Source organism: Chryseobacterium limigenitum, assembly GCF_900114875.1.
Classification (GTDB): Bacteria; Bacteroidota; Bacteroidia; order Flavobacteriales; family Weeksellaceae; genus Chryseobacterium; species Chryseobacterium limigenitum.
The window spans coordinates 1-115,343 of record NZ_FPKW01000001.1 but is presented as its reverse complement, the minus strand read 5'-3'; the positions used below and the strand labels follow the sequence as shown (position 1 = coordinate 115,343).

The 115,343-nt window shown below is 34.0% G+C and carries 108 protein-coding genes, 1 pseudogene and 1 riboswitch (1 of these 110 running past the window's edge); of the genes and pseudogenes, 49 read left to right on the top strand and 60 right to left on the bottom strand.

Going from position 1 to position 115,343, the window contains the following annotated elements:
* The 15 genes from BT156_RS00535 to BT156_RS00465 form a co-directional block, all read right to left on the bottom strand.
* A protein-coding gene (locus tag BT156_RS00535) for a class I SAM-dependent methyltransferase (RefSeq protein WP_072406170.1) crosses the window boundary here: on the bottom strand, window positions 1-627 show its 5' portion. The gene continues 525 nt to the left of window position 1, outside the view; the window shows 627 of its 1,152 coding nt (coding positions 1-627); it begins with the start codon at window positions 625-627; its stop codon lies beyond the left edge, outside the window.
* 118 nt (window positions 628-745) lie between these two features.
* Complete coding sequence (locus BT156_RS00530) at window positions 746-1,186, bottom strand: DinB family protein (RefSeq protein WP_072406168.1); 441 nt, start codon at window positions 1,184-1,186, stop codon at window positions 746-748.
* Window positions 1,186-2,349: a methylmalonyl-CoA mutase family protein gene (locus BT156_RS00525; RefSeq protein ID WP_072406166.1), complete on the bottom strand. Its 1,164-nt coding sequence runs from the start codon at window positions 2,347-2,349 to the stop codon at window positions 1,186-1,188. Before BT156_RS00525 ends, BT156_RS00530 begins: the two co-directional genes overlap by 1 nt.
* A gap of 104 nt (window positions 2,350-2,453) precedes the next feature.
* Window positions 2,454-2,810, bottom strand: coding sequence for an FtsB family cell division protein (locus tag BT156_RS00520; RefSeq protein ID WP_072406164.1), 357 nt, complete (start codon window positions 2,808-2,810; stop codon window positions 2,454-2,456).
* 1 nt (window position 2,811) lies between these two features.
* Window positions 2,812-3,426: a uridine kinase gene (udk, locus tag BT156_RS00515; RefSeq protein WP_072406162.1), complete on the bottom strand. Its 615-nt coding sequence runs from the start codon at window positions 3,424-3,426 to the stop codon at window positions 2,812-2,814.
* Between the two features lie 131 nt (window positions 3,427-3,557).
* Window positions 3,558-5,402 carry a T9SS type A sorting domain-containing protein gene (locus BT156_RS00510; RefSeq protein WP_072406160.1) on the bottom strand — a complete coding sequence of 615 codons (1,845 nt, stop codon included), beginning with the start codon at window positions 5,400-5,402 and terminating at the stop codon, window positions 3,558-3,560.
* Window positions 5,403-5,549: 147 nt separating this feature from the next.
* Window positions 5,550-5,855 carry an ATP-dependent Clp protease adaptor ClpS gene (locus tag BT156_RS00505; RefSeq protein WP_072406158.1) on the bottom strand — a complete coding sequence of 102 codons (306 nt, stop codon included), beginning with the start codon at window positions 5,853-5,855 and terminating at the stop codon, window positions 5,550-5,552.
* Window positions 5,856-5,867: 12 nt separating this feature from the next.
* Window positions 5,868-7,226 carry a hemolysin family protein gene (locus tag BT156_RS00500; protein WP_072406156.1) on the bottom strand — a complete coding sequence of 453 codons (1,359 nt, stop codon included), beginning with the start codon at window positions 7,224-7,226 and terminating at the stop codon, window positions 5,868-5,870.
* Between the two features lie 105 nt (window positions 7,227-7,331).
* A complete protein-coding gene (atpG, locus tag BT156_RS00495; RefSeq protein WP_072406154.1) occupies window positions 7,332-8,201 on the bottom strand; it encodes an ATP synthase F1 subunit gamma in 870 nt (289 codons plus the stop codon).
* Between the two features lie 85 nt (window positions 8,202-8,286).
* Window positions 8,287-9,864 (bottom strand): F0F1 ATP synthase subunit alpha, encoded by a 1,578-nt coding sequence (gene atpA / locus BT156_RS00490; protein WP_072406152.1) that lies wholly within the window; start codon window positions 9,862-9,864, stop codon window positions 8,287-8,289.
* 19 nt (window positions 9,865-9,883) lie between these two features.
* Window positions 9,884-10,423: an ATP synthase F1 subunit delta gene (gene atpH, locus BT156_RS00485; protein ID WP_072406150.1), complete on the bottom strand. Its 540-nt coding sequence runs from the start codon at window positions 10,421-10,423 to the stop codon at window positions 9,884-9,886.
* Between the two features lie 2 nt (window positions 10,424-10,425).
* Window positions 10,426-10,923, bottom strand: coding sequence for a F0F1 ATP synthase subunit B (locus tag BT156_RS00480; RefSeq protein WP_072406148.1), 498 nt, complete (start codon window positions 10,921-10,923; stop codon window positions 10,426-10,428).
* Between the two features lie 85 nt (window positions 10,924-11,008).
* Window positions 11,009-11,203, bottom strand: coding sequence for an ATP synthase F0 subunit C (gene atpE / locus BT156_RS00475; protein WP_002979108.1), 195 nt, complete (start codon window positions 11,201-11,203; stop codon window positions 11,009-11,011).
* Window positions 11,204-11,249: 46 nt separating this feature from the next.
* Window positions 11,250-12,356, bottom strand: coding sequence for a F0F1 ATP synthase subunit A (gene atpB, locus BT156_RS00470; RefSeq protein ID WP_072406146.1), 1,107 nt, complete (start codon window positions 12,354-12,356; stop codon window positions 11,250-11,252).
* 59 nt (window positions 12,357-12,415) lie between these two features.
* Window positions 12,416-12,787, bottom strand: coding sequence for a hypothetical protein (locus tag BT156_RS00465; RefSeq protein ID WP_072406145.1), 372 nt, complete (start codon window positions 12,785-12,787; stop codon window positions 12,416-12,418).
* A gap of 194 nt (window positions 12,788-12,981) precedes the next feature.
* Here BT156_RS00465 and ffh point away from each other — a divergent pair, with 194 nt between their 5' ends.
* On the top strand, window positions 12,982-14,340 hold the full coding sequence (gene ffh / locus BT156_RS00460) for a signal recognition particle protein (RefSeq protein ID WP_072406143.1): 1,359 nt from the start codon (window positions 12,982-12,984) through the stop codon (window positions 14,338-14,340).
* An 82-nt stretch (window positions 14,341-14,422) separates the two neighbouring features.
* Here the strand turns inward: ffh and BT156_RS00455 are convergent, their stop codons facing one another.
* The 5 genes from BT156_RS00455 to BT156_RS00435 all read right to left on the bottom strand — a co-directional run bounded on the left by BT156_RS00455 (window position 14,423) and on the right by BT156_RS00435 (window position 18,511).
* Window positions 14,423-15,082, bottom strand: coding sequence for an OmpW family outer membrane protein (locus BT156_RS00455; RefSeq protein ID WP_072406141.1), 660 nt, complete (start codon window positions 15,080-15,082; stop codon window positions 14,423-14,425).
* A gap of 97 nt (window positions 15,083-15,179) precedes the next feature.
* The gene (locus BT156_RS00450) at window positions 15,180-15,830 is read right to left on the bottom strand and encodes an outer membrane beta-barrel protein (protein ID WP_072406139.1); all 651 of its coding nucleotides are present in this window, start codon (window positions 15,828-15,830) and stop codon (window positions 15,180-15,182) included.
* A gap of 209 nt (window positions 15,831-16,039) precedes the next feature.
* Window positions 16,040-16,549, bottom strand: coding sequence for a hypothetical protein (locus BT156_RS00445; protein WP_072406138.1), 510 nt, complete (start codon window positions 16,547-16,549; stop codon window positions 16,040-16,042).
* Between the two features lie 145 nt (window positions 16,550-16,694).
* Entirely contained in the window at window positions 16,695-17,363 is a 669-nt protein-coding gene (locus tag BT156_RS00440) for a porin family protein (RefSeq protein ID WP_072406136.1), read from the bottom strand.
* Between the two features lie 191 nt (window positions 17,364-17,554).
* The gene (locus tag BT156_RS00435; protein ID WP_072406134.1) at window positions 17,555-18,511 is read right to left on the bottom strand and encodes a PhoH family protein; all 957 of its coding nucleotides are present in this window, start codon (window positions 18,509-18,511) and stop codon (window positions 17,555-17,557) included.
* A gap of 419 nt (window positions 18,512-18,930) precedes the next feature.
* Between BT156_RS00435 and BT156_RS00430 the strand changes: the two genes are divergently transcribed.
* The 6 genes from BT156_RS00430 to rplI all read left to right on the top strand — a co-directional run bounded on the left by BT156_RS00430 (window position 18,931) and on the right by rplI (window position 24,317).
* Window positions 18,931-19,758 carry an SAM hydrolase/SAM-dependent halogenase family protein gene (locus tag BT156_RS00430; protein WP_072406132.1) on the top strand — a complete coding sequence of 276 codons (828 nt, stop codon included), beginning with the start codon at window positions 18,931-18,933 and terminating at the stop codon, window positions 19,756-19,758.
* A 63-nt stretch (window positions 19,759-19,821) separates the two neighbouring features.
* On the top strand, window positions 19,822-21,141 hold the full coding sequence (locus BT156_RS00425; RefSeq protein ID WP_072406130.1) for a dihydrolipoamide acetyltransferase family protein: 1,320 nt from the start codon (window positions 19,822-19,824) through the stop codon (window positions 21,139-21,141).
* Window positions 21,142-21,371: 230 nt separating this feature from the next.
* Window positions 21,372-22,724, top strand: a complete 1,353-nt coding sequence (locus BT156_RS00420) for a chloride channel protein (protein WP_072406129.1) — start codon at window positions 21,372-21,374, stop codon at window positions 22,722-22,724.
* Between the two features lie 225 nt (window positions 22,725-22,949).
* Window positions 22,950-23,291 (top strand): 30S ribosomal protein S6, encoded by a 342-nt coding sequence (rpsF, locus tag BT156_RS00415; protein ID WP_066758064.1) that lies wholly within the window; start codon window positions 22,950-22,952, stop codon window positions 23,289-23,291.
* Between the two features lie 29 nt (window positions 23,292-23,320).
* On the top strand, window positions 23,321-23,623 hold the full coding sequence (gene rpsR / locus BT156_RS00410) for a 30S ribosomal protein S18 (protein WP_027382072.1): 303 nt from the start codon (window positions 23,321-23,323) through the stop codon (window positions 23,621-23,623).
* A gap of 175 nt (window positions 23,624-23,798) precedes the next feature.
* Entirely contained in the window at window positions 23,799-24,317 is a 519-nt protein-coding gene (rplI, locus tag BT156_RS00405; protein ID WP_072406128.1) for a 50S ribosomal protein L9, read from the top strand.
* A gap of 322 nt (window positions 24,318-24,639) precedes the next feature.
* Here the strand turns inward: rplI and BT156_RS00400 are convergent, their stop codons facing one another.
* The gene (locus BT156_RS00400; protein WP_228429905.1) at window positions 24,640-25,542 is read right to left on the bottom strand and encodes a helix-turn-helix domain-containing protein; all 903 of its coding nucleotides are present in this window, start codon (window positions 25,540-25,542) and stop codon (window positions 24,640-24,642) included.
* 44 nt (window positions 25,543-25,586) lie between these two features.
* Between BT156_RS00400 and BT156_RS00395 the strand changes: the two genes are divergently transcribed.
* The 4 genes from BT156_RS00395 (at window position 25,587) to BT156_RS00380 (ending at window position 31,165) form a co-directional block, all read left to right on the top strand.
* Window positions 25,587-26,918, top strand: coding sequence for a TolC family protein (locus BT156_RS00395; protein WP_228429902.1), 1,332 nt, complete (start codon window positions 25,587-25,589; stop codon window positions 26,916-26,918).
* A 5-nt stretch (window positions 26,919-26,923) separates the two neighbouring features.
* Window positions 26,924-27,970 carry an HlyD family secretion protein gene (locus BT156_RS00390; RefSeq protein WP_072406123.1) on the top strand — a complete coding sequence of 349 codons (1,047 nt, stop codon included), beginning with the start codon at window positions 26,924-26,926 and terminating at the stop codon, window positions 27,968-27,970.
* A gap of 228 nt (window positions 27,971-28,198) precedes the next feature.
* Window positions 28,199-29,761 carry an MFS transporter gene (locus tag BT156_RS00385; protein WP_072406121.1) on the top strand — a complete coding sequence of 521 codons (1,563 nt, stop codon included), beginning with the start codon at window positions 28,199-28,201 and terminating at the stop codon, window positions 29,759-29,761.
* Between the two features lie 42 nt (window positions 29,762-29,803).
* Entirely contained in the window at window positions 29,804-31,165 is a 1,362-nt protein-coding gene (locus BT156_RS00380; RefSeq protein ID WP_072406119.1) for an aldehyde dehydrogenase, read from the top strand.
* A gap of 40 nt (window positions 31,166-31,205) precedes the next feature.
* Here BT156_RS00380 and BT156_RS00375 read toward each other — a convergent pair whose 3' ends face one another.
* Window positions 31,206-31,748, bottom strand: a complete 543-nt coding sequence (locus BT156_RS00375) for a thioredoxin family protein (protein ID WP_072406117.1) — start codon at window positions 31,746-31,748, stop codon at window positions 31,206-31,208.
* Window positions 31,749-31,827: 79 nt separating this feature from the next.
* Here BT156_RS00375 and BT156_RS00370 point away from each other — a divergent pair, with 79 nt between their 5' ends.
* From BT156_RS00370 to BT156_RS00360, 3 genes are all read left to right on the top strand, one after another.
* Window positions 31,828-32,712, top strand: coding sequence for a lysophospholipid acyltransferase family protein (locus BT156_RS00370; protein ID WP_072406115.1), 885 nt, complete (start codon window positions 31,828-31,830; stop codon window positions 32,710-32,712).
* 6 nt (window positions 32,713-32,718) lie between these two features.
* Window positions 32,719-33,687 (top strand): glycosyltransferase family 2 protein, encoded by a 969-nt coding sequence (locus BT156_RS00365; protein ID WP_072406946.1) that lies wholly within the window; start codon window positions 32,719-32,721, stop codon window positions 33,685-33,687.
* An 86-nt stretch (window positions 33,688-33,773) separates the two neighbouring features.
* On the top strand, window positions 33,774-34,328 hold the full coding sequence (locus BT156_RS00360) for a 3'-5' exonuclease (RefSeq protein ID WP_072406113.1): 555 nt from the start codon (window positions 33,774-33,776) through the stop codon (window positions 34,326-34,328).
* 181 nt (window positions 34,329-34,509) lie between these two features.
* Here the strand turns inward: BT156_RS00360 and apaG are convergent, their stop codons facing one another.
* From apaG to glgB, 8 genes are all read right to left on the bottom strand, one after another.
* Complete coding sequence (gene apaG, locus BT156_RS00355) at window positions 34,510-34,884, bottom strand: Co2+/Mg2+ efflux protein ApaG (RefSeq protein WP_228429899.1); 375 nt, start codon at window positions 34,882-34,884, stop codon at window positions 34,510-34,512.
* Between the two features lie 94 nt (window positions 34,885-34,978).
* Window positions 34,979-36,226 (bottom strand): 2-oxoglutarate dehydrogenase complex dihydrolipoyllysine-residue succinyltransferase, encoded by a 1,248-nt coding sequence (gene odhB / locus BT156_RS00350; protein ID WP_072406109.1) that lies wholly within the window; start codon window positions 36,224-36,226, stop codon window positions 34,979-34,981.
* A 40-nt stretch (window positions 36,227-36,266) separates the two neighbouring features.
* A complete protein-coding gene (locus BT156_RS00345) occupies window positions 36,267-39,083 on the bottom strand; it encodes a 2-oxoglutarate dehydrogenase E1 component (protein ID WP_072406107.1) in 2,817 nt (938 codons plus the stop codon).
* A gap of 123 nt (window positions 39,084-39,206) precedes the next feature.
* Window positions 39,207-40,247, bottom strand: coding sequence for an SRPBCC domain-containing protein (locus tag BT156_RS00340; protein WP_072406105.1), 1,041 nt, complete (start codon window positions 40,245-40,247; stop codon window positions 39,207-39,209).
* 177 nt (window positions 40,248-40,424) lie between these two features.
* On the bottom strand, window positions 40,425-41,693 hold the full coding sequence (locus tag BT156_RS00335) for a glucose-1-phosphate adenylyltransferase (protein WP_072406103.1): 1,269 nt from the start codon (window positions 41,691-41,693) through the stop codon (window positions 40,425-40,427).
* Window positions 41,694-41,729: 36 nt separating this feature from the next.
* Window positions 41,730-42,191 (bottom strand): hypothetical protein, encoded by a 462-nt coding sequence (locus BT156_RS00330; RefSeq protein WP_072406101.1) that lies wholly within the window; start codon window positions 42,189-42,191, stop codon window positions 41,730-41,732.
* Window positions 42,192-42,208: 17 nt separating this feature from the next.
* The gene (locus BT156_RS00325) at window positions 42,209-43,615 is read right to left on the bottom strand and encodes a glycogen synthase (RefSeq protein ID WP_072406098.1); all 1,407 of its coding nucleotides are present in this window, start codon (window positions 43,613-43,615) and stop codon (window positions 42,209-42,211) included.
* Between the two features lie 4 nt (window positions 43,616-43,619).
* Window positions 43,620-45,569, bottom strand: coding sequence for a 1,4-alpha-glucan branching protein GlgB (glgB, locus tag BT156_RS00320; RefSeq protein ID WP_072406096.1), 1,950 nt, complete (start codon window positions 45,567-45,569; stop codon window positions 43,620-43,622).
* Between the two features lie 212 nt (window positions 45,570-45,781).
* On the opposite strand from glgB, the gene BT156_RS00315 reads away from it, so the two are divergent.
* The 9 genes from BT156_RS00315 to BT156_RS00275 all read left to right on the top strand — a co-directional run bounded on the left by BT156_RS00315 (window position 45,782) and on the right by BT156_RS00275 (window position 55,488).
* Complete coding sequence (locus BT156_RS00315) at window positions 45,782-46,903, top strand: alpha/beta hydrolase-fold protein (RefSeq protein WP_072406944.1); 1,122 nt, start codon at window positions 45,782-45,784, stop codon at window positions 46,901-46,903.
* Between the two features lie 5 nt (window positions 46,904-46,908).
* A complete protein-coding gene (locus tag BT156_RS00310; RefSeq protein ID WP_072406094.1) occupies window positions 46,909-48,324 on the top strand; it encodes a leucyl aminopeptidase family protein in 1,416 nt (471 codons plus the stop codon).
* Window positions 48,325-48,465: 141 nt separating this feature from the next.
* Window positions 48,466-49,677: an ATP-grasp domain-containing protein gene (locus tag BT156_RS00305; protein ID WP_072406092.1), complete on the top strand. Its 1,212-nt coding sequence runs from the start codon at window positions 48,466-48,468 to the stop codon at window positions 49,675-49,677.
* Between the two features lie 232 nt (window positions 49,678-49,909).
* Entirely contained in the window at window positions 49,910-50,623 is a 714-nt protein-coding gene (locus tag BT156_RS00300; RefSeq protein WP_072406090.1) for an alpha/beta hydrolase-fold protein, read from the top strand.
* Between the two features lie 52 nt (window positions 50,624-50,675).
* A complete protein-coding gene (locus tag BT156_RS00295) occupies window positions 50,676-51,629 on the top strand; it encodes an ATP-grasp domain-containing protein (RefSeq protein ID WP_072406088.1) in 954 nt (317 codons plus the stop codon).
* Window positions 51,630-51,658: 29 nt separating this feature from the next.
* Window positions 51,659-52,777 carry a carboxylate-amine ligase gene (locus BT156_RS00290; RefSeq protein WP_072406086.1) on the top strand — a complete coding sequence of 373 codons (1,119 nt, stop codon included), beginning with the start codon at window positions 51,659-51,661 and terminating at the stop codon, window positions 52,775-52,777.
* Window positions 52,778-52,812: 35 nt separating this feature from the next.
* Window positions 52,813-53,646, top strand: coding sequence for a type 1 glutamine amidotransferase (locus BT156_RS00285; RefSeq protein WP_072406084.1), 834 nt, complete (start codon window positions 52,813-52,815; stop codon window positions 53,644-53,646).
* A 176-nt stretch (window positions 53,647-53,822) separates the two neighbouring features.
* Window positions 53,823-55,007 (top strand): hypothetical protein, encoded by a 1,185-nt coding sequence (locus tag BT156_RS00280; RefSeq protein ID WP_072406081.1) that lies wholly within the window; start codon window positions 53,823-53,825, stop codon window positions 55,005-55,007.
* A 22-nt stretch (window positions 55,008-55,029) separates the two neighbouring features.
* Entirely contained in the window at window positions 55,030-55,488 is a 459-nt protein-coding gene (locus tag BT156_RS00275; RefSeq protein WP_072406079.1) for a hypothetical protein, read from the top strand.
* Between the two features lie 93 nt (window positions 55,489-55,581).
* Here BT156_RS00275 and cphA read toward each other — a convergent pair whose 3' ends face one another.
* The gene (gene cphA / locus BT156_RS00270; protein ID WP_072406942.1) at window positions 55,582-58,209 is read right to left on the bottom strand and encodes a cyanophycin synthetase; all 2,628 of its coding nucleotides are present in this window, start codon (window positions 58,207-58,209) and stop codon (window positions 55,582-55,584) included.
* A 201-nt stretch (window positions 58,210-58,410) separates the two neighbouring features.
* On the opposite strand from cphA, the gene BT156_RS00265 reads away from it, so the two are divergent.
* The 3 genes from BT156_RS00265 to BT156_RS00255 all read left to right on the top strand — a co-directional run bounded on the left by BT156_RS00265 (window position 58,411) and on the right by BT156_RS00255 (window position 60,585).
* Window positions 58,411-59,298, top strand: a complete 888-nt coding sequence (locus BT156_RS00265) for a cyanophycinase (RefSeq protein ID WP_066759822.1) — start codon at window positions 58,411-58,413, stop codon at window positions 59,296-59,298.
* A 103-nt stretch (window positions 59,299-59,401) separates the two neighbouring features.
* Window positions 59,402-60,244, top strand: a complete 843-nt coding sequence (locus tag BT156_RS00260) for an isoaspartyl peptidase/L-asparaginase (protein WP_072406077.1) — start codon at window positions 59,402-59,404, stop codon at window positions 60,242-60,244.
* A gap of 104 nt (window positions 60,245-60,348) precedes the next feature.
* Window positions 60,349-60,585, top strand: coding sequence for a YtxH domain-containing protein (locus BT156_RS00255; RefSeq protein ID WP_072406075.1), 237 nt, complete (start codon window positions 60,349-60,351; stop codon window positions 60,583-60,585).
* Window positions 60,586-60,635: 50 nt separating this feature from the next.
* On the opposite strand, the gene BT156_RS00250 is transcribed toward BT156_RS00255, so the two are convergent.
* From BT156_RS00250 to BT156_RS00235, 4 genes are all read right to left on the bottom strand, one after another.
* Window positions 60,636-61,433 (bottom strand): class I SAM-dependent methyltransferase, encoded by a 798-nt coding sequence (locus BT156_RS00250; protein WP_170857254.1) that lies wholly within the window; start codon window positions 61,431-61,433, stop codon window positions 60,636-60,638.
* Between the two features lie 94 nt (window positions 61,434-61,527).
* Window positions 61,528-62,067 (bottom strand): hypothetical protein, encoded by a 540-nt coding sequence (locus BT156_RS00245; protein WP_139255384.1) that lies wholly within the window; start codon window positions 62,065-62,067, stop codon window positions 61,528-61,530.
* A 191-nt stretch (window positions 62,068-62,258) separates the two neighbouring features.
* Complete coding sequence (locus BT156_RS00240; RefSeq protein WP_072406069.1) at window positions 62,259-63,233, bottom strand: PH domain-containing protein; 975 nt, start codon at window positions 63,231-63,233, stop codon at window positions 62,259-62,261.
* Between the two features lie 107 nt (window positions 63,234-63,340).
* A complete protein-coding gene (locus tag BT156_RS00235; RefSeq protein ID WP_072406067.1) occupies window positions 63,341-63,880 on the bottom strand; it encodes a PH domain-containing protein in 540 nt (179 codons plus the stop codon).
* A 111-nt stretch (window positions 63,881-63,991) separates the two neighbouring features.
* On the opposite strand from BT156_RS00235, the gene BT156_RS00230 reads away from it, so the two are divergent.
* A complete protein-coding gene (locus BT156_RS00230) occupies window positions 63,992-64,282 on the top strand; it encodes a hypothetical protein (RefSeq protein WP_072406065.1) in 291 nt (96 codons plus the stop codon).
* Window positions 64,283-64,343: 61 nt separating this feature from the next.
* Here the strand turns inward: BT156_RS00230 and hisS are convergent, their stop codons facing one another.
* The 3 genes from hisS to BT156_RS00215 form a co-directional block, all read right to left on the bottom strand.
* Window positions 64,344-65,693, bottom strand: coding sequence for a histidine--tRNA ligase (hisS, locus tag BT156_RS00225; protein WP_072406063.1), 1,350 nt, complete (start codon window positions 65,691-65,693; stop codon window positions 64,344-64,346).
* A gap of 154 nt (window positions 65,694-65,847) precedes the next feature.
* Window positions 65,848-66,306 (bottom strand): HRDC domain-containing protein, encoded by a 459-nt coding sequence (locus BT156_RS00220; protein ID WP_072406061.1) that lies wholly within the window; start codon window positions 66,304-66,306, stop codon window positions 65,848-65,850.
* A gap of 17 nt (window positions 66,307-66,323) precedes the next feature.
* Window positions 66,324-66,656 carry a single-stranded DNA-binding protein gene (locus BT156_RS00215; protein ID WP_072406059.1) on the bottom strand — a complete coding sequence of 111 codons (333 nt, stop codon included), beginning with the start codon at window positions 66,654-66,656 and terminating at the stop codon, window positions 66,324-66,326.
* Between the two features lie 477 nt (window positions 66,657-67,133).
* Here BT156_RS00215 and BT156_RS00210 point away from each other — a divergent pair, with 477 nt between their 5' ends.
* Genes BT156_RS00210 through BT156_RS22550 form a run of 7 tightly spaced genes read left to right on the top strand, consistent with a single transcriptional unit; the run spans window position 67,134 to window position 71,691 of the window.
* Window positions 67,134-67,730: an HPP family protein gene (locus tag BT156_RS00210; protein WP_072406057.1), complete on the top strand. Its 597-nt coding sequence runs from the start codon at window positions 67,134-67,136 to the stop codon at window positions 67,728-67,730.
* 6 nt (window positions 67,731-67,736) lie between these two features.
* Window positions 67,737-68,081 (top strand): hypothetical protein, encoded by a 345-nt coding sequence (locus BT156_RS00205; RefSeq protein ID WP_072406055.1) that lies wholly within the window; start codon window positions 67,737-67,739, stop codon window positions 68,079-68,081.
* Window positions 68,082-68,108: 27 nt separating this feature from the next.
* A complete protein-coding gene (locus BT156_RS00200) occupies window positions 68,109-69,017 on the top strand; it encodes a TIGR01777 family oxidoreductase (RefSeq protein WP_072406053.1) in 909 nt (302 codons plus the stop codon).
* 18 nt (window positions 69,018-69,035) lie between these two features.
* On the top strand, window positions 69,036-69,608 hold the full coding sequence (locus BT156_RS00195) for a hypothetical protein (protein ID WP_139255383.1): 573 nt from the start codon (window positions 69,036-69,038) through the stop codon (window positions 69,606-69,608).
* A 54-nt stretch (window positions 69,609-69,662) separates the two neighbouring features.
* Window positions 69,663-70,244 carry a GDP-mannose pyrophosphatase NudK gene (nudK, locus tag BT156_RS00190; RefSeq protein WP_072406050.1) on the top strand — a complete coding sequence of 194 codons (582 nt, stop codon included), beginning with the start codon at window positions 69,663-69,665 and terminating at the stop codon, window positions 70,242-70,244.
* Between the two features lie 12 nt (window positions 70,245-70,256).
* Window positions 70,257-71,021, top strand: a complete 765-nt coding sequence (locus BT156_RS00185) for a hypothetical protein (protein ID WP_072406048.1) — start codon at window positions 70,257-70,259, stop codon at window positions 71,019-71,021.
* Between the two features lie 40 nt (window positions 71,022-71,061).
* A complete protein-coding gene (locus tag BT156_RS22550) occupies window positions 71,062-71,691 on the top strand; it encodes a DUF2306 domain-containing protein (RefSeq protein WP_072406046.1) in 630 nt (209 codons plus the stop codon).
* On the opposite strand, the gene BT156_RS22000 is transcribed toward BT156_RS22550, so the two are convergent.
* Window positions 71,626-71,823 (bottom strand): hypothetical protein, encoded by a 198-nt coding sequence (locus BT156_RS22000; RefSeq protein ID WP_170857251.1) that lies wholly within the window; start codon window positions 71,821-71,823, stop codon window positions 71,626-71,628. The genes BT156_RS22550 and BT156_RS22000 overlap by 66 nt on opposite strands.
* Window positions 71,824-71,879: 56 nt before the next feature.
* On the opposite strand from BT156_RS22000, the gene BT156_RS00175 reads away from it, so the two are divergent.
* Together BT156_RS00175 and BT156_RS00170 are read left to right on the top strand one after the other, a co-directional pair.
* The gene (locus tag BT156_RS00175) at window positions 71,880-72,263 is read left to right on the top strand and encodes a VOC family protein (protein WP_072406044.1); all 384 of its coding nucleotides are present in this window, start codon (window positions 71,880-71,882) and stop codon (window positions 72,261-72,263) included.
* An 81-nt stretch (window positions 72,264-72,344) separates the two neighbouring features.
* Window positions 72,345-72,875 (top strand): Crp/Fnr family transcriptional regulator, encoded by a 531-nt coding sequence (locus BT156_RS00170; RefSeq protein WP_072406043.1) that lies wholly within the window; start codon window positions 72,345-72,347, stop codon window positions 72,873-72,875.
* Window positions 72,876-72,884: 9 nt separating this feature from the next.
* Here the strand turns inward: BT156_RS00170 and BT156_RS00165 are convergent, their stop codons facing one another.
* The gene (locus tag BT156_RS00165; protein ID WP_072406041.1) at window positions 72,885-73,346 is read right to left on the bottom strand and encodes an Lrp/AsnC family transcriptional regulator; all 462 of its coding nucleotides are present in this window, start codon (window positions 73,344-73,346) and stop codon (window positions 72,885-72,887) included.
* A gap of 154 nt (window positions 73,347-73,500) precedes the next feature.
* Window positions 73,501-73,684: riboswitch (cobalamin riboswitch) on the top strand.
* Window positions 73,685-74,100: 416 nt separating this feature from the next.
* Between BT156_RS00165 and metE the strand changes: the two genes are divergently transcribed.
* The 3 genes from metE (at window position 74,101) to BT156_RS00150 (ending at window position 80,218) form a co-directional block, all read left to right on the top strand.
* Window positions 74,101-76,416, top strand: coding sequence for a 5-methyltetrahydropteroyltriglutamate--homocysteine S-methyltransferase (gene metE / locus BT156_RS00160; protein WP_072406039.1), 2,316 nt, complete (start codon window positions 74,101-74,103; stop codon window positions 76,414-76,416).
* 103 nt (window positions 76,417-76,519) lie between these two features.
* Complete coding sequence (locus BT156_RS00155; RefSeq protein WP_072406037.1) at window positions 76,520-79,687, top strand: P-loop NTPase fold protein; 3,168 nt, start codon at window positions 76,520-76,522, stop codon at window positions 79,685-79,687.
* A gap of 84 nt (window positions 79,688-79,771) precedes the next feature.
* Window positions 79,772-80,218, top strand: coding sequence for a KTSC domain-containing protein (locus BT156_RS00150; RefSeq protein WP_066757909.1), 447 nt, complete (start codon window positions 79,772-79,774; stop codon window positions 80,216-80,218).
* A gap of 379 nt (window positions 80,219-80,597) precedes the next feature.
* Here BT156_RS00150 and BT156_RS00145 read toward each other — a convergent pair whose 3' ends face one another.
* The 4 genes from BT156_RS00145 to BT156_RS00130 form a co-directional block, all read right to left on the bottom strand.
* Window positions 80,598-83,816 (bottom strand): efflux RND transporter permease subunit, encoded by a 3,219-nt coding sequence (locus tag BT156_RS00145; protein WP_072406035.1) that lies wholly within the window; start codon window positions 83,814-83,816, stop codon window positions 80,598-80,600.
* A gap of 6 nt (window positions 83,817-83,822) precedes the next feature.
* Window positions 83,823-84,884, bottom strand: coding sequence for an efflux RND transporter periplasmic adaptor subunit (locus BT156_RS00140; RefSeq protein ID WP_072406033.1), 1,062 nt, complete (start codon window positions 84,882-84,884; stop codon window positions 83,823-83,825).
* Between the two features lie 9 nt (window positions 84,885-84,893).
* On the bottom strand, window positions 84,894-86,246 hold the full coding sequence (locus BT156_RS00135) for a TolC family protein (protein ID WP_072406031.1): 1,353 nt from the start codon (window positions 86,244-86,246) through the stop codon (window positions 84,894-84,896).
* A gap of 86 nt (window positions 86,247-86,332) precedes the next feature.
* Window positions 86,333-86,926: a TetR/AcrR family transcriptional regulator gene (locus tag BT156_RS00130; protein ID WP_072406029.1), complete on the bottom strand. Its 594-nt coding sequence runs from the start codon at window positions 86,924-86,926 to the stop codon at window positions 86,333-86,335.
* Between the two features lie 182 nt (window positions 86,927-87,108).
* On the opposite strand from BT156_RS00130, the gene BT156_RS00125 reads away from it, so the two are divergent.
* Window positions 87,109-90,435: a T9SS type B sorting domain-containing protein gene (locus BT156_RS00125; protein WP_072406027.1), complete on the top strand. Its 3,327-nt coding sequence runs from the start codon at window positions 87,109-87,111 to the stop codon at window positions 90,433-90,435.
* 39 nt (window positions 90,436-90,474) lie between these two features.
* Here BT156_RS00125 and BT156_RS00120 read toward each other — a convergent pair whose 3' ends face one another.
* From BT156_RS00120 to recQ, 7 genes and pseudogenes are all read right to left on the bottom strand, one after another.
* Window positions 90,475-91,299, bottom strand: coding sequence for a CvfB family protein (locus BT156_RS00120; protein ID WP_072406025.1), 825 nt, complete (start codon window positions 91,297-91,299; stop codon window positions 90,475-90,477).
* A gap of 131 nt (window positions 91,300-91,430) precedes the next feature.
* A pseudogene (locus BT156_RS22545) lies at window positions 91,431-92,021 on the bottom strand (DUF4476 domain-containing protein).
* Window positions 92,022-92,390: 369 nt separating this feature from the next.
* A complete protein-coding gene (lpdA, locus tag BT156_RS00110) occupies window positions 92,391-93,794 on the bottom strand; it encodes a dihydrolipoyl dehydrogenase (protein WP_072406023.1) in 1,404 nt (467 codons plus the stop codon).
* A 134-nt stretch (window positions 93,795-93,928) separates the two neighbouring features.
* A complete protein-coding gene (locus BT156_RS00105) occupies window positions 93,929-94,255 on the bottom strand; it encodes a hypothetical protein (protein ID WP_072406021.1) in 327 nt (108 codons plus the stop codon).
* A 64-nt stretch (window positions 94,256-94,319) separates the two neighbouring features.
* Window positions 94,320-94,670 carry a hypothetical protein gene (locus BT156_RS00100; protein ID WP_072406019.1) on the bottom strand — a complete coding sequence of 117 codons (351 nt, stop codon included), beginning with the start codon at window positions 94,668-94,670 and terminating at the stop codon, window positions 94,320-94,322.
* Window positions 94,671-94,752: 82 nt separating this feature from the next.
* Window positions 94,753-95,817: a glycosyltransferase gene (locus BT156_RS00095; protein ID WP_228429896.1), complete on the bottom strand. Its 1,065-nt coding sequence runs from the start codon at window positions 95,815-95,817 to the stop codon at window positions 94,753-94,755.
* 59 nt (window positions 95,818-95,876) lie between these two features.
* The gene (recQ, locus tag BT156_RS00090) at window positions 95,877-98,081 is read right to left on the bottom strand and encodes a DNA helicase RecQ (RefSeq protein WP_072406015.1); all 2,205 of its coding nucleotides are present in this window, start codon (window positions 98,079-98,081) and stop codon (window positions 95,877-95,879) included.
* A 161-nt stretch (window positions 98,082-98,242) separates the two neighbouring features.
* Here recQ and BT156_RS00085 point away from each other — a divergent pair, with 161 nt between their 5' ends.
* The 5 genes from BT156_RS00085 (at window position 98,243) to BT156_RS00065 (ending at window position 104,514) form a co-directional block, all read left to right on the top strand.
* Window positions 98,243-99,202 (top strand): KpsF/GutQ family sugar-phosphate isomerase, encoded by a 960-nt coding sequence (locus tag BT156_RS00085; protein ID WP_072406013.1) that lies wholly within the window; start codon window positions 98,243-98,245, stop codon window positions 99,200-99,202.
* A gap of 97 nt (window positions 99,203-99,299) precedes the next feature.
* The gene (gene tatC / locus BT156_RS00080) at window positions 99,300-100,127 is read left to right on the top strand and encodes a twin-arginine translocase subunit TatC (RefSeq protein ID WP_170857252.1); all 828 of its coding nucleotides are present in this window, start codon (window positions 99,300-99,302) and stop codon (window positions 100,125-100,127) included.
* A 25-nt stretch (window positions 100,128-100,152) separates the two neighbouring features.
* The gene (locus tag BT156_RS00075) at window positions 100,153-100,656 is read left to right on the top strand and encodes a MepB family protein (protein WP_072406011.1); all 504 of its coding nucleotides are present in this window, start codon (window positions 100,153-100,155) and stop codon (window positions 100,654-100,656) included.
* A gap of 217 nt (window positions 100,657-100,873) precedes the next feature.
* A complete protein-coding gene (locus tag BT156_RS00070) occupies window positions 100,874-102,505 on the top strand; it encodes a M1 family metallopeptidase (RefSeq protein ID WP_072406009.1) in 1,632 nt (543 codons plus the stop codon).
* Window positions 102,506-102,657: 152 nt separating this feature from the next.
* Window positions 102,658-104,514 carry a M61 family metallopeptidase gene (locus tag BT156_RS00065; RefSeq protein ID WP_072406007.1) on the top strand — a complete coding sequence of 619 codons (1,857 nt, stop codon included), beginning with the start codon at window positions 102,658-102,660 and terminating at the stop codon, window positions 104,512-104,514.
* 241 nt (window positions 104,515-104,755) lie between these two features.
* On the opposite strand, the gene BT156_RS00060 is transcribed toward BT156_RS00065, so the two are convergent.
* From BT156_RS00060 to pepE, 4 genes are read right to left on the bottom strand one after another with little or no spacing between them, the layout of a single operon-like run.
* Entirely contained in the window at window positions 104,756-105,913 is a 1,158-nt protein-coding gene (locus BT156_RS00060) for a sensor histidine kinase (protein ID WP_228429941.1), read from the bottom strand.
* A 3-nt stretch (window positions 105,914-105,916) separates the two neighbouring features.
* On the bottom strand, window positions 105,917-107,290 hold the full coding sequence (gene dacB / locus BT156_RS00055) for a D-alanyl-D-alanine carboxypeptidase/D-alanyl-D-alanine endopeptidase (RefSeq protein ID WP_072406938.1): 1,374 nt from the start codon (window positions 107,288-107,290) through the stop codon (window positions 105,917-105,919).
* A gap of 54 nt (window positions 107,291-107,344) precedes the next feature.
* Entirely contained in the window at window positions 107,345-107,899 is a 555-nt protein-coding gene (locus BT156_RS00050; RefSeq protein ID WP_072406003.1) for a hypothetical protein, read from the bottom strand.
* 9 nt (window positions 107,900-107,908) lie between these two features.
* Complete coding sequence (gene pepE / locus BT156_RS00045; RefSeq protein ID WP_072406001.1) at window positions 107,909-108,604, bottom strand: dipeptidase PepE; 696 nt, start codon at window positions 108,602-108,604, stop codon at window positions 107,909-107,911.
* Between the two features lie 197 nt (window positions 108,605-108,801).
* Between pepE and BT156_RS00040 the strand changes: the two genes are divergently transcribed.
* Complete coding sequence (locus tag BT156_RS00040) at window positions 108,802-109,362, top strand: tetratricopeptide repeat protein (protein ID WP_072405999.1); 561 nt, start codon at window positions 108,802-108,804, stop codon at window positions 109,360-109,362.
* A 40-nt stretch (window positions 109,363-109,402) separates the two neighbouring features.
* Here BT156_RS00040 and BT156_RS22310 read toward each other — a convergent pair whose 3' ends face one another.
* Window positions 109,403-109,684, bottom strand: coding sequence for a YdeI/OmpD-associated family protein (locus BT156_RS22310; RefSeq protein WP_228429894.1), 282 nt, complete (start codon window positions 109,682-109,684; stop codon window positions 109,403-109,405).
* 12 nt (window positions 109,685-109,696) lie between these two features.
* Window positions 109,697-109,888: a DUF1905 domain-containing protein gene (locus BT156_RS22305; protein ID WP_228429892.1), complete on the bottom strand. Its 192-nt coding sequence runs from the start codon at window positions 109,886-109,888 to the stop codon at window positions 109,697-109,699.
* Window positions 109,889-110,115: 227 nt separating this feature from the next.
* On the opposite strand from BT156_RS22305, the gene fsa reads away from it, so the two are divergent.
* Entirely contained in the window at window positions 110,116-110,769 is a 654-nt protein-coding gene (gene fsa / locus BT156_RS00030) for a fructose-6-phosphate aldolase (protein ID WP_072405998.1), read from the top strand.
* A 78-nt stretch (window positions 110,770-110,847) separates the two neighbouring features.
* Here the strand turns inward: fsa and BT156_RS00025 are convergent, their stop codons facing one another.
* Genes BT156_RS00025 through BT156_RS00015 form a run of 3 tightly spaced genes read right to left on the bottom strand, consistent with a single transcriptional unit; the run spans window position 110,848 to window position 114,019 of the window.
* Window positions 110,848-111,735: a GLPGLI family protein gene (locus BT156_RS00025; RefSeq protein WP_072405996.1), complete on the bottom strand. Its 888-nt coding sequence runs from the start codon at window positions 111,733-111,735 to the stop codon at window positions 110,848-110,850.
* 56 nt (window positions 111,736-111,791) lie between these two features.
* Window positions 111,792-113,651 carry a M56 family metallopeptidase gene (locus tag BT156_RS00020; protein WP_072405994.1) on the bottom strand — a complete coding sequence of 620 codons (1,860 nt, stop codon included), beginning with the start codon at window positions 113,649-113,651 and terminating at the stop codon, window positions 111,792-111,794.
* A gap of 2 nt (window positions 113,652-113,653) precedes the next feature.
* Window positions 113,654-114,019 carry a BlaI/MecI/CopY family transcriptional regulator gene (locus BT156_RS00015; RefSeq protein ID WP_072406936.1) on the bottom strand — a complete coding sequence of 122 codons (366 nt, stop codon included), beginning with the start codon at window positions 114,017-114,019 and terminating at the stop codon, window positions 113,654-113,656.
* Between the two features lie 338 nt (window positions 114,020-114,357).
* On the opposite strand from BT156_RS00015, the gene BT156_RS00010 reads away from it, so the two are divergent.
* Complete coding sequence (locus BT156_RS00010; protein ID WP_072405992.1) at window positions 114,358-114,939, top strand: hypothetical protein; 582 nt, start codon at window positions 114,358-114,360, stop codon at window positions 114,937-114,939.
* Between the two features lie 127 nt (window positions 114,940-115,066).
* A partial coding sequence (locus BT156_RS00005; RefSeq protein ID WP_072405990.1) for an ISAon1 family transposase N-terminal region protein occupies window positions 115,067-115,343 on the top strand: 277 nt, incomplete at its 3' end.

Here is a 115,343-nt window from a genome sequence, read left to right as displayed (position 1 = left end):
TAAATATTTCAAATCGATCAATGGAGATAATTTTATGACCACTTCATTTGAAATTGACAGCAATTTTTTCTGGATTTCTAAGATATTTGGTGAAAGATCTTCCAATAAGAAGACTTTGTTTTTATTATTATCTCTTCTAGCAGGATCTAAATAAATAACATCAAAATTTTCTTTATTTTCAATAATAAAATCTTCTAATTTTTGGTTGATGAATTTCGCTTTCTTTTCTAAAACGTTCCAATTGTGTTCTACAATCTCCAAAAGATCAGGATTTTGTTCAACAAGCGTGACATCATCAAAGTTTTGAGATAGATAATAAGCATCGATGCCGAAACCACTTGTTAGATCAATGAATTTCTTACCTTTTAAAATTTCAGATTTATATAAAGCTGTTTTTTCTGAGGATGACTGCTCCAAATTAAGCTGTGGTGGGAAAATAATTCCTTCTTTTAATAAAAACGGGAATTTTCTCTGTGCGACTTGTTTTCCTTTGATTTGTTGAACAATTTCCTGTATGGAAACTTCAGGAAATGGAGATTTTTTTAATAGTAATGAATGCAAATCTGTGGTTAGATTTGCATTGATGTAGTTTTGGACTTCTTTGTTTAATATCTTTTTATTCCCCACAGATTCGTAAGATTCTTTGATGGAGATGCTTCGACTTCGCTCAGCATGACATCTCTAATACTAAACGTCATTTTTTAGCGTTGTCATGCTGAGCGAAGTCGAAGTATCTATTTAAAATTTATCTTTTATAAAAAATATAATCCGTCAATAAAGGCTCAATTCCGGTTTGTTTTAATAAAGAATTGATTTGTCCCCGGTGATATGTTGAATGATTGATCACCTGAAAAAGCATTTCAAAAATACTGTTTTCAAACTTTGTCCCTTTTGAATTTTGGTATTCAATTTTTTGGTCAAAATCTGAATTTTCAACAATTTGGATACTGTTTTGAAAGTTTTGATGATTAATCTCCTGCAAATTTTCAAAAGGATTAATCTGCCAAACCTCAAAAGCTTTTTCACCTGAAATTCTTGAATTCCAGACTTGTTGAGCGTTTAAAGTATGATTGATCAAACTGATTGTCTTATCATCAATCTTCGAGATATTTTCTGAAATAATTTTAATCATTTCGCAGTTGAAATGATAAGTATATTCAAATAAATCGATCAGTTTTTCTTTCATTATTCAAACATTTCAGCCCAACGAACGGCTTTTATTTCTTTTTCGTTATATAATTCAGCAACAGACTTTTTAACGTCTAATTTTGGATATAAATTAACTCCAATTATTTTTATTTTACCTTCTTCAACCCATTTTTGCTCTTCAACAGCCTGATCGTAGATCTTTTTCTGAATAGTTCCCTGTTTTAAAAGCTCTAAATAGCCACCGGCTTCTTCAATCTCAACAAAAAATGCCCAAGATTTTTCTGCAATTTGCTGGGTAATATCTTCAACATAATAACTTCCGTTAGATGCATCTTCAAAAACATTAATGATACTTTCGTAAGCTAAAACAATTTGTTGTTTGAAAGATATTTCTTCAGAATTTTCCGTGCTTTTTTCAACAGCATAATTCGTGCTATAGACTGCATCTGCTCCACCGATCATTGCAGAAGCAAGCTCCAATGTAGAACGGATAAGGTTGTTTTCGCTGTCTACAATTGCTTTATTTCTCAATGAAGTTTCTACAAAAATGTAAGGAATTTCATCTAATCCGTATTCTTTGGAAAATTGATTAAAGATCAATTTAAAAGCTCTTAACTTTGCTGTTTCGAAGAAATAATTTCCTCCCACAGCTATTTTGAAGATTAATTTATTTAAGATTTCCTGTCCGTAAACTTCTACAAGCTCTTTTGCTTTTGCCAAAGCAATACCTAACTGCTGGTAGATGGCGGCTCCGGCATTTTGATGAAGAGAAATATCAACACAAATATTTCTTTTGAAATCTTTGGCCAATAATTCTTTAGCCAGCTGATCATCAATAACTCCATTTTTTTCATCAAAAATATCAATCAACGAAAAATACTGATCGTTATCTGCGGGACTGATATGTTCCGCTAAATCTTTATTATTAATGAAAATTGTTTTCTCCTCAAGATTTTCAACATTATGATCTAATATAAACGCGAAAACATCATCTTCTAAGCTTTCATGATACTTTGCCACCAAATGAGTGCTTTCCTCAACTTTTGGAAGGTTTACTAAAGGTTTATGAACCGAATTATAGAAAGGCTTCACATCAATTCCTTCTAAATTTTCTTTTTTAAGGATGGTGTAAATATCTTCTGTTTTAAGCTGCTTCTTTACTAAATTTTCCCAGTTTGGAAAAGTCTCTGTATTTGACATTGATTATGGATTATTTGTGAAATGTTAATGGTGAATTTTGCTTTGCAAGTGAATTTTTTAATTGACAAGCCAAGCGAATTGACTGTTCACCATTCACTTTTAAATTATTTTTTAGCAACATTTGTGCTGTCGACAACCAGAATAAAAATCTCTTCATTCGGTTTTTTCATAAAATAATTTTCTCTTGCGTATTTTTCTTTTTCCGATTTATTGTTCATTAGTTTCTTATAAAACGTATCATTTTTTTCATATTCCGTTTTATAATATTCTAATTGTTCTTCATATTTATTGATCTCGCCATTGAGTTCATTAATAACAAGAAATGAAGTTTTATCAAAGAAAACCATCCAAACCAAGAACAGGCAGATCGTAAGTACATATTTATTTAAAACATAATTTTTAATAAATATGAATGTCTCCGACTTTGGTTTAATTTCTTTAATAAGTTTATTTTCTTCCATTTTAGTGTTTTCTTAACGAGTTTTTGATGACGGTAGTCAGAAAATCAATCGCTACGGAATTTTGCTTCATGTTCGGGATAATAAGATCTGCTTCATTTTTTGAAGGCTCAATAAATTCCTGATGCATCGGCTTTAAAGTAGTCTGGTAACGGTGTAAAACCTCGCTCAGATCTCTTCCCCTCTCCTGTGTATCTCTCCTGATCCTCCTGATCAGCCTTTCATCAGAATCTGCATGAACAAATACCTTCAGATCAAACTCCTTCAATAATTCTTTATTCGTAAGTACCAGAATTCCTTCTACGACCAATACATTTTTAGGTTCTACAGTTACGTGATCTCCGGTTCTGGAATGCGTCACAAAGCTGTAAATAGGCTGTTCTATTGGCTCATTATTCTTTAAAGCTTTTACGTGTTTCAGCATCAATTCAAAATCTATCGACTTTGGATGATCATAATTTAAGGCTTCTCTTTCTGTAAGCGTTAAATTATGGTTATCATGATAATAATTATCCTGAGAAAGGATGTTCATTCCTTCGATATCAAGCTGTTGAAGTATCTTATCTACAACTGTAGTTTTGCCGGATCCTGTACCTCCCGCAATTCCTATTACAAGCATTCTTTTAGTTTCTATATAGTTTTTACAAATATACTATTTTAGTTGAATGCAAATAAAATAATGGGTATGGAATTTATCCAATAAAAAAATCCGATGCGTAAACACCGGATTTTAAGTCAACTTTTTATGTCTTATTTTTTGATAAATTTAGTAGATAATTCTATTCCTTTTATATTTAAAATATAGTCTCCTGTCTGAAGATGAGAAACATTGATTGTATTTTTACCATTATTAATGGTAGTTTCCAACACTTTTCTTCCTTCCATATTGTAAATTTCCACTTTTTCCTCTTTGTTTACTTTCAATGAAATATTCAATATATCAGTAACAGGGTTTGGATAAACAGCAATTATTTCCTTTTTAGAAACATCATCAACACTTAACTGGCAATTGTAAGCCGGCAAAACATATCCAGCAGCAGTAAATTCTTGCGTCATTATAGTAATATCTCCACAAGTATATCCGAAAGTTCCCAACATATCAATAGCAGCCTGTCTTACAGCGATAGCCGCATTTTGCTGATTTGTACTTGAATCTGTCATGGATAATCCTTCTAAAAAGGCTCTGTCGGTTTTTGCTTTCCCGATTTTATCATATATTCTCATCAATGCAGAAGCCCAGATTTGACCTCTTGTATGAATCGCTCCTGATCCCGGATACAAAACAGTGTAATTTGTGATTCTTCCTGACCAATATTCATTGTGACCATCCCAGCTGAACATCCAGTTATAGGCTGGTGCTGATGAAGGCCACTGATTTAAACTTCTGCTGTACGACTGCGCCCAGTAATCTCCGCAACCTTCGCTTAATCCCTGAACCTGAGATAAACTTCCGTTGGTTAGCCAATCGTGGATTCCGTGTCCTAATTCATGCAAAACAACATCTGCATCTTCAGCATCATCCACACCTCCTTCTCCGAAAACCAACATTCCATTACTGTAATAAGAATTATCATCTCCGTCCAATCCATGCGGATCGTACCATAATATTCCAGCATTAGTTAATGGTATACAGGCAATATTTAATGTTTGATTGATGTAACGCAAGCTGTTATCAACATGCCAATATGCATTTACTGCTTCAAATGCCTGATCATTTCTATTAAATAAGAATTGATTGGTTGCCTGGGTAAAAAGTCCTGTAGAAGGTGTTTCCAGGTCTTTGATCTCTGCATATGACCCTTTTAATTTATAAACGCCACCTGTGAAATCCAATTCTGGGATTGTAACTAAAGTTCTTGCTGCATCTAAACTCGCATTGGTAGCATCATTGTTATCAACATACTGACCTGCATAGGCAACCTGCATTTTAGAAAGCGGATCTGGATTGAAAATATATCCTGAACCAGATACTAAAACTTTTTTAGTGTTTATTTCTTTTTTTTGATTTTTTTTTGCTGGTTTTGGCGCTTCATTTTTATCGTGATGATAATTTGCAATATCTTTTACGCTCAGTACGTTTCCGTTTTGTGCGTCTATGATTGTTTCCCAGCTTCCAGGATTATCGTGAGAGTTGGTAAGAACTCTGTAAACCAGTTTAGTTTCCCCGCTTTCTGTAAGATAGACTAATAATTTATTTTCTTCAAAGGTAATTTCTCCTTTAGTTTTTGATGCTGTATGAGCCTTCTGAAGAGCTTCCGACGCAGCCAAAGAAGGATTTGTACTGATATCTTTAATATCTTTTTTAAAGCTGTCTGTAGAAGTATACGTTATTTTTCCGTCTTTGTTAAAATGTAATACGATTTCTGATTGGAAAACCGGTACATCTTTAATCATCTGCTGAAAACGCAATGTTTCCCCTGCACTTCCTTTCTTAACGAAATTTAATTTAAGCTGACTAAAATTTTGGATCCCCAAACTTCTGGAATTTTCACTAAGCCACCTTTTAGCCGGAGCTTCCAAAGACGATTCCTGCGCCGCTAATGCTGAGCAGGAAAGTACACAGCCCAGAATTAAAGAGTTAATTTTCAATTTCATGTGATTTTTTTAATGTTATTTAGCTAAAATAAAAAATATTATCGAAATATTAATAATTCTTGACAATAATTATTAAAAAATCATTAAAAAATCACAAAAATGCAAATGTGCAATAAAAAAAGCTCTAACAACTGTCAGAGCTTTTATTTATACGATTTCGCTAGTTAATTCCCTTGAAATAAGTTTTTCATGCATGGGCTTTACAATATCCATAGATCCTGTTTTTACCGTGCATTTGCCTTTATAATGTACCAACATTGTACATTGCTCTGCCTGTTCTAACGTATGTTTACAAATTTCTATAAGAGAATCAATTACATAATCAAAGGTATGAATATCATCGTTATGTAAAATTAATTTATAAACATCATCCGTTTCTTCCAATACCAGAACTTCTTCTTCATATTGACGTTTCGGATCTTCGTAATCTTTTATACTGTTATAAAAAATCATTTTTAATTATTTTTAAACTTCCCCTAATTTATCAGCCAGATCGCTCAGACTATTTGGTTCATCATAAACCAATTCTACAAGCTCAACGCTCTTGTTATTCATTTTCAAAATTTTGAAATGATAATTTGCGAGATCAAACTCTTGATTTTCTTCCGGAATATCTTCCAATTCATGAAGGATAAAACCGGCTAAAGAATTGTATTCACTTTCTTCAGAAAGAGGTAATTTCTTCGGTAAATGTTCATTGATCTCGTCCAAAGGCTGTGTAGCCTGTACCCAATAGGTATTATCTCCTATTTTATCGACCAATTTTTCTTCATCATCCTCTTCATCCTGAATTTCACCTACCAATTCTTCCAAAATATCTTCTAACGTGATGATACCTTCAGTACCTCCAAATTCGTCAATTACAATAGCTAAATGCTGTTTCTTTTGTTGGAAAATCTTTAAAAGATCTGAAATTTTCTTACTTCCAACCACAAAGAATGCATCACGCATTAATTCTTTAAGATCATCATGACTCAGTTCGCCTTTTCTCTTAACAAACTCTCTGATGATTTCTTTTGTGTATAAAATACCAATCACATTATCGATAGAATCAACATATACCGGAATTCTGGAATATCCGCTATCCATAATTTTATTGATAATTTCGTTAATATCTTCTTCAAAATCAATTGAAGTAATATTCTGACGGGTAACCATGATCTGTTTTGCGGAATGATCTGTAAAATCAAACGCATTTTTGATGATCTCATAGTTCTCTTCTTCAATTTCACCGCTGTCAGCACTTTGTTTTACCAAAAGCTGAAGTTCTTCCGTTGAGTGGATTTCCTGTTCAGATGCCGGATGAATTTTTACTAATCTTAAGAAAGTATTAGACATTAAATTCATCAACCAAATAAATGGTTTGAAGACCGTATAAAAAACTCTCAACGGAACTGCTGTTGCCATTGTAGTTGCTTCCGATTTTCTGATCGCAATTGATTTAGGAATTAATTCTCCAAATACAATATGCATTACCGTAATTAAAACAAAACTGGTAACCACTGAAATTGTGGTAATTGTTGTCTGCGCCATTTCCACATTCAGAGAATGAAAAATATTGTCAACAACATGATGGAGAGCACTTTCTCCAACCCAACCCAAAGCCAATGATGCCAACGTAATACCAAGCTGTGTAGCAGACAGATACTCATCAAGATGTTTGATAATATGCTCTGCCTGTTTTGCCATGGAGTTACCTTCGGCTGCCTTTAACTGGATTTGTGAGTAACGAACTTTAACAATTGAAAATTCTGCGGCTACGAAAAAGCCATTTAATAATACAAGAAATACGGCTAGTAAAAGCCTGACTATGTCCGAGTCCATTTAGAAATTATATATATTTTATTAACTACAAAGATATACAAAATAAAAATAACAAAAAAAGCACCGATACTATCGATGCTTTAATATTTTGTTAAATTAAATTCCTTATGAATTTTTCAAGGCTTCTGCTCCTGAAACGATCTCTAAGATTTCGTTTGTAATAGCCGCTTGTCTTGCTTTGTTGTAGAAAATTACCAAATCATTTTTAAGCTCCTGTGCATTGTCAGTTGCTTTATGCATTGCTGTCATTCTCGCACCGTGCTCAGACGCTACAGAGTCTAAAACAGCTTTGAAAACCTGAGTTTTAATAGATTTTGGAATCAAATTATCTAAAATCTCAGCTCTATTTGGCTCAAAAATATAATCTGTTTCCACCTGAGGTTCTGCAGCATCAACTTCAGCCATTAAAATAGGCAGAACTTGTTCTGTAGTAACTTCCTGTGTAGCAGCATTGATGAATTTATTGTAGATTACATAAACTTCGTCAAATTTCCCTTCTTTGAAACTGCTCATTGCTGCTTCAGTAAGATTAGAAACTGCCTCAAAGTTCAGATTATCAAAAACGGCGCTTTCATTTGAGTAAACAGAACGAGTCTTTCTTACAGCATCGTAAGCTTTTTTACCAATTGTAAGAACTTCAATTTCGTATTGAGCATTCTTCTGAAACTGAATATTCAGTTCCTTTACAACATTAGAGTTGAAAGCCCCCGCCAACCCTCTGTTTGAAGTTACAGCGATGAAAAGTACTCTTTTAACCTCTCTTTTTTGAGCATAAATAGAAACCTGATCAGGATCTGAACTAGAATTTACATTCTGGATGATCTCCTGTAGCTTTTCAGAATAAGGTCTTAACATTACGATTGCATCCTGTGCTTTTTTAAGTTTCGCAGCGGAAACCATTTTCATAGCACGTGTAATTTGCATCGTAGATGAAATTGAACTGATTCTTCCTCGTATTTCTTTTAAGTTTGCCATATTGGGTTAGTTGTTGGTTGTCGGTTGTTGGTTGCTAGTTTTAGAAAATTCTGTCAACTATCAACCAAAAACCATCAACTAATTTTTAGTTATATTTTGCAGCTAAATCACTAGCAGCCTGCTTAAGAACACCTGTAATTGAATCATCAATTTTCCCAGCTTTAAGAGCAGCCATAGTTTCAGGGTGCTTAGATCTTAAGAAAGCGATGTATTCGATTTGGAATTCTTTTACCTTTTTGATAGGAACGTTTCTCATTAAGTTCTCAGTACCTGCATAAATCATAGCAACTTGGCTATCTACAGGAAGTGGAGAATTTACCGGCTGCTTAAGAAGCTCTACGTTTCTTTCACCTTTAGAGATAACTGCTAAAGTTGAAGCATCAAGGTCTGAACCGAATTTCGCGAACGCTTCTAGTTCTTTATATTGCGCCTGGTCTAATTTAAGAGTACCAGAAACTTTTTTCATTGATTTGATCTGAGCGTTACCTCCTACTCTCGATACAGAGATACCAACGTTGATCGCTGGACGAACCCCTGAGTTGAATAGATCAGACTCCAAGAAGATCTGTCCGTCAGTAATAGAGATTACGTTAGTTGGAATATACGCAGAAACGTCACCAGCCTGAGTTTCGATAATTGGAAGTGCTGTTAATGAACCACCCCCTTTTACGATTGGTCTTAAAGACTCAGGTAAATCATTCATTTGGCTAGCAATTTTATCATCAGCGATTACTTTTGCAGCTCTTTCCAATAATCTTGAGTGAAGATAGAAAACGTCTCCAGGGTAAGCCTCACGTCCCGGTGGTCTTCTCAATAGTAGAGAAAGCTCACGGTAAGCTACCGCCTGTTTAGATAAATCATCATAAATGATCAATGCCGGTCTACCAGTGTCTCTGAAGAACTCACCGATAGATGCACCTGCCATTGCAGAATATACCTGCATTGGAACTGGATCTGATGCGTTAGCAGCAACGATTACAGTATATGCTAAAGCTCCTTTATCAGAAAGAGTTTTAACGATTTGTGCTACTGTAGAAGCTTTCTGTCCGATCGCAACATATATACAATATACTGGTTGCCCAGCTTCAAAAAATTCTTTTTGGTTGATGATCGTATCGATAGCAACAGTAGTTTTACCTGTCTGTCTATCACCGATGATCAATTCTCTCTGACCTCTTCCTACAGGAATCATAGAGTCGATTGCAACGATACCTGTTTGTAAAGGCTCAGTTACCGGCTGTCTGAAGATAACTCCAGGAGCCTTTCTTTCCAATGGCATTTCGTATAATTCCCCAGAGATAGGACCTTTACCATCGATAGGATTACCAAGAGTATCAACTACTCTACCCAACATACCTTCTCCTACTTTAATAGAAGAGATTCTGTTTGTTCTTCTTACTGTATCTCCTTCTCTTACTAATTTACTTTCACCAAGTAGAGCAACACCAACGTTGTCTTCTTCAAGGTTAAGTACAATACCTTCTACATCACTAGAAAATTTCACCAACTCTCCGTATTGTACGTTTTCTAACCCGTATACACGAGCAATACCATCACCGATGGTTAAAACTGTACCTACTTCCTCAACGTTTGCGTGAGTATCGAAGTTGGCCAATTGCTGTTTTAAGATCGCAGATACTTCTGCCGGATTTATTTCTGCCATTGTATGGTTGTTTTTTGTCTTAATTTAATTGAAAATCCTTTTTAATATGATTAAGTTTAGTTTTCACAGATGCATCGATCTGCTGATCTCCTACTCTTAATATGTATCCTCCCAAAAGATCAGGATTTACATTTAGTTTCAAATCAAAGTTTGTACCTGCTTTTACTAAGTTTGTAGATCCTAATATCTGATCAATATTTTCTTTCGAAAGCTGAGTTGCCGTAGTAAGAGTTACTCTCTGTACTCCATTAATATCTTCAACTTTATTGATATATTCCTGAGCAATATTTTTCAATTGATTTTCACGACCATGTCTGATAACCAATGTGATTAAATTTTGAGAAGAAACAGATAAACTTTTGAAAATCTCTTTTGCTACCTCTACTTTCTTTTTAGCATCAATGTAAGGTGTCATGAAAAATTTGTTCAGATCCGTAGACTGAGACATCAATTTCGCAACATCTTTCATTTCAGAAAATACAGTAGCTGTCTGGCCTGTTTCATTAGTGAACTCAAGCAAACCCTGTGCGTATCTTTTAGCTACTTTAGATGTAAGCATTCTTAGTTAAGATTAGATTTGTTTAAATAATTTTGAACCAACTCGTTTTGAGCTTCACTGTTGTCTAATTTTTGCTTCAAGATAGACTCAGCAATGTTTACAGATAAAGTACCAATTTGAGATTTGATGTCTGCCATTGCAGCATTTTTCTCAGCATTGATAGTCTGTTTAGCAGATTCGATCATTTTATCTCCTTCAGTTTTAGCAGCATCTTTAGCTTCACCTACGATTCTATCTTTAATCTCTCTAGCTTCTTTAAGGATAGCATCTCTTTCGATTTTAGCTTCACGAATGATTCTTTCGTTGTCTTCTTTTAATGTTTCCATTTCAGTTCTAGCCAATTTAGCTTGATTCAAAGCGTCAACAATAGAAGTTTCTCTATCATTAATAGATTTTAAAATAGGTTTCCAAGCGAATTTACCTAACAAAAATAATAGTGCTAGAAAAATAACAGACTGGATAATAAATAATCCTGATGAAAACTGATGAATTAATTCCATTATATTAATGTATAAAAAATTATTACTTTTTTCTTAAATAACCATTACCTGTAACCAACCGTTACGGGTAATGGTTTAATTTTAATTAGTTTACTGCGAATAGAGCAGCAAACGCAACACCTTCAACAAGTGCAGCAGCGATAAGCATAGCTGTTTGGATTTTTCCAGATTGCTCAGGTTGTCTAGCTATAGCTTCAAGAGCAGCAGCTCCGATTTTACCAAGACCAATACCTACACCTAGTACTACGATACCAGCACCTACAATTTTAGGGATTTCCATAATATATAATTTTTAAAAAATTTGTTTAACTATTTTTAATTTTCTATTAGTGAGCTGCATGATGTTCATGCTCGTGCTCCTGAACTGCCATTCCGATGAACAAAGCTGATAACATTGTAAAGATATAAGCTTGTAAGAATGCTACTAATACTTCTAATAAATAAATTACTAATGTTAAGAACGGGAATGCGATTCCAGCTGCAACATTTTTAAATACGTAGATCAATCCGATCAAACTCATTACTACGATGTGTCCTGCAGTCATGTTTGCAAAAAGACGAATCATCAATGCGAAAGGTTTAGTGATTGTTCCTAATAATTCAATTGGTAACATGATCAATTTCATTGGTACAGGAACTCCCGGCATCCAGAAGATATGTTTCCAATAATCTTTATTTGCAGAGAATGTAGTAATCAAATAAGTAAGGATAGCCAAGAAGAATGTCATTGTAATATTACCTGTAACATTAATTCCGAAAGGCATTAATCCTAATACGTTTAAGAAAAGTATAAAGAAGAATACTGTTAATAAATAACCCATGAATCTTTTATACTTGTGTCCGATGTTTGGAATAGCAACTTCATCTCTAACGAAGATAATCAAAGGCTCAAAGAATCTAGCAGCTCCTGTAGGAACAACTGACTTTTTATAAGATTTAGCCATTCCTACAAATAAAACTAATAAAAAGATTGATACTACTATAAGGATAAGTACACTCTTTGTAATTGATAAATCTAAAGGTCTTTCATTCGTAGGAAAACCATCTTCACCAAGTGTTAAATTACCAGTTGCATCAGTTTTGAAAATCTTTTCGTGGTGCAATTTATAATAAGAACCATCTACTTCAGTTGTTTCACCATGAATGAAACCTTCTTTACTGTTACTCATGAAAGAGTGAAAACCGTTATCATAAAAAATAACAGGAAGAGGAAAACCAATGTGGTGACCATCTTTGTCAACCATCAATGTAAAATCGTGAGCATCCAACAAGTGATGATCGATATACTCTTTGTTTTCTTTACTTACTTTGTCTTTTTCTGACAACTCTTGAGTTGGAGCAGCTACAGAAGCAGTAGAAGTCTCGCCATGTTGTGCAGACACTAGACTTAATACAAAAATACTGTAGAATAAAACTGCAAATTTCTTTAACATTGATAGGTTTTTTTCGTTGTGCAAAAATAGATTTTTTTTTCTAGTTTCAATAAATATTTTTACTGTTTTTTGTCATGATTAATAAGCGTGATCGCATAATACGTAAGCAGTGTTGTCAGGACAAAATAAGGCATTATAAAATGGAATTTGTACCCAGGAATCACTTCAAAATTCAATTTCTTTCTTATAAGATACATTAATCCAAACTTTAAAAGGATTAATCCTATTACTGATAATCCTAAAAATTCCGGTGCTACTCTATTAATTAAAATGATAAGTGTAATCATCATCGTAAACATTACACTTAGGAAAAGATAAAATTTAATAATAATGATTTCATCTAAATGATAAACAAATTTCCACAGAGAAAAATGAATCAAGAATGTTAAAAAGAATAATACTACAACTAGAATATTAGGATTAGGTTTCATTATTAATTTATTTACTGTTTACAGTTTTGATGCAAACCGATATGTATTTCTATTTGGCGCAAAAATATGATTTTTAATTATAATATGATAACCTTTACTCCCATGATTTTATCCTTATATATAATATTACGTGTTCTATACTTTGCATCTACCAAAAATTCCTTATTTTTGCAACCTATAATTTACAAATAAATATGTTTAATAGTTTACAGGATAAATTAGACAAGGCGCTTCAAAATATTTCCGGACGTGGAAAAATTACAGAAATCAATGTTGCGGAGACCGTAAAAGAGATTCGTAGAGCATTGGTAGATGCCGATGTTAATTATAAAGTAGCAAAAGACCTTACGAAAAGGGTTCAGGATAAAGCGTTAGGGCAAAACGTTCTTACATCGCTTACTCCGGGGCAACTGATGACGAAAATCGTTCATGACGAGCTGGTAGAGTTAATGGGAGGTTCTCAGGAAGGAATTAATCTTTCAGGAAAGCCGTCTGTTATTCTTATTGCAGGTCTGCAAGGTTCCGGTAAGACAACTTTCTCCGGAAAATTAGCAAGTTATTTAAAAACGAAAAAAAATAAAAAGCCTTTATTGGTAGCGTGTGACGTTTATCGTCCGGCTGCAATTGAGCAGTTGAAAGTTTTGGGTGGGCAAATTGGTGTTCCCGTTTTCACTGAAGAAGGTTCTACAAACCCATCTACGATCGCTGAAAATGCAATTGCTTTTGCAAAATCAAACGGTCATGATGTTGTAATCGTGGATACTGCAGGTCGTTTGGCGATTGATGAGCAGATGATGAACGAAATAAAATCAGTCCATTATTTCATCAAACCTAATGAAACTCTATTTGTAGTTGACGCAATGACTGGTCAGGATGCTGTAAATACAGCTAAAGCGTTTAACGATGCTTTAAATTTTGACGGAGTTGTTTTAACTAAATTAGATGGTGATACACGAGGTGGTGCTGCATTAACGATTCGTTCTGTTGTAGAAAAACCAATCAAATTTATCTCCACAGGAGAAAAAATGGAGGCTTTAGATGTTTTCTACCCGGAAAGGATGGCCGACAGGATCTTAGGAATGGGAGACGTTGTTTCCTTAGTCGAAAGAGCTCAGGAGCAGTTTGATGAGGAAGAAGCTAAAAAACTTCACAAAAAAATCGCTAAAAACGAATTTGGTTTTGATGATTTCTTAAAACAAATTAATCAGATCAAAAAAATGGGTAACATGAAAGACTTGATGGGAATGATCCCTGGAGTTGGAAAAGCCATTAAAGATGTTGAGATCAGCGATGATGCTTTCAAACATATTGAGGCAATCATCTACTCTATGACTCCTGACGAAAGAAGAAGACCTTCGATCATCAATACTCAGAGAAAACAAAGAATTGCAAGAGGTGCCGGTAGAAAAATTGAAGATGTAAACCAATTGATGAAGCAATTTGATCAAATGGGTAAAATGATGAAGATGATGCAGGGTCCTCAAGGCAAGCAGATGATGCAGATGATGAGCAAGATGCCAAACATGCCGGGAATGGGCGGAATGGGTAAATAAGAAATAGTAAAACCTCTATATAAAAGTAAAATCCGACTCAAAATTGAGTCGGATTTTTTATTTTTAACCTTAAATAAATTGATTATTTATCAGATTTCTGAGGTTTAGATTTAATAAAATAAGAGAAACCTGCATTTACTCCAAAGTTATTGTATTTGTTTTTCAACTGATCTGAAGTTCCGTCAATATCCTGCTTGCTTGTGAATTGGTTATAAGAAAGACCAACATTAAGTGCAAAAGACTGTGTAATCATATAATTAACACCACCTTTTACTTTCCATGTAAATCCGCTTGCTGTATCGTCTGAAGAGTCTGTAACACCTGCTAAAGTCTCGGAAGATTTAGTTTTATTTGTTGCGAAACCTGCACCAGCTCCTATATAAGGAACAAACTTAGTTCCGTTTGCAAAATAATACGTTGCCGTAGGCATAACAGAGAAGTTTGTAAGGGTAGATTTGCTCTTGTAACTGATATCAGATACGTCAAATTTTGTAGTGATGCTCGTAAGATCAAGATCGATACCTACTGCTAATTTATCCATAACAAAATATCCTACAGAAGGTGTAAAGTTAATCGTGCTCACTTTAGGACCGTCAGCAGACTCTGACCCTACAGTTTGTTTTTGAGTCGTATTGTTGAAAGAGAAACCAGTACTTCCGCTGATTACCCAGTCACCTTTAGTCATTTGAGCATTAGATAAGCCAAAAAGTGCAACTGCACCAGCTAATAATAATTTTTTCATGTTTATTTAATTTTTAATTAAAGTTTAAGTTTTTATTTACAGACAAAAAGCCCTAAGAAATTAATCTTAGGACTCTATTTTTTTAATGCTTCGTTAATTATTTAGCAAAAACATATTTAACACCGAAAGTAACTGCTGATAAATTTAATCCAAAGTTATAGTTGTTTACACTCTTAGCTCCATCAACGTCTAATTTAGAAGTATTGTATCCAAATTCTCCGAAAGTAGCTTCGATAGACCAGTTTTTGTTTAAGAAATAATCCAAACCTGGCTTAATGTTTACTCCGATTGAAGTATAGTTAGCTTTATTAGATGTAGATGCAGTATTTGTAGTACCACCGATAGTAGTAGTTGCAACAGATTCTTGTTTCAATTGACCAAATTCCATAGGAACTTCTAATTGACCGAAGATGTATAATTTATCAGCAATAGTCCAATATTTTCTTACGAAAGGAGCAACTACAAATGCAGACTGAGTATTTTTAGATTCACCAACTGTTAAAGCATTGTTTGTAGTTAAAGTCGTTTTGTCACTTGCGTAACCTACACCTAAACCTACAGCTAAGTTAGTCCCAACGAAATAACCTGCAGTTGGTACAACTCTGAAGCTTTCTACTTTAGAATCGTTATTGTTGTTTTCTTCCTGAGAATAACCTACTTGTCCTGAAATATATGCAGTTCCTTTTGCAATTTGAGCATTAGATAAACCGAAAAGTGCAACAGCACCCGCTAATAATAATTTTTTCATTTTATAAAATTTTAATACTTTCTGAGGGCAAATTTACAGCGGGTACCACGAATATTAAAATTTGTTAATGTGATTAATATCATTTATAAAAATTGCCAATTTTAGAGATAAAATATAGTAAACGTTTGTTTGTATTTTTTTAACAATATTTTTCATAAAAAAGCTCCAATTCTGCAATTGGAGCTTAAAAAAGGTTCTTTTTAAATATATTACTTTAAGAAGAAATTAACGCCAAAGTTAATCGCTCCGAAGTTATAGTTGTTGTCACCATACCAATAATAGTCATGATTCTTATACTTACTTGCAATATTTTGGAATCCTAAATACAGCTCAGCTCTCTTCATTTGATACCCTACTCTTGGTGCAATATACAAACCACTATTGATATAATCTTTAGTAGAAATAGCTGCTCCCAGGTCCAATCCTACGAAAAGAGGAATTTTAGCAAATTTATATTTTCCGGAAGCTGCGATTGGGATAAAACCAAAATCATCTACATGATCCTTTCCAAAAAAGTGAGAATATCCTGTAGTAACACCAATGTCTAAACCTTTAGTAATATTCCACATATAGGCTGCGTCTATACCTACTGTAACGCTGGCTGCATCTGAAGCATCACCTAGCGGAGCCCCAACATGACCACCCAATCTAAATCCTTCCTGAGCCTGCATAGCACCGCCCAAAAGAGCAAAAGCTCCTAATAATAACAATTTTTTCATTTTAATAATTTTAAATTACTGGGCTCAAAATTACTAATTATTTTCTTCTTCAAAACTTGAATGATTAATATTATCCTTTAAATAACGAAAAAGGCAAAACAAGTAAACCTGTTTTGCCTTTTATATTTTTAACTATTGGGAGATATTAGTTATTCCCGAATTTAAAGCCTACACCTACTTGTGCGAAGCTGTTAGTAATTTTACCACCGCTGTTATCGTTAGAAAGGTTAGATACACCTAAGCTATATCTTGCATCAAAGAAAAGCCCGTTTTCAAGCATATATTCCACACCTACAAATGGAGCAAGGTTTAATTTTTTGATATCTTTTTTAATATCTACTTCACCTGACCCATCCTCACCTTCTACGTCTATGCTAATAAGATCTGAACCGATTACAGTTTTTTGTTTAGCCGTAAGAATAATTCCGAAGTTAGCACCCGCCGCAACAGACAAATTTTCTGCAATAAAATATTTAGCAGAAATTGGCACCAAAAGTGTTCCCAAATTAACTTCAGTTTGCTCACCTACATAAACAATTCCTGCATTTACTCCATCTATTTTTTCTTTTGCTCCAAGTGGAGAGTATAAAACCTCTGCCTGAAAACCAAAATTATCATTGATTTTGTATTCTGCCATACCTCCAATGTAGAAAGTATATTTAGGATCCATTTTTCTTTTTTCTAAATCGTCTTGCTTTTCATCAATTTTAATTGTTGACATTGCAAAACCTGCTTTAGGTCCGAATCTAAATTCCTGAGCGTTTACATTTGCACCCAATACAGCGATTGCTGCAACAAGTAAAAGTTTTTTCATTGTATTAGTTTTAAATTAATTTACCGCAAAACTAATAAAATTTTCGGAATTAACAAATTTTAACAAAATAATTAATCATTTAAACTAAATTCATTGATAAAATTTATTTTCAGATTAAAAAAAATTAATGCTGAAATAAGCTCAATTTCTCAAGTCTCGTTTCAGCAAAAACCATTATTTTAATTAAAAATTTAATCTCTAGATCTTTTATCTTCTTCGTTGTAGGCAAGAATAATTTTTTTCACGACAGGGTGTCTCACAACATCTTCTTCTGTAAGGTGAACAAAACCAATCTCTTTTACATCTTTTAAGATTCTCATTGCCTCTTTTAATCCGGAATTTTGTTTTGGAGGTAAGTCAATTTGAGTTGGATCTCCTGTGATAATGAATTTCGCATTCATCCCCATTCTGGTTAAAAACATTTTCATCTGAGCATGAGTGGTATTTTGAGCTTCATCCAAAATTACAAAGGCGTCATCAAGCGTTCTCCCTCTCATAAAAGCCAGCGGAGCAACTTCAATAACTTTTTTCTCCATAAAACCCTCCAGTTTTTCATGCGGGATCATATCCCGAAGTGCATCGTATAAAGGCTGCAAATACGGATCTAACTTCTCTTTAAGATCTCCCGGCAAAAAGCCTAAGCTTTCCCCCGCTTCCACAGCCGGTCTCGTTAGAACAATTCTTTTAACTTCTTTATCTCTTAATGCTCTGGCCGCTAAAGCTACACTCGTATACGTTTTACCCGTTCCCGCAGGACCGATGGCAAAAACCATGTCTTTTTTCTCAGTTTCTCTTACTAATTTTTTAAGATTAGCCGTTTTAGCTTTAATTATTTTACCGTTTACTCCTTTTACGATAATATCCTGATCAAAAATCAACTGTTTTTCGGTCTCATCTTTTATTTTAAGAACATTTTCAACGTCTTTCAGTTCGATAGAATTATTTTTAGAAATAAATTTTACAATATCATCCAGTTTTAGCCTGAAAACATCCAGAGTTTCCTGATTTCCCATTGCAAAAATATAATGATCTCTTCCCGTAATTTTAAGTGTCGGAAAGCTGGATTTTATTAAATTGAAATATTGGTTATTAACTCCATAGAAGATTTTTGAATCAATATCTTCCAAATCATACGTTAATTCAAACATGCAAATATTTTTAGATTAGAATCTAAATTTAGAGTTTTTTTTCAAATAGATACTAAATTTTTATCCACAAACAACCATTTTAATAATATCATAACAAAAGTCCTAATCTAAACAGAACATTACTAAACAATTATCATTTTCGCATTAAAATCACAACAGCCAGACAAATTGTTTATTACATCATCACAACCTTAACAGGATTTCTAAAAACAAAATTAAAATCCAGACTTAAAAATCATTGATCTTAAAATTTCATAAATTCAATCGCAGGTTCTAAATTTTTAATATTTAGCTTTCATTCAATTGATTACAGTATGCCTTTATTTTATTCATTTTTAGGATATTTTTAAGTATTCAAATTCTCCTAATTCCCTTTATTTTAAATAAATTTGCAAAAACTATCATTCTAGAATTACAAAATGTCAATTATTACGCTTACTTCGGATTTCGGAAATTTAGATTACAGGGTTTCGGCTGTCAAAGGCAAAATTCTGTCTCTGAATTCGAAGGTTACTATTGTTGATATTACCCACGATATCCAGGCATTCAATCTTATACAAACTTCCTATATCGTTAGAAATGCTCATAAATACTTCCCGAAAGGCAGTATTCATATTTTAGCGGTAGACAGTTTTTTCCATAAATCAAGAAAAAATATTTTATATAATGCGAACGGCTCCTATTTTTTGGCTGCAGATAATGGGCTTTTAAGCTTAGTATTTTTTGATATTAAACCTGAAGCGATTTACGAAATCACCCTGAATAATAGGTTCGATGATATAGTTAATTTTACATCAACCGATGTTTTTGTTCCTGCTGCCGTACATTTGGCAAACGGTGGACTTCCGGAAGTTATCGGGAGAAAAATAGATACCGTAAAAGAACTTTTCTTTCCGAAACCGGTTTATAATGAGCCGGAAAGAATGATTATCGGTGAGGTAATGTATATTGATAATTTCGGAAATATAATTTCAAATATCAACAAAGAAATTTTCGAAAGTACTGGCAAGGGATATGATAATTTCACTATAAAATTCAGAAACTTAACGCTTTCAAAGATATTTCAAAGCCATACGGAAGTGGTTTCCGACTGGGAAAGGGAGACAGAGTATCACGGGCAGTCGGCTGCAATTTTCAATGACAGTCAGCTTTTAGAACTTACGATCTACAAAGGCAGCAAAAAAAACGGGGCAAAATCTTTGTTTGGATTGAACGTAGGCGAGAATATTTACATTCAATTTTTCTAAAATTATACATTTCATAAAAAAACCGATTTTTTTTATATATTTGTCAAAATCTAAAAATTAAAAATGGCAGAATACAAATTATTGCTTCCTTCCATGGGAGAAGGTGTTATGGAAGCGACAATTATCACTTGGTTATTCAATGAAGGTGATAGTGTAAAAGAGGATGATTCCGTAGTAGAAATTGCAACAGATAAGGTAGATTCAGACGTTCCGACACCAGTTTCGGGGAAAATTGTGAAAATCTTAAAGCAAAAAGACGAAGTTGCCAAAGTTGGTGAAGCCATTGCTATTTTAGAAATTGAAGGAGAAGGCGGAAATACAGCGTCAGAAGAAGTGAAAACGGAAACTCCAACTTCAGCTCCGGATGCTGAAACATTAAAAACGATTGAAGGTGCTTTAAACCCTACAGCTACTTCACACGTAGAATATTCAGGAGATCTTTATTTATCACCTCTTGTAAAATCTATCGCTCAACAGGAAAATATTTCTGAAACTGAACTTAAAACCATCAAAGGAAGCGGTTTAGAAGGAAGAATTACGAAAGAAGATATTTTAGCTCATGTAGCTAACAGAGGGAATCAACCTCAAACAACTCAGGCGGTTTCTGCTCCGGTTGTATCAACTCCACAACCAGTGGCAACAACTGCGGTTGCAACGCCAATTTCAGTAGCAGCAGGTGACGAGATCATTCCAATGGACAGAATGAGAAAAATCATCGCTGAAAACATGGTTAAAGCAAAACATATTGCGCCACACGTTACTTCTTTCATTGAAACTGACGTCACCAACGTAGTGAAATGGAGAAATAAACATAAAGATATTTTCGAAAAACGCGAAGGTGAAAAATTAACTTTCATGCCGATTTTCGTGAAAGCGATTGTAAAAGCGATTCAGGATTACCCGATGATCAACGTTTCTATTAATGGTGAGAATATCATCAAGAAGAAAAACATCAATATCGGTATGGCGACTGCCCTTCCGGACGGAAACCTTATCGTTCCTGTTATTAAAAATGCAGATCAACTTTCGCTTTCAGGTTTAGCAAAAGCAATCAATGACTTGGCTTACAGAGCAAGAAACAAAAAATTAAGACCTGAGGACACTCAAGGTGCAACATACACTATTTCTAACGTAGGAAGCTTTGGAAACTTAATGGGAACTCCTATTATTCCTCAACCTCAGGTGGCTATTTTGGCAATCGGAGCGATCGTTAAGAAGCCTGCAGTTCTTGAAACTAAAGATGGTGATGTGATTGCGATCCGTCAGTTGATGTTTATGTCTCACTCTTATGACCACAGAGTTGTAGACGGTTCTCTTGGAGGTATGTTCCTGAAACATGTTCACGATTATCTTCAGAACTGGGATATGAACACGGAAGTATAAGTAATGAATAATTGGTAATGAGTAATTTTTGCCAATCAAATATAATTAAACCTTCGGAATTTATTTTTCGGAGGTTTTTTATTGTTGGAATTTTGATTAATTAATATTAAATTTAAAACAAGCTTAAAATAGTAGTTTATCTTTAGACAAAATAAAATTTAATGCTGATAAAATTGCCTATAATATGAATTTCGCAATTTTCACTTATTTTAGCACTTCAAAACAAACAAATGTTGAAAATTTTCACCCCCATCCGCAGAAGTCTCAAAAAATCCTTCGACAACATCCGAAACGAACAGCTGAAGTATAATCTGCTTCAGGCTATTCCATTTTGGATAGGATCTGTAATTACAGGCTTTGTTGCTGTGATGTATGCTAAAATGTTCGCGTGGGGAGAAAAGCTTTTGGAAATCATTCTTCATTGGCATGACTGGATGATTTTTATCATTGCTCCAATTGGTTTTGTACTTTCCTGGTGGCTGGTGAAAGAATTTGCGCCAAACGCCAAAGGAAGCGGGATTCCGCAGGTAATGGCCGCCGTTGAATTGGCTAATCCAAAAGAACACACCAAAATAAGAAGCTTATTAAGTTTAAAAATTATTGTTTTTAAAATCCTTTCTTCCGTGATATTAGTGATTGGCGGTGGCGCTGTTGGTCGAGAAGGCCCAACCATTCAGATCGCAGGTTCAATTTTCAGAAAAGTTAACGAATACCTTCCTCATTGGTGGCCAAAAATTTCCAAGAAAAACATGATCATGACAGGTGCCGCAGCAGGTCTTGCAGCCGCTTTCAACACTCCGCTTGGCGGAATTGTATTTGCCGTTGAAGAACTTTCAAAAACGCATATTAATTACTTTAAAACAGCACTTTTTACCGCGGTTATCATTGCGGGTCTAACTGCCCAGACATTTGCAGGATCATATTTGTATCTGGGTTACCCCAAAACCAATGATGTTTCTTTAATGGTCATGTTTCCCATTGTTTTAGTGGCCGGAATTGCAGGAATCATGGCAAGTCAGCTTTCCGTAACCATGCTTAAAATGAATGACTGGAAAAAAAGAAAATTAAAAACAGACCGATCAAATGTTATTTTTCTAGTTGTATGCGCTCTTTTTATAGCTTCCATCGCTTATTTCATCAACAGAGAAGTTTTAGGTTCAGGAAAAGAAATTATGCAGCGTGTGCTTTTCACTCAGGATAAACATGAAGATTGGTATGTTCCTATTTTAAGGATGTTAGGTCCTGCCCTATCTTTTACGTCTGGTGGCGCAGGCGGAATCTTTGCACCCGCTTTGACTGCCGGAGCGAGTATCGGATCCGTCATTTCAGGAGCCATACATTTAACGCCAAACGAAAGCAACGTTGTTATTTTAGGCGGAATGGTTGCCTTCCTTACCGGAATTACCCGAGCTCCGTTTACATCAGCGATCATTGTCTTGGAAATGACCGACAGACATTCATTGATTTTCCATTTGATGCTAGCCGGGATGGTTTCTTCTATTGCATCGATTTTAGTGAGCAGACATTCATTGTATGATGTGATAAAGGTTAATTTCTTGGCAGAGATTAGAAAGGAGGATTAGTGTTTTAGTGTTTTAGTGTTTTAGTGTGAAAAATAAATACAATTCTTGATTTTTAAATAATATTGATTCGATTATGTATTAATTTTTAAAAATTCGCCATTCAAGATTGACAATTCACCAATTTTATTTGATATTTTTTCATAAATATTTGTGCCATACATTGTGTATTAGAAATAAAATACATAATTTTGCACCTCGAAATAATTAACAAATTCATTTAACATTATGAACAATTACGAAACTGTTTTCATTTTAACTCCCGTTCTATCTGATGCTCAGGTGGAGGAAGCAGTGAAAAAATTCGAAGATCTTATCAAAGAAAAGAACTGCGAAATCGTTGCCAAAGAAAATTGGGGACTAAAAAAATTAGCTTATCCGATCCAATTGAAAAAGAACGGATTTTACACTTTAATTGAGTTTAAAGGTGAAGGTACTGTAGTTGCTGACTTAGAATTGGCATTCAAACGTGACGAAAGAGTAATTCGTTACCTTACTACAAAACTAGACAAGCACGCTGTAGAGTATGCTATCACTAGAAGAACTAAAGTAAAGACAGCTAAGGCTTAATATTAACCCCAAATTAAAAAAGACAAGACATGGCAATAGATGATATGGCTAAACAAGCCTCAGCTGGAGGAGAATCAGAAGTAAAATTCTTAACTCCACTTGATATCAATACAAAATCTGAAAAGAAATATTGTAGATTCAAAAAATTCGGAATTAAGCACGTTGATTACAAAGATGCTGATTTCTTATTACAGTTCGTAAACGAACAAGGTAAAATCTTACCAAGAAGATACACTGGAACTTCTTTGAAATACCAAAGAAAAGTTTCTGCTGCTATCAAAAGAGCAAGACACCTTGCTTTGATGCCTTACGTAGCTGACTTGTTGAAATAAGCCAACAAAAAAATAAATAAAAGAAGAGAGTTCGCTTTCTTCTTTTGTTGCTGAATAAATAATTTTAATTCTAACGATTTTTAGATAAGAGATAAAAGATGAATGATAAAAGATTTTAACGTCTTGCTTCTTTACTCTTTATTCTTTTCTCTAAAACTAAAAACGGACAACAACAATGGACATTATCCTAAAAAAAGACGTAGAAAACTTAGGTCTTGAATTCGATACAGTAAGCGTAAAGCCAGGTTATGCTAGAAACTTTTTACTTCCTCAGGGAATTGCACTTTTAGCTACACCTAAAAACAAAGCTGCTCTAGAAGCTACTTTGGAAGCTAGAAAAGAAGAAGAAGCTAAATTAATCGCTACAGCTAACGGTGTAGTAGATCAATTGAAGAAAACTACAGTTATCATTCCTGCAAAAGTAGGTTCTGGTGATAAATTATTCGGATCTATCAACAATGCAGATCTTTCTGCTGCTCTTGCTAAAGCTGGAGTTTCTGTAGAGAAGAAATACATCAAAATCCCAGGAAACACTATTAAGAGAACTGGTAAAGTAACTGCTAACATCAGATTACACAGAAATGTTGAGTACAACTTCGAATTCGACATCGTATCTGACGCTCCGGTAGAAGCTCCAAAACCAGCTGCTCCTAAGAAAGTTGCTGTAGAAGAAACTCCTTCTGAAGAAGCTTAAGATTCTAAAGAGATTTTCTCAAATATATAAACCACTTCGTTTGAAGTGGTTTTTTTGTCGTTGCGAGGAGCCTAGCGACGAAGCAATCTCAAAATAAGCTATTACTACATTACAACTTTTATATCCAATTTGTCATTCCGCAAGGAATCTAGACTCTTTTTGTAGAGACCGAATGGTAAAAATTATTGTTTAGATTCTTCCAGAATGACAAACTTCATGGAAATCCAATTATTGAGCTAAATTTATTTTTAAAGATTGCTTCGTCGCTACGCTCCTCGCAATGACCCAAACACTCCAACACTCCAACACTCCAACACTCACACTAAGAATCCCCTCTCAATTTCTGCTGATATTCCGTCGGAGCCACCCCGATTACCTTTTTAAAAATATTACTGAAAGAAGACAGACTATTATACCCCACCATCATCGCAATCTCATACATGTTATACTTTCCTTCCAACATCAGTTCCAAGGAACGGGTGATTCTTAAAGCACGCAGAAAACGAACGTAATTCATCCCTAAAATCTCTTTAAACTTCCTTGATAAGGTTCTTGTACTCATTCCGAATTCTTTGGCCGTAGATTCGATAGTAAGAGGCTTTTCAAGATTAGCATGAACATATTTAGCGATCTTCAATAAGGTTTCATCTTTAGGAAAAGGATGCTGAACAGGAAATGCCAGATTTTTATCTCTTTTTTCAGGTAAAATTCCTTTTAAGGCTTTGAGGAAATAATATTTTGAACTGTCATTTTTTGTGATTTTCCCATCCCAGTCTTTTGTATATAAAATCATCTCTCTCAGTAAATGACTTACAGAATAAATATTAATTTCATCAAAAAAGCCATCTTCATTTTCTTCTTTTTTAAAATAAAAATTATATAAATCTACTTTCGGGCTCGAACTAAAAATATAATGTGGAGTTCCCGCCGGTATCCACATAAAACATCTTGCAGGAAGATACCAATGCTTTGAATCTGTAAAAACATGCACAATACCACCTTCTGCATACACTAACTGCGCAGATCCGTGATAATGAACATCCGTTGTTATATTTCCTGCAAGTACATTATATACGTAAAATTCGGCATCCTCTTCTTCGACTGCTGAAAAATGACTGTCATTCATAAAATAAAGGTAAGGAGAAAATTTCAACTTGGCGTAAATGAACAAATATTTTTCTGTTTTCACAAATCGTGCCTGGTGCTCCACCCCGTAACTTTGCATAATCAAAATCAATTTATCAAAAAACCTTCAATTAAATTATGAAAATGATATTTAACGCATGTAGATATCAAGGCATTGCGTTGTTCTTATTATTGATAAGCAGCCTTCTGCACTCACAAATGATAGATTATCAATCCCTCAGCTTACAACAGGCTATAGAATTGGGTCTGAAGAATAATAAAAACATTAAGATAAGTCACTTAAAGCAGCAAATGTCCGAAACCAAAGAGAAAGATCTCAAAATGGAAAAACTACCAGACATCGAATTTCATACAAGCTATACTCAGGTTTCAAATCTTTTCCAACATGAAAATGGCGTATTCGGGAAAGCTACAAAATACGATGTAATCAACGGAATGTATGACTTTACGCTTTCAGCATCGATACCTTTATACATGGGAGGAAAGATTAAAAATACAGAGAAAAAAGCATCGATTGACACTGAAATTTCAAGTTTAAAAACTCATTTGAACGAGAGACAGCTTACGATGGAAATCATCACTGCTTTTCTTCAGATTCATCATTTAAAAGAGCAGCAAAATTTAATTAATGATAAAATGAAAGAAGATTCTGTGAATATCAAACAGGTCAAAGCATTAAAAGCAAACGGTGTGGTGACCGTAAATGAAGTTCTGAGAACCTCTTTACAGCTTTCCAATCACAAGATGAGCTGGACAGAATTGGATAACGATATTCAAATCGCGGAACATAAATTAAAAACGATTCTTTCTCTTCCGGAAAGTCAGGAAATGCACGTCAATACAGAAGATCTGATCTCCGATAAAGCTGAAATTCCTTATGTAGATGAATTAACAGAAACCGCCTTAACAAAAAATGAATCTGTTGAAATGACCCACAAAAATTTGTCATTAAAGCAATTGGATCAAAAAATTACACGAGCGAATTATTTACCTAAAATAACAGCTGGCGGAGAATATTTTTTAAAATACCCCAATATGATGTTTTTCCCTCCTGAACCTTATGCTTATCGTTTAGGAATGATTGGAGTAAATCTTACTTATCCTATCGAAAGTCTGTATAAAAACAAATACAAAATGCAGGAAGCAAAGGAAAATATAGCCCTGGCAAAACTTCAGATCGAAGAAAATGATGAAAATATAAGACACAATGTGTATGAAGCCTACAAGAAGTTTGAAGAAACCGATCAAAAGGTAAAAATTGCTGAAGAAGCGATTAATCAAGCCAAAGAAAACTACCGTATTGTAAGAACAAAATACATCAATAAATTAAGCTTAATTACCGAACTTATAGATGCAGACAATGCCAATTTGGAAGCTCAATCTAACCTTATTTCCGTAAAAATAAACCGACAACTTAAATATTACCAACTCCAATATACGATTGGAAACCTGTAAAAACTATGGCACAGAAGCAATTAACACAAAAAGAAAAAAGAATCAATAAAACAATTACTTTATTGGCCTGGATCCTTATTATCAGCGGGATCGCGGGGATGCTAAGTTTCTATCTTTTTTCGAGAAAAAATGTTACCACAAACGATGCGCAGATCGAACAATATATTACGCCTGTTTCCAGTAAAGTTTCAGGTTTCATTAAAACGATAAAATTTAACGAAAACCAATTCGTTCACAAAGGGGATACTTTGATCATCATTGACAACAGAGAATTTGTCAACCAGGTGAAAATGGCAGAAGCCAGTCTTCACGCCAATTCTGAAAATATCACGACCATCCAAAGTGGCGTGAATACAAAAGAAAGCGACACCAAAATCATCGATGCAAAAATTTCTTCCGCAAAGATCGATATTTGGAGAACCGAACAGGATTTTAAAAGATATAAAAATCTGGTTTCAGAAGATGCCGCGACCGAACAGCAGTTTGAAAATGTAAAAGCTTCATACGATCAGGCTAAAGCCAATCTTTTAGCATTGGAACAGCAAAAAAATGCCGTAAAAGCAAGTGCAAACGAACAGGAAACAAAAGTTGCCCCGGCAAAAAGTCAGATTCAGCAAAGTTCTGCAAGTTTGAATAATGCTCAACTTTTCCTCTCCTACACAGTAGTTACAGCTCCTTATGACGGTTGGGTCGGCAAAAAAACGATTCAGGAAGGCCAATTGATCAAAGAAGGTCAGGCTTTGGTTCAGATCGTGAGCAAAGAAAAATGGATTATTGCCAATTATAAAGAAACTCAGCTTGGACAAATCGACCAACAGCAGGAAGTTGTGATTACAGCCGACGCTTTTCCGGACACAGAATTTAAAGGAAAAATTGTATCGATCTCACCGGCTTCCGGTTCGCAGTTTTCGTTAGTAAAACCAGACAATGCAACAGGAAACTTCGTCAAGATCGAACAGCGATTTCCAGTAAAAATTATTCTAGATAATAATAAAAACAACGAAAAACTACTTTCCGGAATGAACGTTTTGGTGAGTGCGAAGAAGATATAGAGTTTGAGGGTTTGAAAGTTTTATGAAGTGTTGAATTTTATGTAAAGATTTAAACTTTCAAATTCCTCTTTCTCAAATTTAAAATTAACAAATTAAGTTCTTTTTTCAACGGAAAGGCTGGACTGCAAAGCCGCAAAATTGCCATTTTTTTCATACGCAATTTGCCATTTTGCCTTTTACTTTTTTTACATTTTGCTTTTTGGCCTTTTCGTTTTTATTCAATAAAAAATGCAACACAATTCAGTTTATTATAAATGGGTTCCGCAATGGCTGAAGCTTCCTCTTCTTGTATTGGCATTGTTTCCGCACTTGATGCTACTGTCAATTCTGCATTCCAACAGTGCTTTCACAGCGTCTTTTATGGATGTAGATCCTGATGATATCCAATATTTATTAATGATGATGTACGGAACATTCGTCGTAACCATGCTGGTTTTACAGCGATTTATGGCGTATTTTAGTGTAAAGTATTACATTCTGCTGATGTCGTCTATTTCAGTCATCATTCTGTACATTTTATCCGTCACAAACGATTATCATATCATTCTGGTCATCAGATTTTTAGAAGGAATTTTCGGTTTAATGGAAGGTGCCATATTTTTACCATTAATCATTGCAGAATTAAAAACCAGACACGCCAAAGTCATTGCCTACCTTTTCATGTACACGATCATGCTGACGGGCGGAACAGTCACCACTTCTTTATTAAAATCTAGTATTCAGAATTATGATTTTCAGCATATGATTTTGATGATTCTTTACTTTCACATTTTTGTTTTAATTATCGGAATTGCACTTTTCAACAGAAACAGATTTTTTCCTAAAAAGCCTCTGTACCAGTTAGATATTACGAGTTGGTTTCTCCTTTGGATCTGTTTACAGGCCGGATCGTACGCCATTATTTACGGAAAAAGATTAATGTGGTTTGAATCAGATACCATCATTTTATGCCTGTTTGTATTCCTGATTTCGGGTGGATTATTTATGCTGAAACAGAGAAATTCTAAACGTCCGCTTTTTCATTTTGAAGTTTTCAGTTCAAAAAATGTAATCATTGGAATGCTTTTATTTTTTATATTTTATTTAATTCGTTCAGGTTTAAATAATGTTTACAGCATCATGGCAACCGTCTGGAAATGGCCTTGGGATTACATCGTAGACATTCAGTACTGGAATGTTTTGGGAACAGTTATAGGCGTATTTTTATCCGGAATTTGTTTAATGAAAGGCGTTTCTTCAAGAATCGTATTCTTCACCGGATTTCTATTGTTGGCGATAGATTGCGCTTGGTTTACCTATACTTTTTACCCTGACACAACGCTGTCAACAATTTGTCCGCCATTATTTTTACAGGGACTCGCACAAGGTTTATTGTTCACGCCTTTGGTATTTTTTCTGATCTCAGGAATGCCAGAAGAATATGTTGCCAACGCCACCGCTTTAGGAACTTCTACCCGTTTCTGGACAACCGCAATTGGTTACGCTTTAATGCAGAATTTGATGCTATTTTTAACCTTAAAACATTCGGATTCCTTAAGTTCCCAGCTAACAGAAACCAACCCTGTTTTTTACTCACAGTGGAATCAAATTTTTGGAGTAAATATTGCAAAACTCCCAATTAATGATTCATTATCGGTGACCGCAGGAGCTTTTAAAGCTAAAATTGGCGTACAATCTATGTTACTTTCCAATATGGAAATCTTCACAGGATTATTTTGGCTGGCATTGATCACTGCTTTGCTTTTATTGCTGTATCATCCCGTAAAAATTGCAATTAGAAACATAATGTAATTTTTAGGCAAAAGATTTGCATTATTTTCTGAAATTTGGTTTATGGAAATTCAGGAAATCGTATTAAAGCAGCAAGAGTTTTTCAATACACAGAAAACGAAGAATCTAAAATTCAGGAAAATGTATCTTGAAAAATTAAGAGATCTTATTCTTGAAAATGAAAACCTCCTAAATGAAGCTATTTACAAAGATTTTGGGAAGTCAAAATTTGATACGTTTACGACTGAAATTTCTTTTATTTTAAAGGATATTAATTATTATCTTAAAAATTTAAATGCTTTAGCGAAACCTAAAAAAGTAAGAACCAATCTTTCCAATCAAATCGGAAACAGTAAAATATACTCCGATCCGTTAGGCTGTGTCTTGGTTATTGGAGCCTGGAATTATCCTTATCAATTATCACTCTCCCCTATTATTGCTGCTTTGGCTGCCGGAAATTGCTGTATTTTAAAACCAAGTGAAATTGCCGAAAATACCATGAAAGCAATGTCTAAAATCATCAATGAAAATTTCCCTCCCGAATATTTATATGTTTTCGAAGGTGGAATTGATGAAACAACAGAGCTTTTAAAATTAAAATTTGATAAAATATTTTTCACAGGAAGCACGAAAGTTGGAAAAATTATTTACAAAGCTGCAGCCGAACATTTAACACCCGTAACTTTGGAATTAGGCGGAAAATCTCCTGTCATTATCACTAAAGATGCTAATCTTGAGGTTGCTGCCAAACGAATTATTTGGGGTAAATTTTTAAATGCTGGACAAACCTGTGTGGCTCCGGATTATTTATTGGTTGAAGAATCTATTCAGGAACAGTTTCTGGAAATGCTTAGAAATCAAATTAAAGAATTCAAGTACGAGCCAGATTCCGAGCAATACACCAGAATTATTAATCAAAAGAATTTCCACAGATTAATTAAATTAATCGATAAAGAAAAAATATATTTCGGCGGAAATTATAATGAAGAAAAATTATACATCGAACCGACAATTTTAACTAATATCAAATGGGAAGATGATGTGATGCAGGAAGAAATTTTCGGGCCTATTTTACCTGTGATTTTGTTTAAAAGCTTTAATCAGACATTAAATTATCTGATTGAACTTGAAAAACCACTTTCAGCCTATTTATTCACCAATAATTCTGAAGAAAAAGAAGCTTTCACTCAAAAACTCTCTTTTGGTGGAGGTTGTATCAATGATGTTGTGATGCATTTAGGAAATGATAACCTGCCTTTTGGGGGCGTTGGAAATTCAGGAATGGGAAATTATCACGGTAAATTTGGTTTTGAAACTTTTTCACATCAAAAACCAGTTCTGGAAAAAGCAACTTGGGGAGAACCCAATATAAAATATCCTCCTTATTCTGAGAAGAAGCTAAGCTGGATTAAAAAACTACTGTAAAAACAAAAAAACCGAGAAAATTTCTCGGTTTTAATTTTTATTACTTCGGAGCCCATTGATTGAAAAACTCTTTCGTTTTTTCTAAACTGTATCCTTTATCCTGTTCCAAAACATCACTTTGCTGTACGTGAATCATTTTTCCGTCTTTATCTAAAACAATGAAAACGGGGTATCCAAATTTATCACCAGGATTTCCATATTGGCTAAAAATTTTCTCATTTTTATTATCCGGTGAAAAATTTAAATGATAATATACATAGTTTTTGTCTACAATTCCCTTTAATTCAGGAGTAGTCTGTACAAATTCATTAAAACGAAGACACCAGATACACCAGTTTCCTCCCGCCTGAATCATAATATTTTTATTTTCCTTCTTAGCCTGAACGATCAGAGCTTCAATGTCTTTCTGAGCATTCGCTTTTGGGTTGTATGGCTTAGGTAATTTTGCTTTTTCCGCTGCCGCTGCCTTTTTCTTCTGCTCTATTACTTTCGGATCTTCCTTCACTTTTTCTGTTTGAGCATACGCTATTGATCCAAATCCCATAAATAGGGCAACAAAATATTTTAATGATGTCTTTTTCATACTATAAAAATAAAAAATTAATACTTATTATCAGCAAAAATGAAACCGTAATTTTATTATCACTAAATTTGCACGTTTTATGAATTTCCTTATCAAAATATTATACTTAATTTCTAAACTTCCTCTGAAAATATTATACATATTTTCGGACATTATATTCTTTTTAAATTATTATGTTGTTGGATATAGAAAAAAAGTAATTACTGAGAATTTAAGAAACTCTTTCCCTGAAAAATCGGACAAAGAAATTGCAGCGATTAAAAAGAAATTTTATTTAAATTTTTCTGATTATTTGGCAGAAACAATAAAATCTTTCACAATGTCTGAAACCGAAACCAAGGTAAGGATGCAGCACATCAATCAGGAGTTGTTTCACGAAGCTAAAGAAGAGGGGAAAAATATTATTTTATTGGCTGGCCATGTTTTCAATTGGGAATGGATGAATACTTTGGCTACAATTGTTCCACAAACAAACTGTCATCCGGTTTACAGAAAGGTTAACAGTACTTTTTGGGAAAATCAGATGAAAAAGGTTAGAAGTAAGTTTGGAAATAATGCGCTGGAAGCAAACGAGGTGGTCTTAAATATTTTCAGATCTAAAAATAATGGTGATTCTATATATCTTTTTGTAGCAGATCAAACACCGCATTTTTCGCATGTCAGTTATGGATTAGAATTTCTGAATCAAAGAACTCCTGCATTTATTGGCTATGATAAATTAGCCACAAGAATGGATCTTATTTTTATTTATTGTGAGATGAAAAAGGTCAAACGTGGTTTTTATCAGATTAATTACCATAGAGTTATGCCTGACGGAGAGAAATTTGCAAAAAATGAAGTGGTAAGAAAATTCCATAAATTATTAGAAAATACTTTGCATAAAAGACCCGATAACTATCTTTGGTCACATAGAAAATGGAAATATCAAGATTCTATTAAAGATTTTGATTCCGAAAAAATATAGATGGAGATGTCGAAAAAACTAGCAGTTGCCATATTAAACTGGAACGGTAAAAACTGGCTTGAAAAATTTCTGCCAAGCGTTGTTCAATTTTCTAAAAATGCAGATATTTATGTGATCGACAATCTTTCAACGGATGATTCTATAGCCTATTTACAAACTCATTTTCCTTCGGTTCAAATTATCAAAAACAATCAGAATTTTGGCTTTGCAGGAGGTTATAATGAAGGGTTAAAACAGATTAAAGCTGAATATTACTGTTTACTCAATTCAGATGTTGAAGTAACCGAAAACTGGATAGAACCTGTTTTAGAATTATTTGAAAAAAATTCTGAAATATCAGCCATTCAACCAAAAATATTATCTTTTAATAATAAAAAATTCTTTGAATTTGCAGGAGCTGGCGGTGGTTTAATCGATAACCTGGGCTATCCTTACTGCAGAGGAAGAGTTTTTGATGACCTTGAAGAAGACAAGGGTCAATATGATGATGAAACCGAAATTTTCTGGGCTTCAGGATGTTGTTTTTTTATTCGCTCTAAAGATTTTTGGGAACAGAAAGGTTTTGATGAAAGATTTTTTGCCCATCAGGAAGAAATCGATCTTTGCTGGAGATTAATCAACTCAGGAAAGAAAATATTTTATACCGGAAAATCTACAGTTTATCACGTTGGAGGTGGAACTTTAAACAAACAAAGCGCTCAAAAAACCTATTTAAACATCAGAAATAATCTTTCGATGATGTTGAAAAATTTGCCATTTCCTACATTAATTTGGTTGATATTTTTCAGATTGTGTTTAGACGGAATTGCAGGAATTTATTTTGGATTTAAACATGGATTCCCACACCTTTGGGCTGTGGCAAGAGCACATTTTGGTTTCTACGCACAACTTCCCGGAACCTGGAAGCTTCGTCAAAAACATCAAAAAGAGGATTTCTATCAATCTAAATGGTTAATTTTCAAACATTTTCTTTAACAAAGACCTATGTTTTAGGAATTAGTTCTATATCAAATATTAGAAATAATTCATAACTTATCACTCTTAATTTATAACTACAATACATGGATTTTTGCGCAATAGATTTCGAAACAGCCACTAACGACAGGAGTTCAGCTTGTGAAGTTGGGGTTTGCGTTGTGCAGGATTCTAAGATTATTGAGACAAAAACCTGGTTAATAAAACCTCCTAGTTTTCCTTATTTTAGTCAGTATAATATTGATGTACACGGAATTTTACCGAATGATGTAAAAAACGCTCCTACTTTTGATGAGATTTGGTATGAAATTCAGGAAATGATGTATGGAACTCTGATGATTGCTCATAACGCGAGTTTTGACGCTGGAGTTCTAAGAGCATGTCTGAGTCACTACGGAATATTTACGCCTAAAATAGACTATTTATGCAGCATTCAGCTGGCAAAGAAATCATGGAATTATCTTCCCAAATATGGTTTAAAACATTTGGCAGAATATCATCAAATAAAATTTAAACATCACAGAGCAGGTGCTGACGCAGAAGTTTGTGCAAAAATCTCATTATTGGCTTTCGAAAAATTATTCCTTACAAGCAATGATGAAGTTTCTGATTATATGAAACTGAAGATCAAAAAGCTTTAATATTTAAAATTACTCAATTTTTATAACAAGTTTGTCCATTTGCTTTGTAGAGATGCTTCCAGCATGACAAAATCATTAAATATATTTGAGAACTAGCGTTGTTTTTTCACCACAGATTGCACAGATGATACTATTAAAACTTCATCTAATCTTGGTTTATTTTGTGCAGATTAATGAAAAATTAATTGCTTAAAACTTCGGACAACAGGTTGAATTTTGGAATATCAATCTCAAAACTTTCCTGAGTATCCATATTTTTAACCAAATATTTTCCACTCATACTTCCTACTCCGGAACGTAACATTACATTAGAAAAGTAATCAAAATTCTCATGTACAGGAATTTCCGGCGTTAATCCTATTACACCATCTCCTATAATCTCTGTAAATCCAAATCCTACGTCAAAAATTAACCATTTTCTTTTAAGAATTTTTATAGGAAAACTTCCGTCATTTTCTATCGTTATGCTATATTTAAAAACATATCGGTTTTCGGACGGGTAACTGTTTTTGCTATCATATTCAGGTATTACTGAAACTTTGATATTCGAAGTCATTTTTGAAAACATCACTTTTGTATTTTTTAGATATATACAAAAATCTCGCCTTTTTTGAGGCGAGATTGTAAGATTTATGTTAATTTATTTAAAACTATAATTCTAATCCTCTTCTTTCGTCACCACCCATTAAAATTTCAACAGGATTGTCGATACCTTCTTTTACTGCTACCAAGAATCCTACAGACTCTTTTCCGTCAATAATTCTGTGGTCATAAGACATTGCAACATACATCATTGGACGAATTACAACTTGCCCGTCAACCGCAACCGGTCTTTGAATGATATTGTGCATTCCTAAGATTGCAGATTGAGGAGGGTTGATGATTGGTGTAGACAGCATAGATCCGAAAGTACCACCATTTGTAATAGTGAACGTACCGCCAGTCATTTCATCAACAGTGATTTTTCCATCTCTTACTTTAGTTGCAAGATCTTTGATGTTAGCTTCAACACCTTTGAAAGACATGTTTTCTGCATTTCTCAATACCGGAACCATTAATCCTTTAGGCCCAGAAACTGCAATTGAAATATCGCAGAAATCATAATTAATTTTGAAATCTCCGTCAATTGATGCATTTACATCAGGATATAATTTTAATGCTCTTGTAACCGCTTTTGTGAAGAAAGACATGAAACCAAGTCCAACTCCGTGCTTTTGAGCAAATTCTTCTTTATATTGTTTTCTTAGTCTAAAGATTTCAGACATATCAACTTCGTTGAAAGTCGTTAACATCGCTGTTTCATTCTTCACAGAAACTAATCTTGAAGCAATCTTTCTTCTAAGAACAGAAAGTTTAGTAGTTGTTGAAGCTCTAGAACCTGTAGCTGTTAAAGGACTACCTCCCATTGCAGGAACAGCAGCCAATTCAGCGTCAGTTTTAGTGATTCTTCCGTCTCTTCCCTGTCCGTTAACTTGTGATGCGTCAATACCCTTTTCATCAAGAATTTTCTTAGCAGCAGGAGACGGAGCTCCGGTAGCATAAGTTTGAGGAGCAGCAACGGGTGCAGCTGGTTTTGGAGCTTCTGCTTTAGCCGGTTCAGCAGCTTTAGGAGCTTCTTCTTGTTTTGGAGCAGCAGGAGCAGAACCCTCTGGTTTAGCAGCATCCACATCAATTAAACAAACTACCTGCCCTACTTGTACCACATCACCTTCTTCAGCTTTTAAAGTAATAATTCCACTTTGTTCTGCAGGCAATTCTAGCGTTGCTTTATCTGAGTCTACCTCAGCGATAGGTTGATCTTTTTCTACATAATCACCATCCTTTACAAGCCAAGTTGCAATTTCAACTTCTGTAATTGATTCGCCCGGTGAAGGAACTTTCATTTCTAAAATTGACATATTGAGTATTTTTTATTTTTTAATTGAATATTATTTATAATTAAGCTGTTACAGGTCTTTTAACAGGAGCATCATCTCTGTCGAAAACTCTGTTGATCACTGCATTTTGGTTTTTCTCAAACATTTTGTGACTTCCCGGAGCCGGAGCACCACTTGGAACCGGAGAAATTACCTGAATTCCCGTATCTCTGAAGTTTCTTAAAATGTAAGACCAAGCCCCCATATTTTCCGGTTCTTCCTGAGCCCAAACAATTTCTTTTTTGTTCTCATACTTATTGAAGATCGCTTCTATTGCATCATTTTGTAATGGATACAATTGTTCGAATCTTACCAAAGCAATATTTTCAGTGTTTAATTCTTCTTTTTTAGCTAATAATTCGAAGTATAATTTACCTGAACAAAGGACTAATTTTTCTACTTTTTTAGGATCAGCAGTTGGATCATCTAAAATTGGCTGGAAACTTCCTGTTGCAAAATCTTCCAATGGAGAAACTACTTTTGGATGTCTCAACAGAGATTTTGGACTCATTACGATCAATGGTTTTCTGAAAGTCCATTTTAGTTGTCTTCTCAACAAGTGGAAATAATTGGCAGGAGACGTAATGTTCGCTACCACCATATTTTCGTTTGCACAAAGCGTCAAGAATCTTTCTAATCTTGCTGAAGAGTGTTCTGCACCCTGACCTTCAGATCCGTGAGGCAACAACATGACCAAACCATCCTGAATTTTCCATTTTTCTTCTGCTGCAGCCAAATATTGGTCAACAATAATCTGAGCTCCATTCACGAAATCTCCAAACTGAGCTTCCCAAATTGTTAAAGTATTAGGAGAAACCATAGCGTAACCATAATCAAATCCTAAAACTCCATATTCAGAAAGATGAGAATTGAAAATATCAAATCTGCTTTCAGAAATATGTCTTAACGGAATAAATTCTTCTTCAGTATCTTCAGTTTTTACAACCGCATGTCTGTGAGAGAACGTTCCTCTTTCTACATCTTCTCCTGAGATTCTTACGTTGTGACCTTCAGTAAGCAATGTAGCATAAGCCAACCACTCTCCTAATGCCCAATCTAAAGAATTTCCTTCAATTGCTTTAAGACGGTTTTCGAAAAGTCTTGTAATTTTATTGATGAACTTTTTATCAGCCGGAAGTGTTGACATTTTGATTGCCAATTCTTTCAACTTCGCCAAGTCATATTTTGTATCAACAGGTAACTGAACAGCACCTCTTTTTCCGATAGGATAATTTGTCCAGTCATCAGACATAAACAAGTCCATTACGTTTTTCTCGATTTCTTTAGAAGCATCAAAGTCTTTATCTAAAAGCGCTTTGAAATCAGTTTCCATTTTCTTAAGAACCTCATTAGAAATAACGCTGTCGTTGATTAATTTATCTTTATAAATCTCTCTTGGATTCGGGTGCTTAGAAATTAATTTATATAAATTAGGCTGAGTAAATCTTGGTTCATCCCCTTCGTTATGACCATATTTTCTGTATCCTAATAAATCAATATAAACGTCTTTTCCAAATTTTGCTCTGAAATCGGCAGCAAAATGGATCGCATGCACTACCGCTTCAGCATCGTCAGCATTTACGTGCATTACAGGAGATTCTGTAACTTTAGCAATGTCTGTACAATACGTTGAAGATCTAGCATCTGCATAGTTGGTTGTAAATGAAACCTGGTTGTTTACAACGATATGAACTGTTCCTCCCGTTCTATACCCTTCCAAAGTCATCATCTGAGCAACTTCGTAAGCAATACCCTGTCCTGCCAATGCACCGTCACCGTGAATTACGATCGGTAAAATCTTAGAACCGTCTCCTTTATATTTATCGTCAATTTTAGCACGACAGATCCCTTCTACAAGAGCAGATACCGTTTCTAAGTGAGATGGGTTCGGAGTAAGGTTAATTGCAACTTCTTCTCCAGAAGCTGTTTTTATTTTTTTAGATGAACCTAAGTGATACTTAACGTCACCAGAGAATACATCTTCTTCAAATTCTTTTCCTTCAAATTCTGAGAAAATCTGTTTGTAAGACTTTCCGAAAATATTAGATAAAACATTCAGTCTACCTCTGTGAGCCATCCCTAGAACAACCTCGTCAACCCCCAATTGAGAAGATCTTGAAATCAACTGATCCAACGCAGGAATCAATGTTTCACCTCCTTCAAGAGAGAATCTTTTTTGTCCCACAAATTTTGTGTGAAGATAGTTTTCAAAAGCTACAGCCTGATTCAGCTTCAATAAAATATCCGTTTTCTCGTTAGCTGAAAGACTTGGATGGTTTTCGTTTACCTGCAACCATTTTTTGATGAAATCTTTTTCTTCAACATTATTGATATACGTATATTCAACACCGATAGAATCACAGTAAATGTTTTCTAAATGCGTGATAAGTTCTTGTAGTGTTGCAGGTTCTTTCATTCCTGTTTCAACAGCACAGTTGAATTTTGTATTTAAGTCTGATTTATCAAGACCGAAATTTTCGATATCTAAAGTCGGAGTATAGTGTCTTCTTTCTCTAACCGGGTTTGTTTTTGTAAACAAATGCCCTCTCGTTCTGTAAGCCTCAATAAGGTTTACTACTTTAAATTCTTTTTTGATATGCTCAGGGACTTCGCCGTTAGCTGCTGCCTGAGATATTTGCTGAACTGCCGGAGCAGCATTAGCCGAAGCTTGAATATATTGAATGTTATCGCCTTCACCGTAGTTCTCCAAAGCAAAATCGAATCCTTGAAAGAAGGATTTCCATGATGGTTCTAAAGAGTCCGGGAATTTTAAATACTGTTGGTATAAATCCTCAATTAATTGAGAATGAGCTGCGTTTAGGAATGAAAATCTGTCCATTATTACAGTTTATCTATTATTAAATTTTGTTTGTAGAATTAATCCTCAAATTTAATAAAAAAAACCGACGTGGGACAGCCCAAAACTATTAAAAAAACTATAAAAGAAATAAATATAATTAATTTACTTATAAACAGATAAAGACAACTTCATATTGACGTTCTGGTCTTCCATCGGACGTTCGATAAAAGTCTGGCGAATATCTCCGAAACGCATCTCGTCTTTTTTAGCTTTCTGAATCAGTTGTTGTACTGCTTTAACTCTTCCTTCGTAAGTACCTCTATAATACATTACGTAGTTTTGAGTCGGACTTACTGATCTGAAATTAAAGTTATTATCCGTAACTCCGAATTTTTTAGATAAAGGAATTCCAAGGAAATAAGAGACTTCTTTATCTTTGTAATTATCAGCATCTGTTATCATGATCGGATATCCGAATTCGTCATCTTTTTTGCCGAGATCCATTGTTACATAATTATAAACCTTGTTATAATTCATCACAATATTTTTATAAAGGGCATCTTTTTTATTTGATGTACTGACATTAATTCCCAGTAAAAGTTTGTCTTCTTCCTTCTCAACCATCAAACTATCATACTTTATGGCAGCCATCTGATTGTCTTTTTCCACTTTATTCCCTAAAACATTTTTCAGGGTAGCCATACTTTTGTTGATATTTTCCGCAAATCGGTCTTCTGTCCAGAAATTTCCCACTCTTTTCCAAACTGATAATTTGGGGGTATGAACATTCCAGATGATCTTTGTTTTTCCAGCAGAAACAGCTTTAAATTTAACATCAACCAACGTGGGGCTTTCATTTCTATCCTCAAAAAGCTGATATCTCAACGTTTTGTTTGGATTTTCATATCTGATGAACATTTCACCGTCTGTATCGTTTTTCGGATCTACATAGCTTATGCTGCTGCCCTGCCCTTCGTAAGGTGTGTAATAATCGATATCGATAGACTGAGAACTTTTGAAAAAATTGTTCCAACGCGTGAAATTCTGCAGATTATTGAATTGAGAAAAGACCTTCTCCACCGGATAATCTATCTCTTTCTCTATTTTAAAGCTTTTGCTTTCATCCACAAAATAATACATGGAAGCAGCATAAGCCCCTCCCAACAGTATCGCAACTATCGCTATGATTTTAAAAAAACGCATCGCACAAAAGTAAGACAAATAAAAAAAGTGACCAATATATTGGCCACTCTTGTTTTAAATTTATAGAATCGAAGATGGAAGAAGGATGATGGAAGTTAAGGTCGCGTCATTTAATTTTTTTTAATCATAATACCGCTTCCAAGAACTTCCTGCTCCCGGCTTCAAATATCCTGCGTCTTACCCAATATGAGTTCCCGGAGGAAGAACTGCTCCTTTTTTCACCACTACAATTCCGTCCTGTACGGAATGTGTTCCGAAATCACCATCCGGCAAGTGTTTTCCACCGATAATCCTTACATTATCTCCAATGTAGCAGTTTTTATCAAGAATTGCTTTTTCGATATAGCAGTATTTTCCGATTCCCATGTTGGGACGGCCTTTCCTGTCATTGATAACAATTTCTGTTGTGCTTTGATAAAAATCTGCTCCCATGACATAGGAATTTACGATCGTACTTCCTTTATCAATTCTTGTCCTGTTTCCAATAACTGAATTTTCAATTTTATCTGCCATAATAATGCATCCGTCTCCAAAAACAGCTTTACTTACATAAGAACCGTTGATTTTCGATGGTGGAAGCATTCTCGCTCTTGTATAAATAGGTGAAGATGAGAATAGATTAAATTGAGGAAAATCCTGACACAGATCAATATTGGCTTCATAAAAAGATTCGATTGTTCCGATATCCGTCCAATATCCTTCAAACTGATAGCTTAATGTCGTGTATTTTCCAATGGAATTCGGGATGATGTCTTTTCCAAAATCATCTCCGGCTCCTTCTTCAAACATTTTTTTAAGGATCGTTTTCGTGAATATGTAGATTCCCATTGAAGCTAAATATTCTTTTCCTGCTCCTTTATTTTTCTCAGAAACTTCAGATTTTAAACTGTCCAGAATGTCATAATCCGGTTTTTCAACAAAAGAAGTAATATTTCCTTCATCATCAGAACTTAAAATCCCGAAACCTGTGGCATCTTTCGCATTCACAGGGATTGTAGCAATAGTTACGTCCCCTCCTTTTTCAATATGGAAGTCCAGCATTTCTTTAAAATCCATCTGATACAACTGATCTCCTGAAAGAATGAGAATATATTCATAATCATATTTTTCAAGATGCTTCATCGACTGACGCACTGCATCTGCCGTTCCCTGATACCAACTCTCATTTTCCACATTCTGTTCGGCCGCCAAAATATCAACAAAACCTTTGCTGAAAATATCAAAATGGTAAGAATTTTTGATATGCGAATTCAATGAAGCTGAATTAAACTGTGTAAGAACCAAGATTTTATTTAACCCTGAATTTAAACAATTAGAAATAGGAATATCTACCAATCTGTATTTTCCTGCGATAGGTACAGCCGGCTTTGATCTTGTGTACGTTAATGGAAAAAGTCTCGTGCCTCTTCCGCCTCCCAAAACAATGGAAATAACATTGTGATTCATAAATTATATTGCGTTTTTTATTCTTTTTGGTTAATATTATTTTTGTTTTGATGTATCACCCGCATTTTCACTCATTTTCTTAGTAACTGCAATCTGAAACTCCAGCCAGTCTATTCTTTTCTGAACAGTTTGTTTTTCGTTTTGAAGTACATCGAGTTTAGCCTGTTTTTCATCAATTTTTTCCTGAATAATTTCTTTGTTTTCTGCTTTTTCTAATTTAATCTTATCTGCTGAAATTTCAGTTTCAAGTTTTTCTACCTTTCCTTCAATTTTTCTTAATTGCCTGTTACCGCTTTTAAGCTGTTTTTCATTAGAAACGGTCATGCTGCCATTATTCGTTAATAAAGAATGTGTAAACCTTTGCTGTTCATTCATTCTCCTTTGCTGATTATGCATCATTGAAGACTGCCTCATCATCTGCATAGTGTTTTGAGAAAAAATTTGAGCTGAAATTAAAAGCATTAAGCCAATTAATATAAACTTTAGATCTTTCATCATTTATTTATTAAAACACTTTAGTTAGTATATAAAGCTATGTATTTTTCTGCAGATTTCTCCCATGCAAAATCAAAATTCATATTGGCGTGAATAAGATTCTCCATAACGTCTTTTTCATTGTAAATACTTAAGCCTCTATTCATCGCATGAACAATATCATCAACTCCGGGGTAAGTAAAATTAATTCCTGCTCCGCCCCTCGAGATGTCTTCAACTGTATCTTTTAACCCTCCAATATATCTTACGACAGGAATTGTACCATATCTCATGGAATACATTTGGTTCAATCCGCATGGCTCCACTCTTGAAGGCATCAATAAAAAGTCTGCCGAAGCATAAATCTGATGCGAAAGATGTTCCTTATACCCAAGATCCAAAGCAAAATTCGAATAAGTATAATTGTATTCTTTCAGTTTATTTTCAATATATGAGTTTCCTGAGCCTAAAATCATGATATTTAAAGCGCCATAACTTTGTTTAATGCTTTTCCAAACTACGTCAGGAAGCAGGTCGGCTCCTTTTTCTGTGGCGAATCTTCCGATAAAAGCAAACAAAGGAAGTTCAGGTTTTAAACCATATTCTTTACAAAGCTTTTCTTTATTCTTCTTTTTCTGCTGGATGGCATTTTTAACATTAAAATTAAAATCCAACATCGGATCGGTTTCAGGATCCCAGACTTCCGTATCAATTCCGTTGATAATTCCGTACGCTTTTCCGAATTCTTCACGAACTAAGCTTTCAAGACCTCTGAAACTTACGAAAAGTTCTTCCAGATAGCCTTCCGAAACAGTCGTGAAAGCGCTTGAACATTTAATCATACTGGCTAAGGGATTCATGTATCCGTTCCAATCCATCAATCCCCATTTATAGCTGTCGAAAGCAGGCATATAATTGGCCATATTCCAGCTCATCATTCCCTGATATTCGCCGTTATGAATAGTTCCGATGGTTTTTACGCCTTTTAAAAATTCAAAATCCGGGCAATGTTCAATCATAAAAGGAACCAAGCCTGTATGATAATCATGACAGTGTAAAACATCTGGGCGGATCTTCATCGCGCTCAACCAGTGTAAAACACCATGCTGAAAAGCCAGAAACTGATAACTTTCATCCTGATAACCATAAGGATTATCTCTGTCTAAAAGTCCGGGAATTCTCACCATGTATAATTCGAATCCCAAAACATCGGTTTTCTCTTTGAACACCTGAACCTGAAGCATATCCGGACCCTGATGAATGAAGCCATCAAAAACTATGTCAAACTCATGATCATAAACGAAAGGTTTGTTGTACCAAGGCATAACAACCTTAGCATCAACACCTTTTATTTTGTTCTGATATTTCGGTAAAGCTCCTACAACATCCGCCAAACCGCCTACTTTAGCTATCGGATAACATTCCGTGCTGAGATGATAAACAACCATTTTTTTATCTTTTGTGTAATTTAATTCTGTGTAATTTATACTTTTTATCTTTTTTCATTTTTAAAACAACTCCTGCAAGAGGCGGAAGTTTTAAAATTATCGAATTGGGACGGTTCATCCACGGTTCAGACTGTTCTTTAATGATTTCAGGTTTTACACCACTTCCATTATATCTTTCATCATCTGAATTGAAAACAACCTCCCAATGCGTTCCTGCATTAATGCCAATTTTATAATCTAAGACCTTTGGAGTAAGATTTAAAACTACCATAAAGACGTCATCCTTCTTTTTCCCTTTTCTTAAATAGGTAATCACCGAATTTTCCAGATCATCGGCTTCTACCCATTCAAAACCACTTTTATCAAACTGATTTTCATAAAAAGCAGTTTCATATCGATACATATGGTTTAAATCTTTAACTAAAGTCTGCAAACCTTTATGAACAGGGTATTCCAACAAATGCCAATCCAGACTTTGGGTAAAATTCCATTCGCTGGTCTGCCCGAATTCATCTCCCATGAACAAAAGCTTCGCTCCCGGATGCGTAAACATATATACATACAATACGCGAAGATTTGCAAATTTCTGCCATTCGTCGCCTACCATTTTATAGATTAAGCTCGCTTTGCCGTGTACTACTTCATCGTGAGACAAAGGCATCATGTAATTTTCATTATACATATACATTGAAGCAAAAGTAAGCTTATGATGACTAAATTTCCTGTCGTCATGTTCTACTTTAAAATAATCCAGTGTATCGTGCATCCAGCCCATCATCCATTTCATTCCAAAACCAACTCCGCCGTCATGAACAGGCTTTGTAAGCATCGGAAAATCCGAACTTTCTTCTGCAATAGTGATAATATTATCGCCAAATTCTTTATAAACAGCAGTATTGAATTCCTGTAAAAAGGCTTTCGCTTCAAGGTTTACATTTCCGCCATAAATATTTGGTTCCCATTCACCTTCATTTCTGGAATAATCGAGATGAAGCATCGAAGTTACCGCATCCACACGCAATCCATCAGCATGATAACGCTCCAGCCAGAACATGGCATTTGAAATTAAAAAAGATTTAACTTCATTTCTTCCGTAATTGAAAATATAGGATTTCCAATCAGGATGAAAACCTTTTCTCGGATCTTCATGTTCATATAAAAAAGAACCGTCAAAACGGTATAAACCATTGGCATCGCCCGGAAAATGAGACGGAACCCAGTCTAAAACAACACCAATATCATGATTATGCAATTCATTAATTAAAAACATCAGATCCTGCGGAGATCCAAAACGTGATGTAGCCGCATAAAACCCTGTAATCTGGTAACCCCAGCTTGGATCATACGGATATTCCATCACGGGCATGAATTCTACATGCGTAAAACCCATTTCTTTCATGTAAGGGACTAGCTTTTGGGCGATTTCCCTGTAGTTTAAAAATCTTTCAGGATTATCGCCTTCTCTTAACCATGAAGCTAAATGCATCTCATAGACAGAGATCGGAGCATTTAAACTATTTTTTTTCCAGCGGTTTTTGAGCCATTCTTCGTCGTCCCACTCATACCATGTTGTAGAAACCAATGAGGCCGCCTGTATATTTTGTTCCCAACTTAAAGCATAAGGATCACTTTTTTCTAAAATTTCTCCGCGGGGAGTTTCAATAGCGTATTTATATAGCGTTCCCCAGGTTAATCCGGCAATAAAACCTTCCCAAATTCCTGATTCGTCCCATCTTGGAAACAAAATATGGTCTTTGTCATTCCAATTATTAAAGTTCCCAATTACTGAAACTTTTTTTGCATTTGGAGCCCAAACAGAAAAATAAACCCCTTGAATCCCGTCTTTCTCTACAGAATGTGCACCAAACTTATCGTATAGCTTATAATGCTTACCTTCTTTAAAAAGATAAACATCATGTTCAGTGAAAAGCGTATACGTTTTAACAGAATTCATCAATACTTTGATTAATTTATATATATTTCTTGAAACTACGAAAAATATCGACAAACACCATTAATTATTGTTGAAATAATTATTATGTTAATCTTTTTCACACCCTTGTGTACCAAATATATAAATTTTTAAATCGTATTATTTATTAATTTAAAAGATTGCTATAAAAAGATTTTTTATAAATTTATCAGTTAATATTTATTACACACATGATGAAGTTTGAACTTTATACTGAAGAAAGTGATGATAGACCTATTTACATCACAGGAAATTTCAATAAATGGAATCCTAAAGATTATAGCTATCAACTTAAACAACTAGATCCGAACAGGTATTCCATCGAAATTGATGATCAGATTCTGCCTTCCGTAGTTGAATACAAGTTCACGAAAGGCGGATGGGAAAACGTTGAACTGGACAAGTATGGAAATATCACTCCCAACCGAAAAATCGAAAAATCGATAGGAAAAACATCCGATGTTATTGAAAAATGGAGACTTAACTGGGGACCGTTCAAAAAAGAGTTTTTCCCGATTGTAGAAATTATTTCGGAAAAATTTTACATCCCGCAACTTGAGCGTTATCGTAAAGTTTGGGCTTTGCTGCCTTATGATTATTACACTTCTGAGAAAAGTTACCCTGTCTTATACCTTCAGGATGCGCAAAATCTTTTCAATGAAGGAAGCGGATACGGAAACTGGGAAATTGATAAAAAGCTCTCAATTCTTGCAGAATACGGTCGTGGAGATATGATCGTAATCGCCATAGAACACGGAAGCGAAGAAAGAATTAAAGAATATATTTTCGATAATGATAATGTAGCCAACGGTTCTGAGGGAAAAAAATACATCCGTTTTATCGCCGATACTTTAAAGCCTTACGTTGACGAAAATTACCGTACCAAAAAAGACAGAAACAATACAGGAATCGGAGGAAGTTCGCTTGGCGCTTTAATCAGTATTTACAGTGGTTTCCTTTATCCTGAAGTCTATTCTAAATTATTAATTTTCTCCCCTTCTCTTTGGGTTGAACCTAATAATAATTTCCCGATGATGAATTTCAGGACGCCTTTTAAAACAAAAATTTATTTATACGGTGGCGCTCAGGAAGGTTCAAAAATGGTTAAAAGAATCTATGTCTTTGAAGAATATCTAAAAAGATGGGAGAAAAAAAATCTATTTGATTTTGAATTCAGGACAAATATTAATCCCGAAGGAACTCACAACGAATTTTACTGGTCACAGGAGTTTCCTAGAGCTATCGAATGGCTGTTCTATGATAACAGGGAAAATCCTGTAGAAGTAAAGCCTCAACAAAAAAGTATTAAAAATTAACATTTATGAAACTAATTAATAAAAAAAACAGAACATATACTCAGGTTTTCCAACTATTCACAGAAGAAGAATGGGGAAAAACAGGAAAAAATTTCAATAAAAACATTTCATCTTTTTTTACGGGAAAGAAGAACGAAATCTTTGTAAACGCCCACGAAGAAGGCATTACTTATTTTATCGGTCTTGGAAAATCAAGTCTTCAGAATTTCGAAGTTCAACAGGTTGCCAATAAATTTTCTCAAACTCAGAAAAAAAATCTTCAGGCAGTTCCTACACTGGTTTTGGCTGATTTTCTTAATGAAAAACAGTTTGAAGAATTTGCAAAAGGCCTGTTGATCGGAACTTACAACTACCCTTTCGAAAAAAGCCATCCTTTTTGGAATGCAAAATTTGAAATTCATTTTGAAAATGCAAGTCAGAAAAAATTAGATTCAATAAGTGCAAGGGCCGAAGCTTTGTGTAACGGGCAAATTGCCTGTCAGGATTGGCTAAATAAACCCGCCAATCTTAAAAACCCAGATATCTTTAATTTATATCTTAAAAATTTAGCAAAAAAACATGAGTTAAAATACACAGTTTTCAATAGAAAAAAATGTGAAGAGCTTGGTTTGGGAGCTTACCTATCCGTAAATCAAGGGAGTGCTTACGATGCTGCTTTTACAATTTTAGAATATAAAACAACAGCCAAAAATGCTAAAACAATTGGTCTGGTAGGAAAATGTGTATTGTTTGACACAGGCGGAATTTCTTTGAAAAATCCAGACAATATGCACTATATGAAGTCTGATATGGGTGGTGCAACGGCAGTTTTGGGAACTTTAATTTACGCTGCAGAAATGGAACTTCCTGTAAATATTGTTGCCATTTTACCAATCACAGATAACGCAATTTCTGAAAATGCATTCTTACCAAGTGATGTAATTACAGCCTACAACGGAAAAACAATCGAAGTTCTGAACACCGATGCAGAAGGTAGGATGATCCTTGCAGACGGACTGTCTTACATGGCCAAAAACTATAAAACTGACCTTATGATCGACCTGGCAACATTAACGGGAAGCTCTGTAAGAATGTTCGGTGATACTTGTGGAGCAATGTTTTCAAATAATGAAGAATTGAAAAATCTTTTGATAAAAACAGGCGATAAAACCAATCAAAGACTATGGAATCTTCCTTTATGGGATATCTGGAAAGACGATATTCAGTCTGATGTGGCAGATATGAAGAACATTTCTATGAAACCTATCGGAGATTGTATCATTGCTGCAAAGTTTTTGGAACAATTCATTGAAAACCACCCAAAATGGGCACATTTAGACATTGCCGGAGTCGCTTTCGGAAACGTTGGATATGCCAAAGAAAAAGCTGCAACAGGCTTTGGAGTGCAATTATTGGCCGATTTAATCGAAAATTATCACTAAAAATTAGTTTATTACAAAAATTCTCTGTATAATTGATATAAGAATTTTCAAATACATACTGATAGACGGTTTTAAGCATTAATTAATCAATAAAAAATCGCTTTCTTTTTTGAATATTCATCAAAATTAAAAAAACATTATATGGAGGAGAAAACAATAGTATGTATTTCGTGCTATTACAAGGGCTATGATTTCATGGAAGAAATGAAGAAGCTCGGTAATAAAATAATCTTGGTGACATCCGAAAATCTTAAGGAAAAAAACTGGCCGTGGGAAGCCATTGATGAGGTTTTTTATATGCCTGAACTGAAACCGTCTGTCTGGAATCTTGATCATCTTGTTCAGGGATTTTCACACCTAATGCAGACCAGAAAAGTAGACGCCGTAATCGCTTTGGATGATTATGATGTTGAAAAAGCTGCGCTCATCAGAGAGACTTTCCGTATTCCGGGAATGGGGCAGACCACGCATCGCTATTTCAGAGATAAATTGGCGATGAGACAAAAGGCAAAAGATTCAGGGATCAATGTGCCGGAGTTTACGGCAGTTTTTAATAATGATGAGGTTAACCGCTTCGTTGACAAAGTTCCGGGACCGTGGGTTTTGAAACCCCGTTCGGAAGCTTCTGCATCAGGCATTAAAAAAATAACAAATAGAGAGCAACTTTGGGAAGCTTTAAACGAACTTGGAGAAGAGCGTCATTTATTTTTATTGGAAAGTTTTAAACCCGGAGATGTTTATCACGTTGACAGTTTAACATTTAATAAAGAAATCGTATTCACTTCCGCTTCAAAATACCTTGCTCCGCCAATGGAGGTTTCTCATGAAGGCGGTGTTTTCAGAACAAAAACATTAGGAAGATATTCTGATGAATTTAAAGCCTTAGATGAGGTAAATGCAAAAGTTTTGTCCAGTTTTGGATTGATCTATGGTGCTACTCACACAGAATTTATCCGAAGTAAAGATGATGGTAAATATTATTTCCTTGAGACTTCATCAAGAGTTGGAGGCGCGCATATTCCTGATTTAGTAGAAGCTTCAAGCAATATCAATATCTGGAGAGAATGGGCAAAAATTGAAGATGCTCTTCTGAAAGGTAAAAAATATGAGGTTTCTAAACCTACAGGATATTATTCAGGATTAATTGTTGCCTTAATTAAAGACAAGGAGCCTGATTATAATGAATTCGAATGTGAAGAAGTCGTAAAATTCTTACCGATAGACTACCATGTTGGAATTGTGTACAAATCAAACGATGCTACCATCGTACAGGAAAGGCTGGATCATGCAGCGAAAAAAATTCATGCAGAGTTACTGAATATCCTTCCTCCAAAAAGCAAACCAAGCTCATAAATAACTGATAAACAAAAGTATTAATATCCAAAAAGTTATTGATCTTATAAAAATAAATATTCAAAAAAAATCAAGTTTAAAATAAAAAAAATATTGTTTTGATCTTCCCAAATTAGGAACAATTGTTCTTGATATCCTAAAAGATGACCAACTTGGAGGAATAGAATTTATGAAATTCATATAATTTAAGATGTTAATTAAATAAAATATTAAAACCCAAACAAGAAAAAGAATGCCGCAGATAGAACATACTGATTACTATTCAAACATATTAGGAACAAGCCTTAAAGTAGAGGTTACCGGACATTATGGTCATCCCATCATTATGTTTCCGACTTCACAGGGGCAATATACCCAAAACTATGATTTTCATCTTAACGGAAGCATCAATTGGTTTGTTGAACAGGGAAAAGTAAAACTTTATAATATTCAGACCATCGATGGCTGGAGCTTCTATGATGAAAAGATATCTCCACAACAAAGGATTAAAAATTATGAGCTGTATGTACAGTTCCTGATTCAGGAATTTGTGCCTTATATTCAAAAACTTCATAATACGCATCGTGTAGCGGTTGCAGGCGCGAGTTTCGGGGGATATCATGCTGCCAATTTTGCATTCAGGTTTCCTGATGTGGTTTCGCATTTATTCTGCCTTTCGGGAGCATTCAGCATTCGAAACTTTATGGACGGATATTCTGATGAACTGGTCTATTTCAACTGCCCGAGAGAGTTCGTGAAAAACGACGAAGCCTGGAAATACAAACATATGCACATTGTTTTAAGCACCTCAGATCAGGATATCTGCAAGGATAAAAACTTAGAAATGGCAGATATTTTAAGAGCAAAAGGAATTGACTTCTGGTACGACGAAAGAAAATGGATCAACCACGACTGGCCACTTTGGCGATTGGTTTTCCCAACATTTATAGGAGCATTTTTTTCATAAATTTTTAAAATACAATCTAATATTAATATAAAACATTAAAAAAACAACAATTATGGCAAAAAAAGTTGGAATTCTATTCGGGATGGAAGATACATTTCCTTGGGCATTTATAGACAAGGTAAATGAATTAGGAGGTGGAGAAATTATTGCAGAAGCAGTGAGCATTGACAAATTAGAGCAAGGCGCAGATTACGGATATGCAGTGATTATAGACAGAATTTCGCAGGATGTTCCCTTCTACAGAGCTTATCTTAAAAATGCAGCATTGAACGGGACTTACGTTATCAACAACCCTTTTTGGTGGAGTGCAGACGAGAAGTTTTTCAATAATGCATTGATGTCTAAACTGGGAATCCCTCTGCCGAAAACAGTTTTACTTCCTTCGCATGAAAGACCTACAGATACTACAGAAACATCTTTCAGAAACCTGAAATTCCCTCACGATTGGGAGTATATTTTCGATTATGTAGGCTTCCCTGCTTACATGAAACCTCATGACGGTGGTGGCTGGAAAAGCGTTTACAGAGTAGAAAGCCCTGAGGATCTTTGGAATAAATTAGGAGAAACCGAGCAGTTGGTAATGATGGTTCAGGAAGAAATCGTCTTCGAAGATTATTACAGAGTATATTGTTTAGGCAAGAAATATGTTCATATTATGCCTTACGAACCAAGAAATCCGCACCATTTGAGATATGCAACAACACATCAGACGGAAGGTGAAGAATTAAAAAAATTATTAAAGGTTATTCATGATTATACGATTAAAATGAATGAAGCTTTAGGATATGATTTCAATACGGTAGAATTTGCCATCAGAGACGGAATTCCTTACGCAATCGACTTCTGTAATCCAGCTCCTGATGCAGACAGAAATTCTGTAGGTGAAGAAAACTTCGCGTGGATCGTAGAACACTCTGCTAAATTAGCAATTGAAAAAGCAAAAGAATATGTTCCCGGAAAACCAAACATTTCTTGGGGAACTTTCGTGAAAGACTCAGTTAAATAAAACTAAAATCAAAAAAACACCGAAAAAGAATGCATCAATTTACGATTGGTATCGAAGAAGAATATCAAATTATAGATGTTGAGAGCCGTGATTTGGTTTCTCATGTTTCGAAAATTATTGAAGGCGGAAAAGCTGTTTTAAGTGAAAACTTAAAGCATGAAATGCACGAATCCATGATTGAAATGGAAACGGGTATCTGCCAGAACATTCAGGAAGCACAGGCTGAGCTTACAAATTTAAGAAGACACCTAATCAATACAGCTCACGAACAGGGACTTCGCGTTTCAGGAGGCGGAACTCACCCTTTTTCAAACTGGGAACACAATACCATTACAAATGGGGAACGTTACAACAAAATTGTAGACGATATGGGTGATGTTGCCCGCGGAAATCTTATTTTCGGACTGCACGTTCATATTGGAATTCCAAATCGTGAAGAAGGCGTGAGAATCCAGAATGTGATGCGCTATTTCCTTCCTCACGTTTATGCGCTGTCTGTTAATTCACCGTTTTGGATCGGCAGAAATACAGGATTCAGATCTTACAGACAGGAAATTTTCGTTAAATTTCCAAGAACAGGAATTCCCAGTTATTTCAATTCTCTGGCAGAATTTGACAGCTATGTTGATCTTTTGGTTAAAACAGGAACAATTGATAATGCTAAGAAAATCTGGTGGGATCTGCGTGTTCATCCGTTCTATCCAACGATTGAATTCAGAATCTGCGACATGCCTTTAAGAATTGAAGAAACGGTTTGTCTTGCCGCTATTATGCAAAGTTTAGTGGCTAAAATATACAAATTACATCAGCAGAATTTAAGTTTCAGAAGTTATAGAAGATTATTATTAAATGAAAATAAATGGAGAGCTTCCAGAGACGGAATACATTCACATTTAATTGATTTTGGTAAAGAAGAATCTGTACCTTATCCTGATTTATTAAAAGAATTGCTTGAGTTCATCGATGATGTTGTGGACGAATTAGGATGCAGAAAAGAAGTTGAATATGCATGGACAATTCTTGAAAACGGAACAGGTGCCGACAGACAGCTTAAAGTCTACGAGGAAACGGGCGATCTTACCAAAGTTGTTGATTATATGATCTCAGAAACAGAGTATGGCATAACACATGGACAAACTGTTTCATAATATTTTTGATAACTTTGTAAAAAATATGAAGTAGTATGAAGGATATTAGAATCGCTTTGCTGGACATGAATAACAATCAGGCAAATCAAGGCTTTAAAAATATACGAGAGATTTCGGAAGCATTCAAAAAAAATTCTGAAGAAAATGTTATCATCAAAACTTTTGATGTAAGACATAAAAATGAAATGCCAAATATTGAAGATTTTGATATTTTCATTTCATCAGGAGGTCCCGGAGATCCTCACAGAGAAGGTCTTGAATGGGAAGATAAATTTGCAGAATTTCTTGATACCGTTTATCATCATAATAAATATAATGATGATAAAAAATATATGTTCCTGATTTGTCATTCATTCCAATTGGCGAGTATTCATTGGGAGTTGGGTAATATCTGCAAAAGAAAATCTTATTCTTTCGGAGTAATGCCGATTCATAAAACTGATGAAGGTGAACAGGAGTTTTTATTTAAAAATCTTCCGGATCCTTTCTATGCTGTGGATTCTAGAGCATTTCAGTTCATTGAACCGAATCATGAGCGTTTCGAGGAATTAGGAATGAAAATCGTTGCTATTGAGAAATTCCGTCCGCATATTAATCTTGAAAGAGCTATTATGGCCATTCGTTTTTCAGAAGAGATCTTCGGAACTCAATTCCATCCTGAAGCTAATCCTGAAGGTATGGTTGAAAACCTGAAAGATGAAAAGAATAAACAAGCAATGATCGAGAACTATGGAATGGAAAAATATCTTGAAACTGTAGACAGAATGGATGATGAAGACAAAATCGTTCTTACGCAGGCTCAGATTCTTCCAAGATTTTTGAAATTCGCAAAAAAAAACGTTCTGAAGGGAATTGAAGCAATGGCTTAACAACTCTAAATTATAGATGCTTCGACTCCGCTCAGCATGACATTTTTAATACTAAATGTCATTTTGGTAGCGCTGTCATACTGAGCGAAGTCGAAGCATCTCAAAATATTAAACAAAAATCAATACGGAAATCGAGCAACATTGCTCGATTTTTTAAAATCACAAAGAAAAAGAATATGGTCTCAAAATACAGAAAACAATTTAATCAGGAATTTTCTCAGGAAAAATATGAGCAGTTTAAAGAGATTTTAAAACAAAAAAGCGGTGTTGAGACTTCTTTCAGAATTTCCGAAAGTCCAATGTTTCTTTCGAATAAATTTAAGGATAAACTTATTGACGCAAGCGAAAGTATTATCGATCAGATCAAAGCTTTATCGCCCGAAACATTACAAAAAGCGATTCCTGAAAACTGCAAAGTTCCGAATGACACCAATCAGCCTCATTTTTTTACTATAGATTTTGGAATCTGTAAAAGTGAAAATGGAGAAATAGAACCTCAATTAATAGAGCTTCAAGCCTTTCCATCATTGTATGCTTTTCAAAAAATTTTTGAAGATACATTTTGTGAAGTTTATCCTTTTTTAAATGATATCAAAAATAAAATGCCTCATGAAGAATTTAGAAATTATGTAAAAGATCTTATTGTAGGCAACGAAAATCCAGAGAATGTAATTCTTCTTGAAATTTTCCCTGAAAAACAAAAAACATTAATAGATTTTATTCTGACCGAGAAATTATTAGGAATAAAAACCGTTTGTTTAACAAAAATAAAGAAAGAAGGACGAAAATTATTCTATGAAAATGATGGAAAATTAATTGAGATCAAAAGAATTTATAATCGAGTAATTTTCGACGAATTAGACAGAATTCCTGATCTTAAAACTGAATTTGATTTCCGTGAAGATGTAGACGTAACTTGGGTTACACATCCTAATTGGTTTTTCAAAATTTCAAAATTTCTTCTTCCAATGCTGAAACACCAGTTTGTTCCGAAAAGTTATTTCTTACACGAGTTTCCGGAAAACGAAAATCTTGAAAACTTTGTTTTAAAACCTTTATTTTCATTTGCAGGAAGTGGAGTTAATTTAGATCCGACAAAAGAAATCACAGATGCCATTGAGGATAAGGAGAATTATATCTTACAGAGAAAAGTAACTTATGCTCCTCTTTTTGAAGATATTAACGGAGAATTTTCAAAAGCAGAAATCCGACTATTATATATTTGGAGAGAAAATGACGAACGCCCTATTCTACTTGAAAATCTTGGAAGAATGACAAAAGCCGCCATGGTGAATGTTGATTTTAATAAGAAAGATGCTATTTGGATAGGTAGTTCTAATGCATTTTTTGTTGAAGAATAATATTTTATAAAACTAATATACAATGGAAGAGCAATCGGCTTTTGAAGAGTTTGATGTAAAAAGTAATTTTGTACGAAGAAGAAGTTTATTGCCAGTCTGGATTAAAATTTTCACTTGGTTCTTTCTAATTGGAGGAGCTATAGCTGTTTTAATCTTGATTTGTGGGTCATTTTTAACCAACATCAGCTTGTCACTTTATGGAATTCAAGCACAGCATCCTTATACATTAACAGGATTTTTAGTTAGTATTCTACTTATTTTCAAAGGAATTGTTGCTTATGGTCTTTGGTTTGAACAAAAATGGGCACCACAGGCCGCAATTATTGATGCAATTGTAGGTATTGCAATTTGTATTATTATGATGGCTGTGATTCCTTTTACTGTCCCTAATATAAGTTTTACCTTTAGACTAGAATTAATTCCTTTATATTTTTATCTTATAAAAATGCAGAAGATTAAAAAATCTTGGGAAAACCTATAAGACAAACCCTCCAACACATTGGAGGGTTTTTATTTTGAAAAGTATTGAGTTCAGTGTTTCGGCTTCTTCGAAGCCGAAACACTGAACTCCCAATTAAATCTTATCATCCTCAAGCAATTCCCTTGCCTGATATTCCTGCACCAGATCGATTGCATTAGAGATAACATCACTTAAAGCGGTTATGAAAGCCCCTTCCTCAGCCATTCCCATTGCATGTTTTAGGGCATCAATTTCTTTAGGAATAATTTCATAGCTTACATCTCTTTGAGCTTCATTAATACCATCGATAATTAATGCATTGATGTCCTCTTCTTTCCTTCCGCGAAGATGTTTTTCGTTTCTGATGATGATATAATCGAACATTCTTCCTGCGATTTTACCACACAGTCTGATATCTTCATCCCTTCTGTCTCCAACTCCGGAAATAATACCGATTTTCTTGGTAGATTCAATATTTTTAAGATAATCTTCAATCGCTTCATATCCTGATGGATTGTGGGCAAAATCAATTAAGACTTTGAAATTTTTAAACTTGAAAACATTCAGTCTTCCCGGTGTAAGCTGTGCACTCGGAATAAAAGTTCTCAAAGAATTTGAAATATCCTCGATTCCCAAGCCCTGAAGATAGCACGCTAAACTCGCTGCTAAAACATTTTCGATCATAAATTTCGCTTTACCATCCATCGTAATCGGGAAATCTTTTGCTTTTCCGATTCTGATCTTCCAGTCACCTTTTTTGATCGTCACAAAACCTTCTTCATAAACGCAGGTAATTTTCCCTTCTTTCGCGAATTTCTTCATGTGTGGATTATTTTCATCCATACTGAAAATTGCCACATTGCTGTGCAGATCATTCACAATTCTCATAGAATACTCATCATCAGCATTCATCACGCTCCAGCCGTTTTTCTTTACACTGTCAAGAACAACTCTTTTTACCTTCGTTAAGTCTTTCAGGTTATGAATGTCATTCAAGCCCAAATGATCTTCTTTAATATTGGTTAAAACCCCGATATCACATTGAGAAAAACCAAGTCCGGAACGGAGAATTCCACCTCTTGCAGTTTCCAGAACGGCAAATTCTACGGTTGGATCTTTCAGAATAAATTCAGCTGAAAGAGGGCCTGTAGTATCACCTTTCGTCAACATCGTATTCTGAATATAAATACCGTCTGAAGTTGTGAAACCCACTCTAAAACCGTTATTTTTAATGATATGAGAAATTAATCTTGTCGTAGTTGTTTTACCATTCGTTCCCGTCACCGCAATGATCGGAATCGTAAATGGTTTTCCTGCCGGATACAGCATATCTACAACCGGAGCAGCAACATTTCTCGGAAGACCTTCGCTTGGAGCAAGATGCATTCTGAAACCCGGAGCCGCATTTACTTCAATAATAGCTCCGCCACTTTCTTTTAACGGCTGCGTTAAATTTTCGGCCATAATATCAATTCCGCAGACGTCCAAACCAATAATCTTGGAAACCCTTTCTGCCATGGTGATATTTTCCGGGTGAACCATATCGGTCACATCAATAGAAGTCCCTCCTGTAGAAAGGTTAGCCGTTGATTTTAAATAGACAACTTCTCCTTTTTGAGGAACCGTTTCCAGCGTGTAATGAAGTTTTTCAAGAAGTTCAGTAGTATCTTTATCTACTTCAATTTCAGTCAACACATTTTCATGACCGTATCCTCTTCTCGGGTCTTTATTTTCTTTTTCAATTAATTGCTGAATATTTAATTCTCCATCTCCCACAACGTGAGCAGGGACTCTTCTTGCAGCAGCAACCATTTTATTATTAATAACTAAAACTCTGAAATCATATCCGGTAATATATTTTTCAACAATTACTTTTTTTGAATATTTCTGAGCATGCTCTAAACCAATTTTTGCAGCTTCCCAATCGTTTACATTGATGGATGAGCCTTTTCCGTGATTTCCGTCCAAAGGCTTTAAAACAATCGGATAATTTATTTTTCTGATAACGCTTTCCAGTCCTTCTTCATCAACAACCAAATCGCCGATCGGAACAGGAATCGCAGCATCATGAAGCATTCTTTTCGTTAATTCTTTATTACACGCAATATCTACTGCAATTGAGCTTGTTTTACCTGTAATCGTAGCCTGAAATCTTTGCTGATTAACTCCGTAACCAAGCTGTACCAAAGAGTTTGTCCCCAATCTGATCCAAGGAATTTTTCTGGAAACCGCTTCTTCAACGATACTTCCCGTTGACGGACCTAAACGAACACGTTCTCTGATCTCTTTTAGCCTATGAATACAAGCATTCAGATCATATTCTCTGCCTTCAATTAAAGCTTCTGCAATTTTTACGGCTTGTTCGGCAGCGTAAATTCCTGCATTTTCTTCAATATAATCGAAAACTACATTATAAATTCCGGGACTTTTTGTTTCGCGTGTTCTTCCGAATCCTGTGTCCATTCCCGCTAAAGTCTGGATCTCAAGAGCAATATGTTCAATAACATGCCCCATCCATGTTCCGGTTTCCACTCTGTGAAAAAATCCGCCTTCTACCCCTTCTGAGCACCTGTGTGAAAGTAAAGACGGCATTAATTGTTCTATTCTTTCTCTAAAACCATCGATTTTATTGGTAGGGAAATTTTCCAGTTCTTCAAGATCCAACCGCATCTGTATCAGCTTTTTTCTTCTTATACTCCAAATATTAGGACCACGTAAAGCCTGTATCTTCTCAATTTTCATAGACATTTTGCATTTTTCTTATTAATGATAACATATTCCAGAATCAAAGATAATGTAAAACCATAAACAAAACTATACCACACTTGTAGATTTCTCAAAATAAAATTGAAAATTATTAATAATTCTAAAATACTCAGTGTCAATTAAAATGTGGTATAGATTTCGCTAAATGTTAATAATTTTTTAAATTTGCACACTATGATGAAACCCGTTGGAAAATTAATCGTTATCGGAGGGGCTGTAAATAAAGGCAGCTTTGCTGAAACCGACTTCGATCAGAATATCGAAAAAAACCTCAATTTCTTTGAAAGAGGTATTCTAAGAAAGATAATTAATGAGTCTAAGCTTAAAGAAAATTCCGTAATAGAAATTATTACGACTGCTTCTCAGATCCCCCAAATTGTTGGTACGGAATATAAGAAAGCGTTTGAATTTTTAGGTGCCAAAAATGTAAACATCCTTGATATCCACAATCGTGAGGAAGCCAATTCTGATGCGATGGTGGCAAGAGCTAACGCAGCAGATGTTGTGATGTTCACAGGTGGAGATCAGTTGAGGCTGACCTCTATTCTTGGCGGAACAAGATTTCATGATACCATTCTATTAAAATATCAGGAGCAGGATTTTATTTACTCCGGAACTTCTGCAGGAGCAGCTGCCGCGTCTGAAAATATGATTTATCAGGGAAGCAGTTCTGAAGCGTTGCTGAAAGGTGAAATAAAAACTACGCAAGGTTTAGGTTTAATTGATAATGTAATCATCGATACCCACTTCGTACAAAGAGGAAGAATTGGTCGTTTGTTTCAGGCTGTTGTCAACAATCCGAGAACATTGGGAATTGGTTTAGGTGAAGATACCGGACTTTTTATTCATAATGATACAATGACCGCGGTTGGTTCGGGACTTGTAATTATTGTTGACGGAAGGTTTATTAAAGACACCAATCTTACCAATATCAATCTTGGTGAGCCTATTTCTATTGATAATTTAACCGTACATGTAATGTCGATGAATGACCATTATGATCTGACGACAAAAACATTGACGATTGAAAATTCTCAATTTAACCCGATTCCACAAGATAAATAATAAATGATTAATGATAGTTGATCAATGATTTTGGTTGATTGATAAATAAATTAACTTCGTCAAGAATATCAATTATCATCTATCAACTATCAATTATATTTTTATGAAATTAATCATCCACGGCGGTTTCTTCTCCGAAAGTGACCAAAGCCATGAAGTAAAAACAGCGAAACAAGAGTCATTAAAAAATATTGCTCAAAAAGCTTTTGAATATTTACAGTCAAATTCTGCTTTTGATACGGTAGCTTATGCCGTTTCTCTTTTGGAGGATGATGAATTATACAATGCCGGAATCGGTTCCCAAATTCAAAGTGACGGCGTGATTCGCATGAGTGCTGCAATCATGGATGGTGAAACCCAAAAACTAAGTGGTGTCATCAATATCCAAGATGTGAAGAATCCTATTTTTGTTGCTAAAGACTTAATGAAAGAAGATGACAGAGTTTTGGGAGGTGAAGGTGCAAAAAATTATGCTACAGAACATGGTTTTGAGAATTTTTCAACTGAAATCCCTCAACGCAGAAAAGAATATGAAGCCAAATTAGCAAATGGCGGAAAAGGAACTGTTGGCTGTGTAGCAATTGATAAAGACGGAAAATTAGCCGTTGCCACCTCAACAGGAGGAAAAGGTTTTGAAATCCCGGGAAGAATTTCTGACTCTGCAACTGTTGCCGGCAATTACGCCAATTCTTTCTGTGCTGTAAGCTGTACAGGTGTTGGAGAGGACATTGTGAGCAATGCGACTTCTGCAAAAATTGTAACAAGAGTTACAGACGGAATGAGTCTTGAAAATGCTTTTAATAAAACTTTTGAAGAATTAAAAACAATCGACGGTTTCGCAGGTGCGATTGCCATTGATAAACAAGGGAATATCTATCATCAGGATTCTTATCCAACCATGGTCTTTGCAAGTTTTGATGGTGAAAATTTTGAAGTCTTCAATTAAATTTTAACATAAATTTATAATTGAATTTATTTTTTTGGCACGTATTTTACATACTTATTAATAACAAATTTTAGTATTAATAATAACATAAAAAAATAGAAATCATGGGAAACAAAACAAACGGCTTACTTGCTTTATTAGGATTGGGTGCTTTAGCTTATTGGAAATATAAAAAATCTACTCCAGAGGAGCAACAAGCGGTAAAAGATAAAATTAACACGGCAAAAGACAACCTTAATAAATGGGGAAATGATCTTAAAAGTAAAGCCAATGACGTAGCTTCTCAGGCTCAGGCAAAACTAGACGAGGCGAAAACAAAAGCTGAAGATTCTTTAAATTAAGATTAGTTTTTTTTAACATTCATATATAAGAAAAGTCATCGTAAAATATTTTACGATGACTTTTTTTGTACGCTTAAAGCATATACCATTGGTATTTTGTTTCCGAATTTTTCGATTCGCCATTTCCCTTTCTCAAATTCGTCAATATGTTTAAAACAAGGATATGGCGACCAATCGAATTCCTGAAAATTTTCAATCATTAAATCGTTTTTAATTAAATTTTGAAACACTTCAGACAAAGAATGATTCCACATCACATATTCCTGAACGATATCAGCCGAAAAATCTGCATAAGTCCCTTCATAGGTTTCTACAATTGGTTTTTCATTAAAATAATTATAAGTAATTCCGTTGAAATCATCATCAAACATCCAAACCACAGGATGAAATTCTGCCATTACAAATTTTCCGTTAGGTTTTAGAAAATAGTTAATAACATTCGCCCATTTATCTAAATCAGGAAGCCAGCCAATGGTTCCGTAACTTGTAAAAACGATATCAAATTTTTCATGTAAAACATTCGGAAGATCATAAACGTCTGAACAAATAAATTCAGTGTCTGTTCCACACTGTTTCGCGAGATTATTGGCAGCTTCTACTGCTTTGTCAGATAAATCTACTCCCGTAACTTTTGCTCCCAATCTTGATAATGAAATAGAATCCTGCCCGAAATGACACTGCAAATGCAAAATACTTTTCCCTTTTACATCTCCTAAAAGATCTAATTCAATGGAATTAAGTGAATTTCTTCCTTTTACAAATTCATCCACAAAATAGAAATCCGACTTCAGATGCGGTTCTACTTTGGCATTCCATGAGTTTTTATTTATTTCGAGATAATTTTCCATGATTTTAATTTTAAACTAAAATATTTAAAATAAATTAATCATAAAATTTCTCTGACCTTTGTGGTTAAAATGGATGATTATTCTTCTAAGTATTCTAGTTACCTTGAATAATATAATTTTTTGTGATTAATTTTCTTTCAGGCTGAGTACTGTCATCCGGCTGAAACCAAACCTCAACTCTACTTCCGTAATAATCTCCCCACTCTCCTTCTTCAACCGTAAATTGATTACTTAATCCAAATTCTTTTAATTCATCTGTTGGATTGTAAACTTCTATTTGAGATTCCTGTTTGATTTCTTTTTCCGAAAGAATTCTGTTGGTAACAAGATCAAACATTTTTAAGTAAACTTTTCCTTTATCTGTTTTATTAAGAAAAACCTGATATTTATAGTTGCCAGGCATGGAATAATCATATAAAAATACATCCTGTTTTTCGACTTTAAATAAAGGTTTTTCGTTATTAAGAGATAATTTCAAAGGCATTTCAGTTTTTACATTATTCGGATTTTTCGCATCGCCTTTATACTCTTTATATGGATCTTTGGGAAGAAAAATAGTAAAAAAAAGCATAGCAACAATTGAAATTACAACAGTAAAAAAGCATTGTTTAATTCCTTCTTTAAATTCTTTCATGAACATCTTCGCGATACCCAAAATAAAGCAAATGAAGTAACCAAGAAAAGGTAAAGAAATCAATAAACCCCATATCATTGCTTTTGCCGGAAAAATAATAAGGCATAACCAGCAAAACACCGTAAAAATTGTAAAAATAAATGGTGCCGAATACCACTTTCCGTTGATTAATCTAATAATGAATGCCTTTATCATAATCTTCCCAATAATTTCTTTTTCTGTTCTGCAAATTCTGCTTCTGTCAACACTCCCATCTCTCTCAGTTTTCCCAGTTTTTCCAATTGTTCAAAAATAGCTTCAGCAGGTTCTTTTTCTACATTCTCCGGAGCTTTTTCAGGCTGTTGCTGAGGTTTGGAAATAACTTGCTTAAATATATCAAATGGCGAACTTTGATTTTGAGATCCGAATGTATGATCATTTATAGAAATCTGGATGCTTTCTTGTTTAAATGATTGCTGCTGCACCTTTCCGGAACGACCGATATAATCTTTTACTCCATCATAAAATGCTTTTGCTGCATGTTTATTATATAATTTAAATTCCGCAGTAATGCCGGATGCATATATTTTCATTGAAGATGTCAGAATACCCGAATCATATTCTATAGAAGTAATTTTATCATGCATAAATTCATTTTCTACAACACCTCCAAAGAATTTTTTATCGATAAACACCACTCTTTTTTGTGTAGAGAAAACAATACCTTCACGGTTATTACCTAAGTATTTTCCTTCTGCAATAGCGATAATTTTTTCTCCATTATCCAATATATTCACCAATTCTTTCACTTCGCTGTCTACAAAAATGCTCAGTTTAGCATTAAGTGCAACGATTTGATCTTTAATATCATCAAGTCTTGTAGGCTGATCGTAATCCTGAAAACCGTTTGGATCAAAAAAAGTATTGACAGGTATTTCAATTTTTGGAGTTTCAAGAGTTGGTGTAGCAATATTTTCTTCGAAATCGTCAATTTTTCCGCCAAGGATAATTCCTCTTACTTCCGCAAGATTAAAACTTCCGATTGAATTTACAAGGTCTTTATTAATATTTGTCGCCTTATTAAAGCATTTATTGCATAAAATACTGCCGTCCGACAGTTTATTTTCGCCCAAAAGCGTATCCATCGACGTTAAGGGTGTTCCGCATAATGCGCAAATGATATCCATCTGGTTTTTGGTTTAATAGTTTTTAAATTATATCAAACGGAGCATAAACTCCTTTAGAATAATCCAAATTACGAATTTGTGTTTAATTTTTATTCGAATGAAACAATTTATTGAAGTTTTTCAAGAAGTTTCTGCTTTTGTTCTGCAAATTCTTCTTCCGTTACAACTCCATTTTCTTTCAGTCTTCCTAACTGTTCCAATTGATCTAAAACTGTAGGTTCACTTTTAGGCTGAAACGCTTCTTTCGGTTGAGCCATAAAGTTTCTTACTTTTTCGCAAAACAGCTCTGCATAATATTTTCCTACTCCATCGATCTCAAGAATATTTTCTGAAATATGAATATCTATTGACGCCAGCATAAACTCTTTTTCATATTGAATTGAACTGACTTTATCATATGAAAAATCTTCAACCTTTAGTCCGTACATGAATTCTTTATCCACAAAAATCAACCTTCTGTCGGTAGCCACCAAAATGATGTGATGTTTGGTAGTTTTATTTCTTCCTTCAACGAGATAAACTATTTTCTCGTCTCTAGAAAGAATCTCCGGTAATTCACGGATTTCTTTTCTGGCAAAAATTGTAGGGTTGATGTCTAGCTTTTCCAGTTCGTCTTTTATTTCGTCAAGTCTTGATTTTTCGCTCATGATTTAGTTTTTGTTGAATCGTAAATATTACAAATATAATTTTTTTCTAAAATACGGAAAACCATAAGGCTATTAATTTATCCTAAATTACTTTTGGATAAAACTTTTATTATGGCAGTAATTACACAAGCAGATCTTTATTTTAAAGATTATTCATGGACAGCAATAGCTCCAGATAATCCGAAAGTGACAGGAGAACCAGATAGCACTCTATTAAATAGAAAAGAAGGCTATGAAATCATTTATTTCATTAACAAACTTTGTAGTAGTTGGAATTTCACACAAAAAGCATCAGCTACAAAAATCGAAAAAATGATTAGAAATGAAGTTCCATCAAATATTCATAGTCAATTGAATATTAAAAATTGGATTAATGACAATTGGAATAATAGCCAATATTAATCTATTACAAAAAGCATTATCGTTTTGATAATGCTTTTCTATTTTATATTCCTTCGGAGAATTACCCTAAAAACTTCTCCAAAGAAACCGTTTTCTGCTCTCCGGCTGCAAGATCTTTAAAAGTAACTGTTCCGTTTTTAAGTTCTTCTTCACCTAAAAAAACAAGATTTTTAATTCCTTTCTTTTCTGCGTAAGTAAATTGTTTTCCGATTTTTGCATTTTCGGGATATAATTCTGCTGAAATTCCTTTTTCTCTTAACTGCATGATCAATTTTAAAGCTTCCAACGTTTCTTCACCTCCGAAATTGGCAAACAAATATTCAACTTTAGAGGTAGCTTCTTCAGGGAAAAGCCCAAGTTCTTCTACAACAAGATAAATTCTGTCAAGACCGAAAGAAATTCCGATTCCGGGGATATTTTTCACTCCGAAAACCTCAGTAAGATTGTCATATCTTCCGCCACCACCGATGGAACCCATCTGAACTTCGTCAGCTTTCACCTCGAAAATTGCTCCCGTATAATAATCTAATCCTCTCGCCAGAGTAATATCAAAAACAAGATTTTGAATATCAACACCAAGACTTATAGATTTTGTCAGAACAAATTCTAATTCTTCAACTCCTTTTGTTCCAACTTCATTTCCTACAAACTTTTCTTTTAATTGAAGTAGATTTTCAAGTGCATCATCGGATTGAGTGAATAGAAAATCTAATTTATCAATCGATTCCTGAGAAATTTCTCTTTCTAATAATTCTTTAACAACACCTTCTTTTCCAATTTTATCAAGCTTGTCAAGAGCGACAGTGAAATCAATTAATTTATCTGTAATTCCTGCGTATTCAGCTAATCCAGAAAGAATTTTTCTGTTGTTTAAATGAATCGTCACAGGAACTTTTAAGTCCGCAAAGGATTTTAAGTATAATTGAACCAAATCTACTTCCTGAAAAAGACTTTCGCTTCCTACAACGTCTGCATCACATTGATAAAACTCTCTGAATCTCCCTTTTTGAGGACGATCTGCTCTCCAAACCGGTTGAATTTGATAACGTTTGTAAGGGAAAGTTAATTTCCCGTGATTCATTGCTACGAATCTTGCAAAAGGTACGGTAAGGTCGTAACGAAGGGCTTTATCAGAGATTTGAGACGTAAGTTTTTGATGACTTTTATTGTCCCAATCTTCCTGATTCACTTTAGAAGTATAATCTCCTGAGTTTAAAATCTTAAAAATCAAGCGATCTCCTTCTTCTCCGTATTTCCCTGTTAATGTTGAAAGATTTTCAAAGCTTGGCGTTTCCAATGGCTGGAATCCAAATAATTCGAAGTTCTTCTGTAAAATATTAATGATGTATTTTCTTCTTGAAACTTCTTCTGCTGTAAAATCTCTCGTCCCTTTTGCTAAACTTGGCTTCATTTTATAATTGATAAATGATGATTAATAATTGATAAGTCTTGCAAAAATAAGGAATTGAAAGGACTTTTTAAGCTCCATAAAAAAGTCGAAGAATGAATTCGTCGACTTCTCATTTTTATTTTCATCATTTGTGTTCTGTTGATCTATGAAAAATTCAGATACTTTCGAGAATTTCTAATATTTCTTCACCATAATTTTCAATTTTATGTTTTCCAAAACCTTTGATATCTAGCAACTCTTCTTTTTTAGCGGGTTTATATTTCGCAACAGACATCAGTTCTTTATTGGTTGCAATAAAGTATGTCGGAAGATTTTGTTCTTTTGCCTTTTCTGAACGCCATAACTTCAAGGCATCTAAAATCTTTTCCTCATCATAATTAAGTGTATCATCTTCCAGAGAATATTTAGCTGTTTTGGTTTCTTTTACTGTATTTGAAGATTGTTTCAGCCTTAATTCCTCAAAATATAAAACAACAGACCAATAATTTTCATCTTGTACAAAAGCAGTTTCAACTTTAATGATTTCATTAGATTCGAGAAAACTATCCAGCGTTTTCTGATCCTGATAAAGAAATTCTTCAGGTAATCTTATTTTAAAAATTTTTACTTTCATCGTTTGTATTTTTGCCGTTATTTACCTCCTAATAGTAAGATTTCATCGACTCTGATCTCTGTAATATATCGCTTTACACCGTCTTTGTCATCATAAGATCTGTACGTTAATTTTCCTTCAATAGCAATCTCTTTTCCTTTGGGAACATATTTTTGAAAGATCTCTGTAACTTTCCCGAAAAATACCAAATTATGCCATTGTGTTTCTTCCACCTTTTCACCTTTTGCATTGGTGTAATGATCATTCGTTGCTAACGATACGCTTCCCTTTGTAGCACCGCTATCAAAGTTTACAATTTCTACTTCTTTTCCTGTATAACCGATTAAGGTTACTTTGTTTCTTAGTGACATACGTATATATTTTTTTAATTAATAATCAGATAAGAGACGTTCACTGTTTTCTCAAATCTCTGTGGCAAAGGTTGTAGAAATTGAAAATCAGAATCGGTATAAAACTATTTAAATTCGTTTGTAGTCGTTTACAATCGGATAATTATGTATATTTGAACAAAGATTATGATATGAATAGGGATATCAATATTTTTGAGTTTCCTCTCAATTTGGGATTGACAAAAAAAAACACGGGATTGAACCCGGGGTCAAAAAACTTCCTGACTGGCTCAGAAAATTTGATTTTCATAAAAGAATTGAAGCCAATAATATTTTCAGATTAGAAACTCCCGAATACGCTATGCATCTGATGAAGAAATTCTAGTCAAAAACCCCGATCAGATCATTGAATATGCTAAAAAACAGTCAGAACTTATTCTTAAAAAAACAACCTTTCATAGAAAATGTAATTCAAATTATAAAAATAAAGAAGAATAAATGAAGAAGACAATAAAAAGAACATTCAGAGTATCAAAATATGTGATTTATAAAGAAACACTGGTTGATTATAAAGAACATTTCTGGTCGTTTTTAGGCGCATTTTTTGGAATTGGGCTTATTGCATTTATCCAATCTCATCAGCTTTTACAGGCCGAAAATGTATTTTTGATAGGTTCTTTCGGCGCCTCGAGTGTTTTGATTTACGGAGCCATTCAAAGCCCTTTGGCGCAGCCTAGAAATTTAATTGGAGGGCATGTACTTTCTGCCATTGTCGGCGTTACGGTTTATAAAATTGTTCCTGATATTATCTGGCTCTCAGCCCCGTTAGCGGTCGCTTTCTCTATCATAGTGATGCAATACACAAAAACCCTCCACCCACCGGGCGGTGCAACGGCTTTGATCGCTGTAAGTTCAACCGGAAAAATCCCTGAATTAGGCTATTGGTACGTGGTTTCCCCTGTTTTGTCGGGTTGTATTATATTATTGATTGTTGCACTATTTTTCAACAATCTCACGGCAAACAGAAGCTACCCTACCCACAACAGGCTGATTAAATTATTAAGAAAAAAACATACACACAGAATGAAAAAGTAAAAAATTATGGATTGTCTTGAATGTGGCGAAAAAATTATCGGCCGATCAGATAAAAAATTCTGCAACGATGCCTGCCGAAATGCCTATAACAATAAACAGAATAAAGATTCTAATAATTTTATGCGAAATGTGAATAATAAACTTCGCAAAAATTACAGGATCTTAGGAGAAATCAATGTTGATGGTAAAACCAAAGTTCCCAAATCTAAATTAGATGGCTTGGGTTTTGATTTTGATTATTTCACCAACTTTAAAGTCTATAAAAACGGTTCCGAGTACAAATTTATTTATGATTACGGCTATAAATTGTTAGAAGATGATTTTGTTTTGATTGTAAAAAATCAAGCATAATCTGTATTAAACTTAAATTTAATTATTATGAAAGAAGTTGTTTTAATCACCGGAGCCAACGGAATGGTTGCCCAAGAACTATACAAAAAGCTTGAAAAAGAATATTCCGTACGATTTTTAACCCGAAAAAAACAACGTGATAACGACTTCGAATGGGACATCAAAAATGGAACGATCGATGAATCTGCTTTTGAAAATGTAGCTCACATCATTCATTTAGCCGGCGCCAACATTTCTGAAAAACGCTGGACTGATGAGCGGAAAAAAGAATTGATTTCAAGCCGTGTAGATTCTGCAAGGTTACTTTTAGATACTTTAAAGAAGAAAAATATTAAACTTAAATCTTTCATTTCAGCTTCAGGAATTAATTATTACGGAACTATAACAACGGAAAAAATTTATACTGAAGGCGACGAACCCGGAAATGATTTTCTAAGTGAAGTTGTTGTTCTCTGGGAAAAATCTGCAGATGATTTTAAAGAACAGAATCTTGCCGAAAGAGTTGTAAAAATACGTACAGCGGTGGTACTTTCAGAAAAAGAAGGAGCTTTAAAAAAGATGTTGCCAACGATCAATTTAGGCATCGGTTCGCCTCTCGGAAGCGGAAAACAATATATGCCATGGATTCATGTGAATGATATTTGCTCTATTTATGAATTTGCTTTAAAAAATTCACATATAGAAGGCGCTTACAATGCCAACTCACCACAACATACAACAAACGAAAATTTAACTAAGAAAATCGCTGAAGTGGTGAAAAAACCACTGTTTATGCCAAATGTTCCGAGTTTTGTTTTAAAACTGATATTTGGAGAATTGGCAGACGCTTTGCTGGAAGGTTCACGAGCATCTTCACAAAAAATTCAGAATGCAGGATTTCAGTTTGAATTCCCTGATTTAAAAACAGCTTTGGAAGATCTGCTCAACAAAAAATAAATAAAAATTACAAAAATTATGAAACTGCTATTTTCATTAGGTCTTTGTTTATCATTATCAATGACGACTTTTGCTCAAAAAAAGGAAGCTTTAAGCTCAAAGGATAAGGCAATTGTTGAACATTTTAAAAATGATTACAAAAAGAAAAATTATAAAAAATTTGAAGGTAAAATAATCATAAAGGATAATTTTGTTCAGTTTGATGACAAGATAATTAATTACAATAAATCTGATAAAACTACTCAATCATTTTTACAGGAAGGGCTCATTTATCCACAGCTTCTGACGGATTATCAGATGGAAAAATTCCTTGATGAAACAACAGATAAAAGTCAGAAAAGATTTTTAAAACTTCAAAAAGATCCTCGTGCTTCTTTTGATGTGAACAATATGAGAATTAATTCTTCTGATGAGCTTGTTTCATTAAGTACAGATCCAAAAATCAAAAGATTTAAGCTTTTATGCAACGACAGCAAAATTCAGGGAACGCCTATTTATATCATTGAATTGACCAATAAAGAGGCAACAAAAGACACTACTCCGGAAGAATTTATCAAGAACTCGAAACTAACTTATCTTCAACAGTTATAGTTCAACATTAACTCTTGATACAAGTTTAAAATTTTAACACTGAACACACTCATAATGCAAAATAGCAAAGTAAAGATCTTAAAAACAGAAATTTTATCAAACAACTGGTATACTTTAAATAAAATCACCTACGAAAAAATAAACAGCAACGGTTCCGCGCAAACCCAAAGCAGAGAAGCTTATGACAGAGGAAATGGCGCAACAATTCTCTTGTATAATCAAGATCTGAAAACCGTTATTTTAACGAGACAATTCCGCTTACCGACTTATATCAACGGAAATTCAGACGGAATGCTTATTGAAACCTGCGCCGGATTATTGGACAACGACAATCCCGAAGAATGCATCAAAAGAGAAACCGAAGAAGAAACCGGCTACAAGATCTCAAAAGTTGAAAAGGTTTTTGAATCTTACATGTCACCTGGTTCTGTAACTGAAATTCTTCATTTCTTCATCGCTGAATATTCCAAGGAAATGAAAACCACTGATGGTGGCGGATTGGAAGAAGAAGGAGAAGATATTGAGGTTTTAGAACTTGCCTTTGATGATGCGCTTGCCATGATTGATTCTGGTGAAATGAAGGATGCGAAGACGATTATGTTGTTGCAGCATGTGAGGGTGAAAAATATTATGTAGAATTGAAAATGTATGTTCAACCCAACCCGAAGAAACCGAAATATAGGAACCGAAAACCAAGGCTTTGGACAAAATAATAAGCTTAAAATTCCTACACCCTATGGAACATTACTCTCTTTTTATGAAAGGATTGAAAAGTATCAAAAGGAAATCAGAGTTATTAATAATCATGAATTTTTATTTGTAGTAGAAGAAACTCGCGAAAATTCAATGCACTCATGTTCTGTTAATGATTTGGTTAAAATTATTCAGCACATTCCATCTGAAGATTATGGAGATTTAAAATTCATCATTCTAAGACAGTCTAAAAGAAAAGAAGAAATTATTTCTTCGGTGTGGGGAAGATTGGTTTATAGTTATGAATTTGAAAATGAATACTTTCCTGCCATTATTTTAGATACAATTGATTTAAATAAAAAAATCATCTGGCCAAGAAAACAAAGCATTGAAGATCAAAAAGAGTTTGAAAGGCTCAAACAGGACGGACATATTTTCAATGAAAATAAAAGAGAATTCTTTGCTGATTTAAAATCCGAACCGTCAAGGAATACACAGCTTTACAGAACATTATTACACGAATTTGGACATTATGTTCATTACCTAGAAGTGGTTGATAGACCAGGAAATGAAAATGAAGAATATGATTTAAAGGAGGCCAGAAATGATTTTTATTTCAGTCTTCCAAAAGTTGAAAAAGAAAAATTTGCTCATAAATATGCGGATACCCTGAAAGCTAAACTTATTCAAGAAAAAATAATTCCTTTTGAATATTTATAAATTCATATCAGCTATTGCACTTTTCATATTTAGTATTGTTATGCTAAATACCATTTCTCAATACACAACTTTTGAAAAAAATATTGGCTTCTTACAGTTTAAACAGGATGTTGTACATAACAAATATTGGCTGTTATTCTTTTACATTCATATTTTTTCAATAATATTTTGCCTTTTGGCTGGTTTAACACAGTTTTCAAATCATTTTTTAACTGAAAATCATAAACTTCATAAAATAATTGGTAAAATATATGTATACAATATTCTAATCATTAATTTCCCTGCCTGTTTTGTACTTGCATTATTTTCAAATGGAGGAATTATAGGAATTACAGGATTTTTATTGCAAAATTTTCTTTGGGTGTATTTCACTACTCTTGCCGTAATTTATATTAAAAAAGGAAATATCGACAAGCATAGAATTTTTATGATTTTAAGTTATTCAATAACAACAACAGCAATAACTTTTAGAATTATAAAAAATCTGGTTTATCAGGAGAATATTTTTTCTTATCATCTATTTTATGGAATGAATGTTTGGATTTCGTTATTTATCAATTTATCAATAGCTTATATTATAATCGTCAAAAACAAATCAATAACCTTATCTTCCAATAGTAACAGTATTAATAAGAATAAAAAGAGTAATCGCCATCAGAATTACCAATGAGATAAGAAAAACAGAAGCATCTAAAACTGCTGAATACTTTGTGTTTTTTGTATAGATCCTAAGATATTTCATTGCCAAATAAGCAAGACCAACATTAATTACTAAAATAAATAAAAGAAATAATAAAATCATCAGTTTTAATTTATTTCAAAACTATTAATTTTTAAATTATAAATGATCAAAAAATCATGCAAATCCAAAATATCGACCACATCGTATTAACCGTAGCTGATATTGAAAAAACAATCGAATTCTACACTCATATTCTAGGATTTCAGGTTATGACTTTCGGAGACAACAGAAAGGCGCTGACTTTTGGAAATCAAAAGATCAATCTTCATCAAAAAGGCAATGAATTTGAACCTAAAGCCGAGTATCCTACCACAGGTTCTGCAGATCTTTGTTTTATTTCGGTAACTGATATTCATGATGTTTTAGAAGAATTAAAACAGAAAAACATTAAAATTATAGAAGGAATCGTAGAAAGAACAGGAGCTGTGGGAAAAATAAACTCTATATATTTTCGTGATCCTGATCAAAATTTAATTGAAATCAGCAATTATTTATATTAAATCAGTTTAAAATATAGGCAGTTATTAAAAGATCATCAAAAAATGACTAATTTCGTATGCATAACTAACTAATAAACACGTATGCAACTTGATGAAAAAATTCTATCTACTATACTCAGCGATTTTGAACAGGAAAAATTTGGCTCAAAAGAACTCCTGATTGAAGAAGGAAAAATTGCCCGAAAATTTTACTACATAGAAAAAGGAGTTACAAGAGGCTGGCTCAATAATGACGGAAAAGAAATTACTTTTCAGTTTATGTTTGAAGGCGCTTTTATTTCGTCCTGGGAAAGCCTTTTTTACAGTTCGCCAAGTCTTTATAACATAGAAACCATAGAGCCCGTAACGGTTTACAGCGCTTCTCTTGAAGAATTCAGGCAAAAAATGGAAAACAATCCTTTCATCAAAGACTTCTATTATAACAACCTCCAGCAAAGGCTTTTAAAATATCAGAAACTATTTATTTCAAGAATAAAAGATACACCAGAAGAACGATATAACCAATTATTTGAGCAGTCGCCAGAGATCATCCGAAGGATACCGCAGCATTACATCGCGTCTTATTTGGGGATTACTTCTGTTTCTTTGAGCAGGATTAGAAGCAGAAGATGATTATAATTCCTAAATATTCACTCCATAAATATTCTTCACTTCCGCCATCACAAAAGTGCTGTGCGTACTTCCGATAGAATCTACAGAACCTAATTTATTGAAAACAAAATCCTGATAATGTTTCATATCTCTTACCTGAACTTTTAGGAGAAAATCAAAATCGCCTGAAATATTATAACATTCAGCTACTTCATCGATCTGTAGAATATCTTTAACAAATTCATTTCCCACAGAACGGTCATGAATTTTCAGTTTGACCTGACAAAAAACGGTAAACCCACGATTCAGTTTTTCGGCTTCCAAAACAGCTGCATAATGTTTAATATAACCGTCCTGTTCGAGCCTTTTCACTCGTTCAAAAACAGGTGATGGTGAAAGATTAACTTCTTTAGCCAACTCTTTTACAGTCAATTTTGCGTTTTTTTGAAGGATTCTTAACAGTTGAAGATCCTTTTCATCTAGTCTTTCCACAGAATAATATTCTTTTTTTGATTACTTTTTTCAAATTTACAGAATAAATACCCTTTAAATATTATTTAAACAGAATATAATACTTAATATTTAACATCAAGCCAATTAATTCACTTAAATCAATACCTTTACTCCAGATTTTGTTCTTTAACATACTTCATCAAACGGAAAAGGTTTTACTTAACGTAGATTAATAGGGAATCGTGTGAAAATCACGAGCTGTCGCGCAACTGTAAGTAACACAAAAAGGTTTTTGTCACAGTAAATCCACTGTGAAAACGGGAAGGATGACAAAAATTGTTACAAGTCAGGAGACCTGCCTGTTCCGAATTGACAATGCTTTCGCGGTTTGAAGCTTTTGGGTCATACAGATGATACTTTTGAACGTATTTGGTTTAAAATTTTAACTTAAATTGATTTTAATTTGATTTGATTTTAAACGCAAAGATTTTTTTTGATATAGCTTCTTATTTTTAGGGAGCAAAGATTTGCGACTTTGTTGCTGATGAAGCTTATGTTTTATACGCCAGCTTCTTAAAATCAATTTATTGATTCTTCTTTGCCCGCTTAAATAATATAAAAAATTGAATTAAAACTTTGCGTCAAAAAAACTCTTAAATCAATTCTCTTATTTAAAAGAAAATTACGTTTTCACTGTATCTACTTTATTTCTAAAAATCCTCTCTTCGACTGCATTCTGAAGCATTCAAAAAGAACTTTACAATTACTATTTAATTAAAAAGTTTAAAAGAAAATGCAAACACACATCCTTGGCTATCCGCGTATTGGTAGCAACAGAGAACTTAAAAAAGCTTGTGAAAACTATTGGTCCGGAAAAATAGTTTTAGACGAATTGTTGGAAGTTGGCAAAACCATTTCCCAAAACAACTGGAAATTACAGCAGGAAGCGGGAATCGACCTTATTCCTTGTAACGATTTTTCGTATTACGATCAGGTTTTGGATATGACGTTAACAGTTGGAGCAATTCCCGAACGTTATCAGGAAATTGCTTTCAAAAAGTCTGAACTCGATCTTTATTTTGCGATGGCCAGAGGTTTTCAGAAAGACGGTTTAGACATCACCGCGATGGAAATGACCAAATGGTTTGATACCAATTATCATTACATCGTCCCTGAATTTCAGAAAAATCAGGAATTCAAGTTATTTTCAAATAAAATCATCCAGGAATTCATCAGCGCAAAGCAGGCAGGAATCAATGCAAAACCTGTGATCATCGGCTTGCTGACGTATTTATTGTTGGGAAAAGAAAAAGAAGAAGGTTTTCATAAATTAGATCTAGCGCAAAACTTAGTTCAAGTTTATATTCAGATCTTAAAAGAACTGGAAAATCATGGTGCAGAATATATTCAGTTTGATGAGCCGTTTTTAGCATTAGATTTAAATGAAAAAGCTAAAAAAACCTATCAATTTATTTATACTGAAATCAGAAAACAATTCCCAAATCTCAAATTCATTGTTGCCACCTATTTTGATGGATTAAAAGATAATCTCTCAATGGCAACCTCCCTCCCAATCGATGTTTTGCATATTGATTTGGTACGTTCTCCCGAACAATTGGATGAAGTTTTACATACGATTCCAAATACTTTAAGTCTTTCTTTGGGAATCGTAGACGGAAGAAATATCTGGAAAAATGATTTTAGCCAATCACTACATTTCATTAAAAAAGCTGTTGAGAAAATTGGTTCTGAAAGAGTTTTCATTGCACCGTCCTGTTCATTGCTCCACTCTCCTTTTGACCTTGATTCAGAGAAAAACGAAGAGATTTTATCACCTGAAATCAAGCAATGGTTGGCTTTTGCGAAACAGAAAGTTTATGAAATTGTTAATTTAAAAAAATTAGCTTCAGAAAATCCAGATTACAATGCTTTACAAGCTTTAGCTGAAAATAAAAATGCGATTGAAAACCGCAAAACTTCAACCTTAATTCATAATCAGGATGTGAAAAACCGTGTTGATGTAACGACTGAAGAAGATGCAAAGAGAAATTCACCATTTAATATAAGAAAAGAAACTCAGCAGGAAGTTTTGAATCTTCCTCTGTTTCCAACAACGACAATTGGTTCGTTTCCGCAGACAAAAGAAGTAAGAACCTGGAGAGCAAAATTCAAAAAAGGGGAATTAAATGCCGAACAATACGACAATTTACTAAAACAGGAAACCGAAAGAACCATCCGTTGGCAGGAAGAAATAGGGATCGATGTATTGGTTCACGGAGAATTTGAGCGAAACGATATGGTTGAATATTTCGGGGAACAGTTAGCAGGATTTGCTTTTACTCAAAACGGTTGGGTTCAAAGTTACGGAAGCCGTTGTGTGAAACCACCAGTGATTTTTGGAGATGTTCACAGGCCGAATCCAATGACGGTTTATTGGTCGGAATATGCGCAATCTTTGACTCAAAAATGGGTAAAAGGAATGTTGACGGGACCTGTGACGATTCTTCAATGGTCTTTTGTGCGTGATGATCAACCTCGTTCGACGACTTGCAAACAAATTGCTTTGGCAATTCGTGATGAAGTGAATGATTTGGAAAAAGCGGGAATCAGAATTATCCAGATTGATGAACCGGCAATTCGTGAAGGTCTTCCGTTGAGAAAATCTGACTGGCAGAATTATCTGAAATGGGCGGTTGAAGCCTTTAGAATTTCGGCAAGCGGTGTGGAAGATGCGACACAAATTCATACCCATATGTGCTATTCTGAATTCAATGATATCATCCAAAATATAGCAGATATGGACGCCGATGTGATTACGATTGAATGCTCCAGAAGTCAGATGGAATTGTTGAATGCTTTTGCAGATTTCAAATATCCAAATGAGATTGGACCGGGAGTTTACGATATTCACTCACCAAGAGTTCCGTCGAAAGAGGAAATGGTAGAACTGCTGAAAAAAGTACAAGCCGTGATTCCTGCACAACAACTTTGGGTTAATCCTGACTGTGGTTTGAAAACCCGTCATTGGGATGAGACGGAAAAAGCGCTGATTGCGATGGTAGAGGCTTCGAGGGAAATGAGTAAGGAATTTGCTTTGGAGACGCTTTAAATTATTTATATATTTTTTCAGGAGCCTTTTGGGCTCCTGTTTTTTAATCAAAATTTTGCTTAATAGGAGAAATTGAATTAATTTAGTGAAAACTATAACCCACATGGAATCACTTTTACCATTAATTGAATCTTCTCATATAATCCGTCTTAGTATATCTCCAAATGAAGCAGATATTGCTATCACATCTATTAACGATTTTGGAACTCCCGGTGAGTTAAATCAATATGTGTTAAATGAATATGGTTATTTAAAAAGTGACCTTCCTAAAACTACAGAAATCAGTTACGGTTTTGCAACGCTTGAAAAGAAAGATAAAAAACCAATATTATTTGTCGTTACTGTAAATGGTCAAAATGTTTCTTTAAATTTAGAAAGTAATTTATTTAAAACGTTATCAGAATTTCGTGGGTGGTTTAGAAGTAAAACTCTATGGATTCCCCTGATGGGAACAGGAGCAGGTGAGTTATCTTTAGAAGAAAGTTATAAAATAACAGTTAATGTAATTAATCATTTTCAAAAAGAGTTTCCAACTGAAACAACAATTTTACTATCAATCCCTAATAATATTGAAGGAATTAAACTCTTTAATAAATTAGGAAATAGTTTAAATAATGAATTGATTGACCATTTAAATTTTGTAAAAGAAAACAATATTAATTTTTATTTAGCTGGTACAATATGGAATGGTGAAAATCAAATACAGAGGTTTTACGATAAAAAAATATGGGAAAAGGGACATGATGACAGTAGTTATTCAGATATAATTCTAGATATCAAACAAGATGATATTATAATTCTAAAATCAACATATGCTTCAAACGGGATTAGCTACCTAAGAATAAAAGCTATAGGAATTGTTCGTGAAAATTTAAAAGATGGAGCAACAATTTTGGTTGATTGGAAAATTAAAGATATTTCTATTGATATTGAAAACTTGGGATACTTTAGGAATACGATACAAAGTATATACATGGATGAAGTAGAATATATTTTATCAAAGGTAGATCCTTTGTATCTAGATATCTTTTTATTCCCAAAAATAATAAATATTAAAGAAAAAATAGCTGGCTTAATTAGTGATTCAGATGATGGTATTGACTATTTAGAAATTGAAAAAGATGTAAACGCCTTTGCTAAAGTAATTGCAGCAAAAAGCTTCGAACCTCCTTTAGCTATTGCCTTATTTGGGAAATGGGGATCTGGGAAAAGTTTTTTCATGAAAAAATTAAAAACTAAAATCACAGATTTATCAGAAATAAATAATACTTATTGCGAAGGTATAGCACAAATTCATTTTAATGCTTGGTCATATATGGATTCTAATTTATGGGCAAGTATTGTAACAAGAATATTTGAAGAACTAAATAGCTATATTAACCAAAACAAAAAAAGTGATATTTTAAAAAAAGAAATTGAAAAAGAATTATCATCACATTTATCTATTGCAAAAGAAGAAGTTGACCTTTTAAATAATAAAAAAAGTATCCTAGAACAACAAATTTTTAATTTACATAACAAAAAAAATAATCTCGAAAGAGAAATAGATGATAATATAAAAAAAATCCAGCAAAATACTATTTGTGATATAATTAAAAATGTCAATAAAGAATTTAATGTAAAAAAAGAAGTTATCGATTCCTTAGAAAAAAATAACTCATTTATTAATAGTAAAGAAGAATTAGAAAAAATAATTCCTGAAAAATATTGGGACGATCCCGAAAAAACTTATCAAATAATAAGATCAAAATATACTTTTCTCAAAGAGTTCTTTCGCAAGGATAAAATTCTTTCAAATATTTTGTGGCTTGCTTTCATTTTAGTTCTTATAGCATGTATTCCTTTTATCTTGGAATTATTCACTAAAAAAATAAGTGGAATGAGTTTTTTAATTCCGCAGGCTACTCTTTCAGTTCTTATAACTTGTAGAGTAATTTGGTGCAGAGGAGAAGCTATATATAAAAAGCTTCAACCAGCGATTGCTTCTTTTTGGAAAATAAAAGAAAAATATGAGATAAGTATTAACGAAGCAAAGGCGAAATTTGAACAAGAAGAAAAAGTAATAAAACTTATAATTGAAAAAAATAAATCCGAAATACTTCTTATTTCTGAACAAATTCAAAAGACTGAAATATTAAAAACTGATTTGGAATTTAGAATAAGTAATGCATTAACAACTGAAACTCTTTATTCTTTTATAGACAAGCGTTCCAAAAGTAACGATTACAAAAAGCATTTAGGCATAATTTCGACAATCAGGAAAGACTTTGAGATATTAAATGATCTGTTTATTGGTCATAATGAAGAATTTAACAAAACAACAAATGTTGAACTATTTAAAAGCAAATTCAAAAAACCTTTAGAAAGAATTATACTTTATATTGATGACCTGGACAGATGCCCTGAAGAAAATGTAGTTCAAGTCCTTGAAGCAGTCAATCTTTTAATGGCATTTCCTCTTTTTGTTGTAGTTGTAGGTGTTGATTCTCGATGGGTGAAGAATGCTTTAAACAAAAAGTATAATACTCAATTTGATGATTCAAATAACTTAATTGAAGTTTTAGAGGTATCAAATTATTTAGAAAAAATATTTCAGATTCCTTTTCATCTAAAAGTCGCTGAAGATTCTAATGTAAAAGATATGATTAGAAATCTTGCACAATATAAAATAAAAAAAATAACAGATTTAGCTGAACTTCTACCAATTAATGAATCAGTCGATGTTAATAATGAAAATGTTAGAGAAAATAAAAGCACACAAGTAATTGATACAAAAGAAAGCCCAACAATAAAAGGAAATGGAATTATTAATAATCTTAATGACCCAGAAGATTTGATATTAAATGATAATGAGGTTGAGCTAATGCAAGAAATGTCAGAAGTCGTAGGAAATAATCCAAGATGTATAAAAAGATTTGTAAATACATTTAGAGTTATAAAAGCACATGAGGAATTTAACTATCCTGATGATTCAAATAAGGAAATTATTGCCATATTATTTCTTATAGCTTTACCTCTTGGTAAATATAAAAATCTTGTAAAGTCTTTTGAAAAATATATGTATGAAAACAACAATAAAATGCTATATGACTATTTAAAATATGATGATAGCAATCTTTTTAATCTTAAAGACAATATTTCTGAATTAAAACACAACTTGGATGTGGTTTTAACAGATAAGAAAATTTATTCTATACTTCAAGAAACTAATTTTAATATTTTTATAAAACATAATGGATTTATTCGAAGATTTACTTTCTCTCAATTATAACTACCAAATAAATTAATACTGAATAACTTACGGTTTTTAAAATAAAAAAGCTTAATTTTGCACCCCGAAATAAGGATCATACATATGAAAAGAGTTGGTGAGCACAGAAAGCTTCTTGGGGTTGATAAAACCGTTACGTTGAAAGAATTAAAAACAATTTACAGGAATACGATGAAAGATACGCATCCTGATAAATTTGTGAATGATGAAGCTGGCAAACTGGAAGCTGAAGAAAAAAGCAAATCTATCATTGAAGCGTACCACTTTTTGGTGAGCATCAACGAAGAGACGCAGGAAAAATATAAAGAAGAATATACTGAGACGATCACAAAATCTAATATTCAGGATTTTTATTTGGAGAAATCTATTTTGAAAGTTCAGCATTTGAACGGGAAAATGTTTGAATATATCGGAGTTCCAAGAAATACCTATATCAAAATGGTGAATGCAGATTCTCCAAGCCGTTTCGCAAGAAGACACATCTATGGAAATTTTATCTTTAGAAAGTCTGGTGAAGTGATGGCAGATTAATTTTTCCATATACAACATAAGCAAAGGCTTTCAGTTCATTCTGGAAGCCTTTTTTTATTGAAACTTTAAAATATTATTTTTTGTTGGTTAATCGCAAGGGCGCAAAGATTTTTAACATTTATACCGTTTTAAGGCGCAAGAAAATCAAAGATTTTCGGCAAGTTCTGCAGTTTAAATTTTATCGTAGATAAAATCCTTTCGACTTAAATACAATGTTTTAATTATAAACTTGCGACTTTGCGATTAACCAACAATATGTAACTTTTTCATAAGTTTATCATTACAATTGGTGACTTCGAGTGCCTCAGTCGCCAATTTTAAAACACAAAAAAAGCGTACCATTTCTGGTACGCTTTTTAGGTTAATTAAGGTTGTTATATTAATCTACGTGTTTCGGTGTGTAACCGTCTTCACTTAGTTCTTTATGTTCATATTCAGCCTTCATTTCAGCATCGTAGTCTACTTTTTCACCCATATTGGTTCCAAACCATTTATTAAATAATCTTGTAAAGAAATTAATTGTTGATTCCATAAGAGAATACACTACCGGTACAATGATCAACGTCAGGAATAATGATGATGTTAAACCACCGATAATTACCCAAGCCAATCCGTTGTTCATCTCCGCTCCTGCTCCTTTTGCAATAGCAATCGGGATCATACCGAAGATCATCGCAATCGTTGTCATCAAGATCGGACGAAGACGTGCGTGGTTCGCCTGAATCAAAGCGTCATGCGTATTGGCACCGGCTTCTTTTCTCATATTCGCAAAGTCGACAATCATAATCGCGTTCTTTGCTACCAATCCAATCAACATGATCATCCCCAGCATCGTAAAGATGTTTAATGAGTTTCCGGTGATGGCCAAAATTACCATTACCCCGATCAATGCCAGAGGAATAGAGAATAGTACCACGAACGGATATACAAACGAGTCATACAGTGAAACCATTACCAGATAAACCAATACGATAGCAGCCATCAATGCAATTCCTAATGTACCGAAACCTTCAGTCTGGTTTTCCATATCACCACTCCAGATGTAGCTTACCCCTGCAGGTTTAGTCTTTTCATTGTCCATAAACTGAGCTGCCCATTCGTTGGCAACGTCTCCTACAGGACGACCTACTACTTTAGATTTTACCTTTACAGAAGGTGCTTTATCTCTACGTTCCAATAAACTTGGTCCGGAACCCATTTTTACATCAGCAAACTGACTTAATCTGATCTGCTCTCCCTTAGGGTTCGTAAACATCAGGTTTCTTACATCATCAATCGACTGTCTGTTGGCATCCCCAAAACGGATGTTGATATCATATTCGTATTCTCCGGCTCTGAATTTTCCGTCTGTATTTCCACTGAATGCAGTCTGCATCGTTTGTCCTACACTTGAAAGATTTAAACCTAAAGAAGCCATTTTATCTCTGTCGATATTCACCTGAACTTCCGGGCTTCCAGAGTCAGTTGATAATTCAGCATCTACAGAACCGGGAACTTTTTTAAGTAATTCAAGAATTCTGTTTGCTTCTTTATTTGCCGTTTCGTTATCCTGAGCCGTTACAACCATTTCAATTGGGGCATTATCTGCTCCCATTAATCCGATTGGTGCTGTTTTAAATTCAACTCCTGTGAATTTTTCTTCCAACGCTCTCTTGATTTTTGCAGATTTGATATCTGTACTTTCATTACGCTCAGATTTATCAACCAAAATAACCTGAATCTCTGACTGATACAATGTAGCCTGTGCCCCACCAAAACCTGATGACTGCTGACCAACTGTTGTGATCATATCCACTACATCTTTATCATTTCTAAGGTATTTTTCAACCGCTAAAGTAACCTGATTGGTTTTTTCTACAGAAGCATCTTTTGGTAACTCCATCTGAACAAGGAACTGTCCTCTATCCATTTTAGGGAAAAATTCACCTCCGATAAATCCGAATGCAACCAACATGAATGAAGAAATCAAGATAATGAACGTTACGATCACGGTCATCACTCTTCTTAATGTAGATTTCAGCACCCACTCCAAAATTCCTGTAATCCAGTGTGTGAATTTTTCCAATTGCTTTTCAAACCAAAGGATAAATTTCTCAAAAGGATTTTTACCTGTTAAATGTACCAATTTACCATATCTTGAAGATAACCAAGGAATGATGGTAAATGAAGCTAATAATGAGAATAATGTTGCAATAACTACGGTTACACAGAACTGCGCCAGGATATCAGATACCAACCCTGAACTCATCGCGATCGGTAAGAATACCACCACAATTACCAAGGTAATCGCTGTTACGGTAAATCCAATTTCTGAAGCACCATCGTAAGCTGCACGAATTCTGCTTTTCCCCATCTCCATGTGACGGTAAACGTTCTCCAAAACCACAATCGCGTCATCCACAAGGATACCAACTACCAATGAAAGTCCTAATAAACTCATCAAGTTTAGGGTATACCCCATCAGATACATTCCGATTACCGTTGCAATCAATGACATCGGAATAGAAACCATTACGATAAATGCGTTTCTGATGTTGTGAAGGAACAATAACATTACTACTGCTACCAGGATAATCGCCAAGAATAAATCGAAGATTACATGATCTGCCGCTTCAAGCGTAAAGTCTGTTGTATCATCTACAATATTAATTTTAACTCCCTGAGTTTTATAGTTGTTCTGAACATCAGCAATTGTTTTCTGAATAGCTTCTGAAACTGAAACCGCGTTGGCATCAGATTGTTTTTTAACCTGAAGTAAAATCGTTGAATTCTGATTGTATCTTGCTACTTTTTCAACATCCTTTTGGGTATCGAAAACTGTTGCAATATCAGACAAACGAACCTGAGCTCCATCTTTATTAGAAACCACAAGATTGTTCATTTCCTGAACGTTTCTATACTTCCCTGAAAGTCTGATCGTAGATCTTGAAGTTCTCGTCTTCAAAGCTCCCGTAGGGAAATCTAAGTTTGAAGAAAGAATTGCCTGCTGTACATCTGCGATGGCAAGACCGTACCCCTGCATTTTCTTTTCATCTAAACTCACCTGAATTTCTCTCTCCTGTCCACCTACAAGATCAACCTGAGCTACACCGTTTACACGGGAAAAAATAGGCTCTATTTTTTTATCTAAAAGGTCATAAAGATCTTTATTATTCAATTTATCACTGGAAATACTCAACGTCATGATCGGTAAATCATCCAGTGAGAATTTTTGCAGTGATGGCGGATCTGCATCGTCCGGAAGGTCTGCTAAAATTGCATTTACCTTTCTCTGAGCATCATTCAACGCATAGTTTACGTCGGCACCGGTATTCAGCTGAACCATAATTACCGATAAACTTTCGTAAGATGAAGATTCTACCTTTTTTACGTTTTCAAGGGAACCAACGGCATCTTCAATCTTTCGGGTTACCGAAGTTTCCACCTCAGCAGGCGAAGCTCCCGGATATACCGTAGAAATGGTTACCATATTGGTTTCAAACTTCGGAATCAACTCGTACCCCATCATGGAGTAACTTAATAAACCACCCAGCGTAAGTATCGTAAACAATACAATAACCAGGGACGGTCTTTTAATGGATATTTCTGCTAACTTCATCTTCTGTTACTTTACGATATTGATTTTCGAACCGTTATCAAGGTTAATCTGTCCGCTGGTAATTACCTGTTCACCGCCATTCAGTCCGCTTAAGATCTGAATTTTATCGCCGTAAACTTTTCCGGTTTGTACTTTGATCAATTTAGCAGTTCCGTTGTTTACGATAAACAATTGTCCTGAACTTACTCCGTTTACGAAAGCTTCTGCAGGAACTGTCAGCATATTTTGAGTTTCAGCACCGTGATTTGTTTTAAATGTAGCCGTTGCGTACATCCCTGCTTTTAAGTTCCCTCTGTTCTGAACTTCAATTTCAACCGGGAAATTTAAGGAAGCATCACTTTTAGGAGCAATAAACGTAATTCTACCGCTGAAAGAATCTTCAGGTAAAACATTAACATTAATGGGAACTTCCTGACCTAACTGGATTCTTCCGATCTGGCTTTCGTCAACCAAAACTGAAAGTTTTAAGCTGTTAATATTGACGATTTCGAACATAGAAGTTCCTATAGAAACCACAGTCCCCGGCTCAACCATTTTTTTATTGATTGTTCCGCTGATTCCTGCACGGATACTTGTATCATTTACTCTTACTCCCTGAGCTCTTACTGCAACCTGCGCATTTTTCAATTGCAATCTTGAGTTATCCAGCTGTTGTTTTGTAACACCTCCTGTTTTATATGCATTTTCGTAACGTTGGTTATCGATCACTGCATTTTGCAAGTTGTTTTGAGCCTGAGAAATGTCAACTTCAATCGCATCTCTTTTAATTGTTGCTAAAACCTGACCTGCTCCAACTCTTGACCCTTCTTTTACCAAAACGTTTACAATACGTCCTGCAATTTCAGAAGATTGATTCATCTCCTGCTTTGGAATGAAAGTTCCGTTTGCCGTATAATCGGTATCGATATTTTCTCTTGCTACTGTTACAATGTTTACATTGATCTTGTCAACCTGCTTAGCAACTTCCTTTACTTCTGTATCCTGTTTCTTCTTATTATCAGCAATTTTATATGCTGCTAAACCAACAAGTACAGCTGCCACGATGATATATATTAAAGTTTTTTTCATTATAGTTTATTATGGGTTTTGTAATGTGTTTAATTCTCCTTTAGCTTTAATTAGCTTAATTTCAGCTTGTTTATAATCCAACAAAGCATTTGAATAGTTCTGTTTTGCCTGCGTTAAAGCATTTTCAGAATCCAGAACTTCAGTAAGTGTCGCTAAACCGTACTGATAGTTGGACTGTGTGTTTTTCTGAACTCTTTCAGCCAAACCTACATTGTCTTTCATGCTTTCGATATTAATTAATGCATTTTCCATATTGGTGATTGCATTTTTATAATCTAAACTTAAACTTAACTGTGTATTCTGAATATCCACATCAATATCCTGAATATCGATTTCAGCCTGATTGATCTTCGCCTTTGTAGCACCACCCGTGAAAATCGGAATATTTACATTTAAACCAATCGCTGAATAATCACTCCAAAGAACTCCGTTGTTAAGACCGTTTGTAAGAGGGAATTTAGATCCTTGTCCGCCCCAGCCATAATTGGCAACCAAACTTACTGTAGGGTACAAATACGCTTCCGTAGCTTTTTTATTATATACAAGAAGCTCTCTGTTTTTGTTTAAAACTTTGATCTCTGTACGGTCGTCCAGATTGATATTGCTTGCGATTAATTCTGGTTTTGGTTCAATTGTTTTTTCTTCAAGCTCAATATCAGTCCCGATTGGAACTCCCATGTAAAACTTCAAAGCATTTTTTGAAAGTTCCACAGAATTGATCAATGTTTGCTTGCTTGAACCAATATTGGTTAACTGAACGTTTGTACGATCTAAATCGATCCCTTTTGCTAAACCGTTATCAACTAAACTTTTAATAACATTTCTTACTTTTTCAGTATTTTTATAACTCGCTTCTACCGTCTTCAAATTTTCTTCCTGTACAAAAACCTGATAATAAGCTGTTGCCACATTTTCGATGATCTGTTCGTTCGTCAACTGAGCATTCAAAACATAGAATTCTCTTGTTGATTTTGCAGCCTTAAGACCTGTAAAAACTCTTTGGTCAAAAATTGCCTGCTGAACCTGTACCGAAGCAGTAGAACTCCAAGGCTGTCCCAGTTGGGCTCTTATTCTCTCTCCTCCAAATTCAAGCAAAGATTCCTGAATGATCGGGTTATACGTTAACCCCGCAGTAGCACTTATCTGTGGCAAAGCTCCGGCTCTGGCTTCGTCAATCTTATATTCAGCTTTTTTGATCTGTAAAGCAGCTTTTTTGGCTTCTGCTTTATTTTGAAGTGCCTGTTTGATAGCCTCCTGTAAGGAAACCTGCTGTTGTGCAGACACAGATGAAAAGCCGAAAATCATAAATGCAGCAGCTATCCCAATTTTTAGCTTATTTGCAGTTATATGTTTTCTTTTCATAATTTTATACTTCGTTTATTTTTTAATGTATATTATTTTCTTATATCTATAAATGACGAATCATTTCTTAAAATACTTTAACATATTTAGTTTTTAAATAACATATTTAAAATAATGTTTTTTCTTTCCGAAATAATTTTGTCAAATTCAGTATCGTTGAGCATGAGATTCTCTAAAAATAACGGACGAGCTGCACTCGGAAAAACTAAAAGTGAAATCATATTCAAAAGAAACTGAACGGGCGCCATTTTCTCAATATTTCCTAATCCCATTTCTATTTCAATATCTTCATAAAGCCTTTTCAAATCATGTTCTTCCACATCTCTTGCATGGCAACTTCCTTTATTGATCTGAGAAACAATATAAGTTTCAAGATAAGGATACTGAAGACTTGTAGATAAGCTTCCTTCGATAAACTCGGCAATTTTAGCTTTAAAAGGAAGATCAGAAGTCATTATAATCTCAGATTTTTCTTTTTCCACTCTGTGCGCTTCATCAAAAATTATCTGAATCAATTTGTCTCTTGAACGGAAATAATAATTAATAAGCGTTCTGTTGACTCCCGCTTCATCTGCAATTTCTTGTGTAGTAGCGTTAAATTTCCCTTTCACAAAAAATAAATTCTTTGCGGTCTCTTTTATTAGTTCCTGTGTTTGATCTTTTTTTTCTTGTTTTGACATTTTTGTTAAACAATTTTGTGCAAATATAAACCAATCATCTGTTTTGACAAAATTGTTAAACAAAATAATTAATGAAATTTATTATGATTTGCATCATGTTTTGAGTCTTCAGTTAGAGATTAATTATACTTAACCTTTGATAAGCAGGCTGTTTTTATATCTTTGCCGAAAATTAATAATCGATGCGAAAAATTTTATTTCTTTTCATACTCTTTAGCGGTGTATTTCTGTTTTCACAAAATTTAATGTGGCATTTTGAAACAAGAACTACAACAAACACCACTAAACATTTCGTACAATACAGCGCAACCGATTCTCAAGGAAATATTTTTGTAGGAGGTAATTATGGTACTCCGTTTTCAATAGGGGTCAGTAATATTTCATTTGGTTCTATCTCTCTTAATTCCAACAGTACAGAAATGGGAAGAGCTGTAGTGGCTAAGCTTGATAAAAACAAAAATGTATTATGGGTTAAGGAAATTAAGTCAGATTATGTTTCATACGTTACCTCTCTGGCAGTTGACAAAATGGATAATCTTATTATTTCCGGGGCTGCTGATGGGAATAATTTAAAACTAAACCCAAATACTAATGATATTTTTGCTCAAAATAATTACGAAGGAGTTGGATTTATTACCAAATGGAATAACAATGGATTTTTTATATTTGGAAATGTTTACCGATATGGTTCTAGTTTCACGAGTACTATAGACGAAAATAATGACATTGTGACTTTAGGCAGATATGCAAACTACAACGGATCTTTTACTGATTTTGATCCCGACCCAAACGTAGTTCATCCCTTACCAGCTCCTAATGGCTCATTCCTAATGAAAAATGCATCAAATGGAGCACTTTCTTGGGCAATACCTATTCATACAGCAGAACTCAATTGTGTAAAAGTAAATAAAAATAACGAAATCGTTGTTTTAGGAAATTATAATGGAACTTTGATCATTAATTCTTCGCAGTATTTTCCAGCTAATATCCCCCAAGCTACCAATAGATTTTTCTTAGCAAAATTCAGTTCCGCAGGAACTACTCAATGGCTTCAGCATTTGGCACACGGACCTTCAATGAATGCAGTATCAAACTCAAAAATTGCGATTGATAACGATAACAATATTTATACTGCCAACACTTTTTATGAGCCACAAACTTTTAACTTCACGAATGCATCGGTAAACCTTCCCACAGGAGGAAGAAATGTAATTTATAAGGTAAATAATAACGGTCAACATGTATGGAACTCCGTGATTAAGGCTGATGATGGTTATGATTTTCTTACGATTGGTTTAAATACAGATAATACAATCAATTTTTTTGTAAAATATTCAGATGAAATTTTTAAAGTTATTAACGGGAATGACGGTAGCGAGGAAACTGTAAAAAGATTAGATCTGTTTCAAAATTATATAGGTTACGGTTCGCATTCATCGAGGGCTTATTATTTGAAATTCAGAAATGATGGAAAATTAATATATAACAAAAGTGATTTTTCCACTTATTCTTTAAGTCAAAACATTGATTATGAAGGAAATATTATTAATGCCGGAAATTTTGATAGTTTTCAAGATTTTAATCCTGATCCTGATGTGAAGGAAATTGTAGCATATCAAGGCTATCAGAATTCTTTTGTTCAAAAATTCGGAAAATGTTATAACGGAACTCCTGATGGAGATAAAACACAGACTTTTTGTTCATTAACAAACCCTACAATTCAAGATCTTTATCCTAAAACATCTTATACAACATGGTATAATTCACCGATTTCAACAACTCCTCTAGCTGGCAACACTCCATTACAAAACAATGCAACTTATTATGCATCAGTACAAGACGAATCTTGCCCTTTTAACTCAAAAAGACTGGCCGTTAATGTAGTTATTAAAACGTCACCTCCTCAACTTGTTGTAAATGATTTTTATTTCTGTTCTAATGTAAGTCAAATGACACTTAATCAATTGAATATTAATAGCAATCAAAACATCCATTTCTATGATATCAATGGAAATCTACTAAGCAATTACGCTTATATTGTTTCAGGAGCAACTTATTTTGTAGCTCAATATAATAATGGATGTGAAAGTGAAAAGACACCTTTTAAAGTATTTTCAATACAAGGAACAACTCCAACAGCAAATACAAATCAATCGTTCTGTTTCATTAATCAACCCAAAATTTCAGACATACAAGTTACAGGGCAAAACATCAAATGGTATGATGCAGCAAATAATATTTTACCTTTAACTACTCCACTTGTAAACGGACAGACCTATTACGCTTCACAAACTATAAATGGCTGCGAAAGTAATAAGATTGGTATCCAGATTACGGTAAATAATACTCCAAAACCGACAGGAAATATTACACAGGATTTCTGTGCTTCGGCAAATCCTACGCTAGCAAACTTAGTTGTAACGGGAACTTCTTTAATATTCTACAATGCTGCCGGAAATGTTTTACCTACAACAACTCCGCTTGTTAATGGACAAACTTACTTTGTTACTCAAATTTTAAATGGATGTGAGTCTGAAAAATTGGCTATTGCAGTTACACTTTCAACCAATAATGTTCCTGCACATGACTTTACGGACACATTATGTAATTCAACAACGGCAAATACAATGACAGTAAACCTTCATTCTTATGAAGATGACATCATTGCTAATCCGAATAATTATATTTTCACTTACACAGATAATACGGGAAATATCATTACAAACCCATCAGGTTATGTTTTAAGTATAGGAACAACGATCATTCATGTGAAAGTTGCTACAACGGACGGTTGTTTTATCATTGTAAGATTAAATATAACCCTTAATCCAAAACCTCAGATTAAACTTCCGGACAGTATAGAATTCTGTAAAGGCAAAACGGTAACATTAGACGCCGGAAATGGTTTTGCATCGTATCTATGGAATACCGGAGCAACCACTCAAACAATCACCGTTTCAACTCCTGGAATTTATTTTGTAAAAGTAACGAACAATTTTGGATGTGAAGACATAGATACGATTGAGGTAAAATACTCTATTCTTGCTGAAATTGTTTCTGTAAACATCAATAATAGTACCGCAACGGTTATTCTTTCCGCAACCGGAAATTATGAGTATTCTTTAGATAATTTTATCTGGCAAGATTCAAATATTTTCAATAATCTGACAATTGGAGAATACAAAGTGTATGTAAGAACCAAAGGCGGATGTATTATTGGCGAAAAGATTTTTTCAATTTTTAATATTCCGAATGCTATAACACCAAACGGAGATGGAAGAAACGATAAATGGAAGATTGTTGGACTAGAAAATTACCCCGGAACTGAAATCAATCTTTACGATCGAAGAGGTCTTCCTGTTTTCAAAGAAATCATCTCTAAAAAACCTCTTGAATGGGACGGAAAACTCAACGGAACTCCATTACCTACAGGAAATTACTGGTATACGATAAAAGTTTCCGACGGAAGAGTTTACACAGGTTGGTTACTCATTAAAAACAGAGATTAAACATAAAAAAAGGAGCAGAAAATTCTGCTCCTTTTTATTTTATACTAATTTGATCTTATCATCTAAGATCTCAACAATCTTATCTTTATACAATCCGCCAAGGGCTTTCTTAAAGTTCTTTTTACTCATTTGAAGTGTATCTTGGATCTCTTCCGGAGTAGATTTATCTGACAAATATAATAAACCATAATTGTCATTTAATTTATCCAAAATCTTTTGTTTAAACTCATCAATATTTTCAAAACCTTCAGGCTGTAGAGAAACATCAATTTTTCCATCTTCACGGATTGCTTTGATGTAGCCTTTTTCTTCAGATAACGGATATAGTTTTTTGAAAACGTCGGAAGCGTAAATAAGTCCGATATATTGTTTGTTGATCACAACATTCCAACCTAATTCACTTTCGTTCATTAAGATCAAATCTACTTTATCTCCTTTTTGGAAAGGAAGATCTTCATACTGAGGATTTCTTTTGAACGTTGTAGTTCCTGTGATCAAATCTAGCCTTTCATCAACATACAGATAAACTAGATATCTTTTTCCTTCAAGAATTTTAGACTTCTGCTGTTTGTAAGGAATGAAAAGGTCTTTAATGATCCCCCAATCCATAAACGCACCACTTGGAAGACTCTGTACACAGCCCATTACCGCAAACTCTCCTACTTCTGCTAATGGAGTTTCAGTAGTTGCTTTTAATTTATTATCATCCTGATATACGAAAACTTCAATTTCTTCATCGATTTCTTTTTCTTCATGAACGAAAATTTTAGGCAAAAAAGCTTTTTCACCAGATTCGTCCGTTAATATTAATCCAGAACTTGTTTTTTCTGAAATTTTTAAAGTTTGAGTTTTCCCTAATTGCATTAATGATAAAATTAAGCGACAAAGGTACGGAAAATAATTGCTAGTTTTTGGGTGAGTGTGGTTGAGAGTTTTAGAGTTTGAGCTTCAAAAACAAAAAAGAGAAGCAATCTACTTCTCTTTTTTTATCTTAATTATTTAGCTATAAATTCCCTCAGCTCGCGTTTACTGCTTTCATAATCAAATGCGTCGCTTACCAGAAAATATCTATTTTTATCTACACATCTTTTCTACATAGATTTGGCCAGCATAATTTTGTTTTTATCAAAACTGATAGACTTTACCAGATCTCGGATTTGTTCGGATGTAAATTGTGAATTGCGCATCTGCTGGTTGATCATTGCAATTTTACCGTCATCAAATGGCTCCTTATCAAACATCAAAAAAAACTGACGGAAAGTATTATGATCCATCACATTTCCAGAATTATTCCAATTTCCTGATTGATTATTTCCATACAGATCGTTCCAAACATCATTCCAGTCATTGAAACCGTAAGACTGACTCTGAACCGGATATGAATCTAATAAATACAGCCCATTATTAGTGAAAAAATCCAGTACCAATCTGTTATTATTTCGAAGTTGTAAAGTCGTTCGATAAATTAAAAATCCATTATCATAAATTGAGATCGGAACTCTCCCCGATTGCAAATCAAAAAAACGATATTTCCCGGAATTGTTTGAAATTACTTGATCGCCCAGTTCTACCGTAAAATATCCCATTTCAGGAATTCTAAGAAAGACTTCTGAATACCCATAGTTCTGATTCCATTGATAATTTGGATTTCTTCCTCTGTTATTTTGATTATTCGGATTTCTAAAACCAGAATTATTTGAATTATCATTTCTGTTATCTAAACCTTTGCTCTTGGCCGACTGCATTTCTGTCGCAGAAGCTTCATTTCTTAAAAGCTCTCCTGCCTTTCCTGCTTCCTGTGCAAATGAATAGATTCCTGCAAAAAACAGTAAACCGATAAAAATATTTCTCATAACTAAATTTATTAGGTCAATTTCCATTTTTATGCCAAAAAAAGAGAAACCAAAAATGATTTCTCTTTTATATTTAAATGATTAAAAATTAATCAGTTATAATTACATGTGAATAGGTCTTTTTCCTGTCGCATCCAATGCAGCTTCTTTAATAGCTTCTGCATATGTTGGGTGAGCGTGAGAACTTCTTGCAATATCTTCAGCACTTGCACGGAATTCCATAGCGATTACACCCTCTGCAATTAAGTCAGCAGCTCTTGCTCCGATGATGTGCATTCCTAAAACTTCGTCAGTTTTTTCGTCTGCAAGGATTTTAACCAAACCATCAACATCACCACTAGCACGGCTTCTTCCTAAAGCTCTCATCGGGAAAGATCCAACTTTGTAAGCTACGCCTTCTTCTTTCAACTGCTCTTCAGTTTTACCAACTCCGGCAACTTCAGGCCAGGTGTAAACAACACCAGGAATTAGGTTATAATTAACGTGAGGTTTTTGTCCGGCCAATGTTTCAGCAACAAAAACTCCTTCTTCTTCAGCTTTGTGAGCCAACATTGCCCCTTTGATAACGTCACCGATCGCGTAGATGTTGGCAACGTTAGTCTGTAAGTGATCGTTTGTTTTTACTCTTCCTCTTTCGTCAAGCTCAACACCTGCTTTCTCCAATCCAAGACCGTCTGTGAAAGGTTTTCTGCCTACAGAAACTAGACAGTAATCTCCTTCAACAGTTACTTCTTCTCCTTTTTTATCTTTAGCCGTAATTTTTACAGTATCTCCATTTCTTTCAACTGCAGAAACCGCTGTAGAAAGCATGAATTTCATCCCCTGTTTTTTAAGAACCTTAGTTAATTCTTTACTTAAAGCTCCGTCCATTGTAGGAATGATCTTGTCCATAAATTCAACAACAGTTACCTGAGCTCCTAATCTTAGGTAAACTGAACCTAATTCAAGACCGATAACTCCACCTCCGATCACTACCAAATGCTTAGGAATTTCCTTAAGGTTTAAAGCTTCCGTAGAAGTAATTACTCTTTCTTTATCTAATGTAATGAAAGGCAATGAAGACGGCTTAGAACCCGTTGCAATGATTGTATATTTAGAATCGATCGTTTCCGTAGAACCATCGTTTTTCGTTACTTTGATCTGAGTGGCAGACTCGAAGCTTCCAACACCTTCAAAAACAGTGATTTTGTTTTTGTTCATCAGATAGCTGATTCCGTCTGTATTTTGCTTGATAACTTCGTTTTTACGCTCAATCATTCTTGCAATGTCTGCCTGAGGCTCATTGATAATGATTCCGTGACCTGCGAAATTATGTTTTGCATTTTCGAAATGTTCAGAGCTGTCTAAAAGCGCTTTTGACGGAATACATCCCACGTTAAGACAAGTTCCGCCTAAAGTTGGGTATTTTTCAATAATTGCTGTTGTGAAACCTAATTGTGCAGCACGAATTGCAGCAACATAACCACCAGGACCAGAACCGATTACGGTAACATCGAATTGACTCATGTTATTTTATGAATTTGTTTATTATTAAATTTCTTTATTCTTACAAATTTACTGATTAATTACCACGTGAGAAAGTGAGATTTGTCAAATTTATATATTGAATTTAAGGTTTGAAAAAATATATAAAACAGTTATTATCTATTTGCCCTTATCCATATGATTACTGCAAGAACAATTGCAGCAATTCCAAATCTAGGCCCCGCTAAAGTCATTAATACTATCCCTGAAAAAAAAATAATAGTACCCACTATATATAGTATGATGCTAATAATAGTACGATATTTATTTTTTTGTTTTAATACTTTCTGTTTTTCAGCATGTATTTCCTTCATTACTTCATCTACATCCTGTTTATTATAACCTTCCTGAAGTATTAATCGGTAAATATATTTTTCATTATAATTTCCAGCGACGTATTTTTTATACTTACTGTGTATTTCTTTTTTTAATTCGTCATTCATGGTTTTTTTAAAATTTCAATTATTTTAATTGATTTTTAATAGTGTTTTTAATTTAAAACAGAATTTACACATCCACGTTCACTTTCCCTTCACCAAATGTTCCCGTACTTTGAAAATAAGAGCCTCCATAAACATACCATTCCAGATTTTCTAAAAATTCCACGGCATTTTCCGGAGTTATTTGTGAACGGTCTTTTTTAGTAACAATTCCTTTATACCATCTTCCGGATTTAGAATGATGCTCAAATTCAACAAAATAATGAATCCAAATTCTCTGACAAAGCTTGCATTGTTGAATCATTACTTCGGCATTTCTTCCATTAGTATGGTCTATTCCTAATTCTGAACTTCTGTATTCAGTATAATCGGAGGTAGGTTTTTCGCAAGCGCATCCAATTTTGGGGATTTTTTTCATGTATTAAATATTGACTTTTTAGATAAAATTTTGGAGAGCAAATGTAAGGAAATATAAAAGCTCATAAAATAGGTTACGATGATTATTTCTTCATTAAATCAAGCAAAACCTTTTCATATTTATCTAAAATAATATCCTTTGAAAACCTTGATCTGATTGAATTTTTAATAGAATCTTTATCATAACTTCCATGCAGAATGCTCATTACTTTTTGTGAAAAATCTTCGTAATTTTCAATATCAGAAACTTCTCCGTTAACTCGAGGCTGAATGATTTCATTAATTCCACCCGGACAATTATTCGCCAAAGAATACGTTCCGCAAGCTCCGGCTTCCAATAAAACATTCGGGAAACCCTCATACCTTGATGAAAGAATAAAAAGATCGGCAAATTTCAGAAACTGATAAGGATTTTCCTGTCTTCCATGAAAGAAAACGTTCTTTAATCCTAAGAAATCTTTCATTTGATGTAAAATTTCCCTGTCTTTTCCGTCTCCTAAAATATGGAGTAAGATATTTTCATTTTTAAGCCTTGAAAAGACTTTCAACAAGTTATCGAAACCCTTTCTGGAAGATAAGTTTCCAATGGCTACAACATTTTTATAATTGTATTTAAAGCTTTCGGGCTTTACAGCTGTTGATAGTTTTTGATTTATAAATTCAAAATCGACAGGATTATTTATTTTAATAATTTTATTCGACTTAATATTGAAATTACCCGTTAAATCTTTCATCATATCATCACTTTGCGCAATGATTCTCTGATAGTTATTGTAAAAATTATAGAAAAATTTTATCTCTTTTCTTGTTACATGTTCTGTAACCACATTTGTTTCTCTTGCGATAAATTTTGTTCGTGGAAAAAGCTTAATAAATAATGCCAAATAAGCATTTACTTCTCCAAATCCGGAAAACACAATATCCGGTTTTCTTCTATAAATTTCAGCAAGAATAGGCTTTAAAGAATGTCTGATTCTTTCTGTATTAATATCAATAATTTCAACATCTTCTTTAACAAGATTAAGATATCCGCCTTTTTTACGTAAAAGCAAAATCTTAGGTTCAAACCGATCTCTGGAAAGGTGGTTTGCAATCGTGGTAACAATTCTTTCTGCGCCTCCGGTTTCAAGATCCGGCAGAATAAACATAACAGAAATTTTTTTCGTCATAGTAAAAACCTTACCCACAAAGGGATAAGGCTGTATTTTTAATTAGCAACGTCACTGATAAACTTGATTCTCAACATTCTCACTTCTTCATCAGAAAGTTCATCTCCAAATTCGTCCAACAAGACTTTCATACTGTCGCTTTCAGATTCGGTCATGAATTCCATGAAACCGTCTACAATATCTTCATCAAAATTATCTTCGATATAATAATCGATATTCAACTTTGTACCCTGATATACAATACGTTCCATCTCTTTCAACAGATCATCCATTGATAAGTTTTTAGCTCTTGCAATATCTTCAAGGTCAATTTTTTTATCCGTACTCTGAATGATGAAAACTTTATGGCTGGATTTATTCGCAACCTGCTTCAACACCATATCCTGGGTACGTTCTATGTTGTTATCTTCAACATACGTATTTATAAAATCAGCAAATTCTTTACCGTACTTTTTGGCTTTTCCTTCTCCAACTCCGTAGATTTTGGCGATTTCATCCAATGTGATCGGATATTGAACCGTCATATCTTCCAAACTCGGGTCCATGAAGACCGTGTAAGGCGGAATTCCGTATTTTTTTGCGACTTTTTTTCTGAGATCTTTTAATTGTTCAAATAGTTTTTGGTCTAAACTTCCATTGGCCTGCATTTGAACCTGATCACTTTCAGCTTTTGTCTGAGAAAGATCAAATTCTCGGTCTTCAGCAATTAAGAATGAATGTTCAAGTTCCCCTTTTAAAACCAATTGTCCTTTTTCAGAAATTTTTAAAACTCCATAAGTCTCAATATCTTTTTGAAGAAAATTCTGAACTGTAGCCTGTCTTAAAATCGTTTTCCAATAATTGTCTTTATCTTCTTTTCCGAAGCCGAAGAAGGAAGTTTGTTCTAATTTATACGACTTTGTCACAGCACTTTCCTTTCCAACAATCACAGAAATCAAATCTTTAGACTTAAATTTTTCTCCAGTTACGCTGATCAGTTCCAACACCTTTTTCAAGTCTTCTGTTGCATCTTTCAGTTTCGGAGGATTGGATGCATTATCACACATTTTGGCTCCTTCTCCTGTTATCGGATCAAAAATTTCACCAAAATAATACAGAATATACTGTCTTCTGCTCATTGAAGTTTCGGCGTAACCAACGACTTCATTTAAAAGCTGTAATCCGATTTCTCTTTCGGAAACGGGCTTTTGAGCTAAGAATTTTTCTAATTTCTCAATATCTTTAGGATCATAAAACGACAGGCAATACCCTTCGCCACCATCCCGACCTGCGCGACCGGTTTCCTGATAATAACTTTCCAGAGATTTCGGGAAATCGTAGTGAATTACAAATCGTACGTCAGGCTTGTCAATTCCCATTCCGAATGCGATCGTAGCTACAATTACATCAGCATCTTCCATCAAAAATTTATCCTGATTGGCAACTCGTACCTTTTGATCAAGTCCGGCATGATATGGAAGTGCATTAATTCCGTTCACCTGTAAAAGCTGAGCAAATTCTTCAACCTTTCTTCGGCTTAAACAGTAAACAATTCCTGATTTTCCTTTTCTCTCATTGATAAATTTAACGATCTCTCTATCTACATTAACCTTTGGGCGAACTTCATAATATAAATTCGCACGGTTAAAACTTTCCTTAAAGACTAAAGCATTCGTCATTCCCAACGTTTTCTGGATATCATCCTGAACTTTTGGAGTTGCCGTTGCCGTTAATGCAATCACCGGAACATCGGCAATTTTATCGATAATAGATTTTAAGTTTCTGTATTCCGGTCTGAAATCGTGACCCCACTCTGAAATACAGTGCGCCTCGTCTATAGCAACGAAAGAAATTTTGACATCTTTAAAGAAATCAACATAATCTTCTTTGATCAAAGATTCCGGAGCTACATATAACAGTTTAGTTCTACCACTTGTAATATCGTCAAAAACCTGTTTGGTCTGCGTTTTGTTTAATGATGAATTTAAAACGTGCGCAACTCCGCTTTCAGATGAAAGGCCATTTACAGCATCCACCTGATTCTTCATTAATGCTATCAAAGGCGAAACCACTATTGCGGTTCCTTCAGAAATAAGAGCTGGAAGCTGGTAGCATAAAGACTTCCCCCCTCCTGTAGGCATCAAAACAAATATATCCTTTCCGTTTAGTAGATTTTCTATGATCTCTTCCTGTTGACCTTTGAAGGTGGAAAATCCGAAATATTTTTTCAATTCGCCCGATAAATTGGCTTTTTTTGCGCTCATCTAATTTTGTATTGCTAAATTTGCATCTATCCCAAAGTTATAAAATTTTTGCTGAAAATAAAAGCGAACGAATTTATAAAAATAAAATTTATATTAAATATTCTTTTTAAAGTATAAATTTATATCAGGAGATTTTTGTATACAAAATTGTAAAAGTAAAAATGGAAAGACCTAATATTATTTCAATCGCAAAAAGCACTTTAGAAATAGAAATTTCAGAACTTGAAAAATTAAAGAACAGAATAGACGATGATTTTGCAAAAGCAGTGGAAATTATTCACTCCGCAAAAGGAAAATTAATCGTTGTAGGCATCGGAAAATCGGCTCACGTTGGAAATAAAATCGTAGCTACATTAAACTCTACAGGAACTCCATCGCAGTTTCTTCACGCTTCAGAGGCTATTCATGGAGATTTAGGAGTCATTCAAAAACAGGATGTTGTTTTATGTATTTCGCATTCAGGAAATTCTCCTGAAATTGTAACGCTGGTTCCTTATTTAAAAGATTATTCTTCCTCTTTGATCGGAATGACAGGCAATAAAAAAAGTAAACTTGCCGAATTTTCAGAAATCATATTAGATACTCATGTTGACATGGAAGCTTGCCCAAATAAACTGGCTCCAACAAGTTCAACAACTTTACAAATGGCTTTGGGAGACGCTTTAGCTATCGCTTTGATGGAATTGAATGATTTTAAAGAAAATGATTTTGCGAAATTTCATCCCGGAGGAAGCTTAGGAAAGAATTTAATTTCAAAAGTTGATGATTTTCTATCTTCTCAAAAACCTCAGGTTGCGGAAGATTCTACTGTAAGAGATGTTATTATCTCAATCAGCGCATCAAGACACGGGATTACCGTGGTAACGAACGAAGACAAAATTATTGGAGTAGTTACTGACGGAGATTTAAGGCGAATGTTGATGAAAGGTGAAGATGTTTCTAAAGTTTTAGCGAAAGATATCATGTCTGCCAACCCAAAAATGATCGAAAAAGATGCTTTGGCAAAAGAAGCCATGAAAATTTTAAAAGAAAATAACATCGGACAGCTTATTGTAACAGAAAACGGAAAATATTTCGGAATTATTGATCTGCATAAGTTGTTGGACGAGGGAATTAATTAGAACCTAGATATTAGACTTTAGAAATTAGTTCTGAAATATAAAAAAGTCTAACTTCTTGTAAATATTTCATAAATTTGGAACTTTAAAAAATTATTCTGTGAGTGAAGGTAAAGAAATGTCCTTTCTTGGGCATATTGGAGAATTAAGAGGTCATCTTGTACGATCAATGATCGCGATCATAATTGCTGCTTTCGCTGTTGGTTTTAACATCAACTGGATCATGGACCATATCTTTTTTGGACCAACCAGAAATGATTTTCCGACATTTGAAATCGTTAATCACTTTTCGAGAATGATCCTTGGAGAAGACAGTATTCACCTTCCGAAAGAGTTCCCCGTGCGTGTACAAAGGCTTTACCAGCAGTTTAATGTAATGATGTCCGTTTCTATTTTTGGAGGAATCGTTGGCGCATTTCCTTACATTGTTTGGGAGTTGTGGCGTTTTATTGGTCCTGCTTTGCATCCGAGAGAGAGAAAAAATTCAATCTTTATCATCAATGCGATTTGGATTCTTTTCATGACAGGGGTTTTATGTGGATATTTTTTAATCCTTCCTTTTGCTATTAATTTTGGAGTTATCTTTAAAATTTCAGATATTATTGTTCCGCTTTACGACTTAAGCGATTATACAACGTTATTTTTACAGGTTATTTTGGGGATGGGTGTTATTTTTCTTTTCCCGATCCTTATTTATTTCCTTACAACTATTGGAATTTTAACGCCAAAATTCATGAGAACATACCGTCGCCACGCGATCGTTTTAATTATGGTTGTTGCGGCAATTATTACTCCTGCAGACGTTTTAAGTATGATTATGGCAGCGTTACCGCTACTTTTATTGTATGAATTCAGTATCATTATGTGTGCTTATACTCATAAAAAAGTTCTGAAACGTGAAGAAAATCTTCCGGCAGTTCAGAAGTAATTTAGTCTAAAATTTAAATCGAACAATGATCAAAGAACTAAGCCGAATTGAAGATTCTGTTTTTAAAAATTTGCAATTAAATCTATCGAAGATTGAAACAGATTTAGAATGCAAAGAATATTTTGGTCATAATTTCTTACTTAATAATTTAAAAATCAAATTCCGAAAAGCTAAAATTACTCCCACAAAAAACGGACAATTTGTGACTTTGTGGAGAAGAAATTCTGAAGGAAAAACTGAACCTTTCAACGCTTCCGATGATTTTGACTTTTATATTATCGCGGCAGAAAAAGATACTCAATCCGGATTTTTTATTTTCCCTAAAAAAGTATTGATTGAGAAACAAATTCTAACCTCTGATCAAAAAGAAGGCAAACGAGGTTTTCGGGTTTACCCAAATTGGGATGAACCTGAAAGTAAACAGGCTGAAAAAACTAAGAATTGGCAGACAAAATATTTCATCGACATCTCGGATAATAATGATATTGATTTTAATAAATTCAAAAATATTATTGAAGAGGTGTTTTAATTAGAATTAAAAAGTAAGACATCATCTTTATCGTTCCGGAGGAACCTCAACTCTTAGTATTTTAAAAGTAGATTCCACGCTCCACCACGTTTCGCTCTTAATGACAAACTTTGTGAATATTTTGGTCAATATTACTGTCATTCTGACGAAGGAAGAATCTAAATTGCCATTTAATTATTAAAATTTTCTATTTTTGGATAGATTAATTTAATTTCAAATGAAAAAGCTTTCATATACACTTTTATTGGCATCGGGTCTTGTTTTCGGGCAATTCTTCGAAAGACCTGAAAACTTCACAAAACAAGACACTTTAAAAGGTTCCAATACCAAGTTTAGAGACTTTTGGGATGTGAAAAAATATGAGCTTTCGGTTGAACCTAATTTTGAACAGAAAAGCATCAAAGGAACCAACAAAATCAGCTTTGAAATTATTAAAGATATTGCAAATCCTACTTTTCAAATAGATCTTCAACAGCCGATGAAAGCTGATAAAGTGGAAGGAAATTTCCCGATTGCAGAATATAAGCAAGACGGTGATTTTATTTGGATTAAAACCAATAAAAGCTTCAAAAAAGGAGAAAAATATACAATTGACGTAACCTATTCCGGAAATCCCGTGATCGCTAAAAATGCACCGTGGGACGGAGGCTGGGTTTTCACAACAGATGAGAAAGGAAATCCTTGGATGAGTGTTGCCGATGAAGGAATCGGAGCATCCATATGGCTTCCTACAAAAGATATTTGGAGTGATGAGCCTGATAATGGGATGGTTATGAAGATCATCACTCCGAAAGATTTAGTCGGAGTTGGAAACGGAAGACTGATCGACAAAAAAACGGAAGGCGATAAAACAACCTATACATGGCAGGTTAAAAACCCGATCAACGACTACTCTATCATCCCGAATATTGGAAAATATGTCAATTTTAAAGACACTTACAAAGGAGAAAAAGGAACGCTGGATTTAGATTATTGGGTGTTGGATTATAATTTAGATAAAGCAAAAAAACAGTTCCAACAGGTAAAACCGATGCTTTCTGCTTTTGAATACTGGTTTGGCCCATATCCTTTCTATGAAGATTCTTACAAATTGGTTGATTCGCCTTATTTGGGTATGGAGCACCAAAGTAATGTTGCATACGGAAACGGTTATCAAAATGGATATCGTGGACATGATTATTTTGGAACAGGAATCGGTTTAAACTGGGACTATATCATCGTTCACGAAAGCGGACACGAATGGTTTGCCAACAATATCACGGCAAAAGATCAGGCAGACATGTGGATTCACGAAAGTTTTACCACGTATTCTGAGACACTTTTCACCGAAAAATATATGGATAAAAAGTCCGCAGATATTTATGCTCAAGGATATAGAAATAAAATTGATAATGACGTTCCAATTATCGGGAAATACGGCGTAAGAAATGAAGGTAGCGGGGATATGTATCCCAAAGGTGCAAGCATGATTCACACGATTCGTCAGGTTATCAATAATGATGAAAAATTCAGGCAGATATTGAGAGGTTTGAGTAAAGAATTCTATCATCAAACCGTAACAACGCAACAGATTGAAAATTACATTTCTTCGAAATCAGGAATTGATTTTTCGAGTGTATTTAATCAATATTTAAGAACTATAAAAATTCCGACTCTGGAGTATTCTCAAAAAGGAGAAGAGTTGAGATTCCGTTATACAAATGTGATCAAAAACCTTAAACTTCCGATCATCATTAGTGGCGAACAAACTATTAATCCAACCGAAAACTGGCAGACAGTAAAGTTGAAAAAAGGAACTCCGGTTGAGTTTAACAAGAATTATTATATTAATTATAAGAAAGTACAGTAAATATAAAAAGGCAAAATCGTGAAATATCGGTTTTGCTTTTTTATTTGTTTTCTCATTTTAATAATTCAGTTTGAAATTTTAAGAAAAGTTTAATACATCAATTCGTAACAAAATGGATTTTACAACAACTATTTAACTATAATTTAAACTCAATGAAAAAAATAGCACTAAGTTTAAGCGTTTTGGCTACAGTTTTAGTCAGCGCTCAGTCTATTAAAACCAACATCGACCTTGTGAATGTAAAGGACGATAAAGTTGCCGTTACGATGGAATTCCCTAAAATGAAATCAGGCGACATCAAGTTCCATTTTCCGAAAACCGTTCCCGGAACCTATTCTGTGGATGATTACGGAAGATTTATTGAAGGTATCAAATTTTTAGATAATAAAGGAAAAGAACTGACTTTCACTAAAGTAAACGACAATACGTATTCTCTTAAAAATGCTCAGAATTTAACTAAGATCACTTATTTCGTTAATGACAGTTTTGATGATGAAATGGACACGTCAAAACATAAAGCCGTGTTTTCTCCGTCAGGAACTGATATCGAGCAAGGAAAAGTGTACATGATCAATACGCACGGTTTTATCGGATATATCGACAATATGCAGGATGTACCTTATCAATTGGTAGTTCAAAAACCAACTGATTTTTACGGAACAACTGCTTTGGTTGATCAGGATAAATCTGAATCTACAGACACGTATGTTTTGGCGAATTATGCAAAAGTGACCGATTCTCCGTTAATGTACACAAAACCTGATTATATCACGTTCAATGCAGGAGGAATGGATCTCGTTTTGGGCGTTTATTCACCAACAGGAAAATATAAAGCGGCAGATTTTAAGGAGAATTTAGAAAAAATGGTTGTTGCTCAAAAGAAATTTTTGGGTGATATGAATACCAATAAAAAATACGCGATCCTGCTTTATCTTTCAGGAACAGACGGGCCTCAAATCAAAGGTTTCGGAGCATTGGAGCACCACGAATCTACAAGTGTTGTATTGCCTGAAATGATGCCTAAAGATGCCATCGATAAAACTATTACAGATGTTGTTTCTCACGAGTTTTTCCACACGGTAAATCCATTGAAGACGCATTCTGAAGAGATCCACAACTTCGATTATGCTGATCCTAAAATGTCTCAACACCTTTGGATGTATGAAGGCGGAACGGAGTATTTTGCTAATTTATTCCAGATTCAGGAAGGATTAATTGATAAAAACGAGTTCTTAAAGAGAATCAGTGAAAAAATCACCAATTCTAAGAACTATGATGACACGATGCCATTTACGGTAATGAGTAAGAATGTTCTTTTGGATCAATACAAAGATCAGTACCGAAATGTGTACGAAAAAGGAACACTGTTGGCGATGTGTCTTGATATTGAATTAAGAAAACTATCCAACGGTGAAATGGGTTACCGCGATATGATCAGAAAATTATCGCAAAGATTTGGTGAAAACAAACCTTTCAAAGATGATAAACTGATCGATGAATTGGTAACTGTAACAGGTTACCCTCAAATAAAAGATTTTTACAATAAATATATTGCAGGAAGCCAGCCAACGCCTTATGCAGAATATCTAAGTCAGGTAGGCGTGGAAATCAGCAAGCAGGAAACTCCGCCAATCTTTTGGTTAATTAAAGATCCAAACCAAACAGGATACAACGAGAAAAATAACACTTTTGTTTTCGACGAAAGTTCAGCCTTATCTCCTTTTGCAAAAAGCATCGGATTTAAAATCACAGATGAAGTATTTGCTTTAGACGGAAAAACCATCGATATTAAAAATGTACAGGCATTTATCAACTATTCTAAAACCATTAAAGAAGGACAAAATGTTACCTTGACGGTTCTTAGAAAAAATGGTGATAAAATGGATAAAATTGACCTTAAAGGAAAAGCAATTCTTGATAAACTAACGATGGAAACGCTTCAATACAAAGCCAATCTGACTCCGGCAGAAAAGAAACTGCAGGATCAGTGGTTAACTGGGAAGAAATAATGAATAATAATCGTAAATAATGAAGCGGGGAAATTTTTCCTCGCTTTTTTTGTTTTCATCGTCATTGCGAGCGAAGCGAAGCAATCTCAAGGTTAAAAAAACAAAGTTTAAACTTAATTTTCCTTAAATTCTTAATAGAACTTAATGGTTAAATTTTAAAACATTCAGATTTATTTAAGTTATTAAGATTGAGATTGCTTCGTCGCTTCGCTCCTCGCAATGACAAATTTTGTGAATATTTCTACCCTTTTTTAATCGTTATCCTAAAAGTAGTTCCTTTTCCAACCTCAGTCTGGGAAATCTTAATATCGCCATTATGATATTCCTGAACAACTCTTTTTGCCAATGACAAGCCTAATCCCCAACCTCTTTTTTTAGTAGAATACCCCGGTTTAAAAGCATTTCTGGCTTGTTGCTTGGTCATTCCGCTTCCGGTATCTTTTACTTCGATCAAGATATTTTTATTTCTCTCAAAGACAAACATTTGTAATGTTCCTTCGCCTTTCATGGCGTCTACTGCATTTTTAACTAAATTTTCTATCACCCAGCTCATCAGAATTTTATTGTGAGGAACCAGAATATCGTAGTTTGGAAGATGTAAACTAAAATCAATTTTTTTTGAAATTCTCGTCTTTAAATAATCAAAATTTTCGAGAATTGTTTTATTAAAATTCGTGTCACTCAGCTCAGGAACAGAACCTATCTTTGAAAATCTTTCGGAAATAGTCCGTAACCTTTCAATATCTTTTTCAATTTCATGAACGCCTTCCGATTCTGGATCATCCAGCTTCATAATTTCCATCCACCCGATCATTGATGATAATGGGGTTCCGATTTGATGTGCCGTCTCCTTTGCCAAACCAGCCCAAAGATAGCCTTCATCCGTTTTCTTTATCGTTCTGAAAAACCAAAACGAAAACAAAAAATAACATAAAATAAAAAAGCCTAAAATAAATGGAGAATAACGTAAATTATTTAACAACGGAGAATTATCATAAAAAACAATCTGCTTATCGCCTTTTACAATTTCAATTTCGATAGGACTGTAGCTTTTTGACATTTTCTTTGCCAGGGTCACTATTTTTTCAGGATCATTTCCTATGTCTTCCGGTAGATTTTTATGTTCCATAATTCTATCCTGCTTATCTAAAAGAATAACAGGAATCGTACTATTTGAGCCATAAATCTGAAGAAGCAATGCCTGAATTTCTAAATTAGGATTAGTAACTTCCTGTTGAAGTTTTAAAGCACTCACCAAAATATCAACTCTCTTGATCTCTTCTTTACGTAAAAAATTAATCAAAATCGTAGATGCAATAACAACTGTGAGGACCACAATGGTCATTAAGGTAAAAATAATCCAGTTATTTAATCTGGCAAATATGGATTTTCTCAAAATAATTTATTTTAAAACATTCAGAATTTTCTGTAATTCTGTACTTCCGCTCCCTTGATAATTGTTGATAATAATAGAGAACACATATTTTTTTCCATCTTTGGATGTGTGGTATCCAGCGAAGGATTTTGTATCGCTCATGGTTCCGCTTTTCATTTTCATGCCGTTATCCTGCGTTGGAAAACCGTCATAATAAGCCTCAAACCAAGCTTGTTTTTTGGCATACAATAAAGCCTGAACCTCCGCTTTGGCTGAAACGTAATTCTGTGGCGAAAGTCCGCTTCCGTCCGCAAAATTGATCATATTTGCATTAATTCCTTTTGATTTCCAGAATTCTTTAAGATAAGCTACTCCACTTTTGAAACTTGGATCACCCTTTTTCTCCTTTCCTAAAGTTTTAATGAAAGTTTCACCGTACATATTGATGCTTTTTCTTAAAAACCAATAGACGATCTTATCTAACGTCGGAGATTCATACGTAAGAATTGTATTTGATTTTGGAGCTTTTAAAGCCTGTTTTCCATCCAATTCGAGTTGGGAATTCGTAACTACTTTTCCTGAAAGCTCAATTCCTGATTCCTTCAACCAATCTTTTACTTCAGCCCCTAATTGTAGTGGCGGATTCGGAACTGAACCCGAAACGGTTACGGTTTTTCCTGAGGGTAAGGTTCCATTAATTAAAGCAACGTCAGAATGAGGTGCCGTGAAAATTAAACTTTGATCTGAATTTCCTCCTGTTTTTAAATCATTCAGCCATTTTACGCCTTCCAAAGGATAAGAAAAATTCTTAAAATCTGTTCCGTTAATATTAATATCAAACTGATTTTCTCTCCAATTCACGCCCCAAACTCCGGCTCCATAATAGTTTCCAAGATCATCCCAAGGCCAGCCTCCGGGAATTGTCTGATGGTCAAAATAAGAATCATCAATAATTAAATCCCCTGAAATCTTTGTAATTCCGGATTTTTTTACGGCTTCAATGAATTTCTTTTTAAAATTTTCCGGTTTGTAGGCTTCGTAACGCCAACTTCCCAAAGTAGGATCGCCGTTTGATGAAATGAAAAGATTTCCGTTCAAATTTCCACCCGAAATAGTTCCGGAATAGCTTGAAGTGGTTTTATACGTATAATTTTTGCCTAAAGTTTCCAAAGCTGCTCCTGCAGTGAATATTTTCTGTGTAGAAGCTGTTGAAAGTCCTTTATTTCCTTGATATTCATAAATGAAATTTCCGCTTTCATCAGAAACATAAAAAGATAAATTGGTGGCAACAGCTCCCGAAGAATCCATTAAATCTTTGGTTGCTTTATCCAGTTTTTGAGCAATATTTTGAGCGAAAATAAGCTGAGTTGAAAGCGCAAGAACAGCAAACGTTTTTTTCATTGCATTTTGTTTATTCATATCAAATATAAAGATTTTGGCTAAATACAATCATAACTAGCTTATGAAACCTGATACAACCTTTTCTATTACCCAAATATTTTTCTCTTTTTTTAGTATTACCCTTTCTCCCTTTCCGCAAAGTCCTCCACAATAGTAACCATAATTAATAATGACTCTTTTTTTATCTGAAGTGAATAATGGTTTACCTACGAACATAAATGCAACATTCCCATGTTTTTTATTAAATTCAGTCCAGAAACTAATAGGTGATGGGCTATAACTTAGTAATTTTTCTTTATGTATGATTCTTAAATTCAAAATATATTTAGGATTCAACACAAAATCATTGATAGTTTTGTATTGATCCTTAATAACTTTCAGATCTTTAACATTGAAAAACTCTTTTAATATTTTATCTTCATAATATTTAGAATCACTCTTTACATTTGGATCTTCGGTAATAATTTTAATCTCTTTAAATGTTTTTTGACTGCCGTCTTTAATTATAAAATTTATTACTTCATAAATTTCTTCATCTGAAACTTTAAGATCTTGAGAATAAAAGAAACAATAAAATAATAGAAAGAAAACAGAAGCTATTTTTTTCATATTTTAAACTTACAAAAGTTCACTTCCAGATTCAATTTCGTACGGCTCTTTTCCTTTTTCAAAAATCCTTGTCAATTCACTTCCTTCAACTGTAATTTTATCGCCGATTCTTCTGATCCAGTTTCCTTCACGCAGTCCGACAACTTTAAGATCATTTTGCGTTAAAAATTCTTTGATTCTCGTTTCTCTGGTTTCTCCGTTGTGTTTCAAATCCGGATTTGGATCTAAATAATGTGGATTTAAATTAAAAGGAACCAATCCCATACAATCAAAACTTGGCGGATAAACGATGGGCATATCGTTCGTTGTTTTCATATTTTGTCCTCCAATATTACTTCCGGCGCTGCATCCTAAATACGCTTTTCCGCTTTCTATGTTTGATATTAAAACTGACATCAAACCTTCTTCATGTAAAGTTTTAACCAATAAAAAAGTATTTCCGCCACCTGTAAAGTAGCCTTTTGCGTTATTTAAGGCTTCAATTTTATCTTCAAATTCGTGAAGACCTTTTACTTTAATATTAATTGTTTCGAAGAACGAACGGGCTTTTTCGGTGTAGCCGTCATGGGAAATTCCGCCCGGTCTTGCAAAAGGGACGAAGATTATTTCATCAATACCTTTATATAATTGGATTAATTCTTCTCTTAAATATTCTAGATATTCTCCACCAAAGATTGTGGAAGTTGAGGCTAATATGATGTTCATACAACAAAATTATATTGATTATTAAAAATAAAAGTTGAGTTACAAAGATAGCTCAAACATCAATTAATCAAAAATTACGCTAAAAAAATACAGTTATCCGTTAATATTTTCTAAAAAAACTTAAAGCTTCTAAAATTTAGCCCTTTGTGGAATTATTATTGAATTTTAGAATGTAGAAATTTTAAAAATGTACGATTATGAAAATGACTAAAATTAATATCAAAAATGTGTTTTTAGGTTTGATCCTTGTAGGAAGTACAGGTTTTGTAAATGCACAAACGACACAAACGGATACTGCAAATAGCACAACAACTACGGCTGCTACGGCTCAATCAGGCAATGCAACGATTGACGGACTAAAAAAACAAATCGAAACAAATCCAAAAGATACAGAATCATTAGCAAAATTGGCGACAGCATATCAGGAAGCATCAGACTGGGCAAACGCAGTTGATACCTGGAAAAAGATATCTGCTTTGTTACCGGATTGGGCTCCATCATATTACAGTCAGGCATACGCTTATCAAGCGGCTAAAGATGATGCCAACGCAAAACTTTCTTATGAGAAATATATTGCGACAGTAAAACCTGAAGAAGTGGAACAGAATAAGAAAAATTTAGCTTATGCCTATTTTTATGTTGCCTTTGCAGAACAGCAATCTGATCCTGCCAAAGCAAAAGAACATATTGCAAAATCTATACAGTACGACCCAACCAATCAGGATGCTGTAAAATTGAGCAAAGCTTTAAATTCATAAAGTAAAATCCGGAATATTTTTCCGGATTTTTTTATTGTATTCAATTAATATTCTTACCAAAAAAATCAGTTTCGCCATGCAAATGTTTGATTATTTTTTCAACATTTCTTTGGATGCTGGCTTCTGTTTTTAAATTATTGATGTAACGAATCAATTCTAATCTTCTTGACGGAATTAAATTTTCAAAATTTTGTAAAGCCACAGGATTTTCTTTGATTGCTTTATCTAACTGAGGATGAATGGAAATTACTCTTTCTGAATCATCAAATTCAACTGAAACTTCAATGATCTCTCCTATTCTTTTGGGAGAATCTTTTAGCATGGTTAAGTTGATTTATAGCCGCCATTCACCTAAATATTTCATTAAATTTTGCTTGAATTCTTTACCATTTACAGTTCCTTTCACGGGAATCGGGCTTTTACTTTTTCCCGAAGTTTCAAAAATTTCATTTAAAATTTTCTCAGGAATAAAAACAAAAGGATTGATACCTATGATTTCGAGTTGGGCTGTGAAGTGGTTTTTCATTGACAATAAATTTATAAAAATTGTTTTATTTGAGATGCTTCTACTTCGCTCAGCATGACATCGCTACAAAATGACCGTTAAAATAAAGCAGTTAGTATTAGCGCTGTCATGCTGAGCGAAGTAGAAGCATCTCAATACAGTCATAAACTTCTAACTCCTAACCAAAATTAAAAAATTTTCCACTCAAAAAGGATTGTTTATCTTTGTATAAATAAATCTTTAAACAAATGAAATTTTTTATTGACACTGCCAATTTAGAGCAAATTAAAGAAGCTAAAGACCTTGGAATTTTAGATGGTGTAACAACTAACCCGTCTTTAATGGCTAAAGAAGGAATTCAGGGAGCTGAGGCTATCAAAAATCATTACAAAGCAATTTGCGATATCGTAGACGGAGATATTTCTGCTGAAGTACTTTCTACGACTTATGAAGAAATGATCAAAGAAGGTGATGAATTGGCTGCAATCCACCCGAATATTGTTGTAAAAATCCCAATGATCAAAGATGGTATCAAAGCTTTAAAATATTTTTCTGATAAAGGAATTAAAACGAACTGTACATTGATTTTCTCTGCCGGGCAGGCTCTTTTAGCTGCAAAAGCGGGTGCAACTTACGTTTCTCCTTTCTTGGGAAGACTTGATGATATTTCTACTGACGGATTAAACTTAATTCAGGAAATCAGATTAATTTTTGATAACTATATGTATGAAACTGAAATTTTAGCAGCATCTATCCGTCACCAAATGCACATTATTGACTGTGCTAAAATCGGTGCTGATGTTATTACTTCTCCACTTCCTCCGATCTTGAGCTTGTTGAGACACCCATTAACAGACAGCGGATTGGCTCAGTTTATTGCAGATTCTCAGAAATTAGCTTAACATTTAGCTCAATATAAAGTATAAAAAATCCCGGAACGATTAAGTTTCGGGGTTTTTGTTTATTTTAAAATTTGCTGATTATTTGTATAAATCAGGCTCTATTCTATTATTATTTTTCTGTATTTCTTCTTTTGCTCTTTTTTCAATATTCCTGTACATCTCATTCATATCAATATCTTTTCCATCCTGATTCTTCATTTTCACCATAGCACCAGCCGGAAGAGTACTCATCGTTTGCTTCATATCTTTTGTAGGATCTGTCTGATAATCTTTCCAGGCTTTTTTAAACTGCTTTTTAGTGACTTCAATATCTTTACCACCCAAACCAATCATGGTAACACCCGGTAATTGAAGTTCTTCTTCAGCGCTTGCCTCTGTTTTTTTATTACCAATTAAAGTCATTGTATGCGAACCGGTTTTGTCTTCCAATTTCACGATCAAGCCAGGAAGTCCGTAAAATTTATACGGTCCATCCTGAAAAGGAATATCTGGGCTAAACCATGCAATCCATTCTCTCCCTCCATAAGTTGATGTTGCTTTCTGAGTATTGTACTCTCCTATTTTTTGTTTTTCGGGAAGAATTTTCCATTCAGGTTTTTGATCCTCTGCAACTTTATAGGTTGTTTGTCCAATTTTCTCTGAAAGTGATACTTTATAATCCGGATAAGACTTTGTCACACTCGTAAAGATCATTCCCGGTTTTATATTTTTTTTGATATTTATGCTTCCTCCAAATCCGCCTTTCAACTGTTTTGCAAGATCAGCCTTTGAGGTAGAATCAGATACAAACTTTTCTCGACTGTAATATTTTGAACCATTTTTATCAATATCCAAAAGCATTATGTCACTTTTCACCTCTGCTTTATTGGTGGAATCTGAGATATATTTGTAATCATAATAAAATCTGTTGATCTGTGCATTGGCAAATATGCTTACAAGCAGAAAGAATACTATATTTTTTTTCATATTTAGTTATATTAAAAAGGCTTTGTTAACTTAAAATCAACAAAGCCAAGTGAACTTTATTTTTTTGTCTGAATTTGTATGCTGCCTTCTGTTTTCCCGTTATTGGTATTTTTCATGATATTCATTGAAGAAATTTCATTTGGCTTTAAAGCTTCCATATCTTGTTTTGTAGAAGGTTTTCCATCAATAAAAATCTTCATATCTCCAGTGTCACCAACTAAACTTCCGGATCCGGTAGTTGTTATTGTAAAACTATCGTTCTGCCCTTTATTCATTCTCATATTCTGAGCATTGATTCTCAAAATTTTATCCTTCGGAATATTACTAAAGCTATTACTCTGAATATAAATTCTTCTATTATTTCCTTCCAAAACTCTTCTTTCTGCCTCAAGTTTTGCTCTTTCTCCTTCTAATTTCGCTCTCTTCTCATCAAGTTTTGCTCTTTTTCGGTCGAGTTCAGCTCTTTTTTTGGCTGTTGATGCAGATTCTTTGGTTCTTTCAGCTATTCTCATTTCAGCTTCCGGGCTCCACTTCATGTCCTCTCGATCATTGAATTTATAAAGCCTCACATTTGGAGCATCCGGTGAATTCGGGGCATTTGGAGCCTTTGGAAATGGAGGAACATCAGGAAAATCAAAATTCATTTCCGGTATTTCCGGCATTTCGATATTCATGCTTTTAAGTTCTTTTACTTTATTCTTCCATTCATCGGATTTGAAGAAATCATTGATATTTTTCATTTCAGAACCATCCATTCTGTAGGCCAATACGGTTTTCTGGAAATTATCCGAACTTGCTATTTTCCCTATTTCAGATGAAAGCTCTCCTAATTCATCAACATGTTTTTGAAATTCTTTGCTTTCAGGTTTTAATTCTTTTAAAACTTTACTTTTTTCCTGTATTTTTTTACTTAGATCAGCGATTTTTTGCTCATCCTCAGATTTTTTATAGACTTTTGGAGCAATAACTATATCTTTAGTTTTTTCTGGTCTTATTGTGTCTTTTTTAATTTGAGAAACGGCTTCTTCAATCGCAATATTTGTTTCTTTGATTTCTTTATTCTTAGCATTTACCATGTAGGCAAAAGCCACTGAAAATAAAACCGGTAATGCAAAAATTCTTCGCGCATACCCGAATTTGGTTTGAGGTTTTTGTAACATTTTGAGTCGTTTTTTTAGATTTGAACTTAAAAACGGACTGGTTGCAGGTAACTGTGTTCCGGAAAAGTGACTTGCTAAAAGCATCTGCGCAAATGCTTTTGTGTCCGATTGTTTTACGGCTTTTTTATCAGCCAGATACTCGTGGATTAGACTTATTTCTTTTTTAATGATATGAAAAAAAGGATTGAACCAGAAAACGGAAGTAATCACTTCAATAAAAATTTTATCGAATGAGTGTTTCTGCTCAATATGCACCATTTCATGTTTTAAAATCTGTTTTCCAATGTCTGAATTCAAAACAATTGTATTCTTCCAGAAAAGATTTTTAAAATACGAAAAAGGAGCTTCTGTCAGGTTTGTATGGTAAAAATTGATACCATCAAAACTTTCTTTTTGAAATTGGCTTTTAAGCTGTTGTATTCTAAAGATCCCGTAAATGAATCTTCCTAAAAAATAGAGAGAAACCAATCCCAAAGCTGAAAAAATAATTCTAAAATAAGTGTGGTCATTGTTTATGTTTTTGGTCGTATTAAAATTCTGTATCTTATCCAGCAAGCTATATACATCATTATTTACCTCTATCGTAAAATCATCCACCCTGATCAAAGGCAATAATAGTGATATCAATATTGCAGACAGTAAATAAAATCTGTTATAATGATGAAATGTCTTGTCTTTTAAAGACAACTGATAATACAAAAACATTACACCAGAAGATAAAATTACTTTTACAAAGTATAGAAGTATTGCTTCCATAGCTAGTCTTTCTTTTTGAGTTCGTTTAATAAAATTTCAAGATCTTCAACGGTCATTTCATTTTTTTCTACAAGAAATGAAACGGCACTTTTATAAGAACCTTTAAAATAGTTTTTCACAAGGCTCTTCATGGTCTTCCCCGAATACTGCTCTTTTGAGATCAACGGGAAATATTCATGCTGTCTTCCGTAAACGCTGTAGTCTACGAACTCTTTGTCTTTCAGCACTTTTAAAATAGTTGAAACAGTATTGGTATGCGGTTTTGGTTCCGGAAAGAGATCAAGGACATCTTTTAAGAATCCTTTTTCGAGTTTCCATAAATACTGCATTACCTGTTCTTCTGCTTTTGTTAACGTCTGAATTATCATATCCTGTTTCATTTATCATTAAATATGATATAAAATTGTATCAAAATTCTATATCACTAAGAAATTAGTTATACAAATGTAGAAATAAATCTTACTTCAACAACTATTTTTTTAGTGATAAAAGATTAATTAATATAAAGATCTGAAAATCAGACAAATAAATTTTATTAAAATATGTTAAATTTTTAATTGATTGAATTTATTACCTAATTAATCGGCAGTAAAATTTAGAATTAGAATACAAATTCTTAAAACTTGTTAATTTTTATTAAATAAAATTAAAATCTATTTGTTTAAACTGAGAAAATATATTTATTTTAGTGCTTTAAAAATTTCTCATGAAAAGATATAATTTATTGATTGTACTATTACTACTTATTTTTAATGTAACGACTGCTCAAAAGAAGAATTCTCCTGCAGCAGATTTTGGAACTTTAAAAGAAACGAAAACAAAAATCGAAAAAACAGTTCCTCTTGTTATAGGACATTTGCAGACAATTGCTACTAAAGAAGGTGATAACAATATCCTTATCAACGGAAAGACTGCTTTAGGAAAAGAATATGCAAAAGTAGAGCAGGAATGGCGCCTTTACAGAGGAAATATGGAAAGCTGTATCCTAAACAATTCAAATAAAAAATCTAAAAAATGTCTGGAGTATCATAACAGAATGTTCAGAGATACCATGATCAACTATAAAAATTACATCACTTACCTTACTAAAAAGAACGGATATCTGGGAGTAGAAGGTGATACTAAAATAGATTTTAACCCTGCTGAAATGGCAACTAAACTAAGTGAAGCCTATTTCAATGCAAGCGATGCCGCAGGAAGAATGAAAGGAATGCAAAAGAAAGATTTCTTAGATCAGACCAATGCAGAAGATTACAAATTAAGCTCTTATTCTACAATTGCTCAATAATATACAATCCCGCTTTTATAGTGGGATTTTTTTTATTTAAAAAATATTCATTATTAAGTTTTTAATAGCCATTAATCGGATCAATCTCAAAAGTTGGGGAGGAAAAAAATATTGCTAATTTTGTGGAATGTTAAACGATGCCGAACTCCTCAAATTATTTTTACCTGAACTCTTGATTGAGCATTTTGAGATTGTAAAATTTGAGGAAGAAAATAAAATCCTCCACATCTATTTTGACGAGAAAAATACAGCTCCGAAAGAGTTTTCGTCTCTGTTATTGCAGTCAAAAGGTTTTGTTCCGGAAATTAGCGTTGACGATTTTCCTCTTCGTGGAAAAACAGTAAAACTACACATCAAACGCAGAAGATGGACCGATACGAAAACCGGTAATATCATCCAAAGAG

Excerpts from the sequence above, each read along its gene's own strand:
- BT156_RS00340 (WP_072406105.1), bottom strand. The coding sequence starts at position 40,247 with ATGCGTTTTTTTAAAATCATAGCGATAGTTGCGATACTGTTGGGAGGG.
- atpB (WP_072406146.1), bottom strand. The coding sequence starts at position 12,356 with ATGTTAAAGAAATTTGCAGTTTTATTCTACAGTATTTTTGTATTAAGT.
- BT156_RS00015 (WP_072406936.1), bottom strand. The coding sequence starts at position 114,019 with ATGATAATTCAGACGTTAACAAAAGCAGAAGAACAGGTAATGCAGTAT.
- BT156_RS00365 (WP_072406946.1), top strand. The coding sequence starts at position 32,719 with ATGTCGAAAAAACTAGCAGTTGCCATATTAAACTGGAACGGTAAAAAC.
- recQ (WP_072406015.1), bottom strand. The coding sequence starts at position 98,081 with ATGAGCGCAAAAAAAGCCAATTTATCGGGCGAATTGAAAAAATATTTC.
- BT156_RS00385 (WP_072406121.1), top strand. The coding sequence starts at position 28,199 with ATGCAACACAATTCAGTTTATTATAAATGGGTTCCGCAATGGCTGAAG.
- BT156_RS00255 (WP_072406075.1), top strand. The coding sequence starts at position 60,349 with ATGGGAAACAAAACAAACGGCTTACTTGCTTTATTAGGATTGGGTGCT.
- BT156_RS00440 (WP_072406136.1), bottom strand. The coding sequence starts at position 17,363 with ATGAAAAAACTTTTACTTGTTGCAGCAATCGCTGTATTGGGTGCAAAT.
- BT156_RS00305 (WP_072406092.1), top strand. The coding sequence starts at position 48,466 with ATGGAGGAGAAAACAATAGTATGTATTTCGTGCTATTACAAGGGCTAT.
- BT156_RS00285 (WP_072406084.1), top strand. The coding sequence starts at position 52,813 with ATGAAGGATATTAGAATCGCTTTGCTGGACATGAATAACAATCAGGCA.
- BT156_RS00155 (WP_072406037.1), top strand. The coding sequence starts at position 76,520 with ATGGAATCACTTTTACCATTAATTGAATCTTCTCATATAATCCGTCTT.
- BT156_RS00025 (WP_072405996.1), bottom strand. The coding sequence starts at position 111,735 with ATGAAAAAAAATATAGTATTCTTTCTGCTTGTAAGCATATTTGCCAAT.
- BT156_RS00260 (WP_072406077.1), top strand. The coding sequence starts at position 59,402 with ATGAAATTAATCATCCACGGCGGTTTCTTCTCCGAAAGTGACCAAAGC.
- atpH (WP_072406150.1), bottom strand. The coding sequence starts at position 10,423 with ATGCTTACATCTAAAGTAGCTAAAAGATACGCACAGGGTTTGCTTGAG.
- BT156_RS00310 (WP_072406094.1), top strand. The coding sequence starts at position 46,909 with ATGAAACTAATTAATAAAAAAAACAGAACATATACTCAGGTTTTCCAA.
- BT156_RS00215 (WP_072406059.1), bottom strand. The coding sequence starts at position 66,656 with ATGTCACTAAGAAACAAAGTAACCTTAATCGGTTATACAGGAAAAGAA.
- fsa (WP_072405998.1), top strand. The coding sequence starts at position 110,116 with ATGAAATTTTTTATTGACACTGCCAATTTAGAGCAAATTAAAGAAGCT.
- BT156_RS00525 (WP_072406166.1), bottom strand. The coding sequence starts at position 2,349 with ATGTCAAATACAGAGACTTTTCCAAACTGGGAAAATTTAGTAAAGAAG.
- BT156_RS00330 (WP_072406101.1), bottom strand. The coding sequence starts at position 42,191 with ATGATGAAAGATCTAAAGTTTATATTAATTGGCTTAATGCTTTTAATT.
- ffh (WP_072406143.1), top strand. The coding sequence starts at position 12,982 with ATGTTTAATAGTTTACAGGATAAATTAGACAAGGCGCTTCAAAATATT.
- BT156_RS00020 (WP_072405994.1), bottom strand. The coding sequence starts at position 113,651 with ATGGAAGCAATACTTCTATACTTTGTAAAAGTAATTTTATCTTCTGGT.
- BT156_RS00375 (WP_072406117.1), bottom strand. The coding sequence starts at position 31,748 with ATGAAAAAGACATCATTAAAATATTTTGTTGCCCTATTTATGGGATTT.
- apaG (WP_228429899.1), bottom strand. The coding sequence starts at position 34,884 with ATGACTTCGAATATCAAAGTTTCAGTAATACCTGAATATGATAGCAAA.
- odhB (WP_072406109.1), bottom strand. The coding sequence starts at position 36,226 with ATGTCAATTTTAGAAATGAAAGTTCCTTCACCGGGCGAATCAATTACA.
- BT156_RS00125 (WP_072406027.1), top strand. The coding sequence starts at position 87,109 with ATGCGAAAAATTTTATTTCTTTTCATACTCTTTAGCGGTGTATTTCTG.
- rpsR (WP_027382072.1), top strand. The coding sequence starts at position 23,321 with ATGGCAATAGATGATATGGCTAAACAAGCCTCAGCTGGAGGAGAATCA.
- BT156_RS00325 (WP_072406098.1), bottom strand. The coding sequence starts at position 43,615 with ATGGTTGTTTATCATCTCAGCACGGAATGTTATCCGATAGCTAAAGTA.
- BT156_RS00335 (WP_072406103.1), bottom strand. The coding sequence starts at position 41,693 with ATGAATCACAATGTTATTTCCATTGTTTTGGGAGGCGGAAGAGGCACG.
- BT156_RS00265 (WP_066759822.1), top strand. The coding sequence starts at position 58,411 with ATGAAACCCGTTGGAAAATTAATCGTTATCGGAGGGGCTGTAAATAAA.
- BT156_RS00145 (WP_072406035.1), bottom strand. The coding sequence starts at position 83,816 with ATGAAGTTAGCAGAAATATCCATTAAAAGACCGTCCCTGGTTATTGTA.
- BT156_RS00170 (WP_072406043.1), top strand. The coding sequence starts at position 72,345 with ATGCAACTTGATGAAAAAATTCTATCTACTATACTCAGCGATTTTGAA.
- BT156_RS22550 (WP_072406046.1), top strand. The coding sequence starts at position 71,062 with ATGCTAAATACCATTTCTCAATACACAACTTTTGAAAAAAATATTGGC.
- atpA (WP_072406152.1), bottom strand. The coding sequence starts at position 9,864 with ATGGCAGAAATAAATCCGGCAGAAGTATCTGCGATCTTAAAACAGCAA.
- atpE (WP_002979108.1), bottom strand. The coding sequence starts at position 11,203 with ATGGAAATCCCTAAAATTGTAGGTGCTGGTATCGTAGTACTAGGTGTA.
- BT156_RS22305 (WP_228429892.1), bottom strand. The coding sequence starts at position 109,888 with ATGAAAAACCACTTCACAGCCCAACTCGAAATCATAGGTATCAATCCT.
- BT156_RS00530 (WP_072406168.1), bottom strand. The coding sequence starts at position 1,186 with ATGAAAGAAAAACTGATCGATTTATTTGAATATACTTATCATTTCAAC.
- BT156_RS00150 (WP_066757909.1), top strand. The coding sequence starts at position 79,772 with ATGAAAAGAGTTGGTGAGCACAGAAAGCTTCTTGGGGTTGATAAAACC.
- BT156_RS00245 (WP_139255384.1), bottom strand. The coding sequence starts at position 62,067 with ATGAAAGAATTTAAAGAAGGAATTAAACAATGCTTTTTTACTGTTGTA.
- BT156_RS00175 (WP_072406044.1), top strand. The coding sequence starts at position 71,880 with ATGCAAATCCAAAATATCGACCACATCGTATTAACCGTAGCTGATATT.
- BT156_RS00455 (WP_072406141.1), bottom strand. The coding sequence starts at position 15,082 with ATGAAAAAATTATTATTAGCTGGTGCAGTTGCACTTTTTGGCTTATCT.
- BT156_RS00010 (WP_072405992.1), top strand. The coding sequence starts at position 114,358 with ATGAAAAGATATAATTTATTGATTGTACTATTACTACTTATTTTTAAT.
- BT156_RS00445 (WP_072406138.1), bottom strand. The coding sequence starts at position 16,549 with ATGAAAAAATTGTTATTATTAGGAGCTTTTGCTCTTTTGGGCGGTGCT.
- BT156_RS00250 (WP_170857254.1), bottom strand. The coding sequence starts at position 61,433 with ATGGAAAATTATCTCGAAATAAATAAAAACTCATGGAATGCCAAAGTA.
- BT156_RS00205 (WP_072406055.1), top strand. The coding sequence starts at position 67,737 with ATGGATTGTCTTGAATGTGGCGAAAAAATTATCGGCCGATCAGATAAA.
- BT156_RS00510 (WP_072406160.1), bottom strand. The coding sequence starts at position 5,402 with ATGAAATTGAAAATTAACTCTTTAATTCTGGGCTGTGTACTTTCCTGC.
- BT156_RS00275 (WP_072406079.1), top strand. The coding sequence starts at position 55,030 with ATGGAAGAGCAATCGGCTTTTGAAGAGTTTGATGTAAAAAGTAATTTT.
- BT156_RS00130 (WP_072406029.1), bottom strand. The coding sequence starts at position 86,926 with ATGTCAAAACAAGAAAAAAAAGATCAAACACAGGAACTAATAAAAGAG.
- BT156_RS00380 (WP_072406119.1), top strand. The coding sequence starts at position 29,804 with ATGGAAATTCAGGAAATCGTATTAAAGCAGCAAGAGTTTTTCAATACA.
- BT156_RS00290 (WP_072406086.1), top strand. The coding sequence starts at position 51,659 with ATGCATCAATTTACGATTGGTATCGAAGAAGAATATCAAATTATAGAT.
- BT156_RS00345 (WP_072406107.1), bottom strand. The coding sequence starts at position 39,083 with ATGGACAGATTTTCATTCCTAAACGCAGCTCATTCTCAATTAATTGAG.
- BT156_RS00505 (WP_072406158.1), bottom strand. The coding sequence starts at position 5,855 with ATGATTTTTTATAACAGTATAAAAGATTACGAAGATCCGAAACGTCAA.
- BT156_RS00360 (WP_072406113.1), top strand. The coding sequence starts at position 33,774 with ATGGATTTTTGCGCAATAGATTTCGAAACAGCCACTAACGACAGGAGT.
- BT156_RS00315 (WP_072406944.1), top strand. The coding sequence starts at position 45,782 with ATGAAGTTTGAACTTTATACTGAAGAAAGTGATGATAGACCTATTTAC.
- BT156_RS00185 (WP_072406048.1), top strand. The coding sequence starts at position 70,257 with ATGTTCAACCCAACCCGAAGAAACCGAAATATAGGAACCGAAAACCAA.
- BT156_RS00435 (WP_072406134.1), bottom strand. The coding sequence starts at position 18,511 with ATGTTTGAATTAACGTATGATTTGGAAGATATTGATTCAAAAATCTTC.
- BT156_RS00135 (WP_072406031.1), bottom strand. The coding sequence starts at position 86,246 with ATGAAAAGAAAACATATAACTGCAAATAAGCTAAAAATTGGGATAGCT.
- BT156_RS00480 (WP_072406148.1), bottom strand. The coding sequence starts at position 10,923 with ATGGAATTAATTCATCAGTTTTCATCAGGATTATTTATTATCCAGTCT.
- BT156_RS00105 (WP_072406021.1), bottom strand. The coding sequence starts at position 94,255 with ATGAATGACGAATTAAAAAAAGAAATACACAGTAAGTATAAAAAATAC.
- BT156_RS00200 (WP_072406053.1), top strand. The coding sequence starts at position 68,109 with ATGAAAGAAGTTGTTTTAATCACCGGAGCCAACGGAATGGTTGCCCAA.
- BT156_RS00425 (WP_072406130.1), top strand. The coding sequence starts at position 19,822 with ATGGCAGAATACAAATTATTGCTTCCTTCCATGGGAGAAGGTGTTATG.
- BT156_RS00295 (WP_072406088.1), top strand. The coding sequence starts at position 50,676 with ATGGCAAAAAAAGTTGGAATTCTATTCGGGATGGAAGATACATTTCCT.
- BT156_RS00450 (WP_072406139.1), bottom strand. The coding sequence starts at position 15,830 with ATGAAAAAATTATTATTAGCGGGTGCTGTTGCACTTTTCGGTTTATCT.
- BT156_RS00390 (WP_072406123.1), top strand. The coding sequence starts at position 26,924 with ATGGCACAGAAGCAATTAACACAAAAAGAAAAAAGAATCAATAAAACA.
- BT156_RS00370 (WP_072406115.1), top strand. The coding sequence starts at position 31,828 with ATGAATTTCCTTATCAAAATATTATACTTAATTTCTAAACTTCCTCTG.
- BT156_RS00095 (WP_228429896.1), bottom strand. The coding sequence starts at position 95,817 with ATGTTTATTCTGCCGGATCTTGAAACCGGAGGCGCAGAAAGAATTGTT.
- BT156_RS00195 (WP_139255383.1), top strand. The coding sequence starts at position 69,036 with ATGAAACTGCTATTTTCATTAGGTCTTTGTTTATCATTATCAATGACG.
- BT156_RS00085 (WP_072406013.1), top strand. The coding sequence starts at position 98,243 with ATGGAAAGACCTAATATTATTTCAATCGCAAAAAGCACTTTAGAAATA.
- BT156_RS22000 (WP_170857251.1), bottom strand. The coding sequence starts at position 71,823 with ATGATTTTATTATTTCTTTTATTTATTTTAGTAATTAATGTTGGTCTT.
- BT156_RS00240 (WP_072406069.1), bottom strand. The coding sequence starts at position 63,233 with ATGGATATCATTTGCGCATTATGCGGAACACCCTTAACGTCGATGGAT.
- BT156_RS00070 (WP_072406009.1), top strand. The coding sequence starts at position 100,874 with ATGAAAAAGCTTTCATATACACTTTTATTGGCATCGGGTCTTGTTTTC.
- metE (WP_072406039.1), top strand. The coding sequence starts at position 74,101 with ATGCAAACACACATCCTTGGCTATCCGCGTATTGGTAGCAACAGAGAA.
- BT156_RS00220 (WP_072406061.1), bottom strand. The coding sequence starts at position 66,306 with ATGAAAGTAAAAATTTTTAAAATAAGATTACCTGAAGAATTTCTTTAT.
- nudK (WP_072406050.1), top strand. The coding sequence starts at position 69,663 with ATGCAAAATAGCAAAGTAAAGATCTTAAAAACAGAAATTTTATCAAAC.
- BT156_RS00520 (WP_072406164.1), bottom strand. The coding sequence starts at position 2,810 with ATGGAAGAAAATAAACTTATTAAAGAAATTAAACCAAAGTCGGAGACA.
- lpdA (WP_072406023.1), bottom strand. The coding sequence starts at position 93,794 with ATGAGTCAATTCGATGTTACCGTAATCGGTTCTGGTCCTGGTGGTTAT.
- udk (WP_072406162.1), bottom strand. The coding sequence starts at position 3,426 with ATGCTTGTAATAGGAATTGCGGGAGGTACAGGATCCGGCAAAACTACA.
- BT156_RS00100 (WP_072406019.1), bottom strand. The coding sequence starts at position 94,670 with ATGAAAAAAATCCCCAAAATTGGATGCGCTTGCGAAAAACCTACCTCC.
- BT156_RS00140 (WP_072406033.1), bottom strand. The coding sequence starts at position 84,884 with ATGAAAAAAACTTTAATATATATCATCGTGGCAGCTGTACTTGTTGGT.
- cphA (WP_072406942.1), bottom strand. The coding sequence starts at position 58,209 with ATGAAAATTGAGAAGATACAGGCTTTACGTGGTCCTAATATTTGGAGT.
- BT156_RS00500 (WP_072406156.1), bottom strand. The coding sequence starts at position 7,226 with ATGGACTCGGACATAGTCAGGCTTTTACTAGCCGTATTTCTTGTATTA.
- BT156_RS22310 (WP_228429894.1), bottom strand. The coding sequence starts at position 109,684 with ATGCTAAAAGATTCTCCCAAAAGAATAGGAGAGATCATTGAAGTTTCA.
- BT156_RS00280 (WP_072406081.1), top strand. The coding sequence starts at position 53,823 with ATGGTCTCAAAATACAGAAAACAATTTAATCAGGAATTTTCTCAGGAA.
- rplI (WP_072406128.1), top strand. The coding sequence starts at position 23,799 with ATGGACATTATCCTAAAAAAAGACGTAGAAAACTTAGGTCTTGAATTC.
- BT156_RS00065 (WP_072406007.1), top strand. The coding sequence starts at position 102,658 with ATGAAAAAAATAGCACTAAGTTTAAGCGTTTTGGCTACAGTTTTAGTC.
- BT156_RS00430 (WP_072406132.1), top strand. The coding sequence starts at position 18,931 with ATGTCAATTATTACGCTTACTTCGGATTTCGGAAATTTAGATTACAGG.
- BT156_RS00050 (WP_072406003.1), bottom strand. The coding sequence starts at position 107,899 with ATGAAAAAAATAGCTTCTGTTTTCTTTCTATTATTTTATTGTTTCTTT.
- BT156_RS00235 (WP_072406067.1), bottom strand. The coding sequence starts at position 63,880 with ATGAGCGAAAAATCAAGACTTGACGAAATAAAAGACGAACTGGAAAAG.
- dacB (WP_072406938.1), bottom strand. The coding sequence starts at position 107,290 with ATGAAAAAAACGTTTGCTGTTCTTGCGCTTTCAACTCAGCTTATTTTC.
- BT156_RS00400 (WP_228429905.1), bottom strand. The coding sequence starts at position 25,542 with ATGCAAAGTTACGGGGTGGAGCACCAGGCACGATTTGTGAAAACAGAA.
- BT156_RS00210 (WP_072406057.1), top strand. The coding sequence starts at position 67,134 with ATGAAGAAGACAATAAAAAGAACATTCAGAGTATCAAAATATGTGATT.
- rpsF (WP_066758064.1), top strand. The coding sequence starts at position 22,950 with ATGAACAATTACGAAACTGTTTTCATTTTAACTCCCGTTCTATCTGAT.
- BT156_RS00120 (WP_072406025.1), bottom strand. The coding sequence starts at position 91,299 with ATGCAATTAGGGAAAACTCAAACTTTAAAAATTTCAGAAAAAACAAGT.
- glgB (WP_072406096.1), bottom strand. The coding sequence starts at position 45,569 with ATGAATTCTGTTAAAACGTATACGCTTTTCACTGAACATGATGTTTAT.
- BT156_RS00395 (WP_228429902.1), top strand. The coding sequence starts at position 25,587 with ATGATATTTAACGCATGTAGATATCAAGGCATTGCGTTGTTCTTATTA.
- BT156_RS00300 (WP_072406090.1), top strand. The coding sequence starts at position 49,910 with ATGCCGCAGATAGAACATACTGATTACTATTCAAACATATTAGGAACA.
- hisS (WP_072406063.1), bottom strand. The coding sequence starts at position 65,693 with ATGAAGCCAAGTTTAGCAAAAGGGACGAGAGATTTTACAGCAGAAGAA.
- BT156_RS00465 (WP_072406145.1), bottom strand. The coding sequence starts at position 12,787 with ATGAAACCTAATCCTAATATTCTAGTTGTAGTATTATTCTTTTTAACA.
- BT156_RS00420 (WP_072406129.1), top strand. The coding sequence starts at position 21,372 with ATGTTGAAAATTTTCACCCCCATCCGCAGAAGTCTCAAAAAATCCTTC.
- BT156_RS00040 (WP_072405999.1), top strand. The coding sequence starts at position 108,802 with ATGAAAATGACTAAAATTAATATCAAAAATGTGTTTTTAGGTTTGATC.
- BT156_RS00230 (WP_072406065.1), top strand. The coding sequence starts at position 63,992 with ATGGCAGTAATTACACAAGCAGATCTTTATTTTAAAGATTATTCATGG.
- atpG (WP_072406154.1), bottom strand. The coding sequence starts at position 8,201 with ATGGCAAACTTAAAAGAAATACGAGGAAGAATCAGTTCAATTTCATCT.
- BT156_RS00075 (WP_072406011.1), top strand. The coding sequence starts at position 100,153 with ATGATCAAAGAACTAAGCCGAATTGAAGATTCTGTTTTTAAAAATTTG.
- pepE (WP_072406001.1), bottom strand. The coding sequence starts at position 108,604 with ATGAACATCATATTAGCCTCAACTTCCACAATCTTTGGTGGAGAATAT.